General features: G+C 73.3%; 98 protein-coding genes, 1 tRNA gene and 1 pseudogene (2 of these 100 cut by a window edge). 46 read left to right on the plus strand and 54 right to left on the minus strand.

Features of this window, described 5'->3' with window-relative positions:
- The 4 genes from OZ948_04470 to OZ948_04485 all read left to right on the plus strand — a co-directional run.
- A protein-coding gene (locus OZ948_04470; protein ID MEB2343972.1) for an Ig-like domain-containing protein crosses the window boundary here: on the plus strand, positions 1-8,004 show its 3' portion. The gene continues 5,037 nt to the left of window position 1, outside the view; only the last 8,004 of its 13,041 coding nucleotides appear in the window; its start codon lies beyond the left edge, outside the window; it ends in the stop codon at positions 8,002-8,004.
- Positions 7,994-19,387, plus strand: a complete 11,394-nt coding sequence (locus tag OZ948_04475; GenBank protein ID MEB2343973.1) for a carboxypeptidase regulatory-like domain-containing protein — start codon at positions 7,994-7,996, stop codon at positions 19,385-19,387. Before OZ948_04470 ends, OZ948_04475 begins: the two co-directional genes overlap by 11 nt.
- Positions 19,353-20,696 carry a hypothetical protein gene (locus OZ948_04480; GenBank protein ID MEB2343974.1) on the plus strand — a complete coding sequence of 448 codons (1,344 nt, stop codon included), beginning with the start codon at positions 19,353-19,355 and terminating at the stop codon, positions 20,694-20,696. The genes OZ948_04475 and OZ948_04480 overlap by 35 nt, the downstream gene beginning before the upstream one ends.
- 165 nt (positions 20,697-20,861) lie before the next feature.
- Positions 20,862-21,233, plus strand: coding sequence for a multidrug efflux SMR transporter (locus OZ948_04485; GenBank protein ID MEB2343975.1), 372 nt, complete (start codon positions 20,862-20,864; stop codon positions 21,231-21,233).
- On the opposite strand, the gene OZ948_04490 is transcribed toward OZ948_04485, so the two are convergent.
- The 3 genes from OZ948_04490 to OZ948_04500 form a co-directional block, all read right to left on the minus strand.
- Positions 21,211-22,407, minus strand: coding sequence for a hypothetical protein (locus OZ948_04490; GenBank protein MEB2343976.1), 1,197 nt, complete (start codon positions 22,405-22,407; stop codon positions 21,211-21,213). The two genes, OZ948_04485 and OZ948_04490, sit on opposite strands and share 23 nt — an antisense overlap.
- Positions 22,408-22,547: 140 nt before the next feature.
- Positions 22,548-24,809, minus strand: a complete 2,262-nt coding sequence (locus tag OZ948_04495; GenBank protein ID MEB2343977.1) for a glycoside hydrolase family 2 protein — start codon at positions 24,807-24,809, stop codon at positions 22,548-22,550.
- A gap of 76 nt (positions 24,810-24,885) precedes the next feature.
- The gene (locus tag OZ948_04500; GenBank protein MEB2343978.1) at positions 24,886-25,797 is read right to left on the minus strand and encodes a hypothetical protein; all 912 of its coding nucleotides are present in this window, start codon (positions 25,795-25,797) and stop codon (positions 24,886-24,888) included.
- 121 nt (positions 25,798-25,918) lie between these two features.
- On the opposite strand from OZ948_04500, the gene OZ948_04505 reads away from it, so the two are divergent.
- Complete coding sequence (locus OZ948_04505) at positions 25,919-26,317, plus strand: hypothetical protein (protein ID MEB2343979.1); 399 nt, start codon at positions 25,919-25,921, stop codon at positions 26,315-26,317.
- Positions 26,318-26,326: 9 nt separating this feature from the next.
- Here the strand turns inward: OZ948_04505 and OZ948_04510 are convergent, their stop codons facing one another.
- Positions 26,327-27,553: an acyl-CoA dehydrogenase family protein gene (locus OZ948_04510; GenBank protein MEB2343980.1), complete on the minus strand. Its 1,227-nt coding sequence runs from the start codon at positions 27,551-27,553 to the stop codon at positions 26,327-26,329.
- A 139-nt stretch (positions 27,554-27,692) separates the two neighbouring features.
- On the opposite strand from OZ948_04510, the gene OZ948_04515 reads away from it, so the two are divergent.
- From OZ948_04515 to OZ948_04530, 4 genes are read left to right on the plus strand one after another with little or no spacing between them, the layout of a single operon-like run.
- The gene (locus tag OZ948_04515; GenBank protein ID MEB2343981.1) at positions 27,693-28,238 is read left to right on the plus strand and encodes a cytochrome oxidase; all 546 of its coding nucleotides are present in this window, start codon (positions 27,693-27,695) and stop codon (positions 28,236-28,238) included.
- A 2-nt stretch (positions 28,239-28,240) separates the two neighbouring features.
- A complete protein-coding gene (locus OZ948_04520) occupies positions 28,241-29,740 on the plus strand; it encodes a cbb3-type cytochrome c oxidase subunit I (protein MEB2343982.1) in 1,500 nt (499 codons plus the stop codon).
- Positions 29,712-30,329 carry an SCO family protein gene (locus OZ948_04525; protein ID MEB2343983.1) on the plus strand — a complete coding sequence of 206 codons (618 nt, stop codon included), beginning with the start codon at positions 29,712-29,714 and terminating at the stop codon, positions 30,327-30,329. The genes OZ948_04520 and OZ948_04525 overlap by 29 nt, the downstream gene beginning before the upstream one ends.
- Positions 30,326-31,003 (plus strand): hypothetical protein, encoded by a 678-nt coding sequence (locus OZ948_04530; protein MEB2343984.1) that lies wholly within the window; start codon positions 30,326-30,328, stop codon positions 31,001-31,003. Before OZ948_04525 ends, OZ948_04530 begins: the two co-directional genes overlap by 4 nt.
- On the opposite strand, the gene OZ948_04535 is transcribed toward OZ948_04530, so the two are convergent.
- Complete coding sequence (locus OZ948_04535; GenBank protein MEB2343985.1) at positions 30,991-32,457, minus strand: NAD(P)/FAD-dependent oxidoreductase; 1,467 nt, start codon at positions 32,455-32,457, stop codon at positions 30,991-30,993. The genes OZ948_04530 and OZ948_04535 overlap by 13 nt on opposite strands.
- 223 nt (positions 32,458-32,680) lie before the next feature.
- Here OZ948_04535 and OZ948_04540 point away from each other — a divergent pair, with 223 nt between their 5' ends.
- Both OZ948_04540 and OZ948_04545 read left to right on the plus strand, forming a co-directional pair.
- On the plus strand, positions 32,681-35,167 hold the full coding sequence (locus OZ948_04540) for a glycoside hydrolase family 3 C-terminal domain-containing protein (GenBank protein ID MEB2343986.1): 2,487 nt from the start codon (positions 32,681-32,683) through the stop codon (positions 35,165-35,167).
- A 58-nt stretch (positions 35,168-35,225) separates the two neighbouring features.
- The gene (locus OZ948_04545; GenBank protein MEB2343987.1) at positions 35,226-36,857 is read left to right on the plus strand and encodes an MFS transporter; all 1,632 of its coding nucleotides are present in this window, start codon (positions 35,226-35,228) and stop codon (positions 36,855-36,857) included.
- 5 nt (positions 36,858-36,862) lie between these two features.
- On the opposite strand, the gene OZ948_04550 is transcribed toward OZ948_04545, so the two are convergent.
- Entirely contained in the window at positions 36,863-37,240 is a 378-nt protein-coding gene (locus OZ948_04550; GenBank protein ID MEB2343988.1) for a phage holin family protein, read from the minus strand.
- Between the two features lie 17 nt (positions 37,241-37,257).
- Between OZ948_04550 and OZ948_04555 the strand changes: the two genes are divergently transcribed.
- Entirely contained in the window at positions 37,258-38,310 is a 1,053-nt protein-coding gene (locus OZ948_04555) for a Gfo/Idh/MocA family oxidoreductase (protein MEB2343989.1), read from the plus strand.
- Positions 38,311-38,397: 87 nt separating this feature from the next.
- On the opposite strand, the gene OZ948_04560 is transcribed toward OZ948_04555, so the two are convergent.
- Both OZ948_04560 and OZ948_04565 read right to left on the minus strand, forming a co-directional pair.
- Positions 38,398-39,129 carry an RES domain-containing protein gene (locus tag OZ948_04560; protein MEB2343990.1) on the minus strand — a complete coding sequence of 244 codons (732 nt, stop codon included), beginning with the start codon at positions 39,127-39,129 and terminating at the stop codon, positions 38,398-38,400.
- A gap of 3 nt (positions 39,130-39,132) precedes the next feature.
- Positions 39,133-39,525, minus strand: coding sequence for a hypothetical protein (locus OZ948_04565; GenBank protein ID MEB2343991.1), 393 nt, complete (start codon positions 39,523-39,525; stop codon positions 39,133-39,135).
- 405 nt (positions 39,526-39,930) lie between these two features.
- On the opposite strand from OZ948_04565, the pseudogene OZ948_04570 reads away from it, so the two are divergent.
- Positions 39,931-40,020: pseudogene (locus OZ948_04570) on the plus strand (IS5/IS1182 family transposase).
- Between the two features lie 14 nt (positions 40,021-40,034).
- Here the strand turns inward: OZ948_04570 and OZ948_04575 are convergent.
- Positions 40,035-40,766: a PilZ domain-containing protein gene (locus OZ948_04575; GenBank protein ID MEB2343992.1), complete on the minus strand. Its 732-nt coding sequence runs from the start codon at positions 40,764-40,766 to the stop codon at positions 40,035-40,037.
- Between the two features lie 117 nt (positions 40,767-40,883).
- Positions 40,884-41,537 (minus strand): hypothetical protein, encoded by a 654-nt coding sequence (locus OZ948_04580; GenBank protein MEB2343993.1) that lies wholly within the window; start codon positions 41,535-41,537, stop codon positions 40,884-40,886.
- Positions 41,538-41,575: 38 nt separating this feature from the next.
- Here OZ948_04580 and OZ948_04585 point away from each other — a divergent pair, with 38 nt between their 5' ends.
- From OZ948_04585 to OZ948_04600, 4 genes are all read left to right on the plus strand, one after another.
- Positions 41,576-42,487 carry a peptidyl-prolyl cis-trans isomerase gene (locus tag OZ948_04585; protein MEB2343994.1) on the plus strand — a complete coding sequence of 304 codons (912 nt, stop codon included), beginning with the start codon at positions 41,576-41,578 and terminating at the stop codon, positions 42,485-42,487.
- Positions 42,484-43,713, plus strand: a complete 1,230-nt coding sequence (locus tag OZ948_04590) for a HupE/UreJ family protein (GenBank protein ID MEB2343995.1) — start codon at positions 42,484-42,486, stop codon at positions 43,711-43,713. Before OZ948_04585 ends, OZ948_04590 begins: the two co-directional genes overlap by 4 nt.
- Before the next feature lie 99 nt (positions 43,714-43,812).
- Positions 43,813-44,127, plus strand: coding sequence for a hypothetical protein (locus OZ948_04595; protein MEB2343996.1), 315 nt, complete (start codon positions 43,813-43,815; stop codon positions 44,125-44,127).
- A 66-nt stretch (positions 44,128-44,193) separates the two neighbouring features.
- Positions 44,194-45,540: a carotenoid oxygenase family protein gene (locus tag OZ948_04600; GenBank protein ID MEB2343997.1), complete on the plus strand. Its 1,347-nt coding sequence runs from the start codon at positions 44,194-44,196 to the stop codon at positions 45,538-45,540.
- A gap of 72 nt (positions 45,541-45,612) precedes the next feature.
- Here the strand turns inward: OZ948_04600 and OZ948_04605 are convergent, their stop codons facing one another.
- The 10 genes from OZ948_04605 to OZ948_04650 all read right to left on the minus strand — a co-directional run bounded on the left by OZ948_04605 (position 45,613) and on the right by OZ948_04650 (position 53,450).
- Positions 45,613-46,785 (minus strand): alpha/beta hydrolase, encoded by a 1,173-nt coding sequence (locus OZ948_04605; GenBank protein ID MEB2343998.1) that lies wholly within the window; start codon positions 46,783-46,785, stop codon positions 45,613-45,615.
- A gap of 149 nt (positions 46,786-46,934) precedes the next feature.
- The gene (locus OZ948_04610) at positions 46,935-48,173 is read right to left on the minus strand and encodes a beta-ketoacyl-ACP synthase (protein MEB2343999.1); all 1,239 of its coding nucleotides are present in this window, start codon (positions 48,171-48,173) and stop codon (positions 46,935-46,937) included.
- On the minus strand, positions 48,170-48,892 hold the full coding sequence (gene fabG / locus OZ948_04615) for a 3-oxoacyl-ACP reductase FabG (GenBank protein ID MEB2344000.1): 723 nt from the start codon (positions 48,890-48,892) through the stop codon (positions 48,170-48,172). The genes OZ948_04610 and fabG overlap by 4 nt, the downstream gene beginning before the upstream one ends.
- Positions 48,885-49,352, minus strand: a complete 468-nt coding sequence (locus OZ948_04620) for a hypothetical protein (protein MEB2344001.1) — start codon at positions 49,350-49,352, stop codon at positions 48,885-48,887. The genes fabG and OZ948_04620 overlap by 8 nt, the downstream gene beginning before the upstream one ends.
- Positions 49,349-51,046 carry a glycosyltransferase gene (locus OZ948_04625; GenBank protein ID MEB2344002.1) on the minus strand — a complete coding sequence of 566 codons (1,698 nt, stop codon included), beginning with the start codon at positions 51,044-51,046 and terminating at the stop codon, positions 49,349-49,351. The genes OZ948_04620 and OZ948_04625 overlap by 4 nt, the downstream gene beginning before the upstream one ends.
- On the minus strand, positions 51,043-51,420 hold the full coding sequence (locus tag OZ948_04630; protein ID MEB2344003.1) for a hypothetical protein: 378 nt from the start codon (positions 51,418-51,420) through the stop codon (positions 51,043-51,045). The genes OZ948_04625 and OZ948_04630 overlap by 4 nt, the downstream gene beginning before the upstream one ends.
- A gap of 11 nt (positions 51,421-51,431) precedes the next feature.
- The gene (locus OZ948_04635) at positions 51,432-52,031 is read right to left on the minus strand and encodes a hypothetical protein (protein MEB2344004.1); all 600 of its coding nucleotides are present in this window, start codon (positions 52,029-52,031) and stop codon (positions 51,432-51,434) included.
- A 2-nt stretch (positions 52,032-52,033) separates the two neighbouring features.
- Entirely contained in the window at positions 52,034-52,318 is a 285-nt protein-coding gene (locus OZ948_04640) for an acyl carrier protein (GenBank protein ID MEB2344005.1), read from the minus strand.
- 9 nt (positions 52,319-52,327) lie between these two features.
- On the minus strand, positions 52,328-52,597 hold the full coding sequence (locus OZ948_04645; protein MEB2344006.1) for a phosphopantetheine-binding protein: 270 nt from the start codon (positions 52,595-52,597) through the stop codon (positions 52,328-52,330).
- Positions 52,584-53,450, minus strand: a complete 867-nt coding sequence (locus OZ948_04650; protein ID MEB2344007.1) for a lysophospholipid acyltransferase family protein — start codon at positions 53,448-53,450, stop codon at positions 52,584-52,586. The genes OZ948_04645 and OZ948_04650 overlap by 14 nt, the downstream gene beginning before the upstream one ends.
- Before the next feature lie 113 nt (positions 53,451-53,563).
- Between OZ948_04650 and OZ948_04655 the strand changes: the two genes are divergently transcribed.
- The 5 genes from OZ948_04655 (at position 53,564) to OZ948_04675 (ending at position 58,099) form a co-directional block, all read left to right on the plus strand.
- Complete coding sequence (locus OZ948_04655; GenBank protein MEB2344008.1) at positions 53,564-54,205, plus strand: outer membrane lipoprotein carrier protein LolA; 642 nt, start codon at positions 53,564-53,566, stop codon at positions 54,203-54,205.
- Complete coding sequence (locus tag OZ948_04660; protein MEB2344009.1) at positions 54,202-56,577, plus strand: MMPL family transporter; 2,376 nt, start codon at positions 54,202-54,204, stop codon at positions 56,575-56,577. Before OZ948_04655 ends, OZ948_04660 begins: the two co-directional genes overlap by 4 nt.
- Positions 56,574-57,014 carry an excinuclease ABC subunit A gene (locus OZ948_04665; GenBank protein ID MEB2344010.1) on the plus strand — a complete coding sequence of 147 codons (441 nt, stop codon included), beginning with the start codon at positions 56,574-56,576 and terminating at the stop codon, positions 57,012-57,014. Before OZ948_04660 ends, OZ948_04665 begins: the two co-directional genes overlap by 4 nt.
- A gap of 98 nt (positions 57,015-57,112) precedes the next feature.
- The gene (locus OZ948_04670; protein ID MEB2344011.1) at positions 57,113-57,676 is read left to right on the plus strand and encodes a DUF3261 domain-containing protein; all 564 of its coding nucleotides are present in this window, start codon (positions 57,113-57,115) and stop codon (positions 57,674-57,676) included.
- Positions 57,677-57,766: 90 nt separating this feature from the next.
- Complete coding sequence (locus OZ948_04675; protein MEB2344012.1) at positions 57,767-58,099, plus strand: hypothetical protein; 333 nt, start codon at positions 57,767-57,769, stop codon at positions 58,097-58,099.
- Here the strand turns inward: OZ948_04675 and OZ948_04680 are convergent.
- Complete coding sequence (locus OZ948_04680) at positions 58,087-59,448, minus strand: radical SAM protein (protein ID MEB2344013.1); 1,362 nt, start codon at positions 59,446-59,448, stop codon at positions 58,087-58,089. The two genes, OZ948_04675 and OZ948_04680, sit on opposite strands and share 13 nt — an antisense overlap.
- Before the next feature lie 154 nt (positions 59,449-59,602).
- Between OZ948_04680 and OZ948_04685 the strand changes: the two genes are divergently transcribed.
- The 13 genes from OZ948_04685 to OZ948_04745 all read left to right on the plus strand — a co-directional run bounded on the left by OZ948_04685 (position 59,603) and on the right by OZ948_04745 (position 70,425).
- Positions 59,603-60,097 (plus strand): acyl-CoA thioesterase, encoded by a 495-nt coding sequence (locus tag OZ948_04685; protein MEB2344014.1) that lies wholly within the window; start codon positions 59,603-59,605, stop codon positions 60,095-60,097.
- Positions 60,094-61,005, plus strand: a complete 912-nt coding sequence (locus OZ948_04690; protein ID MEB2344015.1) for a hypothetical protein — start codon at positions 60,094-60,096, stop codon at positions 61,003-61,005. The genes OZ948_04685 and OZ948_04690 overlap by 4 nt, the downstream gene beginning before the upstream one ends.
- Positions 60,998-62,503 carry a class I adenylate-forming enzyme family protein gene (locus OZ948_04695; GenBank protein ID MEB2344016.1) on the plus strand — a complete coding sequence of 502 codons (1,506 nt, stop codon included), beginning with the start codon at positions 60,998-61,000 and terminating at the stop codon, positions 62,501-62,503. Before OZ948_04690 ends, OZ948_04695 begins: the two co-directional genes overlap by 8 nt.
- Entirely contained in the window at positions 62,500-63,717 is a 1,218-nt protein-coding gene (locus tag OZ948_04700) for a beta-ketoacyl-ACP synthase (protein MEB2344017.1), read from the plus strand. Before OZ948_04695 ends, OZ948_04700 begins: the two co-directional genes overlap by 4 nt.
- Positions 63,702-64,430 carry a beta-ketoacyl synthase chain length factor gene (locus OZ948_04705; GenBank protein ID MEB2344018.1) on the plus strand — a complete coding sequence of 243 codons (729 nt, stop codon included), beginning with the start codon at positions 63,702-63,704 and terminating at the stop codon, positions 64,428-64,430. The genes OZ948_04700 and OZ948_04705 overlap by 16 nt, the downstream gene beginning before the upstream one ends.
- The gene (locus tag OZ948_04710) at positions 64,414-65,142 is read left to right on the plus strand and encodes a class I SAM-dependent methyltransferase (protein ID MEB2344019.1); all 729 of its coding nucleotides are present in this window, start codon (positions 64,414-64,416) and stop codon (positions 65,140-65,142) included. The genes OZ948_04705 and OZ948_04710 overlap by 17 nt, the downstream gene beginning before the upstream one ends.
- A 50-nt stretch (positions 65,143-65,192) precedes the next feature.
- On the plus strand, positions 65,193-66,071 hold the full coding sequence (locus tag OZ948_04715) for a VacJ family lipoprotein (GenBank protein ID MEB2344020.1): 879 nt from the start codon (positions 65,193-65,195) through the stop codon (positions 66,069-66,071).
- 73 nt (positions 66,072-66,144) lie between these two features.
- Positions 66,145-66,627: a hypothetical protein gene (locus OZ948_04720; protein ID MEB2344021.1), complete on the plus strand. Its 483-nt coding sequence runs from the start codon at positions 66,145-66,147 to the stop codon at positions 66,625-66,627.
- A complete protein-coding gene (locus tag OZ948_04725) occupies positions 66,624-67,145 on the plus strand; it encodes a hypothetical protein (GenBank protein ID MEB2344022.1) in 522 nt (173 codons plus the stop codon). The genes OZ948_04720 and OZ948_04725 overlap by 4 nt, the downstream gene beginning before the upstream one ends.
- A gap of 72 nt (positions 67,146-67,217) precedes the next feature.
- On the plus strand, positions 67,218-67,580 hold the full coding sequence (locus OZ948_04730; protein MEB2344023.1) for a hypothetical protein: 363 nt from the start codon (positions 67,218-67,220) through the stop codon (positions 67,578-67,580).
- Between the two features lie 113 nt (positions 67,581-67,693).
- Entirely contained in the window at positions 67,694-68,545 is an 852-nt protein-coding gene (locus OZ948_04735) for a PaaX family transcriptional regulator (protein MEB2344024.1), read from the plus strand.
- The gene (locus tag OZ948_04740; protein ID MEB2344025.1) at positions 68,542-69,567 is read left to right on the plus strand and encodes a fatty acid desaturase family protein; all 1,026 of its coding nucleotides are present in this window, start codon (positions 68,542-68,544) and stop codon (positions 69,565-69,567) included. Before OZ948_04735 ends, OZ948_04740 begins: the two co-directional genes overlap by 4 nt.
- A gap of 33 nt (positions 69,568-69,600) precedes the next feature.
- Positions 69,601-70,425 carry an SDR family NAD(P)-dependent oxidoreductase gene (locus OZ948_04745; protein MEB2344026.1) on the plus strand — a complete coding sequence of 275 codons (825 nt, stop codon included), beginning with the start codon at positions 69,601-69,603 and terminating at the stop codon, positions 70,423-70,425.
- A gap of 50 nt (positions 70,426-70,475) precedes the next feature.
- Here the strand turns inward: OZ948_04745 and OZ948_04750 are convergent, their stop codons facing one another.
- A complete protein-coding gene (locus tag OZ948_04750) occupies positions 70,476-70,766 on the minus strand; it encodes a lipid-A-disaccharide synthase N-terminal domain-containing protein (protein ID MEB2344027.1) in 291 nt (96 codons plus the stop codon).
- A gap of 151 nt (positions 70,767-70,917) precedes the next feature.
- Between OZ948_04750 and OZ948_04755 the strand changes: the two genes are divergently transcribed.
- Together OZ948_04755 and OZ948_04760 are read left to right on the plus strand one after the other, a co-directional pair.
- Positions 70,918-74,895: an FG-GAP-like repeat-containing protein gene (locus OZ948_04755; GenBank protein MEB2344028.1), complete on the plus strand. Its 3,978-nt coding sequence runs from the start codon at positions 70,918-70,920 to the stop codon at positions 74,893-74,895.
- Positions 74,896-74,945: 50 nt separating this feature from the next.
- A complete protein-coding gene (locus OZ948_04760) occupies positions 74,946-76,052 on the plus strand; it encodes an Mrp/NBP35 family ATP-binding protein (GenBank protein MEB2344029.1) in 1,107 nt (368 codons plus the stop codon).
- A gap of 19 nt (positions 76,053-76,071) precedes the next feature.
- Here the strand turns inward: OZ948_04760 and OZ948_04765 are convergent, their stop codons facing one another.
- Genes OZ948_04765 through OZ948_04775 form a run of 3 tightly spaced genes read right to left on the minus strand, consistent with a single transcriptional unit; the run spans position 76,072 to position 79,177 of the window.
- A complete protein-coding gene (locus OZ948_04765; GenBank protein ID MEB2344030.1) occupies positions 76,072-76,824 on the minus strand; it encodes a hypothetical protein in 753 nt (250 codons plus the stop codon).
- On the minus strand, positions 76,821-78,080 hold the full coding sequence (locus OZ948_04770; GenBank protein MEB2344031.1) for an alkaline phosphatase family protein: 1,260 nt from the start codon (positions 78,078-78,080) through the stop codon (positions 76,821-76,823). Before OZ948_04770 ends, OZ948_04765 begins: the two co-directional genes overlap by 4 nt.
- Positions 78,081-78,100: 20 nt before the next feature.
- Positions 78,101-79,177 (minus strand): DUF2804 domain-containing protein, encoded by a 1,077-nt coding sequence (locus tag OZ948_04775; protein ID MEB2344032.1) that lies wholly within the window; start codon positions 79,175-79,177, stop codon positions 78,101-78,103.
- Between the two features lie 62 nt (positions 79,178-79,239).
- On the opposite strand from OZ948_04775, the gene OZ948_04780 reads away from it, so the two are divergent.
- Positions 79,240-80,499: a M20/M25/M40 family metallo-hydrolase gene (locus OZ948_04780; GenBank protein MEB2344033.1), complete on the plus strand. Its 1,260-nt coding sequence runs from the start codon at positions 79,240-79,242 to the stop codon at positions 80,497-80,499.
- Here the strand turns inward: OZ948_04780 and mpl are convergent, their stop codons facing one another.
- The 9 genes from mpl to OZ948_04825 all read right to left on the minus strand — a co-directional run bounded on the left by mpl (position 80,500) and on the right by OZ948_04825 (position 89,780).
- Positions 80,500-81,942, minus strand: coding sequence for a UDP-N-acetylmuramate:L-alanyl-gamma-D-glutamyl-meso-diaminopimelate ligase (mpl, locus tag OZ948_04785; protein ID MEB2344034.1), 1,443 nt, complete (start codon positions 81,940-81,942; stop codon positions 80,500-80,502).
- On the minus strand, positions 81,939-82,652 hold the full coding sequence (locus OZ948_04790; GenBank protein MEB2344035.1) for a gamma-glutamyl-gamma-aminobutyrate hydrolase family protein: 714 nt from the start codon (positions 82,650-82,652) through the stop codon (positions 81,939-81,941). Before OZ948_04790 ends, mpl begins: the two co-directional genes overlap by 4 nt.
- A gap of 21 nt (positions 82,653-82,673) precedes the next feature.
- Positions 82,674-83,876: a serine hydrolase gene (locus OZ948_04795; GenBank protein ID MEB2344036.1), complete on the minus strand. Its 1,203-nt coding sequence runs from the start codon at positions 83,874-83,876 to the stop codon at positions 82,674-82,676.
- Positions 83,873-84,796: an LD-carboxypeptidase gene (locus OZ948_04800; GenBank protein MEB2344037.1), complete on the minus strand. Its 924-nt coding sequence runs from the start codon at positions 84,794-84,796 to the stop codon at positions 83,873-83,875. The genes OZ948_04795 and OZ948_04800 overlap by 4 nt, the downstream gene beginning before the upstream one ends.
- Positions 84,796-86,310, minus strand: coding sequence for a replicative DNA helicase (gene dnaB / locus OZ948_04805; GenBank protein ID MEB2344038.1), 1,515 nt, complete (start codon positions 86,308-86,310; stop codon positions 84,796-84,798). The genes OZ948_04800 and dnaB overlap by 1 nt, the downstream gene beginning before the upstream one ends.
- 5 nt (positions 86,311-86,315) lie before the next feature.
- Complete coding sequence (gene rplI / locus OZ948_04810; GenBank protein MEB2344039.1) at positions 86,316-86,771, minus strand: 50S ribosomal protein L9; 456 nt, start codon at positions 86,769-86,771, stop codon at positions 86,316-86,318.
- A gap of 6 nt (positions 86,772-86,777) precedes the next feature.
- Entirely contained in the window at positions 86,778-87,311 is a 534-nt protein-coding gene (gene rpsF / locus OZ948_04815; protein ID MEB2344040.1) for a 30S ribosomal protein S6, read from the minus strand.
- Positions 87,312-87,505: 194 nt separating this feature from the next.
- Positions 87,506-88,576 carry a 3-deoxy-7-phosphoheptulonate synthase gene (locus OZ948_04820; GenBank protein MEB2344041.1) on the minus strand — a complete coding sequence of 357 codons (1,071 nt, stop codon included), beginning with the start codon at positions 88,574-88,576 and terminating at the stop codon, positions 87,506-87,508.
- Between the two features lie 94 nt (positions 88,577-88,670).
- Entirely contained in the window at positions 88,671-89,780 is a 1,110-nt protein-coding gene (locus OZ948_04825) for a hypothetical protein (GenBank protein ID MEB2344042.1), read from the minus strand.
- Between OZ948_04825 and OZ948_04830 the strand changes: the two genes are divergently transcribed.
- Positions 89,769-90,416 (plus strand): hypothetical protein, encoded by a 648-nt coding sequence (locus tag OZ948_04830; GenBank protein ID MEB2344043.1) that lies wholly within the window; start codon positions 89,769-89,771, stop codon positions 90,414-90,416. The genes OZ948_04825 and OZ948_04830 overlap by 12 nt on opposite strands.
- Positions 90,417-90,459: 43 nt before the next feature.
- Positions 90,460-90,759, plus strand: a complete 300-nt coding sequence (locus tag OZ948_04835) for an amphi-Trp domain-containing protein (GenBank protein ID MEB2344044.1) — start codon at positions 90,460-90,462, stop codon at positions 90,757-90,759.
- A 17-nt stretch (positions 90,760-90,776) separates the two neighbouring features.
- On the opposite strand, the gene pdxT is transcribed toward OZ948_04835, so the two are convergent.
- The 12 genes from pdxT to OZ948_04895 all read right to left on the minus strand — a co-directional run bounded on the left by pdxT (position 90,777) and on the right by OZ948_04895 (position 99,770).
- Positions 90,777-91,367, minus strand: a complete 591-nt coding sequence (gene pdxT / locus OZ948_04840; GenBank protein MEB2344045.1) for a pyridoxal 5'-phosphate synthase glutaminase subunit PdxT — start codon at positions 91,365-91,367, stop codon at positions 90,777-90,779.
- A gap of 16 nt (positions 91,368-91,383) precedes the next feature.
- On the minus strand, positions 91,384-92,298 hold the full coding sequence (gene pdxS / locus OZ948_04845; protein ID MEB2344046.1) for a pyridoxal 5'-phosphate synthase lyase subunit PdxS: 915 nt from the start codon (positions 92,296-92,298) through the stop codon (positions 91,384-91,386).
- A gap of 56 nt (positions 92,299-92,354) precedes the next feature.
- A complete protein-coding gene (locus tag OZ948_04850) occupies positions 92,355-93,851 on the minus strand; it encodes a PLP-dependent aminotransferase family protein (GenBank protein ID MEB2344047.1) in 1,497 nt (498 codons plus the stop codon).
- A gap of 74 nt (positions 93,852-93,925) precedes the next feature.
- Entirely contained in the window at positions 93,926-95,275 is a 1,350-nt protein-coding gene (nhaA, locus tag OZ948_04855; protein ID MEB2344048.1) for a Na+/H+ antiporter NhaA, read from the minus strand.
- On the minus strand, positions 95,272-95,865 hold the full coding sequence (gene pth, locus OZ948_04860) for an aminoacyl-tRNA hydrolase (GenBank protein ID MEB2344049.1): 594 nt from the start codon (positions 95,863-95,865) through the stop codon (positions 95,272-95,274). The genes nhaA and pth overlap by 4 nt, the downstream gene beginning before the upstream one ends.
- Positions 95,866-95,878: 13 nt before the next feature.
- Positions 95,879-96,547 carry a 50S ribosomal protein L25 gene (locus OZ948_04865; protein ID MEB2344050.1) on the minus strand — a complete coding sequence of 223 codons (669 nt, stop codon included), beginning with the start codon at positions 96,545-96,547 and terminating at the stop codon, positions 95,879-95,881.
- A gap of 10 nt (positions 96,548-96,557) precedes the next feature.
- The gene (locus OZ948_04870; GenBank protein MEB2344051.1) at positions 96,558-97,496 is read right to left on the minus strand and encodes a ribose-phosphate pyrophosphokinase; all 939 of its coding nucleotides are present in this window, start codon (positions 97,494-97,496) and stop codon (positions 96,558-96,560) included.
- A gap of 25 nt (positions 97,497-97,521) precedes the next feature.
- Positions 97,522-97,595 (minus strand) — tRNA-Gln (locus OZ948_04875).
- A gap of 26 nt (positions 97,596-97,621) precedes the next feature.
- On the minus strand, positions 97,622-98,557 hold the full coding sequence (gene ispE / locus OZ948_04880; GenBank protein ID MEB2344052.1) for a 4-(cytidine 5'-diphospho)-2-C-methyl-D-erythritol kinase: 936 nt from the start codon (positions 98,555-98,557) through the stop codon (positions 97,622-97,624).
- Complete coding sequence (locus OZ948_04885) at positions 98,554-98,943, minus strand: DUF1844 domain-containing protein (GenBank protein MEB2344053.1); 390 nt, start codon at positions 98,941-98,943, stop codon at positions 98,554-98,556. The genes ispE and OZ948_04885 overlap by 4 nt, the downstream gene beginning before the upstream one ends.
- Positions 98,940-99,554, minus strand: coding sequence for a CDP-alcohol phosphatidyltransferase family protein (locus OZ948_04890; protein MEB2344054.1), 615 nt, complete (start codon positions 99,552-99,554; stop codon positions 98,940-98,942). The genes OZ948_04885 and OZ948_04890 overlap by 4 nt, the downstream gene beginning before the upstream one ends.
- 24 nt (positions 99,555-99,578) lie before the next feature.
- Entirely contained in the window at positions 99,579-99,770 is a 192-nt protein-coding gene (locus tag OZ948_04895; GenBank protein MEB2344055.1) for a hypothetical protein, read from the minus strand.
- Positions 99,771-99,936: 166 nt separating this feature from the next.
- Between OZ948_04895 and OZ948_04900 the strand changes: the two genes are divergently transcribed.
- A complete protein-coding gene (locus tag OZ948_04900; protein MEB2344056.1) occupies positions 99,937-100,704 on the plus strand; it encodes an outer membrane protein assembly factor BamD in 768 nt (255 codons plus the stop codon).
- Here OZ948_04900 and OZ948_04905 read toward each other — a convergent pair.
- A complete protein-coding gene (locus OZ948_04905; GenBank protein ID MEB2344057.1) occupies positions 100,647-102,314 on the minus strand; it encodes an NAD(P)/FAD-dependent oxidoreductase in 1,668 nt (555 codons plus the stop codon). The genes OZ948_04900 and OZ948_04905 overlap by 58 nt on opposite strands.
- 42 nt (positions 102,315-102,356) lie before the next feature.
- Between OZ948_04905 and OZ948_04910 the strand changes: the two genes are divergently transcribed.
- Positions 102,357-102,866, plus strand: a complete 510-nt coding sequence (locus tag OZ948_04910; GenBank protein ID MEB2344058.1) for a CvpA family protein — start codon at positions 102,357-102,359, stop codon at positions 102,864-102,866.
- Here OZ948_04910 and ispG read toward each other — a convergent pair.
- The 3 genes from ispG to OZ948_04925 all read right to left on the minus strand — a co-directional run bounded on the left by ispG (position 102,863) and on the right by OZ948_04925 (position 108,849).
- On the minus strand, positions 102,863-104,908 hold the full coding sequence (ispG, locus tag OZ948_04915; GenBank protein MEB2344059.1) for a (E)-4-hydroxy-3-methylbut-2-enyl-diphosphate synthase: 2,046 nt from the start codon (positions 104,906-104,908) through the stop codon (positions 102,863-102,865). The genes OZ948_04910 and ispG overlap by 4 nt on opposite strands.
- Positions 104,905-107,556, minus strand: a complete 2,652-nt coding sequence (alaS, locus tag OZ948_04920; protein MEB2344060.1) for an alanine--tRNA ligase — start codon at positions 107,554-107,556, stop codon at positions 104,905-104,907. Before alaS ends, ispG begins: the two co-directional genes overlap by 4 nt.
- A 90-nt stretch (positions 107,557-107,646) precedes the next feature.
- Positions 107,647-108,849 carry a PilT/PilU family type 4a pilus ATPase gene (locus OZ948_04925; protein MEB2344061.1) on the minus strand — a complete coding sequence of 401 codons (1,203 nt, stop codon included), beginning with the start codon at positions 108,847-108,849 and terminating at the stop codon, positions 107,647-107,649.
- 232 nt (positions 108,850-109,081) lie between these two features.
- Between OZ948_04925 and OZ948_04930 the strand changes: the two genes are divergently transcribed.
- From OZ948_04930 to OZ948_04940, 3 genes are all read left to right on the plus strand, one after another.
- Entirely contained in the window at positions 109,082-109,753 is a 672-nt protein-coding gene (locus OZ948_04930) for a cytidylate kinase-like family protein (protein MEB2344062.1), read from the plus strand.
- Positions 109,750-110,040: an Rdx family protein gene (locus OZ948_04935; GenBank protein MEB2344063.1), complete on the plus strand. Its 291-nt coding sequence runs from the start codon at positions 109,750-109,752 to the stop codon at positions 110,038-110,040. Before OZ948_04930 ends, OZ948_04935 begins: the two co-directional genes overlap by 4 nt.
- Before the next feature lie 70 nt (positions 110,041-110,110).
- A complete protein-coding gene (locus OZ948_04940; protein ID MEB2344064.1) occupies positions 110,111-111,022 on the plus strand; it encodes a hypothetical protein in 912 nt (303 codons plus the stop codon).
- Between the two features lie 84 nt (positions 111,023-111,106).
- Here the strand turns inward: OZ948_04940 and recA are convergent, their stop codons facing one another.
- From recA to OZ948_04960, 4 genes are read right to left on the minus strand one after another with little or no spacing between them, the layout of a single operon-like run.
- Complete coding sequence (recA, locus tag OZ948_04945) at positions 111,107-112,207, minus strand: recombinase RecA (protein ID MEB2344065.1); 1,101 nt, start codon at positions 112,205-112,207, stop codon at positions 111,107-111,109.
- A 25-nt stretch (positions 112,208-112,232) separates the two neighbouring features.
- Positions 112,233-112,799 carry an RNA 2',3'-cyclic phosphodiesterase gene (gene thpR / locus OZ948_04950; protein ID MEB2344066.1) on the minus strand — a complete coding sequence of 189 codons (567 nt, stop codon included), beginning with the start codon at positions 112,797-112,799 and terminating at the stop codon, positions 112,233-112,235.
- 1 nt (position 112,800) lies between these two features.
- Entirely contained in the window at positions 112,801-114,111 is a 1,311-nt protein-coding gene (locus tag OZ948_04955; GenBank protein ID MEB2344067.1) for a competence/damage-inducible protein A, read from the minus strand.
- Positions 114,112-114,132: 21 nt separating this feature from the next.
- Positions 114,133-114,591, minus strand: coding sequence for a phosphatidylglycerophosphatase A (locus OZ948_04960; protein ID MEB2344068.1), 459 nt, complete (start codon positions 114,589-114,591; stop codon positions 114,133-114,135).
- 232 nt (positions 114,592-114,823) lie between these two features.
- Here OZ948_04960 and OZ948_04965 point away from each other — a divergent pair, with 232 nt between their 5' ends.
- Positions 114,824-115,343, plus strand: the 5' end (the start) of a protein-coding gene (locus OZ948_04965) for a HEAT repeat domain-containing protein (protein ID MEB2344069.1). The gene runs 1,205 nt beyond the window's last position; only the first 520 of its 1,725 coding nucleotides appear in the window; the start codon lies at positions 114,824-114,826; its stop codon lies beyond the right edge, outside the window.

Consider the following 115,343-nt stretch of genomic DNA (forward strand, 5'->3'; position numbering starts at 1 on the left):
GTGAACACGGGCGAGGGCGGCGTGGTCCAGATCATCGACCTCCAGAGCTTCATCGTCGGCTGCAACATGAGCTCGCAGGAGTTCACCGACAATCCGCCCCGCGCGGGCTCCGACGCCAACGGCGACGGCGACTTCGTGGATGGCGGTGACACGCTTCCCATTCCCGAACGGAGCTCGCTCTTCGGGCAGGAAGCCGCCATCGCGGCGCCCAACCGCCACGCCATCGGCGACTTCGACGTGGCGCTCGGCGGCAGCACGCTCGTGTCGGTGATGAACGCGTCCACCGATGGCTTCGGCAGCAGCTTCCCGGCGCGCCTCCAGATCCACTTCGCCGACGGCCTCTTCGTCGGCGACGGCGGCAGCGCCGACGGCGCCGTCGAGTTCCCGACCGAGCCGCGTCCGTTCCGGGTGCGCATCGATCCCGACCTGCCCGTGCCCGACGGGAGCGGCGGCCTGCGCGTCGTTCGCGCCGCGCTCGTCGCGCGCGGCAAGCGGATCGAGGTCTGGGACATCACCGATCCGCTGGCGCCCGCGCGGATCGCCGACATCGGGTTCGGTCCGGCGCTCGGACCGGACGCGCGCATCTTCGCGATCGAGCCCGCCGGTCCCGACCGGTGGGTCGTGGCGACCGACGAGAAGATCTTCTTCCTCGACCGCTCGCGCCTGACCGAGGCCGCTGCGAGCGCGGACGACGCGAGTCCCGCCGTCGAAGACGCGATCGATCTCGGCACTAGCGGGCGAAGCTTTGCGGTGTCAGGCAGCACGCTCGTCGCTCCCGGAGCGAAGCAGATCGTGCAGCTCGCGCCGCGGGTGTCGATCGTCCAGGTGCCGGGCAGCGCGGTGACGACGGCCGACGCGCTGCGCGCGCGGTCCGAGACCGCGATCCGCGAGTTCCTCGGCGGGCGCGTCGAAGAGGCATTCCTGCTCCCGGCTCCGCTCGAGGCCACGGGCGGCTTCGCGGCGGCGCTCACCGACCCGCCCGTTCCCCGTTTGCATCACTACGCGCTGCTCGAAGGCTCGGGTGCCAGCGGCAGCGAGGTGAAGCTCGCGATCGAGTCGCTCGAGCGGGACGGCACGCTGCTGTCGGCGAAGGGCGAGAGCTTCGGCGCGATCTTCCTGTCCGACAACGCCGCCTCGATCCGGCTGGAGGCGCCGATTCATCCGGCCGTGACCTCGCTGCGCGCGAAGCGGCTCTCCGACGACCCGCTGAGCCCGCTCTACGACCTGTTCCTGAGCGATCCCTTCGTGATCGTCCGCGAGCCGCTGACGGCGGCGCAGCGCCAGAGCCTCGAGGGCGGGAGCCTTCCGCGCGCGGTGGTGCACGCCGGCGAGCAGATGCGCGTCAGCATCGACTTCAGCCCGAGCGTCGACGGCGTCGACGCGCTCGAGGGCAAGATCGAAAGCTCGTCCTACGAGCCCGGGCTGTCGCGCACCTACACATCCCTGTGCAGTGAGTACGTCGACTCGCCCAACCCGACCTTCGAGTCGGGCGCGCCGCGTCTCGCCGGCATGACGCTGCCGACCGGGGAGTACCGGCACGAGGCGACCGACCTCGCAGTGAAGGGGCGCTCGGCGGACCTCGTGATGAGCCGCGTCTACGCGAGCCGCTCGGCGGCGGCCGGCGTGCTCGGGCCCGGCTTCGACTTCAATTGGAACGCGCGCATCTGCGAGCTACCGATCGGCGCGCTGCCTTCCGGATACCGGCTCCCGCTGACCTTCTACGGCGACGCCGGCTTCGACCGCATCGCGCAGCCCGGAGACGCCTTGCTCTCGGACGGCGCGGGCAACGTCCATCTCTATCGCCGCATCGACGAGGCGCACGGGAATCTGGCGAAGAAGCCGCTCTTCGAGACCGACCCGGCGATCGCGGCGTTCGGCTGGTCGTCGAAGATCGCCTCCTTCTACGAGTCGCCGCGCGACCGCTTCGACGCGCTCTACCGCATGAGCGATGGAAGCTTCGTGCACGTGGCGAGCAACGGCGCGCGCACCGTCTACGACGCCGACGGCCGCCTCACCGAAATCGTCCCCGCCTTCGTCGACAGCCGCATGCGTGTGTTCCGGCGCGCCGACGGCCGCCTCGACCGCGTGGAGGGCGATCGCGGCATCGCGCTCGAGTTCGGCTGGCGGCTGCCGACCACGAGCCCGAGCTTCGACACTACGATCGATCTCCCGTACTCGAGCGCCGCGGATCTCGGGCGGCTCGGCCGCGTGAAGGCCGGCGCGCGCAACGTCGAGTACCGCTACGACGACCACGGCCGCCTCGAGAGCGTCGTCCAGACCCACGGCCGGGACATGCGCTACGGCTGGAAGCCGGGCGATCCGCTGCGGCTCGCGAGCCACGGCCATGGCAGCGCGGGCGACGAGGAGCCGCGCGCCGCCATCACGTACGACGGGGCGCTGGTCGACAAGGTCGACGTCCGCGGGACCGGGATCGACGTCGGCGGCGCGTATCTGACCGCCGAGGCGATGTTCGCGGCGAACGGCGGCACGGCCACCGCCGTGGTCGGCTCCGCGCCCGAACAGCAGTACGCCTTCGACCGCTTCGGCGGCGCGACGGACGTGGGCGGCGAGACCAGCACGGTCGACGACGGCGGCCGCGTCAGGCAACTCGGCAGCGGTGGCGAGACGGTGACGCTCGAGTACGACGACGTTAACACCGCATGGCGCTTGCGCGGCAACCTGCTGCGCTCGACCGTCGGGAGCTTCGTGACCGAGCTGGTCTACGACGGCACGGCGTGGAATCGCCTCGTGCGGGTGACGACTCCCGAAGGGGTCACGACGACGTGGAGCTACGCGCCCGCGAGCATGCTCGACGTCACCGGCAGCAGCGGCCTGGAGATCGTCGCGACGACCGGGCCGGTCACGAACCGCTCGCACTTCAACCGCTGGGGTCAGTTCCAGGCGTCGAGCCTCGAGGAGAGCGGCGCCACGCCGCTGACGCGCGGCGTCCGGCTGGGCGGCTCCAACGATCTGCCCGAGACCGCGTCCTGGGGCGGCAGCTATCCGAGCGGAGCCGGCGGCCTCGTCGAGGTCAACATCGCCAGCGATTCCAACGGCGTGCCGTCGAGCTTCGACTCGGGCGGGAGGAATTTCGCGGTCCAGCGCGACGCGGACGGCGTGGCGACCGGCTTCGGCGACGCCGACCTCACGGTCAGCACGACCACGGACGACGGCCGGCCGGCCGGCATGACGGTGAGCACGGCGAGCGGAGCCGTCTCGCAGTCGCTCTCGTACGGGGCCGATCCCTTCGCCGTCGAGAGCATGCGGGACGAAGCGACGGGCCTCGCCGACGTGAGCACGAGCTTCGGCTACGACGGCTACGGCCGCGTGACTTCGCTTTCCTCGAACGGCGAGACGACGAGCTTCGGCTACACCGGCGCCGCGCTCACCAGCCGCAGCGGCCCCGGCATCGAGCAGTCGATCACGTTCCAGAACGGCGCTCCGACCGCGATCGAGGACCAGGGAATCGGAGCGGCGCTCGGCTACGACGGCGAAGGGCGGCTCACTTCGCTCACCACCGATCTCGGGGCCTCGACCTTCCGTTACGGCAACGGCCGCCAGGTGGTCGGGAAGACCGTCACGGACGCCAGCTTCGGAACGCTCGTCGACGAGACCTACGGCTACGACGCAGCCGGCCGACTCGAAAGCGTGACGGGCGCGCTCGCGCAGGCGTTCTCCTACTTCCCGGACGGAATGGTTCGGCGCGTCCAGGTGAATGGGCAGACCGTGAAGCAGCTGACCCGCGACGTCGCCGGCCGCGTGACGCGCATCGAGCTGCCGGCGCTCGGCATCACGACCGAGCGGACGGGCTTCGACGGCACGACGGGACGCACGCTCGGCGAGACGGTCACCTTCCCGAGCGGGCGCTCGCTCACGAAGACGTTCGACTACGCGAACGGCGCCCTGGCCTCGATCGCGCTGCCGAGCGGCGCGACGACGAGCTTCGGCCGCGACGACTTCGGCAACGGCACCGCGACCACGGATCCGGACGGGGTCACGACGCGTGCCACCTACGCGGCCGACGGCAGCGTGCTGTCGGTCACCTTCGGCGACGGCACCGGCGCCGACTACCGCTACGACGGCAATCGCCACCTCGTCGGGATCGGCGCGATGGACTTCACGCTCGACGCCGAGAAGCTGGTGTCGGTCGTCACTTGGCCCGACGGCACCGATACGAAGTTCCGGCGCACGCAGAACCCGCTGCTGGTGGACGAGATCGAGTACGGCGGCGCGACGCAGTTCCTGACGCGCGTCGCCGGCCAGACGCGCATCCTCGATGTGCCCAACACCGGCGACCGCATCGAGATGCAGCGCGACGCGCTCGGCGCCGTGCGCAAGGTGACGCGCGGGCAGCACGTGATCGACGTGGGCCTCGACGGCCGCGGCCGCGCCGTTTCGGAGTCCACGGCCCTCGGCACGTGGGCGGTCACGATCGACGATCTCGGCCGCACGGTCGACGAGGACTATCCATCGGGCCTCGCGCTCGACTACGCCGTCGACGGCTTCGGCCAGCCGACCCAGATCGGTGGCGTCGGGATCTCGTCGCTTGCGTTCGCTGCGCCGGGCGTCGTCGAGTCCCTCTCCTACGCCGGCGGCGTCACGTTCACGCGCACGCTCGACGCCGACCTCCGGACCACGACGATGCGCTGGGAGGCGAGCGGCGCTGCCGATCCGCCACCGGCGGCGGGCTTCGAGTACGAGCTCACGCAGGGCGGGCGCGTGCTCTCGGAGCACCGGCTGCACGACGGCCGCGTCGACGTCTACCGCCGCAACGCGCCGCCCGCCGGCATGCGCATCGTGGACTTCGAGCTCGGCGCCCTGTGCCGCGCGAGCTCCTGCGGCGACGCGACGCTCGACGCCGGCGAAGCCTGCGACGACGGCAATCTCTTCGCCGGCGACGGCTGCCGCGCGGATTGCACCGCCGAGAGCTGCGGCGATGGCCGCCTCGACTTTGCCGAGCTGTGCGACGACGGCAACTCGCTCGGGGGCGACGGCTGCCGCGGCGACTGCACGGTCGAGCGCTGCGGCGACGGCGCGTTCGACGCCGGCGAAGCCTGCGACGACGGCAACGCGGGCGTCGGCGACGGTTGCCGCGCCGATTGCACCGCCGAGAGCTGCGGCGACGGCGTGCTCGATCCGGTCGAGAGCTGCGACGACGGCAATGGGCTCGGCGGTGACGGCTGCGATGCGAGCTGCGGCGTGGAGATCTGCGGCAACGGGCGACTCGACACCGGCGAGGACTGCGACGACGCGAACGGCGCCTACGGCGACGGCTGCCGCCCGGACTGTACGGCAGAGGCTTGCGGCGACGGGACGCTCGATCCCGGTGAGGGCTGCGACGACGGGAACCCGACTCCGGGCGACGGCTGCAGCCCGAGCTGTATCTCGGACCTGTGCGGCAACGCCGCGACCGATCCCGGCGAGAGCTGCGACGACGGCAACAGCAGCGGCGGCGACGGCTGCGACCGGCGTTGCCAGGTCGAGGCCTGCGGCAACGGCTTCCTCGACACGGGCGAGGATTGCGACGACGGCAACGTCGTGAACGGCGACGGTTGCCGCAGCGACTGCAGCGTCGAGCGCTGCGGCGACCTCGTGGTGGATGCCGGCGAGTCCTGCGACGACGGCAACCCGGCCGGCGGCGACGGCTGCCGCGCGGACTGCACGGTCGAGCGCTGCGGCGACGGGCTCCTCGACGCGGGCGAGTCCTGCGACGACGGCAACGCGGCGGACGGCGACGGCTGCCGCGCCGACTGCAGCGTCGAGCGCTGCGGCGACGCCATCCCAGACGCCGGCGAAGACTGCGACGACGGCAATCTCACGACCGGCGACGGCTGCCGCGCCGACTGCAGCGCCGAGACGTGCGGCGACGGCGCCCTCGACTCGAACGAGGTCTGCGACGACGGCAACACGAGCGGCGGCGACGCCTGCCTGCCGAACTGCACCGAGGCCGCTTGCACGAACGCCCAGCAAACCGCGCAGGCGCCAGCGGTCACGCTCGCGGGCTTCGACTTCGATGCCGAGAGCGAGCTGCTCTCGCCGCAATCGAGCAGCGGCGCCCCTGACAGCCGTGCGGTGTTCGCGGACATGACCGTGGTGGCGGGCCGCCTCCAGCAGGCGAGCGGCGTCACGGTGCTCTACGACGACGGCGGCTCGGTCTCGCAGGCACCGCTCTGGGTGCACCTGCCCGGCGATCCGACGCTCACGCAGGTGACCGCGAGCTTCGAGCACGACGGCTTCGGGATGCTGCGGCGGGTCACGCGCACTGACGGCTGCGAAGTGTCGTACGTCCGCGACGGCATGGGCCGCATCGTCGAGCGGCGTGCGGCGGGACCCGCCGATCGATGCCGCGCCGGACGCCAGCACTTCGCTTGGAAGGACGGGCGCCTCATCGAGGAGTACGAGGAGGTCGGGCCGCCGCTGAGCCCTACGCGCGAGCTCACGCGGCGCTTCGTGTGGGTCGGCAGCCAGCTCGTGCTGGCGCAGGCCGCGGCGGCGCCCGGCGATCCGCTCGAGGACTTCATTCCGCTCGCCGGCATCAACGGCAGCGTGGGCGGCTACCTGGGTCGCGACGGCGCGCTGCTCGAGTCGATCAGCTACGGCCCGTACGGAACGCCGCGCGTGCAGCGCGTGGTGGACGGCACCCTGCTGCGCGGCGAGTCCGAGCGCTCCGCGATCGCGCACCGCTTGCTCTTCCACGCCGCGTTCTTCGACGAAGCGACCGGCCTCTACCAGATGGGCGAGCGCACGCTGCACCCGCAGCTCGGCCGCTTCCTCGAGCGCGACGCCGCGCTCTATCGCGACAGCCGCGCCCTGCTCACGGCGATGAACGGCGATCCGGTCGGCAATGTCGACCGCAAGGGCAGCCGGGTCGAGTCGGTCGTCACGCAGGCGCAGCAATACGGCGAGATGGTGGAGTGGAGGACGGCGAAAGAGGCCGGCAAGGGGATGGTCGAAGGCTGGCAGGAGCTGCGCGAGGGGCTCGGTGAGCGCGACGACGACTGGACCAACCCGATCGGCCTCGGCAAGACGTCGCTGGAGTTCGTCGGGAAAGGGCTGGCGCTGGCCGGATCGTTCGGAAGCGAGCAGGAGCGCAAGCAGTTCCAGGCGGAGTGGATCGACAAGACCGAGGGCCTCTCGAAGAGCGTCGAGGCGATCCACAGCGTCTTCGAGGTCGAGCACGAAGCGGGGACCTTGAAGAAGCTGCTCGCGGCACAGGAGCTGGCGTCGCAGGTCGGCGTGGTGAAGTGGACGGTCGCGAAGGACGGTCTCACCGCCTTCACGGAGAGCGACGCCGGAAGCAGGCGGTCCCGGGCCGTCGGGACATCCATCGACCCGCCTGCAAAGGCGATCGAGTTCGCGTGCGACGCCGACACGCCGGACTCGCAGCGCGTGAAGCTCACCGACGCCCGGCTCGCGGCCGCCGAGGCGGTGCTCGAGCTCGCGAAATGGGCCGCCGCGGACGCGATGGAGGCCGACAAGGACGCCCCCGACATCGACATCGATCAGATGGACAAGAGCGCGATGGCGATGAACGTCGATGGCCTGTTCGGGGTGAGCGAAGCGCTGATCACCGCCGCCAAGGCGGTGCACGAGGCGCAGCAGGTCAAGGCGCTCTCCGAGGCGGGCAAGATCGCCTTCTCGGCGGGAGAGTTCGGATCGCTCTCGAGCCGCGTCTTCCCGGGCTCGGCCGCCCTCGCGCTCACCTTCGACGCGTCGTTCAAGGGGATGCAGGCCGTGCTGCTGCTCGTCTACGACGAGCGCCAGGGCAACGAGTACCGCCGCGCGCGGCGCCAGTTCTCCGAGGACGGCGTGATGACCGTCGGCAGCGGTCTCCTCTCCGCCGCGCACGACCTGACGGGCGTGCAGCTCCTGCAGGACGCGGCGTGGGCGATCCAGCGCTTCCATGACTACGACCCGGCCGGCGGCCCCGGTCCGTTCGCCGGACGCGTGCGCCAGGACCAGCAGCGCATGTACCTGCTCGAGCGGGGGCTGGATGCGAACTAGGCGCGTCGCTGCTGCGCTCGCGCTCGCCGCCGCGCTCGCCGGTGCGGCGTCCGCCGCGCGCGCCACCGACGTGCTCACGACGCTCGACTACCGCGTCGTCGGCGTCGCGCTGCGGCCGGTGCGCACGAGCCTCGCGATCCCGAAGAACGTGCCGGGGGCGGTCACCATCGAGCTGATCGCGGGCAGCGAGGGCAACACCGTGGAGGAGCTCGCGCGCGGCGCGGTCGTCGAAGCGACCCTGCGCGGCCCCTCCTTCGCCGCGCGCCGCGTGGTCGGGCTCCCGAACGGCGACCTCGTGCTCCCGCCGCTGCCGCTGGTCGGCGACTACTCGCTCGACGACATCCGGCTCGTCGACGTCGCCACCGGCGCGACCCGGCTCGACGCGAGTCCGCGCTCGCTGCCGGTCACCGTCTTCGACGAGGTGCTCGTCTCGCGCGTCACCTCGCGTCCGCTGACCCTCGACGAGATCGAGGCCCGAGGCATCACGATCGACGAGTCGAGCTTCCGCGTGCTCGAGTTCGAGGTGGGCTTCGTGCTCGACGGCCAGACGGTGCCGGTCAGGTTCCCGGTCGTCGCGCCGCGCTTCGACGGCAAGGTCGAGCTGATCCCGAAGGCGGAGCTCGAGGCGCTCCTCACCGAGGCCCAGGCCGCGAACGCCGAGCTGGCGCTGGGGGCCGAGCTGCCCCCCGAGCTGGAGGCCGCCGGCCTCGACATCGACGTCCAGGGCGTGAACTTCCAGTTCGTCGAGCCGGCCGAGGACGACGACCTCGCGCTGGCGGTGCCGCCGATCCCGGGCCTCGTCGTGGTGCCCGGCCGGATCGGCCTCCTGAACCAGTTCTTCAGCGTGATGCTCTTCACCGAGAACGCGGCGCCGAACGGGTCCGGGCTCTCGGTGCGCGACCTCGCCGCGACGATGACGCTGCCCGCCGGGCCCGACCAGATCGCCGGCACCCACGCGGCGCCGGGCGACGACCCGCTGCGCTTCGCGCGCGTCGGCCCCGACGCGGTGATCGAGCCGACGCAGCCCGTCGTCGGCCCCGGCGCGGACGGCCAGCTCGGCAGCGCGGACGACCGCACGCGGCTCGCCCCCGGCGATACCGGCCAGGCCGAGTTCCTGGTGGAGGGCCTGCGCGAAGGCCTCCACGTGATGGACCTCGTGATCGACGGCACGCTCGACGGGCTCGGCCGGACGAGCCGCCGCATCCGCGGCTTTGCGTCGGGCTCGGTGCTGGTGCGCAATCCCAGGTTCTCGCTCGCCTTCACCCACCCGCGCACGATCCGCAGCGGCGAACCCTACACCGCAGCGGTGACGGTGCTCAACACGAGCCCGACGCCCGCCAACCTGGTCTCGGTGACGCTGCCCGCGGCGAGCCTCTCCGGCGCCGTCTTCGAGCCGGGCACGCCCGAGGTCGCCGAGCTCGGGACGATCCTGCCGGGCGAGACCGCGACCGCCGAGTTCCGCCTGCGCGCGCAGCGCACCGGCGCCATCACCTTCTCGCAGCTCACCAGCGACTCGGACCTCGTCGGGCGTTTCCGCCTGCGCATGGGCGTCGACGAGCGCGGCGTCGCGCTCTCGCCCGACGCGATCGGCTACCCGGACTTCGCCGAGGACGTGCGCGCGCTCTCGCCGGCGCTCTTCCAGGCCTTCGAGCGCTACCTCGGCCAGGCGCTCTCGGTCGCGACGGCGGCGCAGCTCCCGCCGGGTGTCGAGCCGGTGTCGCGCGGCGCGCTCGAGTCGCGCGTGCTCGCGATCGCGGAGGCGGGCCAGCGGCTGCGCTACGGAGACACCGCGCCCCGCGTGCTCGCGGACCTGCTGCTCGACTTCCAGGGCGCGCGCCGCCCCCACGCGGGCCTCGACCAGATCTGGCGCGAGACCGGCGCCGGTCGCGAGCTGCGCGAGGCGCTGCTCGCCGCGCTCGCCGCCGAGGCCGCCGAGCCCGGCGCGGTGGCGCTGCTCGCGGCGCGTGCGGCGGACCTCGCCGGCCGCGGCGAGCCCTGGCTCGTGGCGGCGGTGGACGCGGAGGCCTGGTCGCCTGCCTTCGAGCTGGCGGGCGCGCTTGCGGAGCTCGGCGAGAGCGAGATCGGGAACGCGGCGGGATTCTCGGGTTCCCCGTCGGCCGCGGTCGACGGACACTGGATCGCGTCCCGGCCGATCGCCGGGATGCTGCGCCTCGTCGCCGGCGCGGACGCGCCGGCCGCGGAGCTGGCACTCCTCGACCTCGCCGGCGACGGAACGGGCACGCTCTGGCGCTGGCCGCTGCCGGCGCTGCCGCGCGGCGCCTGCCTGCGCGCCGCCCTCGGTGGTGCCACGGCGCCCCCGCTCGCGGTGGACGAGACCTGCGACGGGTCGAGCGAGGCCGTGCTCGCGCCGGCGAGCGAGCCGGTCGTCGAGCCGGCGCCCGCCGTGCTCGCCGCCGTGCAGGACGAGCAGGTGCTCGCGGGTCGGCCGTCCAAGCCGTGCCCGCGCCCCGACATCCGCAACTACGGGACCGTGGTCGGCGTGCTCTTCTCGAAGCCGATGACGCAGGCGAGCGTGGACGTGCCCGGCGCCTACCGCTTCGAGGACGGCAACGGCGCCGAGTCGGTGCAGATCCAGCCGGGCGGCCGCGTGGCGTTGCTGAACCTCGGGCAGCCGGTCGGCACGCTCGTCGCGCGCACGCTTTCGGTGGCCCCCGAGGTGACCGATCCACGCGGCAACCCGCTCACCGTGGGGTCGGTGCCGCTCCAGGCGACGGCTGCGATCGGCGTCTCGATCGCCGGGCGCGTGATCCGCGCGAGCGGCGAGCCCGCCGCCGGCGTGCCGGTGACGCTCACCATCTACGACGAGGTCATGGGCTTCGCATGCGAGCCCGCCACCGCGCGGCCCGCGCAGGCGCGCAGCGACGCCGAAGGGCGCTTCCACTTCGACTACGTGCCGGCGGGCATCCCCTACTCGGTGTCGGCTACCGACACGAGCGGTCTCTCGAGCGAGGCCGAGGCGCTGATCCTCGCCGCGAGCAGCGACGCGCAGCTCGACCGCGCGCGGCTGCTCGAGCTCGCGAGCGGCTCGGCGGCCGGTACGCTCCTCGAGCAGTTCGCGGCCGGCGCGCTGCCGCAGGCGATCGCGGCGGCCGAGGGGCTCGACCGCGCGCTCCTGCGCGACCACGTTGCCGAGGAATCGGCGCGCGTCGGCGGCGAGGTACCGGTGGCACTGCGCTTCCGCGGCCGCGGCACCGTCCTGGGCACGGTCTTCGAGCCGGACGGGGTCACGCCGTCGCCGGGCGCGGCCGTGAACCTCTTCCCCGACCCCGACTCGCGTGAGCTCGGGCGGGGCGTGTTCTCGGACGCCTCGGGCCGCTTCGCCTTCTTCGGCGTGCCGCTCGGCGCGTTCTCGATCGATGCCGCGAGCCCGAGCGGGCGCGGGCGCACCGTCTCCGGCGTCCTGCTCGCACCCGGCGAGGGGAAGGACGTGCCGGTCGTGCTGGCTTCCGCGGTGGTGCCGCGCGGCGCGATCGAGGGCCGCGTGCTCGAGCCGGACGGCAGCGGGCACGGCGGCGCGCGCCTCTTCGTCGGGCGCTACGACGAGGTGACGGGCGAGTTCACGCCCGTCGTGTCGGTCGCGACGGCCGACCCGCAGGGCTTCTACCGCGCCGAGAACGTCCCGGTCGGCACCTGGGTGGTGCTCGCCGTCTCCTTCGACGGCCGCCGCCGCGGTGAGCGCGCGAACGTCGGCGCGACCGCGGCCAGTGCCAGCATCGCCAACGTGATGCTGCAGGGCCGCACGACCGTGCGCGGGCGCGTCGAGTTCGCAAACGGCGCGCCCGGCGCCTTCGCGCTGGTCGCCGGCGGCGAGGCGCTGGTGCGCGCCGACGCCGACGGCCACTTCGTCGCGACCGGTGTGCCGACCGGCCGGCGCTCGATCGAGGCGGCGGTCGAGGCGGACCCCGCGCGCGGCATCGACTTCACGCGCATCGGCCGCGCGAGCCTCGACGTGATCGCGGGCCTCGAGAACTTCGTCGTGGTCCGCCTGACGCCGGCGGGCCGGATCCTCGGCGTCGTGCGCGACGCCGCCGGCAACCCGGTGCCGGACGTCGACGTCTCGATCCCGCAGGAGGGCGGCTTCCTCTGGGTCCACGCGAACGCGCAGGGCCAGTTCGAGTTCCCGAACCTGGCGCTCGACGACTACACCGTGAGCGCGCCCGCGCCGCCGCACGAGGACGCCGACGTCTCGGGTATCCTCGACACGCTCTCGGGATCGCCGACCAGCGAGGAGCTGCAGGCCGCCCTCCAGCGGGCCTTCGAGATCTTCACCGGCGTCAACGACCCGCTCCTGACCGGCGAAGGCCTCGAGTTCCGGCCGTCGCGCTGGGGCTACGTGAAGACCGCGCTCGACTTCGACGGCCAGACCGCCTTCGCCGACGTGCGCTACCTGCCCGAGGGAACGATCGCGGGCCGCGTGCTGAACGGGCAGGGCGTCCCGATCGGAGCGCGCGTGCGGCTCACCGGGATCGGCCCGACCCGGAAAGGCGACGTCGGCTTCCAGGTCCGCGGCGAGCGCGACTCCGATCCCGCCCTCGGCACCTTCACCTTCCCGGGCCAGGCGCTGGCCGGCGACTTCGGCGTGCAGGCGGCAACCCCCTTCTACCCGGCTCCGATCTCGGTGTCGGGCCAGACCTCGCGCATCGATCCCGATCGCAGCGGCCTCGTGCTCCAGTTCCCGAGCGAGGCGCAGGTGAACGGGCGGCTCGCGGGCCACGTCTTCGCGCCCGACGGATCGCCCGTCGCGAACGCGAAGGTGAAGATCAGCTTCGGCGACCTCGAGATCCGCAGCGACGCGAGTGGCCGCTTCGACACCCAGCTCGACCTGCCCGCCTTCGACGCCCGGGGCGAGCCGCGCGGCTACGCCGTCGAGGCCGAGGACGAGGCGACGGGGCTGCGCGGACAGACCGTCATCGTCCTCCGCCCGGGCATCACGAACGAGGCCGACGTCCACCTGATCCCGCGCGGCGGCGCCGTGCGCGTGCGCGTCGTCGACGGCACCGGGCAGCCGGTGGCGGGCGCCGACGTGACGCTGCGGCAGGGGACCTTCCCGCACGACGAGCTTGCGGGCACGACGGACGCCGGGGGCGAGCTGCTGGTCGCGAACCTCTTCGAGGGCAGCTACGCCGCGAGCGCCTCCGCGGTGCTGGGCGTCGTGCGCCGGGACGGCGCGGCGGCCGTGTCGGTCGCCGCGGGCGTGGAGTCGCTCGTCGTGGTGCGGCTCGGCGCGACGGCGACCCTGCGCGGCGTCTTCGTCGCGCTCGACCGCACCACACCGATCCCCTTCGCCCAGATCCGCGTCGGCGACCTCGGCTTCGCGGCCACCGACGCAGCCGGCGCCTTCGAGGTGACCGGCGTTCCGCTCGGCACCCACCAGCTCGTCGGCCAGGACGCGCTCACCGGGCGTCTCGGCACGCTCACGGTGTCGCTCGCAACGGCCGGCGAGATCCGCGACCTGCTCCTCGTCGAGCGCACGCTCGGGCTCGTCGAGGGCGCCGTGCTCGACGCCTTCGGCGCGGGGACCGTGCCCGGCGCGCGGGTCACGCTCTCGATCGCGGACGGCTTCTCCCCACCGCGCAGCGTGACGACCGACCCGGCCGGACGCTTCGCGTTCCCGGGCGTGCCCGCGGGCGCCCTCACCCTCGCGGCGCGGCTCGAGACGCTGAGCGGCATCGAGGTCGGCAGCGCGAGCGCGACGCTCCCGGCGGGCGCAGCGAGCCTCCGCGTAGACGTGGCGCTGGCGCCGCGCACGCGCGCGAGCGTCGTCGTGCTCGAGCCGAACGGGATCGCCCCCGCGGACGCCAGCGTGACGCTCACCGGCCCGGACTTCGAGCAGACCGCCGATACCGACGCGGCCGGCCGCGCGGTCTTCGAGTCGATTCCGCTCGGGACCTACACCGTCACGGCGCGCTCGCGCGTGGCCGGCCAGACGCGCAGCCACGCCGCACAGAGTCTGCACATCGACGTGCGGCCCGCCCACCCCGAGCTGGTGCTGACGCTCGGCGGCGTGGGCCGCGTCGAGGGGCACCTCTTCGCGAGCGACGGCACGACGCCGATCGCGAACCGGACCGTCGAGCTCACGATGGTCGGCGCGGGGGTGCGCATCTCGACGGCGACCGGCGCCGGCGGCACCTTCGCCTTCGACGACGTGGCGCTCGGGGACTTCCGGCTCGTCGGCCGCGACGGCGCGCTCGCGGCGAGCGGGAGCGGCACGATCGCCGCGGACGGAGACCTCGCCAGCGTCGAGCTCGCGCTCGGGCCGAGCGGCCGGGTGGTGGGCCGGCTGGTCTCGCAGGACGGCGCGCTCGCGATCGCCTCCGCCGAGGTCTCGATCGCCTACCAGGCCCCGAGCGGCGCGCTCGGCCGCGACGCCTTCCGCACCGCTGCCGACGGCCTCTTCCACTTCGAGGCGATCCCCGTCGGCGCCTTCGCGCTCGAGAGCCTGTTCCCGGCGCGCCACGGCGTCCTGAGCAGGACCGGAGCGATCGCGAGCGACGGGGAGACGGTGGACCTCGGCGACGTGCGCCTCGACGAGGAGGAGCCGCACGTGGTCGCGAGCGAGCCGGTCGCGGGCGACGAGACCGTCTCGACCGGCGCGGTGGTCCGGCTCACGCTCAACGAGCCGCTCGATCCCGCCTCGATCGACCCGCGCGGTATCTTCCTGCGGCCGCTCGGCGGCGCGTTGGTTCCGGCCGACGTCGAGCTGGTCGTCGATCCCGTGGCGGGCGACCTGCGCGCGCTCGAGATCCGCCCGGACGCACCGCTCGCGAGCGAGACCGACTACGAGGCGATCGTCGTCGACGGCGACCTCCTGGATGCCCTGGGCACCGTCGTCGCCCAGGGCCCGCGTGATCTCGTCGGCCGCGCGCTCGCGGCGCCCTTCCGGCTCGCCTTCCGTACCCGCGACCAGGACCCGCCGGGGCTGCTGTCGATCTCGCCCGCCGCCGGCGCGATCCAGATCGACCCGCGCGCCGTCGTGCGCCTCTCCTTCGACGAGCCGCTCGCACCCGCGGGCATCGACGTCACGCTCACGGGCCCGGGAGGTGCGGTGACGGGCCGCGTGGACGTGGGTGTCGGCGCGCAGGTCGTGGTCTTCACGCCCGATACTCCGCTCGCGCCGAACGCCACCTACACCGCGCGGATCGACGGCGTGCGCGACGTCGCGGGCAACCTGGCCGAGGGACTTCCCCTCTCCTCCTCGTTCACCACCCTCGACACGCTGGGCCCCGTGATCGAGTCGCTCGCGCTCGCGGGCGCAGCGGTCGGTGGCGCTACGCGCGACGTCGTGGCGACGCTCGCCGAGGTCGAGGCGGGCGTCTCGATCCGCCTCTCCGCCGACCTCGTGACGGTCGGGCAGAGCGCGCCGGACGTGCTCTCGGTGCCCTTCACGTTCCCGCTCGCGGGCTCGGTGGTCCTGCGCGCGATCGCGATCGACCGCTTCGGCAACGAAGGGCCGATCGCGGAGCTTCCCGTCACCGTTGCCGCGAACACCGCGCCCGGCGTCGTCCTCGAGCAGCTCGTTCCGGCGAGCGGGCCCGCCCCGAGCGGGTCGACGCTCTCGGTGCGCGTGCGGGGGACCGACGACGTGGGCGTCGCCGTGTTGAAGGCGGCCGCCGAGGGGGCGGGCAGCGCGCCGCTCGTGCAGAGCGCGGGGGCTCCGATCCTGCTCGCCGTTCCCGTCTCGCCCGACGCCGGGCCGGGTGCGAGCGTTCGCGTCCACGCGGAGGCCATCGACGGCAACGGCCAGTCGAGCGGGGAGCAGGTCTTCGCGGTGGCGGTCTCCGACGGCGCTCCGCCCGCCGTGGCGTTCACGGCGCCCGCGGAAGGGACCGCGCTCGTGCCGGGCTCGCGGCTCGAGGTGGTGCTGCAGGGGAGCGACGGGTTCGGCGTGACCCGCTTCGAGCTCGTCGCGGAAGGCGCCGTCTCGGCCTCGCAGGGCCAGGACGCGCCGGGGGCTCCGGGGGGCGCCACGGCCGCCTTCGCCCTCGACCTCCCGCCCGAGCTCGCGAGCGGCGAGAGCGTGACGCTGCGCGCGCGCGCCTTCGACGCGGCGGGCCACTCGGCGGAGGCGGTGCTCGTGCTCGCGGCGCCCGACACGCGCGCACCGCGGCTCGTCGAGCTCGTGCCGGCGGAGGACGCAGCCGTGGGCGTCGCGCCGCGCATCGCCGCGCGCTTCGACGAGCCGATCGCGCGCGCCTCCGCAACGGCGGCGAGCATCGGGCTCTTCGACGCCGCGGATGCGCCCGTGCCCGCCGCGATCGGATTCGAGGACGGGGACCGGGTGGTGACGCTCACGCCTGCGGCGCCCCTGGTCGCCGGGCAGCGCTACCACGTCGTGCTCACGGACGGCCTCCAGGATCCCGCCGGCAACCCGGCCGCCGACGCGGACGGCAACCCGATCGCTGGCCTGCTGCGCGCGTTCACGGTCGGCGGCGCCGTCCTGACCGCGCCCGCGGCCGGCCAGCGCGTGATCGAGGGCCAGCGCTTCGAGGCGGCGCTCGCAGCCGAGCCCGCGCTCGGCGGACAGGCGGCCCGCTTCTACCTGAACGACGTGCTCGCGGCGACCGCGGCCCTCGACGCTGCCGGCGTGGCGCGCGCCACCCTCAGCGCGCCCACCCTCGCCGTGGCGGGCGGCCCCGCCCTGCGCGTCGCGGGGCGCCTCGTCCTGCCGGGCGGCGCCGAGCTCGCGGCCGGCGAGGTCGTGCTCGAGCTCCTTGCCGCTGCCGGCGACTTCGACGGCGACGGCATCGCGAACGGCGACGAGGTCGGCTACGGCACCGATCCCTTCGCCGACGACCGCACGCTCGACGACGACGGCGATGGCCTCACGAACACAGAGGAGTTCGCGCTCGGTACCCGCCACGATGCGGCCGACAGCGACGGCGACGGCCTCGAAGATGGCGCCGAGCTCGCGGCCGGCCTCGATCCGCTCGACGCCGACAGCGACGACGACGGGCTCCCCGACGGCGAGGACGTGCTCGGCGGCCCGCGCATCGTCACGCTCGAGCCGGCCGCCGGCGCGGTGAACGTATCCGTGCGGCCGCGCATCCGCGTTCGCTTCGACGAGCCCGTGGCGCCCGCCGCGGTCACGGCGGCGAGCTTCCTGCTGCTCGAGAACGCCGCCACCCCGGTTCCGGCGAGCCTCGTCTTCTCCGAAGGCGACCGCGTGGTCGATCTCGTCCCGTCGGCGCCGCTCGCCTTCTCGACGCCCTACACGCTGCGGCTCACGAACGCGATCACCGGCACCGATGACGAGCCGATCCGCAACCCCGACGGCAGCGAGCTCACGGTGCCGCTCGAGCGCTCCTTCACCACGGGCGCCTTCGGGATCACCGAGCCGGCAGGCGGTGCACTCGTGCGCGAGCTCTCGACCCTCGCACTCACGGCGTCGGGCGATGCGGCGCTCGGCGTCGCGTCGGTGCGCTTCGAGGTGAACGGCGCCGTGGTCTCGACCGACGCATCGGCGCCGTTCGAGACGAGCTACGCCGTGCCGGCCGCGAACGTGGCGCCCGTGCTCTCGATCACCGCGATCGCCTTCGACGCGGGCGCGGTCGAGCTCGCGCGCGACACGATCGAGGTGACGGTCACGGTCGGCCTCGAGGTCGCGAGCCGCCTTCTCGGCGTGCCGCTCGCTGGCACGCGCGAGCTCGTGCTGCGGCTCCCGGTGCCGCGCGCGACGCCGCTCGAGGTCGCGATCGCGTCGCTCGACCCGGCGGTCGCGAGCGTCGCGGCGGCGCCGTTCACGATTCCGGCCGGCGCGACCGAGCTGCGCGTTCCGGTCACGGGCGTCGCGGAGGGCTCGACCACGCTCGTCGCGACGACGCTCGAAGACGAGGTCGCGATCGCGGTGTCCGTCTCGGCGCTGACCTCCGGAGCGACGCTCGACGCGCTCGCGGCACCGGTCGGGATGGCGGCGCGGCCGTTCCCGTCGCTCGGGCAGGTTGCGGTCGCGCCCTCCGCCACGACCACGCTCGTGCTGCGCCTCCTCGACGCGCCGGCAGCCGCGACGACGCCGCTCTCCATCCGCACGAGCGACGCCGGTGTGGCCGACGTAGGGACACCGGTCGCGGTCGCCGCCGGCTCCACGGACGCGGTGCTTCCGATCACGGCGGGTCCGAGCGGGGCTGCGGTGCTCGAGATCACCGGCGGCGGCACCGGCCGCGAGCTGCGCGTGGTGATCGGGACGCCCGGCGCCGGGAGCACGCCGCCCGTCGTGGCGCCGCCGGTCGGGATCGCGATCCTGCCCTACCCGTCGGCGGGCGACGTGATCCTGCCCGAGTCGAGCACGCGCGCGCTGACGCTGCGCGTCCTCGGCACGCCCGCAGCGGCGGACACGGAGCTCGTGATCGCGAGCAGCGATCCCGCCGTGGCGTCGATCGCCGGTCCGGTGGTGATTCCCGCCGGCTCGACCGACGCGACCTTCACGATCACGACCGGCGCCGCCGGGACGGCGATCGTGATGCTCGTCGCGGGCGACGACGGCCGCGAGCTGCGCGTGACCTCGGGCGCTCCGAGCCCCGCGAGCACGCCGCCCGTGGTCGCGCCGCCGGTCGGGATCGCGGTGCTCGAGGCCGGGACCGCAGGGACGCTCTTCATCGAACCGGGCGACACCAGGAGCTTCGAGCTGACCCTGCTCGCCTACCCGTCGCTCGGCGACCTCCCGGTCTCGGCGACCTCGCTCGACCCGAGCGTCGCCACCGTGAGCCCCGGCGCGCAGGTGCTCCCGACCGGCGAGAGCGCGATCACGCTCACCGTCACCGCCACGGCGGCCGGGAACGCCGAGACGCGCATCGACCTCGCCTTCGGCGTCGAGCGCAGGACACTGCGCGTGGTGGTGGGTGTGCCGGCCGCGGCGAGCGCGCCGACGACGGTCGCGCCGCCGGTCGGCCTTGGGGCCTTCGGCCTCGTGACGCCGCGCGATGGCGACCTGGTCGCGGAGCTCACGACGCTTGCGATCGGTGCCGCCGGTGACGCGTCCTTCGGTATCGCGTCGGTGCGCTTCGAGGTGAACGGGGCGGTCGTCGCGACCGACACGAGCGCGCCGTTCCGGACGGACTTCGCGGTTGCGGCCGCGAGCGAGACGCCCGTGCTCTCGATCACGGCGATCGCGTTCGACGCCGAGGGCGTGGAGGTCGGGCGCGAGACGATCACGGTCTCGGTCGGAGCGGGCGTCACGCTCCGGGCTCCTCGTTCGCCACGCGGCGGCCTCCGGGGGCTGGCACGGCGCCCGCCGGAGCTCGCGGCGAGGCCCCTCGATCCGACGAGACGCTGCGACGAGGCGTCGGCGCAGCAGCGCGCGTCTCGCGTTCTTGCGATGAAGGAGATCGATCATGCGGACCGAAGGACGGCGACACGGAACGGCTAGGCTCGCGCTCGGACTGGCGGCGCTCGTCTCGGTGGGCGCGGGTCCCGCCGGCGCCCAGACGACCGACTTCTGCGGCTGTGCGGGGAGCCCGAGCCTCGGCGCATTCGTGTCGGGCGACGCTGCGACCCATCCGCCGGGAACCGTGCGCAATACGGGCTGGTTCGGGAGTGGCAATCACGGCATCCGCATTCCGCTCCCGCCGGACGGCGTCCTGGTCTTCGACAGCTTCACCGTGCAGTACTTCCCCGGCTACGGCGCCGGCCATTACACGCACGTGTTCTTCGAGCCGAACGCGGCGAACACGCCGGTCACGCTGCTCGTGAAGGGCGACGTGACGATTGCCGGCTACGGGCGCCTGCGCGTGAGCGGCTGGAGCGGTGGCGCCGGCTCGGCAGGCACCGCGGGCAGACCAGGTGCGGGCGGCCCCGGGGGCTTCGCGGGCGGTCAGGGCGCCTACCAGCTCGTCAACTTCGCGAACCGGGGCGGCAACGGCATCGGACCGGGCGGAGGCTTCGGGGCGACCGTCGATCCGCTCGCGCTCGCCTCGGGCGGCACCTTCGTCGGCGTGCCCGAGCTGCGCCCGCTCCTCGGCGGCTCGGGCGGCGGCGGGGGCCGCTCGATCGACGGCACGGCCGGCGCGTCCGGTGGCGGCGGCGGGGGCGGCGGGGGCGCGATCCTGATCGCGGCGAACGGCACCATCGACATCCAATCGGGGGGCCAGATCCTCGCCGACGGCGGCGCCGGCGGGGGCCGGTACGTCGATCTCTCGAGTGCCGGAGCGGGCGGCAGCGGCGGGGCGGTCCGGCTGCTCGCCCATCGCATCCAGGGCGGGGGCGCGATCTACGCGCGCGGCGGCGATCCTGGCAACGCCGACAGCCTGGGGGCCAACGCCGGCTTGCCCGGCCGCATCCGCATGGAGGCGATCTCCAACACCTTCGCCGCCGACAACACGAGCCCCGTCGCCTCGAACGCGCAGGCGCCCGGCCCGCTCGTGAACCCGATCACGCCGACCGTCCGCATCACCGGCATCGACGGCGCCGCGACGCCGCCGAACCCGATCGGCTTCCAGAACGCGGTGGACATGATCCTGGACGCACCGGGCGTGATCCAGGTGGACCTCGCCACCACGGACGTGCCGGCTGGCACCGGCGTCGAGGTCACGGTGAAGCCGAAGGTCGGTGCGGCGCCGACCTCGCAGAACGTGACGCTCGCGAGCTGCGCGTCCGGCGCCTGCACGGCGGCGGCGAGCTTCGACCTCGCGGCCGGGGCCTACATCGTGGAGGCGCGCGCGACCTTCCAGACGCCCTGAGGCCCGGCTCGCCGGAACGGCCGCGGATCGGTCATCCTCGGGTCTTCCCGGTCCGGCGCCTCGCAGTGGCGCGAGGTGCCGCACGACAAGGAGGGAAGGCACGGTGGACCGATCCGGATCCGCACGCCCGGCGCAGGCCGGCTCCTGCGGTGGGCGGCGCTGACGATGGCGTGGCTCTATCTCCTCGCGGCGATCCTGCTCGAGGTCTGCGGCACCACCTCGATGAAGCTCTCGCGCGGCTTCAGCGTGCCCGGCCCGACCGTTGCGATCTTCGCCTGCTACGCCGCGAGCATCGTGTGCCTGACGCTCGCCGTGCGCCAGCTCGAGATCGGTGTCGCCTACGCGATCTGGGCCGGCCTCGGCACCGCGGTGGTCGCGGCGATCGGGGTGCTCTGGTTCGGCGAGGCCGCGACGCTCGCGAAGGGGATCTCGCTGGTCCTCGTGATCGCCGGCGTGGCCGGCCTCCGGCTCTCCTCGCAGGGCGAGCTCACGCCCCCCGGTGCGGCTGCGCCGATCACGCGCGCCGAGGACGGCTGAGCGCGCGAGGCGGGCGGGGCACGCGCCGCCCGCCGAGCACGAGCAGCGCGCCGAGCGCGACGCATCCCCCGGCGGCAGCCGGCTCGGGGACCGAGACGGGTGCCACGGCCAGGCCCATCGGCTGGCTCGTGACGCTCGCGAGCGAGGCGACCACGGTCGGCTCCGCGCCGCTTCCCGGTGCGACGCGCACGATCGCCGGATCGCCGGCGAAGGGCAGCGCGGTGTCCAGCACGTAGAGCAGGCCGTCGAGGCCCGTCACGAGCGCCTTGGGACAGCGCAGCGGCGTGCCGTCGGCGACCTCGACCGTGCCCTCGGCGAAGCTCATGGGGTCGATCGGGACGAGCTGCTTGTAGAGCGTCCCATAGGCGACCAGGCGCGTCCCGGCCGGGTCGCACGAGAGGAAGAAGGGGGGGGTCAGCTTGGTCTTCTCGAGGGAGAGGATCGTCCGGAACGTGATCGTGTCGAAGGGATTCACCGGGACTTCGTAGAGGTACGGCTCGACGTCCCAGGCGGGCAGGTCCGGCGAATGGTCGGTCGGTGGCAGCTCGGGGAAGATCGAGTCGTACTCGAGCAGCGGATCGCTGATCACGCCCGTGTCGAGTGCGACCTGCCAGTAGCCCTGGCCGTCGCCCATCGCGACCAGGAGCTGATCCCCCGAGACCGCGACGCCGCGCGCGTTCGCCCAGCGCGCGTCGGTGGAGAGCGCATCGGAGGCGATGCCGAAGGCCTCGAGGCCGATCACGTGGCGGATCTCGCTCGAGCCGCGCGCCGAGATCCACATCTCGTAGGCGCCTTCCGTCTGGCGCAGCGCGAGCCCGAACGGAGCCGTGCCCACCGCGAGCGGCGCTCCCCCGCCGGTCTCCATCACGACGAACTGATCGCCCGTCGCGGCGTCGATCCCGACGAGCTGGCTCGTGGCCTCGTCGACGACGAGGATCACCCCGAAGTCGGTCATGACGATGCCGGCCGGCTCGACGAGCAGGTCGGCTCCCCCCGCGCGCGGCGAGACCACCCAGACCTGGCCCGTGTCGGGCCGGACCCCGACCACCCGGCGGTTGGTGCGATCGGTGACGAGCAGGTCGCCGGCGAGGATCGCCTGCGCGGCGCTCGCGACGAGCAGGCTCGCGACGAGTCCTGCGACCATCGACACGCGAGAGCGAAGGGGCGCGGCCATGTGGTTGGTCTTCCTTCCGTCTGGATGGGGGCAGGACATACGCGCCAGCGCGTCACGTCGATATGCGCGCGGTCATACCCGGCTGCGTCCTGCGGCCACACCGGCAGGTGACCTGCAGGACGCACGCAACGGGGGGCGGATCAGCCGCGGGTGCCGGCCACGGGCTTCGGGACGGCGGTGAGGCGCGCGTGGAGGGCGACGAGCTGCTCGTCGGAGAGGCCGGCGTTCGCGGCGCCGAGGACGAAGTCGAGCGGGAAGCCGCGGGCGACCTCGAGGCGCGGGTCGTCGAGGAGCCGGGGGCCGAACTCCTCGACCAGGATCGCCCGCGTCGCGGGGTCGTCGAGGAGCTCGCCGAGGAGGCTCCAGGTGCCGTAGCGGCCGGGGTCGATCGCGATGCCGGCGCTCTCGTACCAGGAGGCCATGGCGCCCCGGTCTTGCACCCGCCGGGGCGCCGGGCACACGTAGGAGGGGTCGGGGGCGCCGGCCAGGCGGAAGGTCGCCTCGTCGCGCTGGCCGCCGGCCAGGGCCACGACGGTGGTCTCGCCCGGGCCGAGCCGCAGCCGCCAGCGGAAGACCCGATCCGGCGAGCGGCGGACGCCGAGGTCCCGGCCGCCGGCGAGCAGGCGCACCTCGGGATGGTTCGCGTACACCTTGAGCTCGAGCTCGGGGTCGTGGCGGTTCACGAAGCGCCGGCCACAGACGTGCAGCACCGGCTCGCGGGACCAGTGGGCCTTGTACCACCAGAAGGCGTCCTTGCGGATCCGGCGGTCGCGCGTGACCAGGCCCTTCATGTTGAAGCCGCGCGTGCCGCCCTCGTCGCGGATCGCCGAGGCGAAGTCGAAGAGGTTCCAGACGAAGGTGGCCCACAGCCAGGGCCGCTCCTCGATCGCCCGCCAGTAGACCTCGTGGAAGAGGGCCTGGTACTCCTCGGTGTAGTCACCGGGCACCGGCTCGCCCGCGTGGAAGTCGGGGCGGGCATCGGCGCCGTACTCGCTGAGCCCGAGCGGCACGTCCGGGTTGGCGGCGCGGTGCGCGTCGAGGGCGGGGCCCACCCCCTCGGCCCGCTCGTGGTACCAGCCGTGGTAGAGGTTCAGCGCGTTCAGGTCCGCGATCCGGTTGATCGGGTCGTCGGGCCGGACGAGGGTGAGCTGCGCCTGGGCGGTCGGCCGGTCGGGATCCTCCTTCCGGGCCAGGGCGGCCAGGGCAGCCGCGACCGGGCGCGGATCGGCAACCTGCTCGCCGATCACCGCCTCGTTCTGGACGCCCCAGCACAGGATCGAGGGATGGTGGCGCTGCTGGCGGATCAGCTCGGTGAGCTGGGCGGCGGCGTTGGTGAGCGGGTCCTCGGGCGAGACCTTCGCGTTGACGGGGATCTCCGCCCACACCACGATGCCGCGCTCGTCGCACAGGTCGAGGACGTCCCCGGCGTGCTGGTAGTGCGCGAGGCGCAGCGCCGTCGCGCCGAGCTCGTCGACGAGGTCGATGTCGCGCTCGATCTCGGCGCGCGACACCGCCGGCGTGCCGTTCACGTCGTGGTGGCGGCTGACGCCGTGGAGCCGGTAGGGGCGGCCGTTGAGGGTCACCCCGCTTCGGGGGTCGATCGCGAAGGTGCGCAGGCCGAAGGGCAGCTCCACGCGATCGCCGGCCACCTCGGCCACCACCCGGTAGCGGTGCGGATCGCGCCGCCCGTCCCAGCGGCGGGGGCGCTCGATCACGAGCTCGGCGGCGGCTTCGGCCAGCGCGCCGGGAGCGATCGTCACGCCGGCCGTCGCGGAGGCCACGGGGGTGCCGTCGCCGTCACGCAGGCCGATCGCAACCTCCTCGCGCGCGCGGGTGGCGCCGTCGTTGGCGACCCGGACCGTCACCCGCACCCGGGCCGTGTCGCCGTCGAGCGCGAGCGGGCGAACGACCACGCCCGGCCCGCCGTGGTCGAGGAGGTCGACGTGGACCGGGCCCACCACGAGGAGCCGCACCGGGCGGTAGAGGCCCCCGAAGATCGTGTGGTCGCCGGTCAGCGGGTAGACGTCGCCGGCCGGCGCGTTGTCGACCCGCACCGCGAGGAGCCCGCGCCCGGCGGCGTCGAGCGCGCCCGTGAGGTCGCAGCGGAAGGCCGAGTAGCCGCCCCGGTGGTGGGCCAGATGCGTGCCGCCGACGTAGACGTCGGCGACCGTGCCCGCCGCCCCGATCTCGAGGAACGCCCGGCGCCCGGCGGCCACCTCCGGCACCACCAGCGCGCGGCGGTACCAGCCCGGCCCGCGATCGTCCCCGGGCGCGGGCACGCCGCCCGGCGAGGTGTTCCACGCGTGGGGGAGCGTCACCGGGTGCCACGGGCCCTCGCCGCCGGCGCCCCCGTCGCCCCTCGCGAGCTCCCACCCCTCCGCGAGCGTCTCGATCCGCCGCACGGCCTCGCCTCCTGCCCGGGGTCGTCCGGAGCCCGGTTCGCGAGGACACTAGCGGCTGCGGCCGCTGCGCCCGCGCCTAGGCGCAGACGCGCAGGCCCCTGGCACCGGCCTCGATCGGGACCGGGTCGCTGATGCGGTCGCCGGCGTCGCTCCACAGCGTGCCCAGGAGGGCGAGGCGCCCGGCGCGCTCGACGACCCGCCCCGCGTAGGGCCGCTCCCGGAGGCCGGCCGGGAAGAGCGGCGCCGGGTCGGCCATGCGGAACGGCCCGAGCGGCCCCGCGCCGACCATCGCGTACAGGTGCCCGGGCTCTCCGGGCGCCGCGGCGTCGTCCCCGAGGCGGAGGCCCGCCGGCGTCGAGAACACGAGGTAGTGACGGCCGGCCGCCGACACCACCTGCGGGCACTCGAGCTCCTCGGCGAAGGGCTCGACGTCGAGGGGCGGCAGGAGCTCCCAGTGCACGAGGTCCCGGCTGCGCGCGACCCCGACGGCGCCCGCCGGTCCCCCGGCCTCCGCCGCCGTTGCGCACACGAGCTGGTGCGCCACCCCGTCCACCTCGAAGAGGAAGGGATCGCGCCAGTGGGGGAAGCGCCGGCGCCCGCGACTCTCGGAGGTGTAGATCCGTTCGTCGATCGCCGTGACCGGGTTCGCGTCGAGCTTCTGCCAGTGGTGGAGATCCGTGGACCACGCCATCCCGACGGCTGGAAGCGGGCCGAGCCAGTTGCCGGTGTAGGCCATCCAGAAGCGGCCTCCCCGGCGCAGCACGGATCCCGTCGCGAGGCAGGCCCCGTCCCAGGCGCCGGCCGGCCCGCGGCGCAGGGCTACGCCGTGATGGGTCCAGGTGCGGAGGTCCGCGCTCGATGCGTGGCCGATGTCCCAGGCCGTGTGCCGGGGCACGCCTTCGGGGCAGACCAGGAAGAAGGCGTGGATGCGCCCGGCGTCGGCGTGGAACCAGGCGTCGCCGAGGTGATGGGACGGGAGGGTCAGCACGGGTGCTCTCCGCGCGGCCGGCGAAGCAGGTCCGCCGTGCTGAGGTAGCCGAGGTCGCTGGTCCCCGGCCAGCGGCCTGGCGCCGTGTCGCCCACCGGCGCATCCTGACCGGCGAGGAGGAATCGGGATGGCGGATCGGGAGCGATGGCTGCGCGCCGCGCTGCTCGCCTTCGGGGTCTCGTTCCTGCTGGTCTATCCCCTGATGGTGTTCTGGCCCTCGGGATGGGCCTGGGAGCCGCGCCAGCACGAGTACGAGCTGATGATGGTCGGCATCTACGGGACGCTCGGCGTGTTCCTGCTGCGCGCTGCGCGCGAGCCGGCGGCGCACCGGAGCCTGATCTGGTTCACGGTCTGGTCGAGCCTCGTGCACGGCGGGATCATGGCCGTCCAGGCTGTCGTCGACCCGGCGGAGCACGGCCACCTGCCCGGCGACGTGGCGGCGCTCTTCCTGGTCGGGGCCGTGCTGGCGAGCCTCATGCCGCGCGGCGGCGCGGGGCGCGAGGAGCCGCGCGCGGCCTGAGGACACGCGCTACGCGAGCAGCGAGCGCGCGATCGTCTGGAGCTGGATCTCGTTGGTTCCGCCGCCGATCTCGAACATCTTGGCGTCGCGGGCGAGCTTCTCGAGCGGGAGGTCGGCCATGTATCCCGACCCGCCGTGGATCTGCACCGCGGCCAGCGCGGCGCGTGTCGCCTCCTCGGCGCAGTAGAGCTTGGCGGCCGACGCGAGGCGCGCGTCGAGCCGGCCGTGCTTCTGCGCCCAGGCGAGCTTCAGGACCAGGTTGCGCGCGTTCTCGAGCGCGAGCGCCATGCGCGCGAGCGGGAAGGCGACGCCCTGGAACTCCCCGATCGCCCGCCCGAACTGCCGCCGGTCGCGCGCGTAGCGCACCGACTCCTCGACGCAGCGCTCGAGGATGCCGAGGCACATGCTCGGCATCACCGAGCGCTCGAGGTTGAGCGTCTCGAGCGCGGCGGCGCCGCGCGCGCGCGCGCTGCTCTCGAGCGAGCCGACGACGTGGTCGAGCGGCACGTGGCAGCCGTCGAGGAAGACGTCGCCGGTGGGCGAGTCGTGCATGCCCATCTTGCGCAGCGGCGGGCCGGTCTCGAGCCCCTGCGTCCCGCGCTCGACCACGACGGGACGGGCGACCGGCTCGCCATCCTCGCGCTCGACACGGGCGAAGACCGTGAGCACGTCGGCGTAGGGGGCGTTGCTGATGAAGGTCTTGCGCCCCTGCAGCCGCAGGCCGTCGCCTTCGCGGACGGCCGTCGTACGCATGCCGCCGAAGGCGTCGCTTCCGGCCTCGGGCTCGGTGAGCGCCCAGGCGCCGATCTTCTCGAAGCGCAGCACGGGGAGCGCGAAGCGCTCGACGAGCGCGGCCGAGCCGCGCGCGAGGATCGTCATGCCACAGCCGAGCGTCGCCATCAGGACCATGCCGAAGCCCGGCGAGACGCGGCACAGCTCCTTGAAGAGCACGCTCGTGAGCAGCGGGTCGCCGCCGAGGCCGCCGGCTTCGCCCTCGCCGCCCGGCTCCTCGGAGCCGGGCCGCGCCTGCCCGCCACTGCGGAGCCGCGCGAGGCGCCGCTCGGCCGTCGCCGCGAGCGCTTCCGCGATGCCGAGCTCACGGCCGAGCTTGCGGAGCAGCGGGTAGGGCAGGGCCTCGCCGCGCTCGAGCGCCGGCACGGCCGGTGCGAGCTCGCGCTCGCACCAGGCGCGGACCGCGCTCTCGAAGGCCCGATGCGTCTCGTCGAGCTCGAACACGGGGCAGCCCTCCCGGGTGGGCGCGAAGGCGATCATCTCCCAGGGCCGGGCGTCGCGCCAAGGGGCGCTTGGTCCTCCGATTGGCGCCGCTGGACCAATTGTTCTACGCCCGGAATCGAAGGATGGCAGAAGGAACCCCGTGATCCTGCAGGACGTGGTCTGGACCCTCGCGCTGGTGGGGATCGGGCTGGTCGCTCTCGTCTTCGCGGCCGTCGTCCTCCAGGCGGGCAGGCCCGCAGAGGAAGCGGCGGCCCGCCGCTTCGCCGCCCGGGCGCGCCGGCTGCAGGCCGGGCTCTTCGCGGTGCTGCTCGCCGGCTTCGTGGCGGGGAGCTGGGCCACCCTGCATCGCTTCCCGATCCCGCCCCAGCACGGCACGGTCGCCGCGCGACAGGTCGTGGAGGCGATCGGACGCCAGTGGTCGTGGCAGATCACTCCCGCCACCGTGGAGAGCGGCAGCGTCGTGGAGTTCCGCGTCACCGCTGCCGACGTCAACCATGGGTTCGCACTCTACGCGCCCGGTGGTCGGATCGTGACCCAGACCCAGGCGATGCCCGGCTACACGAACCGGCTGCTGCACACCTTCGACGAACCCGGAACCTACACGATACAATGTCTCGAGTACTGCGGTATCGGCCACGGACCCATGAAGGCCACCCTCCAGGTGGTCGCACCGGCGAGCGAATGACCATGGCATCCCTCACCCTGTATCCGGACGAGGAGCAGCTCACGGGCGGCGAGCGGGTCACCTTCGACCTGTACATGATCACGGCGGTGATCCTCTTCGTGCTGCTGATGCTGGTCGGTCTGACCATGCGCATGACGCAGGCGAAATGGCTGCCCGTGCCGGCCGGCCTCTTCTACGAGCTGTTGTCCCTGCACGGGATGGGCATGGTGGGAACCATGTCCCTGGCCACGACCGGGGTCATGTGGTTCTTCCTGCGCAGGTACGTGCGATTGCACCTCTGGGCCTTCGCCGCGAACTACCTCCTGTTCCTGCTCGGGTTGCTCTGCGTCGTCCTCTCGATCTTCGCGGGCGGCTACGGCGCGCTGTGGACCTTCCTCTATCCGCTGCCGGTCCGCGGGATGGGGCTCTGGACACCGGATACCGCGGCCCTGTTCATGCTGGGGGGCCTCCTGATCGGAACCGGCTCGCTCCTGTTCTACCTCGACGCAGCCGCGGGCATCATCGCGGTGCACGGGAACCTGGGCCGTGCCCTGGGCCTGCCGTGGCTGCTGGGCGGCCGGATCGACCCCGACCATCCGAAGGCGGTCGTGGCCAGCACGCTGGTGATCATCGCGAACTCCCTGGGCATCCTGGCCGGCGCCGTCGTGCTCGTGATGAGCCTGATCAACGTCTTCTATCCGCAGGTGACGCTCGACGCCCTGGTGGCCAAGAACCTGATCTACTGGTTCGGGCACATGTACATCAACGCCACGATCTACATGGGCGTGATCGCCGTGTACGAGCTCCTCCCGCGCTACACCGGCAAGCCCTATCCGATCTCGCGCCCGTTCCTGTGGTCGTGGGCGGCGAGCACCCTGTTCGTGATCGTCGTCTTCCCCCACCACCTGCTCATGGACTTCGCGCAGCCGCGCTGGCTGTCGACCGTGGGGCAGGTGGTCTCCTGGAGCGCGGGGTTCCCGGTCTTCCTGGTGACCGCCTACGGCGGCCTCGTCAACCTCCATCGCTCGGCTATCCGCTGGACGATGCCGTCGCGACTCCTGGTCCTGTCCCTCTTCGGGTGGGCGGCGGGCATCGTGCCGGCCATCCTGGATGGCACGATCCGCAACAACCTGGTGATGCACAACACCCAGTGGGTGCCGGGGCACTTCCATTTCTACCTGCTGATCGGGGTGCTCGCGATGGTGCTGGCGCTGCTCTTCCACGTCATCGGCAGCCGCGGGCAGGCAGCGCCGGACTCGCGCGCCGACCGGCTGGGCTTCCCGGTCTATCTGGTCGGGGGCCTGGCCTTCGCGCTCGCGTTCCTGGGCGGTGGCCGCGCGAGCGTGCCGCGGCGCATGGCCGAGCACCTGGAGGAGTGGACCTTCACCGACAAGATCGGATCGATCGCCGCGCTCCTGGTCGTGCTGGCGATGGTGTCCTTCGCGATCCGGATCACGGTCGGCCTGTGGAGGGCCTCGCCGTCCAGGGATGCCGGTGCCGGCACTACGGACGCTGCTGGCTAGCCTGCTGATCCTGGCGGCGGGCCTTGCGACGCTCGCGGGCGCCACGGACGGATTCCGGGCCTTCACGGCGGAGGCCGCGCGTCGCCTCGAGGTGAGCGAGCACCCGCGCGCGCTGCCGGCGGCGTCGCTGGAGACCGCGGGCGGGCAGGCGATCGACCTCGCGAGCCTGCGCGGGCGCTGGCTGCTGGTGGAGTTCATCTTCACCCGGTGCACCACGTACTGCTCGGTGCAGGGCCGGGATCTCGCACGACTCCAGGATCGGCTGGCCCGCCCGATCGCAGACGGCCAGGTCGCGCTGCTGAGCATCAGCTTCGATCCGGCCCACGACGGCCCGCCGGAGCTGGCTGCCTATCTGCGCCACGCGGGAAGCCACGGCGCGGGATGGATCGCGGCACGCCCGGCCAGCGCCCCGGATCTCGAGACGCTGCTGCACGCCTTCGGGGTGACGGTGATTCCCGATGGGATCGGTGGCTACGTGCACAATGCGGCGATCTCGGTGGTCGATCCCCGGGGCCGACTGGTCGCGATCATGGACTGGGACGCACCGGCCGTGGCCGAGCAGTACGTCCTGCGCAGGCTGCCCCGATGATGGCGTCGCCGCACGCGAGGCCGCGCCTCGCGGTGGGCCTGTGGCTCGCGCTCGCGCTGCCGCCCGCCCGGCACGCCCTCGAAGCGACGATGACGCTCCACATGCTGGTCCAGATCCCCCTGCTCGCACTCGCCGGATGGTGGCTCGCCCCGTGCCTGCCGGCTCGCGCGAGGGAGAGCCTGGACGCGTGGAACCACCGCGGCATCAGCGGCCTCCTGCTCGCCTCGCTCGCCGCGATGGTCTGGATGCTGCCGCGGGCGATCGATGCGGCCCTGGAGGAACCGTGGGTCGCGATCGCGAAGTTCGTCGGCGTGCCCCTCCTGATCGGCCTGCCGCTGGCGCTGAGCTGGCCGCGGACCGGCTTCGTCGTACGGGGGGTCTTCCTGCTCGAGGTCGTCGCGACGGCGTTCCGGCTGAGCCGGCTCTACCTGCTCGCCCCGGCACGGCTGTGCAGCAACTACCTCGCGAGCGACCAGCAGCGGCTCGGGCAGACGCTGCTCGGGATCGGGGTGGCGACGAGTCTGTGGATCGCCTGGAGGCTCGTGTGGGGGCGCTCCGGGCTCGAAGCCGCGCGCACGGGCGCCGAGAGCGGTGGGCGTGCCGCGCAAGGCGATGCAGCGGCTCCGCCCGCCGGCGCGCGTGCGCGCCTGCACGGATCGGGTCAGGGTGCGTAGCGGAACTCGGGGCCGTCGAGGTCGATCGCCGGGATCGCCATCCGCTCGCTCCAGTAGTCCTGGGTGTGCTGCCACTCGGGCTTGTCGCCCCGGCGCGGAAGCTGGTCGAGGGCGCGCAGCAGGTAGCCGGGGTTGAAGTTGTTCGGGTCGATCCAGTCGAGGATCGGCATGTCCGCGTCCTCGGGCCGCAGACCGACCTCGACCTTGCGCAGGCCCTTCGCCTCCATGTGGTTCAGCAGCCGGCACACGAAGTCCGCGAGCAGGTCGACCCGCAGCGTCCAGCTGGCCCGGAAGTAGCCGAAGATCCAGAGCAGGTTCGGCACGCCCGTGAACATCATGCCGCGGTAGGTGACCGTGTCGTGGAGGTCGATCGCCTTGCCGTCGACCGTGAAGGCGACGTCGCCGAGCACGCAGATCCGGAAGCCGGTCGCGGCCACGATGATGTCGGCCTCGAGCTCGCGGCCCGAGCGGAGGCGCACGCCCTTCTTGGTGAAGCGCTCGATCTCGTCGGTGACCATCGAGGCCTTGCCGGCCTGGATGCCCTTGAACAGGTCGCCGTCGGGCACGAAGGCGAGCCGCTGCTGCCAGGGGCGGTAGGTCGGCGTGAAGTGCTCCTTCACGTACTCCTCGGGCAGGTAGGCCCGCACGCCGTTCAGGAGCTGCTCCGTGGCGAACTCGGGCTGGTCGATGCAGAGCTGGGTCAGGAGCTGGAGGTCGCGCAGGATCTTGCGCCGCACGATCTCGTGGATCCAGGTCTCGTCGATCTCGAGCTCGCGCAGCGTGTCCGCGAGCTCGTGGCGGTTGGGGCCGGGGTAGAAGTAGGTGGGCGAGCGCTGCAGGACCGTGGTGTGCCGGGTGTCGGCCGCGATCGCCGGCACCACCGTGGCGGTCGTCGCGCCCGATCCGATCACGAGCACGTTCTTGTCGCGGTAGTCGAGGTCCTCGGGCCAGGTCTGGGCGTGGACCAGCGTGCCCTCGAAGAGCTCCATGTCCTTCCATTCCGGCGTGTACCCCTGGTCGTGGTGGTAGTAGCCCTGGCACATCCAGAGGAAGTTCGCGGAGAAGTGGAGCGTCTCCCCGGTGTCGGTGCGCCTGGCCTCGACCGTCCACAGGTTCTCGCGGCTCGACCACGAGGCCGAGAGCACCTTGTGGCGGTAGCGGATGTGACGGCCGAGGTCGTTCTCGGCGATCACCTCGCCCAGGTACTTCAGGATCTCCTCGCCCGTCGCGACCGGCGCCGTGGTCCACGGCTTGAAGCGGTAGCCGAAGGTGTAGAGGTCGCTGTCGGAGCGGACGCCCGGGTACTTGTGGGTCCGCCAGGTGCCGCCGAAGGCATCGAGCGCGTCGAGCACGACGAAGCTCTTGCCGGGGCACTGCTGCGTCAGGTGATAGGCGCCTCCCACGCCGGAGATGCCGGCGCCGACGATCAGGACGTCGAAGTGCTCGGTGGGCATCGGGTCGCTGCTCCTGTTCCGCTTCGAGCCGGTTCGCGCGCATGCTTCGAGCGCGCCCGCTCCGGCTCCTGGCGGCGCGATCGCGGCCGCGCGCGGCCACGGGCGTGCATCGGGGCCGGAGGGTATGCCAGGATCCCGCGCCGGGCTCGAACGGGGTCAAGGACCGGAATCGTTCCGCGGTCCGTGCGGCGCGCCCCGGGGCGATCCCCTGCCAGGAACCACCATGCCGGACCCCCGCATCGCACGATGGCTCGCCGAGCTCACCCTGGACGAGAAGGCCGCCCTCGTGGCGGGCGCCGACCTCTGGCACACGGCAGCGATCCCCCGGCTCGGCATCCCCGCCCTGCGCGTCACCGACGGGCCGAACGGCGCGCGCGGCGTGTCGTTCCGCGGGGCCCTCACGTCGGCCTGCTTCCCGTGCGGGGCGGCGCAGGGGGCGTCCTTCGATCCGGCGCTGGTCGAGCGGATCGGGGCGGCGCTCGCCGAGGAGGCGCGCAGCAAGGGCGCCGGGGTGCTCCTCGCGCCGACCGTGAACCTCCAGCGGACGCCGACGGGCGGGCGCAACTTCGAGTGCGCCTCGGAGGACCCCTTCCTCGCGGCGCGCATGGCGGCAGCCTTCGTGCGCGGCGTGCAGGGGCGCGGCGTCGGCGCGTGCGTGAAGCACTTCGCCTGCAACGACGCCGAGTGGGAGCGACACCGGGCGAGCGTCGAGGTGGACGAGCGGGCGCTGCGCGAGCTCTACCTCGCACCCTTCGAGGCCGCCGTGCGCGAGGCGGGCGCGTGGTCGGTGATGGCGGCCTACAACCGGCTCGGGGGCCTGCACTGCAGCGAGCACGAGCGGCTGCTCACCGGGATCCTGCGCGAGGAGTGGGGCTTCGACGGGGTCGTGATCTCGGACTGGTTCGCGACCCGCTCCGGCCCGGCCTCGATCCGGGCCGGCATGGACCTCGAGATGCCGGGGCCGCCGCGCCACTACGGCGCGAAGCTGGCCGGTGCCGTGAAGGCCGGCGAGGCGGACGCGGCCGCGCTCGACACCTCCGTGCGCCGGGTCCTCGGCCTGCTCGCACGTACCGGCGCGCTCGATGCCGGGGCGCCGCTGCCCGAGCGCAGCGAGGACCGGCCCGAGCACCGCGCGCTCGCGCGCGAGGCCGCGGCCGCGGGGATGGTGCTCCTGCGCAACGCAGGCGACGCGCTGCCGCTCGCGGGCCGGCGCCCGGGAGCCGGTGGCGCCGGGACGCCGGTGCGCGCCGGGATCGTGGACCGGCTCGCGGTGATCGGACCGAACGCCGATCGCGCCGTGATCCAGGGCGGGGGCAGCGCGCGGGTGACGCCCCATGACCCGGTGTCGCCGCTCGCGGGCATTGCCGAGCGGGCCGCGCCAGCGGGGATCGAGCTGCTCTTCGCGCGCGGCCCCACCTGCTACCGCACGCTCCCGGCCCTCGAAGCCGCCGACGTCGAGGGCGCGATCGAGCTCGAGGTCTTCGCGGGCGCGGAGCCCGGCGAGGCGCCCCTGCGCCGCGAGCGCACGCGCAGCGGCGAAGTGCTCTGGCTCACCCCGCCTGCCCCGATCGCGGCCGGCGAGCGCTTCTCGGCGCGCCTGCGCACGCGCCTGCGCGCGCGCGAGGGCGGCGCGCAGCGGCTCTCGCTGGTGAGCGCGGGCCGCGCGCGGCTGCGCGTGGACGGCCGCGAGGCGATCGATCTCTGGGGCGGGCGCGAGCGCGGGAGCGCCTTCTTCGGGCTCGGATCGCAGGAGGTGGAGATCGCCCTCCCGCTCGCCAGCGGCGCCTCGGTGGAGATCGAGGTGGACTTCGCGCACGATCGCCCGGGGCTGCCCGCGGGCCTGCGCGTCGGCTTCGCGCCGCCCGAGCCCTCCGACGCGCTCGCGCGCGCGGTCGCCGCCGCGCACGGCGCGGACGCGGCCGTGGTCGTCGTGGGGCTCGACGAGGACTGGGAGAGCGAGGGCCGCGACCGGGACTCCTTCGCGCTCCCCGGCCGGCAGGACGAGCTCGTGGCGGCGGTGGCCGCCGCGAACCCGCGCACGATCGTGGTCGTGAACGCGGGCTCGCCCGTTGCGATGCCCTGGGCCGAGGACGCCGCGGCCCTGCTCCAGCTCTGGTACCCCGGCCAGGAGGGTGGCCGCGCGCTCGCCGACGTGCTCTTCGGCGACGCCGACCCCGGCGGGCGCCTTCCGCTCACGATCCCGCTGCGCATGGAGGACACGCCGGCCTTCCTCTCCTGCCCCGGCGAGGGCCTGACCCTGCGCTACGACGAGGGCGTCTTCGCGGGCTACCGCTGGTACGACGCGCGCGGGGTCGAGCCGCGCTTCCCCTTCGGGCACGGGCTCTCGTACGCGCGCTTCGCGTACGGGGCGCTGCGCCTCGTGCGGGAGGAGGTCGCGGCCGGCGAGGAGGTTGCGGCCGAGATCGAGGTCACGAACACGGGCCCGCGCGCGGGCGTCGAAGTGGTGCAGCTCTATCTCGAGCCGCCGCCCGGGCCGTGGCGGCGGCCACCGCGGGCGCTCGCCGGCTTTGCGAAGCTGCGCCTCGCGCCGGGCGAACGCGGCGTCGCGCGCTTCCGCGTGGCGCCGCGCGCGCTCGCCATCTGGGACGGCGCGGCGCAGCGCTGGCACGTCGAGCCCGGCGCCTACGCGCTCGCGGCCGGGCGCTCCTCGCGCGATCTGCGCGCGCGCGCCGGCTTCCGGGTGTCCTGAGCAGCGCCCGGGCGCTGCGCACGACGCCGTGGCAAGCGTGTGCGAAGCTCGCAGCGGCATGAGCGTTACCTCCGCGCCGCCTCCCGAGGCTCCCGCTCCCGACGCTGCCACCGCTGACCCCTGGTCGCCCCTGCGCCTGGCGGTCTTCCGTTCGCTCTGGATCGCGGGCCTTGCCTCGAACGTCGGCACCTGGATGCAGAACGTCGGCGCCGCCTGGCTCATGACCACGCTCGCGCCGACGCCTTTCTGGGTCTCACTGGTGCAGGCCGCCTCGAGCCTGCCTTTCTTCCTGCTCGCGATTCCGGCCGGCGCGCTGGCCGACGTCGTCGACCGCCGCCGGCTGCTGCTCGCCGCGCAGGCGTGGCTCGCGGTCTCCGCGGCCGCGCTGGCGGCGCTCGCGCTCACCGGCGTGATCGGGCCCGCGGGGCTCCTCGCGCTCACCTTCTCGATCGGCGTCGGCAGCACCTTCGTCGCGCCGGCCTTCCTCGCGCTCATTCCCGAGCTCGTGCCGCGCGAGGAGATCCCCGAGGCCGTCTCGCTCAACGGCATCTCGATGAACCTCGCGCGCGCGGCGGGCCCGGCGGCCGGCGGGCTCGTGGTGGCGGCGGCCGGCGCCGGCGCCGCCTTCGGGGCGAACGCGCTCTCGTACCTGGGCGTGATCGGCGTGCTGGCCCGCTGGCGGCGGGCGCCGGCCGAGACGCGGCTCCCGCCCGAGGACCTGATCGGCGCCATGCGCGCCGGCCTGCGCTACGTGCGCCACAGCGCGCCGCTGCGCCTCGTGCTGATCCGGGTCGCCGTCTTCGTCCTCCCGGCGAGCGCCGTGTGGGCGCTGCTCCCGCTCTACGCGCGCGAGCAGCTCGCGCTCGGGCCGGCGGGCTACGGGGGGCTCCTCGCCTTCTTCGGCGCCGGCGCCGTCGCGGCCGGCGTGGGCCTGCCGCGTCTGCGCGCGCGGGTCGGCCCGCAGCGCGTCACCACGCTCTCCGCGCTCGGCTTCGCGGCGGCGATGCTCCTGCTCGGCATCGTGCCCCCGCTCCCGGTGGCGGCGGGCGCGCTCGCGCTCGCGGGGGCGGGCTGGCTCGCGCTGCTCACGACGCTCAGCGCCGCCGCCCAGCTCGTGCTCCCCGCCTGGGTGCGCGCGCGCGGCCTCTCGGTGTACCTGCTGGTGCTGATGGGAGGCCTCGCGCTCGGCAGCGCCGCCTGGGGGCTCGGCGCGGAGTCGATCGGGGTGCCGGCCGCCTTCGAGCTCGCCGGCGCCGCCGTCGCGCTGTCGCGGCTCTTCGTGTGGCGGCTGCGGCTGCCCGCGGGCGACGCGCCCGATCTCACGCCGGCGGCGCGCTGGCCCGATCCGCAGCTCGGGGTCGCGGTGGCCGCCGATCGCGGGCCGGTGCTGGTGACCGTCGAGTACCAGGTCGAGGCCGGCGACGCCGAGCCCTTCGCGGCAGCGATGCGCGCGCTCGGCGAGATCCGCCTGCGCGACGGCGCGCTGCGCTGGGGCCTGTGGGGCGACGCCGCCCGACCGGGCCACTACCTCGAGTCGTTCGTGATCGAGTCCTGGCTCGAGCACCTGCGCCAGCACGAGCGGATGACGGCCGCCGACCGCGAGGTGCAGGCGATCGCGCAGCGCTTCCACCGCGGCGGCGCCGCGCCGCGCGTTACCCACTACGTCCACGAGCGGATCCCGAAGGCCTGAGCGGTTCAGCCCACGCGCTCGGGCAGGGTCTCGATGCGGCCGCTCGAGCCGATCAGCGACGACGCGAACCAGGCCGCCAGCGCCGACACGATCGCGCCGAGCACCGCCGTCCCGAGGCCGGCCAGCGCGAAGCCGGGCAGCAGCCAGGCGACCAGCATCAGCATGAGGCCGTTCACCACGAGCAGGAACAGGCCGAGCGTCACGATCGTGAGCGGCAGCGTCAGGACCACGAGCAGGGGACGCACGAAGGCGTTGACGAACCCGAGGAGGAAGGCCGCGACCAGCAGGGTGCCGGGGCCGTCGAAGGCCATCCCCGGCACGATCTTCGCCGCCACCCACAGGCCGAAGGCCGAGATCGCCAGGCGCAGGAGGAAGCCCGCCATGGCGGTATTCTAGCCGGATGAGCGACCCCGCCACGCCGAGCGCCTCCCCCTCGCCCGTGCGGCCGGCCCCGCTCCGGATCGGCATCCTCGGCGCCGCCCGGATCGCGCCGATGGCGCTCGTGCGGCCCGCTGCGCGGGTGCCCGAGGTCATGGTGGTGGCCGTGGCCGCGCGCGACCCCGCGAAGGCGCGCCGCTTCGCGGCCCGCCACGGCGTCCCCCGCGTGCTCGACTCCTACGAGGCGCTGCTCGCGGACCCGGACGTCGACGCCCTCTACAATCCGCTCCCGAACGGCCTGCACTGCGAATGGACGATCCGCGCGCTGCACGCGGGCAAGCACGTGCTCTGCGAGAAGCCGATCGCGTCCAACGCCGCCGAGGCCGAGCGCATGGCCGCGACGGCGCGCGAGACGGGCCGCACGCTCGTCGAGGCCTTCCACTGGCGCTACCACCCGCTCGCCGAGCGCATGCGCGCCGTGGTCGCGGGCGGGGAGCTCGGCCGCCTGCGCCACCTCGAGGCCTGGTTCTGCTTCCCGATGATCTTCCCGAACGACATCCGCTGGCGCTGGGACCTGGCCGGCGGCGCGCTCATGGACACCGGCTGCTACACGATCTCGATGCTGCGCCACCTGGCGGCCGCGGATCCCGCGGTGCCGGCGTCGGAGCCCACGGTGACGAGCGCGCGCGCCTGGCTGCGCACGCCGCAGGTGGACCGGCGCTTCGAGGCGGCGCTGCGCTGGCCCGACGGCCGAACCGGGCGGATCGTCTGCGGCCTGCTGACCGGCACGATCGTGCGGACCTCGTTGCGCGCGGTCGGCGACACCGGTGAGATGCGCGTCCTGAACCCCCTCGTGCCCCACCTCGGCAACTGGCTGCGCGTGCGCGGCGCGAGCGGGCGGCGCTCCGAGCAGGTGCCGCGCGGCGAGAGCACCTACACGCACCAGCTCCGCGCCTTCGCCGCCGCGGTGGGTCACGGCGCGCCGGTTCCCACCGGCCCCGCCGACGCCGTCGCGAACATGCGCGTGATCGACGCGGCCTACCGCGCGGCCGGGCTCCGGCCGCGGGCCACCTGAGTCCCAACGTGGGTGCGGGCGCGGAACTCCGCTTCCACGGCGCGCTTGGCGCGCAATACGACGACCGCATGCTGAGCGCGCGATCAGTCACCCCCCGCCAGGGTGCAGATCCATGAGCGTCAATTCGTGCACCCGGAGCACGGCCTGGAAGTCGGGGTCTTCAGGGGAGAGGTCGCTGACTCTGCCTGGCTCGATGCGCGGCTCTCCGCCGCTAGCTTCGCTCATCTCGAAGATCGCCCAGTTCTCGAGCTCGTCTCCGAGACGCGACAGGTAACAGATGCCGTGATAGCTCGGCTCGACCGACCCCACTTCCGTCATCTCGAAGATGCAGCGCGAGATCTCCTGCGTGAGACGACGCGGTGCAGTCAGCCGGATCGTGCCTGCATCGAGATCCGGGAGTCCGTAGTGCACCAGTCGCGCTGCCAGGAGCCGTCGCAGATGGGCCAGCGAACGGCGTCTTCCGACGTGGGCGAACGTGCCGAGAACCGAGGCCTCACCCATGACGCGCCTGCGAAGCCAGGATGCCGGCACCATCCCGGGAGGGATGGCATCGGCTTCCGCTGCGATTCGCGCGAGGCCCGCGACGACCGCCGGATCGGGTCGGAACCGCGCGAGTACCTCCAGGAAGGCGCCTTGGCGCTGACTCGCGGCGTACAGGACGCGGTAGATCCCTCGCGGATCGTCCCAGCGGTTTCCGAACGTATGATCGTCGCTGACGTGCGCCCAATTGGGCCACGTCCACGGATCCGGCCGGCGTGAGATGCGAAAGAGACGGGACGGCGGCCGAACGACCTCGAGTGCCCGTGCCGCTTCGGCCAACCGCTATCCACCGATCACGAAGGCCCGTGCCGCCGCCAGCACCAGGGGCCCGACCTCGTCGAGATCGCCCTCCCGCAGCAGGCGGGCGGGCGAACGATCATCGAGCTCGGGGTTCAGCCCCTGGAACCACGCCTGCGCGACCTGGGCGTCGTCATGATCTGCGATCAGCTTGGCGACGATCAGGGCGAGCTGGAGCCGCTGGGGAAGGTGCGGCCGTGGCTCTCGGTCGCCAGTCTCCCACTCGGCCACCGCACGTGCGTCGTTCACGTCGGCGACGTACGCGGTGAGTCTCCGGCCGAGAAGATGCGAGAGCTCCTTCGCCACCACGGGGAACGGAAGGCGCATCACGTAGCTATGGGCCTCGAGGTCGGGTCGAGAGGTGCTTCGCGCTTGCATCCGAGTCCTCCCATGAGACGGCTCGACCCTAGCATGAAAGCCAGATCAATCACCATCCAATTACGGATGAATACCGAGATAATCTCGCCGGAACGCCACACGAGCTTGATCCCCGGCGTCCCTAGACCACGACGAAATAGCCTAGAATCTTATTGATTTCAATATTTTATGATCGTTGTTTCCTTTGGACCTCACTCTGCCGGAGAGGATTCCGGCTCACCCCTCCGGGTCTCCGAGTGCCCGGTCGCCGCGCAGACGCTTGTCGGCCATCCGGGCCACGAGTGCGCCTCAACCCTGCCCCGTTGCGCGCGTGGTCCGCGGCGCTGGCCTCGAGGACCACGACCCCCACACGGCTCGAGCGGACGCGGGAGGAGGGATGGGTTCCGTCGGTCGAGGCGGGCGCCGCGGGGCGAGGAAATGAACGAACGGCGAGCGAATCCTCGCTACCGTGCCCGGCGCTGGGTGCTGGAACGTAGCCACTCGTGGATGAACCGTTCCGACACAGGACACTAGAGCGAGAGCGCACGGAAGCGTTCCTGCGCGTAGACGAGCAGCGACACCGAGGCGCCTTCCGAGAGCTGCTCGAAGCGGATGCCCATCCCGAAGGGCAGGTTGCGCCGCATCACGTTGCCCGGGACGTTGGTCATGACGACGCGACCCGCGGCGCTGAGCGGTCCGCCCTGGGGCAGCGCAAGGTCGAGCGACACGCGCGCCCGCGTCATCGACGGCTGGCCGACCGTGACGAAGGCGCCCGTCGCGGAGATCGAGTAGACGCGGCCCTCCTTCACGCGGCCCGCGCCCGTGTGGATCACCACCGGCCAGTCGGCGGGCGCGCGCACCGTGCGGCGGCGCCCGCGCATGCGCTCGAGGCCGGCGAGCGCGCGGTTCACCTGGAAGCGCAGCGTGTGGGTGTCGCAGGGGTCGAAGACGGCGAGCTCGATCCCGGCGTCGCGCAGGCGGCGGCGGCCCTCGGCATCCGGCTCGCGGCCGCCGGCCAGGAACACGAGCTCGCCCCCTGCGCCGATCGTGCGCAGCGAGAGCAGCGCCGCGCGCAGGTTCGTCACCGGCAGGTCGGAAGGCACCACCACCGCGCCCACGCGCGAGCCCGCCACGCGCAGGAAGGCGCGTGCCTGGTCCGGCGTCTTGGCCGGGACGGCGCGATAGCCCATCCGCCCGAGCCGCGCGCGCAGGAGCTCCATCTCGGGCGCGCTGGCGCCGAGCACGAGCAGGTCCTTGTCCACGCGCCCCTCCCCGGCCCGAGCGGGCCCCCTGGAAGGCGCTTCGGTGCAGGGCAGGCGCGTGGTGGTGACGGTCATCACCGCGCCGCTCCCGGCGAGGCGCGCGCGCGTGACGGCCCGTCACGGCTGCGGGGCGTCAGGCTCCTCGTGCGGCGGGTGCTCGCCGGGCTCCTCGTCGTCCTCAGGCGGCGCCGGGGCCGGCTCGGCGTTCTCGAGCACGATCCGCACGTCGGCGGGCAGCTCCACCTCGACGTCGCGATCGAGCAGCGCCTCGCTCTCGCCGCCGGCCATGAGCCAGACCCACACCGCGTCGCGGCGCAGGTCCACCACCAGGGCGGCGGCGTCGGTGCCGCCGCCGTGCTGCTTGTTGCCCGTCACGTAGAGGATGCCGTCCTCCTCGAGCAAGGGGCTCTGCACCTCGGTGTTGGTGACGAAGGTGGCGAAGCGCTCGCCGAGCAGCGCATGGAGCCGGCCCGCGAGCGGCTCGCGGCGCCAGAGGTCGACGTCGCGCGGGTACTGGCCGACGAGCTCGCGCAGCGGCGCGAGCGGGCTCGGGTAGCCGGCGGGCAGCGTGACGACGGCCGGGGCGGCGGGCGCCGCCTCGGCGGGCGCCGGCGGGGCCGTGGCCTCCCGGCCGTCGAGCTCGCAGGCGAGCGCGGCCGCGGCGAGCAGCGCGGCGAGCGCCCGGCGGGTGCGTCGGGCTCGCTCCCGGAAGCGGCCGGCAGCGGGCGGCAGGCCCGCGCGGCGGCGGATCGCGTAGACGGGCTCGGCCATCGCTCCTCCCCGGTCTGCCGCGAGCGTATCGCGAAGAGGTGGGTAGGATCACGGCCCTCGGAGGCCTCGTGGCGCAGGGAGGGTCGCGGTCGATCGCCTGGCTCGGGGCCGGCGCGCTGGTGGGCCTCGTCGCGGCGGGCCTGTCCCTGCTCGGCTCGGGCGCCGGCGCCCCGGCGCTGCCCGAGGGCGCCGTCGCCACCGTGAACGGCGCCGCCCTGCGCGCCGCCGACTACCAGCGCGCGCTGGCCGCACTCGAGAGCGACCGGCGCAACCCCGTCGGCGCAGCGGAGGAGCGCTTCGTGCTCGACCGGCTGGTGGACGAGGAGCTGCTGGTCCAGCGCGCGCTCGAGCTCGGCCTCGCGAAGAGCGACCGCCTCGTGCGCAACCAGCTCGTCACCGCGATGATCGCGGCCGTCACCGAGGACGCCGCCCTCGCCGAGCCCGACGAGGCTACGCTGCGCGCCTTCCACGCCGGGCATCCCGATCGCTTCACCGAGCCCGGGCGCCTGCGCGCCCGCCAGCTCTGGGTGCGCGCGGCGCCCCTGCGCAGCGAGGCCGAGGCGCGCGCGCGCGCCGCCGATGCCGCCGCGCGGCTGCGTGCGGGCGCGCCCTTCGACGCCGTGGCCGCGGCGCTCGGCGATCCGCTCGTGGCGCCGCTGCCGGATGCGCCGCTGCCTGCCGCGAAGCTCGCCGGCTACGCCGGCCCCGATGCGCTCGCCGCGCTCGCCGCCGCCGCGCCGGGCGCGGTGAGCGAGCCCCTCGCCTTCGCGGGCGGCTTCCAGGTGCTGTTGCTGTCGGCGCGCGAGGCGCCGGTCTCCCTGCCCTACGACGCCGTTGCCGACGACGTGCGCGCCGAGTGGCGCCGCCGCGCCGGCGACGAGGCGCTGCGCCGCTACCTCGCGGAGCTGCGCGAGCGCGCCGAGATCGAGATCGCGGGGCCGGCCTCGTGAGCCCGCGCCTCGTCGCGCGGCTCGTGCTGGCAGCGCTCGCCTGCCTGCTCGCCGGCGACGCCGGCGCCCACGGGCGGAGCCTGTCCTGGTCGAGCTGGCGCCTCACGCCGGACGGGGCTGCGGTGCGGGTCCGGGTGCCGCTGCTCGAGCTGACCCGGCTCGGCGTCGACCCGGTCCGGGACCCGCGAGCCCCCGCCTCGGTCGCGCAGCGGCTCGCGGCGGAGCTGCGGCTCGCGCGCGGCGGGCGCCCCTGCGAGCCGCTCGGCGATCCCCTGCCGGCGCCGGCGCCCGAGGGCCAGGCCGTCTACGAGTGGCGCGTGCGCTGCGAGCGCAGCGGCGGCTACCGGCTCACGAGCACATTCCTGCTCGACGCGGCGCCCTCGCACCTGCACTTCGCGCGCGTCGAGACGGGCGGCGGCGAGATCCGCGAGCGCGTGCTGAGCGACGCCGAGCCGAGCTGGACGCTCGGCGACCCGGAGGCACCGGCAGGCACCGCCGGTGCGGACGCCGCCGGGACCACCTTCGCGGGCTACGTGGCGCTCGGGATCGAGCACATCGCAACCGGCTGGGACCACCTGGCCTTCGTGCTCGCGCTGCTCCTGCTCGCGGGCAGCCTGCGCGAGGTCGCGGGCCTCGTGACGGGCTTCACGGTCGCCCACAGCGTGACCCTCGCGCTCGCGGTGCTCGGCGTGGTGCGGCCCGAGCCGGCGGCGATCGAGGCCCTGATCGGCTTCTCGATCGCGCTCGTGGCGGCGGAGAACGGCTGGCTGCTCGGCGGGGGCGGGCGCGGCGTGCCGTGGGTGGCGTGCGGCGGGCTCCTCGCGCTCGCCGCGCTCGCGGCGGCCGGGATCGGCGCGGTGCCGGCCGGCGCGCTCGTCGGCCTCGCGCTCTTCTCGGCCTGCCACTTCGGACTGCTCGCGCGGGTGGAGCGGCCCGCGCGCCTGCGCGCCGCGGTGGCCTTCGCCTTCGGGCTGATCCACGGCTTCGGCTTCGCCGGCATCCTCGCCGAGCTCGCGCTGCCGGCCGAGCGGCTGGTGCCGGCGCTGCTTGGCTTCAACGTCGGCGTCGAGCTCGGCCAGCTCGCGATCGTGGCGGCTGCCTGGCCGCTCCTGCGCGCCCTTGCCCGGATCGACGGCGGCCGCCCGCACCGGCTCGTTGCCGAGCTCGGCTCCGCCGCGGTCTGCGGCCTCGGCCTCTTCTGGTTCCTGACCCGCACCTTCGGGTAGCCGCGGCCGGCGGGGCTGCGAACCCCCGGGCATTCGCCGGCTTCCCCGCCTCAAGTTCGCCTCCGCGAGCGCCGAAGAACGGCCGGCGGGGAGGGATCGATGGCGGGCTCGCAGGCGTTCGAATGGCTGTGTGAGGCGATCGAGGCGGGAACGTCGCTCGAGCGCCTCGAGGCACGCGGCACGGTCCGCATCGCGCTCAAGGAGGCAGGCCTCGAGGCGCGCACCGCAACCCCCGCGGAGCTCGCGGTGGTCGTCGCGAGGATCCTCCCGCGCGAGCTGCGCCAGCGCGGCGTGGCCGACGAGGCAGCCGTGTGCAGCCGCCTCTCGGCAGGCCTGCGCACCCTCGACGTGGGGAGCGCGGCTGCCCAGGACACGCCCGACGCCATCTTCCGGCGCCTCGGCGGGGAGCTGTAGGGGGCCCTCCGGCGTTCCCGGCCCGGGTCGGTTGACACCGCCGGCGATCCGGTGGACGGTGTCGCTGTGTCCGCCCCCGGCAACCCGTACCTCTCGGGCAACTTCGCCCCGGTGGCGCGGGAGCTCAGCGCCTTCGACCTGCCCGTCACGGGCGAGATCCCGCACGAGCTCCGGGGCCGTCTCCTGCGGATCGGCCCGAACCCGGTCACGCCGCCCGACCCCGGGACCTATCACTGGTTCACCGGGAACGGCATGGTGCACGGCCTGCGCCTGCGCGACGGGCGCGCCGAGTGGTACCGCAACCGCTACGTGCGCGACGACGCCGTCGCGGCCGCGCAGGGCCTGCCGCTCACACCCGGGCCTCGCCACGGGATGGGATCGGGTGTCGCCAACACCAACGTGATCGAGCACGCCGGCCGCACCTTCGCGATCGTGGAGGCCGGTGGCCTGCCGGTCGAGCTCACCCCCGAGCTCGAGACCGTTGCCTACTCGGACTTCGGCGGCACCCTGCCCGGCTCCTTCACTGCACACCCGAAGCGCGATCCCGACACCGGCGAGCTGCACGCGATGGTCTACTACTGGGCGTGGGACTACGTCCAGTACGTCGTGGTCGGCACCGACGCGCGCGTGCGCCGGACCGTGAACGTCCCGGTGCCCGGCAAGCCGATGCTCCACGACTGCGCGATCACCGAGCGCTACGTCGTGATCCTCGACCTGCCCTGCACCTTCCGGCCCGAGAACCTCGAGAACGGCATGCCGTTCCCCTACGCGTGGGATCCCGACTACGGCGCGCGCGTGGGCCTGCTCCCGCGCGAGGACGCCGACGCCGCCCGCGTGCGCTGGCTCGAGGTGCCCCTCTGCTACGTCTTCCACCCGCTCAACGCCTACGAGACGGCCGACGGCCGGGTCGTGATGGACGTCTGCCGCCACCCGAAGATGTTCGCCCGCGACCCGAACGGCCCGAACGAGGGCCGCCCCACGCTCGACCGCTGGGTGATCGACCCCTCGTCGGCCAAGGTCTCGACCGACACCCTCTCGGATCGCGGCCACGAGTTCCCGCGCCACGACGAGCGCCGGATCGGCCGGCCGATCCGCTACGGCTACACGGGAACCCTCGGCGACGGGCTCGCGATGGGCCCGATCTACAAGCACGACCTGCTGAAGCGCACCACCGAGGTCCACGGCGCCGCACCCGGCCGCCGGTTCCTCGAGCCCGTCTTCGTCCCGCGCACCCCTGACGCCGCCGAGGACGACGGCTGGATCCTGGCCTACGTCTACGACGCCCCCTCGGACCGCAGCGAGGTCGTGATCCTCCACGCCCAGGACTTCGCCGCCGCCCCCCTCGCGCGCATCCACCTGCCCCAGCGCGTGCCCTTCGGCTTCCACGGCAACTGGGTGCCGGATCCCCACTGAGGCGGGGCCCGAGGCCCTCCAGAGCGCCGACGGGCCGCCCGACGCCCGAACGCAGCACGCTTCCGCCGCCGATCACATCGTCGATGCTTTCGCGAGGATCTCGTTTACCCGCTCGATCGCTGCGGGGCTGTGCAGGATCGCCGCATGCCCCGCGTCGACGCCGAGCAGCGAGGACGCCTCATGCTGGGCTTCGAGCCGAAGCTGACTGGTGAGGGCGATGACGCCATCGGAGGACGGGCCCGGGCGGCGCTGCCTCCGCTGGTAGCCGAACAGCAGGTGGAAGGCGACGCCGTCTGGAAGCCGGCGGGGCTGCCCTCCGAGATGGAACAGGGCTTCGAGGAAGGCGCTCTTCGGCGCGACGTCGAGCCACGAGGGCGCCATCGGCAGCCCTCGCCGGGCGGCCCGGGCTGCGTGAGCGGCGCTGCCCTGTCCGCTCCACGGGGTCGAAAGCGTGACCAAGAGCCGCACCGGATCCTGGCTCACCAGGGCGGCGTGCTCGAAGACGAACGCCCGAGCGACCAGGCCCCCCATGCTGTGCGCGACCACGTAGATCCGCTTGCATCGATGGCGTAGGGTCAGCTTCAGGATCACCTGCGACAGATGCTTGGCGATACGGTCCAGATGGGCACCCGACGGGTAGTAGTAGAACCACGGCTGGAAGCGCGCGGGATCGAGGTGCTTGGCGAGCGCTGCGAACCCGCGCGGGCTCCCGAGGATGCCGTGGACGAAGAGCACGGGAATGCGGGTGGGGTCGTACGGCTCCGCAAAGTACACGCCTGCCTCGCTGCGGACGATGAAGTCCAGCGGCCGCCAGAGGCCTTCCTCTGCACGCTCGGGGGAGAAGCGCGGGTCGTCGAGCGGGACCACCTGGCCCACCACGGTGATGCGTCCGAGGCTCCAGTCGAGCTGGTCGGCGGAGCTGCGCGCCTGGAGCGCTGCAATGTCCAGCGGCGCGCCGATGGACGCTCTCCGATCGGGATCGATCACCAGCTCGACGTCCATCCGGCGGGCGCCGGGCCCGAGGCGGAAGACCGGACCCTCGCGGGGGAGAAGCACCGGCTCGGTCGGCTGCAGCACGCCGTCGGCGTTGCGGTCCTCGAACGCACCCAACCGGTACAGGCCGGGTGTCGTCAGGAAGCGCCACGGCCCGGGGCGCTCGAGCACGAAGTGATCGGCGATCTGCTGCTCGCCCTCGCGCTCCCGGAGCAGGACCACGACGAGGGGGCCCTGGCCGGCCCGGGCCATCCGGACCGTGCCCGCCAGGTTGGAGAGCGCTGCGGCCTCGTCGAGCTGCTCGCGGAGGCCTCGAAATGCGCAGCCCGCGACCAGACAGGTCAGGAGCACCCCAGCGGCGATCCCGCCCCATCGCACCCGCCTCGCGCCGGCCCGCGCCGTCATCGATCCGATCCGATCCGCAGGATCAGCGAGGTGTTGACCCCGCCGAACGCGAAGTTGTTGCTCATCACGATCGGTGCGTCGATCGTCGCTGGCACCCCGCGCACGTGCGAAAGCGGCGCGCAGCGGCCGTCCACCTCCTCCAGGTTCCGCGTCGGCGCCACCCATCCGTCGCGGGTCATCTGGATGGTGATCCAGGCTTCGATCGCGCCGCACGCGCCGAGGGTGTGCCCCAGGTGGCCCTTCAGCGAGCTCACCGGGATGTGCTCTCCGAAGACCTGGTTCGTCGCGATGCTCTCCGCGATGTCACCGGCCTCCGTCGCCGTTCCGTGCGCGTTGACGTACGCGATATCCGCCGGCGACAACGAAGCGTCCTGCAGCGCCAGCTCCATCACGCTCCGCATCCCCTCCGCATCGGGCTTCGTGAGATGGCGGCCGTCGCAGTTCGTCCCCCAGCCGACGATCTCGGCGAGGATCGGAGCACCCCGCTGCAGGGCGAACTCGCGCTCCTCGAGGACGAGTGTGGCCGCACCCTCCGCGACGACCAAGCCGTCGCGTGCGACATCGAAGGGCCGCGGGGTCCGGTCCGGCTCGTCGTTCCGTTTGGAGGTGGCGAACAGGACGTCGAAGACGGCGACGTCGATGGCGTGGAACTCCTCCGCGCCGCCAGTGATCATCACCCGTTGTCGGCCTTCGCGAATGGCCTCGTAACCGTAGCCGATGCCCTGGCTCCCCGAGGTGCACGCGCTGCACGCGGTGACGATTCGCCCTCGCACCCCGAAGAACTGGGCCAGATTGGCGGCCACGGTATGGCTCATGAACTGCAGGTAGTCGGTTGCGCGGATCCCGCGCAGCGAGCGGTTTCCGATGATGCTCGTCGCGTACACCGCCATCGCGGGCGGGCTCCCTGCCGTCGACCCGTAGGAGATCCCTGCCGACCCGTCGTGCAACACGGGGTGTCCCGTCAGCCCAGCGCTCGCGAGAGCGATCTCGGTGGCACGCGTCGCAAGCAGCGACACGCGCCCCATGCTGCGAATGCTCTTGCGGGGGTAGTGGGCGGGAACCTCGAAGCCGGGGACGAGCGCACCCAGCCGCGTTGCCATGCCCTCGATCTCTCCGAGTTCGGGGACCACGCGGACGCCGGAGCGCCCTTCGCGCAGCGCCTGCGCGACCTCCGGCCACTCGATCCCGAGCGGACACAGGCCGGCCATACCTGTCACGACGACCCGATGCTTCAACCGAGCCCTCCGCTCACTCCGATCACCTGGCCGGTGACGTAGGAGGCATCGCTCGAGAACAGGAATCCGACGACACCCGCGACCTCCTCGGGGGTACCGATCCGACGCATCGGAATCAGCTTCGTGATCTCCTCGACCGGTGCGCCGGCGATCATCTCGGTGGCGATGAGGCCGGGCGCCACGCTGTTCACCGTGATCGATCGCCTTGCCAGCTCGAGCGCGAGCGACCGCGTCGCTCCGATCAGCCCTGCCTTCGAAGCGCTGTAGTTCACCTGCCCCCGATTGCCGGCGACACCCGAGACCGAGGAGATCGTCACGATCCGTCCCCCCTCGCGGAGACGCACCATCGGCATCACCAGCGGGCGGACCACGTTGAAGAATCCATCCAGGTTCGTCCGCAGTACCCGGTCCCACGCCTCCCCCGACATGGCCGGGAAGGCGGCATCTGCATGCGTTCCCGCGTTGCAGACGATCCCGAAGTAGGCGCCATGGGCCTCGACGTCGCCCTCGAGCTCGCGGCCGGTGGTCTCCCGATCGCTGACGTCGAAGCGCAGCATCCGGGCCGTGCCCCCACCGTCCAGGATCTCCTGGTGCACGGCGGCCGCCCGCTCCGGGTTGTCCCGGTGGTGGATCGTGACAGCGAAGCCATCCCGCGCCAGCCGGAGAGCGATCGCGCGGCCGATTCCGCGGCTCGCACCGGTCACCAGCACCCTACGCATCGAAAGCCGCCTCGCCGCTGCGACGGCGAAGGCCGTAGAGGCGCCCCTCCGCGAGCAACTCGCCGGTCTCGAGGTCGCGCAGCATGCAATCGAACTCCGCCACCGCACCCCTGCCGGCGCGCCGATGGGCCACGGCTTCGATCCACCGGCCTCGGAAGCGGTCACAGTGGAATCGCAGGTTCCGGACGCTGACGAGGAGTATCGAATGCCCGGGCTCGCCGACGCCCGTGCCCACCGCCGCGGCCGCCGCATGCACGGCACTGCATTGTGCCATGTATTCGAGCCCGACCCACAGCGGGATCGAGCCGTCGCGATCCCGGAACAGATCCTGGGTCGAAACATCGACCACACAGGCCGTCTCGCTGGGCCCGTGCCGCAGGATCCGGTCGACCAGGACCATCGGCCCATCGTGCGGAAGCAGTTCGCGTACGTCGAGCTCGTGGTCGACCTGCGCGCTCATCGTTCGGAGACCTCGTCGTCGCTCCAGAAATCGAAGAAGTTGAACCACTGGTAGGGTGCTCGCAGGCACGCGGCCGTGAGATGGTCCGCGTAGGCCTGGGCGAGCGCCCGGAGCTGCTCGTCGCGCGCATCCCGCCCCGGTGGACGGTTCGCTCGATCGGCCAGCTCGTGGACGTGGATCACGTAGCGGGAGCCTTCCGAGCGCAGCGCCGTCATCAGGTAGAGCGGCGCGTCGAGCACCGACGCGAGCCGGAAGGGTGCGATCGGCAGCCGCGCCGTCCGGCCCAGGACCTTCACCGCGCAGGCGCGGCGGGGATCCTCCGAGGGCGCGAGGCGATCGGCGAGGATCGCCACCACCTCGCCGCGCTGGAGGCAGGCACGGGCGCGCACGACATGCTCCATCGAGCCCGGCACGATCGGGATCACGCGGACCGGAGCCGCCATGCCGGCGCTGGCCGTCAAGCGCTCGAAGAGCGCATTGATGCGCGGTGCATGACGGGTGTACATCAGCACGTTCACCGGGATCGGCGAGCGCTCACCGATCAAGCGCATGGCGTCGAAGCTGCCGAGATGGGAGCCGAGGACGAGCGCGCCGCGGCCTTCGCGGGCGATCCGATCGAGATGTGCGGAGCCCTCGATCTCGAAGCGGAAGTCGCCGTGCCGGCCGAGCCAGAAGCCGATCCGATCGAAGATCGAGAGGCCGAAGCTCGTGAAATGCCGCAGCACCTCGCGCCCGCCGGGATCCGCACCCACGATGCGGGCACCCTCGGGGTAGGCCGCGATGCGGCGCAGATAGCGCTGCGACGCGTGCCGTGCCGACGGCGAGGTGAGCCAGAAATAGGCGACGATCGGAAAGACGCACAGCCGGGCGAGACGCCGGCCGAGATGGCGGTAGATCCACGCGACCACCTGCATGCCCACGATCGACCCGCGTTCGCGACTCCGGTGCCAGGGCTCCGCCTCCTGGGTTCGCCGGTCCACGAGGAGGCGCGGCAGCCGGAGCAGCGCGCCGGCCGCGAGGACCGCGTGGGTCTTCGAGATCCGCAGGTTGTCCCGGAGCATGTCGAAGTGCGAGATGCCATCCGGTGGATACCGGACGTGCGTCGCGACGTTGACGACGGGAGCCCCCGCCCAGACCATGCGCACCGCGAACTCGGGATCGAACTCCATGTGCCGCCCGCACGGCACCGCATCGATCACGCTCACGGCCCGGGCGAGCGGCACGCATCGGTAGCCGCACAGGGGATCGGCGATCGCGAGGGACCAGGTCTCGATCCAGACCCATATCCGGGAGAGCCACCGTCCCCACCGACGCGCGCGCGGAGCCGTCTCGTCGAAGATCGGCGCACCGAGGACGAGCGCCTCGGGGTCCCGCTCCGCGGCAGCGAGGAACCGCCCCGCGTCCGCAGCGTCGTGCTGGCCGTCCGCATCGATCTGGAGCGCGTGGGTGAAGCCGGCCGCAAGGGCCGCCCGATAGCCCGTCTGCAGCGCCGCGCCGCGCCCCCGGTTCTCCGGGTGACGCAGATGGTGCGTCCACGGGTGGCGCTGGGCGATCTCCGTGAGGATGCCCCGCGTCTCGGAGGCGCTTCCGTCGTCGACCAGGATCGCGGGAAGACCGAGCGGAGCGAGGGCGTCACAGAGGGCGGCGATGGCGCCCGGTTGGTCGTAGATCGTGATCAGGATGCAGGGCTTCACCGGGATGCCCGTTCCAGATCGAGGCGTCCCACCGACAGGATCCGAGCGCCGTCTGCAAGCTCGAAGTCGAGTCTGCCCGGCTGCCGGCAGGAGCGCAGCCGGATGGTCAGGCGCTGACCGGGGAGGATCGGCCTCCGGAACTTGAGCAGCGGAATCGAGCAGAGGGCGTGCGCCCCGCGCCAGCGCGACACCGCCTCCATCACCCATGCGACCTGGAGCGCTCCGGGCAGGATCGGGTTGCCCGGGAAGTGGCCGGGCCAGACGGCCAGATCCTCGGGTACCACCAGATCGAGCTCGAGCCGATCGCGTGTACTGCGCTCCGCGACGACGGCGGGCTCCAGCCGGGGGCGATCAGGTTTCGTCGTGGGACCCACGAGCGGTGCACCTAGTCGGCACGCGGGGGGAACAAGCGCTGGAACAGGGGGTCGGTCGGCGCGCCGAGGTAGATCCGGAACCGCCACTGGCGGTAGCTGTACTCGGCCGCGAAGAGCAGGCCGATCAGCAGGTACGCGACGAGACCCGTATACAGCGTCCAGGCCTCCACGGTTCCGTACAGCGCGAGGAACGCCGAGGTGGCACCGTTCACGAGGAAGAACGCCGCCCAGACGAGCGTGACGCGACGGCAGTAACGCGACTGTTCGACGTCGAGCGACCCCAGGGACACCCGCGCGATCGCCTCGACGACCGACTCCACGCGAAGGAGTGACCCCGCGAAGGCGACGAAGAGAGCGAAGCTTCCCAGCGCAGGAGCGAACAGGAGAGCGATCGGGTCGTTCCAGATCGCGGTGGTGACCAGCGCGACCCCCACCGCCGCGACGGGCAGCGCACCCGCCCGCGCATACGCCAGTCCCCGGTGGGGCGAGGTCAACACGGTCCGCAACGCCAGTAGCGCCAGCGCTCCGAGCGCCACTGCTCGCGGGCTTGCGTGCCCCAGGGCCAGGTAGATCGCAAAGGGATAGGCGAGGAACAGGATCGCCTGGACCACCCTCATCCAGTGGCCCGCCCGGCCCGTGCGAGCTTCTCGTGCAACAGATCGACGACGTCCTGGACGACGCGGATCGCCTTCAATTCCTCCTCGCTCACCTCGAGCCCTGTCTCCTCCTCGAGCCCTACCACGAGGTCGATGGCGTCGATGCTGTCGAGGTCGAGGTCGTCGACGAGGTGTGAATCGGGTCGGATCCGGTCGGGTGCGAGGTCGAACGAGCGAGCGAGGACGTCGAGCACGCGATCCAGGATCTCGGGCTTGGTGAGGGCGCGTGTGATGGTCGGCATGCCGGAACCTCAGCGGGGAAGCGAGTCCGCAACGAAGCGAGCGAGACTCCGGACCGATGCGAATCGCTCCCGATTGGCGCCGGCGTCGTCATCGACGACGATCCCGTAGCGCTTCTCGAGGGCGACCGCGATCTCGAGCGCATCGATCGAGTCGAGCCCGAGGCCGGAATCGAAGAGCGGCTCCGTCGAGTCGAGTTCCGAAGGGATCAGATCCTCGAGCGCCAGCGCCTCGACGATGAGCTCCTTGATCTCCGACTCGAGTATCTCAACTGTCTTCATGCTGCTCCCTGGTCTCGAAGTAGCGTCGCAGACCTGCCGTTGCCTCGCGGGCAACCCGCGGCACCGCGGCTGAACTCCCGGCCGCAAGGTCTTCTGCTCGCAGGGGGGGGCCGACGTCGAGCGAGAGGATCAGCTTCCGGTCGGGAACGTCCCACCAGGGCTGCCCCCTCTTCAGAGCCGGAGGGTTGCAGCGGATGACGACGGGGGTCATCGGGACGCCGCTCCGCATCGAGATGTGTGCGGCGCCCCGCTGGAAGCGATGGAGGCCAGTGTGCGGCGACCGTGTGCCTTCCGGAAAGACGATCACCGAGCGCCCGGACCGGAGACGCTCCACGCAGGCCTCCACGACCTCCGGGCCACTCGAATTCGGAACGTAGCCGGCCACCTCGACGACGCGGCGCAGGAACGGATTCCGCCAGGCCTCGGCCTTCACGATGCAATCGGCCTGTGGCATCCGGGAAGCGAGGAACACGACGTCGAGCAGCGTCGGATGGTTGGCGACGACGAGCCGGGGCCCTCGTCGGAGTGCGTCGCTTCCCGTCCACCGCAGCTCGAAGAGTCGCAGGAGGGTCCCGAAGGCCACGAAGGTTGCGAATGCGCGTTGGATGAGGCGCTGCGCAGCGAGCTCGCGTGCTCGGCCTCGGTACCGGACGACGAGGAAGGGGAAGCCGAAGGTTGCGAGGAAGAGGGATCCTACGCCGAAGGTGGCGAAGAGGAGACCCGTCCCCGCTCGTCTCAGGACATGCTCGAGCCGCGAGCGCCGGGCCCGGGGCCCGTCCCCGGAGAGCTGGCCCCGGGCTGTGCTCGCGAACCCGCTCGCCACCGCTCGATCCGCCCCCACGCGATCGCTCACCCTCCGGCCGGTCAGGGTTGCGTCTCCGCCGCATGCGAGGGCAGACTACCACGCGTCTTCAGAGGATGTAAATCGGCTCGGAGTGCCACTCGATCGACTCGAAGCCCGAGAGCTTGTGCCGCCGCGCGAATGTGGTCCTCGCATGGCTGCTGCTCGCCGCGCTCCCGGCGCTGGGCGGGTCCGCCGCTGGGACGACGGATCTGGATCGGATCCTGCAGCGCTTTGCCGAGATGCCCGGTTTCTCGGCCCACTTCCAGGAAGAGCGTCGGCTGGCTCTGCTCCAGGCTCCGCTTCGAAGCGAGGGCGCGATCTACTTCCAGCCACCTGATCGGCTTGCCCGTCACGTAGAACGCCCGGCACCCTCCGCGACGATCGTCCGCGGCAACGAGATCACGGTCGTGGATGGCGGCGATCTGCGCTCTCTGGACCTCGCCGCCGCGCCGGTGCTCTCCGCGTTCGTGGAGGGCCTGCGCCTGCTCCTCCGGGGTGATGCCGGAGGGATCCGCACGCTGTTCTCGGTGGAGCTCGCGACCGAAGCGAACGGGGCCTGGAAGCTCCGTCTCACGCCTCGCCGCGACGCGGTTCGGGCAGCCATTCTGTCGATCGTGGTCAGCGGACAGGACGTCAGGCCCGGGGAGATGCGCATCTTCGAGCGCGGGGGAGACGAGACGCGGATCCGGTTCTCGAGGGTCGACGTGGCCCACCGTTTCGATGCTGCCGAGTCGGAGCGCCTGTTCCGCGCGCCGCCGCCGTGAGCCGCCGCCGATCGACGATTGCTGCGTTCGTGCTGTTGACCGCATCGCTGGCTGGGTATGTCGCGTGCGAAGCCAGGATCTCGAGTGATCTCGGCCTGTTCCTCGCCAGCGAGCAAGACCGGGATCTCTCCGCCGTAGCTGGGCAGATGCTCCGCTCGCAGCGGATGCGGACGATGATCCTTGCCCTCTCGTCGCCGGACCTCGAGGACTCGATCGCGGCGGCGCGTGAATGGTCGCTCGAGCTGGCCACGCATCCGATGGTCGAGGCGGCGCGCGCGGGACCCGATCCGGACTTCCTCGACGCCGCATTCTCGCTCTACTTCCCGCGGCGCTGGATGCTCCTGTCGGCGGAGCCCGAGCGAGAGCTGCCAGCGCGGTTGTCCCTGGAAGGGTTGCGCGCAGCGGCGCGGCGGCTGCTCGGCGAACTGAGCCGACCCGAAGGAGCGCTGATCCGCCGTTGGGCGGGTGCCGACCCGTTGATGATCTGGCCGACCCAGCTCCGGGAGCTTGCAGGTGCGCAGCGGTCGGTCACCGTGCGAAATGGCACGTTCGTGGCTGGTGATCCGCCCCGGGCAGTCCTCTTCGTCACGACGAGGGAATCCGCCTTCGATGCGGAGAACCAGGAGCCGTTCCTCCACTTCGTGGCCCAGTCCTTCGCCGCGCTCGATGCCCGCTGGCCGGTGGATCTGGCGCTCGAGCAGAGCGGTCCCCATCGCTTCGCCGTGGCCTCCGAGCAGCACGCGCGAGCCGATGCGGCCTGGATCTCGGTCGTGTCGCTGGGCGCGCTCATCGTCGGATTCCATCTGGTATACCGGTCCTGGGCGGTGCTGCTGTTGATCCTGGCTCCTCTCGGTTTCGGAGTCCTCGGTGCTACCGCGGCAACCGTTCTCGTGTTCGGTGACCTGCACGCGTTGACCCTGGCCTTCGGAGCCACCCTGATCGGCATCTGCACGGACTACCCCGTGCATCTGCTCACCCACGGCGCCTTCCGGCCACCGGGAGCCGAGCGCAGCGGGGTGGTCCACCGGATCCGTGCCCCCATCCTGCTCGCCGCAGCGACGAGTGCTGCAGGTTTCGCCGGAATCGCGACATCCCAGCTTCCCGGGATCCAGCAGATCGGATGTTTCGCAGTGGCCGGGGTGGCGTCCGCAGCCCTGGCGACCGTCGTCCTGGTTCCCGAGCTGGCGCCCGCCCGCGTCGCGCCCACTCCGCTGGCGAAGCGCTGGGTCCGGCGTACGGAGCAGTGGCTGAGCGGGAGCGAGCGCAGGCGCGTGCCGGCCGCGCTCCTCGTCCTCGCCGCAGCGGGGTTCGCCGCAGCCGGGGCCGCATACGTGCGCTGGGACGACGACGTGTTCGCGTGGAACGCGCCACTCGAGCCGGAGTGGCTACGAGAGGACCACAGGCTGCGCGATGCACTGCAACTCGGTGATGCCGGCCAACTCGTCGTGGTGATCGCGGCCGACGACGAGCTGGCCCTGAAGCAGAACGATGCCGTCTACTCGCGGCTCCTCCGTGCGCGGAGCGAGGGTGCAATCGGAAGCTTCCGCTCGCTGCATCCGATCCTCCCGTCCCGGGAGCTCCAGCTCCGCAACCTGGATGTCGTCGGATCTGTTCCGCACCTGAGCAGCCGGATCGCACGTGCCTTCGAGCAGGAGGGCTTCCGGCGCGACGCCTTTGCGGACGCCCTGGCGACGCCCGACGTGGAGCCCCTGGTCGTCAAGGACCTGCTTGCCTCCCCTCTGCGCCTGCTCGTCGAGACGTATCGCTTGGAGCTGTCCGACGGACGAGTGGCGTTGCTGACCTGGCTCGACGACGTGCGCGATCCCGAGGCCCTCCACGCGGCAATCGCCGACGTCCCGAACGCGTACCGTTACGACCAGCGCCGTTTCGTGGGATCTCTCTACGCGAAGCTGCGTGCACGAACGCTCCGTCTCCTGGCTGCAGGTTCACTGGGAGTGATTGCACTGGTCTGGGTGCGGTACCGGCGCCTCGATCGGACCGTCGCGGCCGCCGCACCAGGATTCCTGGCCGCCGTCTCCACGCTCGGGCTGCTGTCGCTTGCCGGCGTACCGTTGACCCTCCTTCATCTCCTGGGCCTCCTCCTGGTCATGAGCCTCGGGGTCGACTACGGCATCTTCCTGGCGGAATCGCGTTCCGATCCACGGTCCGAAGGAGTATCCTTGTTCAGCGTCACACTCGATTGGCTCTCGACGCTGCTCTCGTTCGGTTTGCTGGCCGGCTCCTCGTTCCCGGCACTTCGTGCTCTCGGAGTCTCGACTGCGATCGGAATCACGCTCACACTGTTTCTCGCGCTCGCCGCTCGGGCGCTGCTTCCCCCGCGACCGTGCGCGACGGAGAGGAGGTTCCCATGAGATCAGCACTTCCCCTACTCGCCCTGATCGCCGTGCTTGCTGTGCCGCCGCCGGCCTGGGCACGAAACACGCTTCTCGATCTACCCGTCGAAGAAGCGAAGAAGAGCGGGCACTCGAGCCGTCTCCTCGACGTTCCGTTCTACATGGCCGGGCAGAAGCACCCGCCGATCGCGAAGTCGCTCGGTGAGTTCAGCTCCAACCGGCGCACGAACGCGTTCAACAAGTCGGACCGGAGCGCCTGCCAAATCGCCTTCCTCTCGGCGATCATCGCGCTGCAGCAGCGGGCCCGGGCGGAGGGCGGAAACGCGGTCGTCGAGATCCGCTCGATCACGCGACACGAGGATCTGAGCAGCCCGAGTCAGTACCGGTGCGCAGCAGGGAACGTCGTCGCGAACGTCGTCCTGACCGGTCGGGTCGTGAAGCTGAAGGGCAGGTGACACGCGTCGGGGGGCCGAGGCGCGTTTTCGCCGTCGTTCTGCTCGCTTCCTTCGCGTGTGCTCACGCGGTCCCGGAGCGGGTGGGTGAGGATCCGCCGGTGTTGGTCGACGCGAACGACATCGACGGGAGCTTCCTGCTCGAGCAGGAGATCCGATTTCGCTGGAACGGACGCACGGGCAGCTCGCGTGCGGTGATCCAGCACGCCTGTGGCGAGCTCACCGTGCTGCTCCTGACGCCCTTCGGGACACCGGGTGTCGTCGTGAGGCAACGCGGTACGCACGTGGAAAGCGAGGTCCGGGCAGGAACCCGTCTTCCCTTCGAGCCCCGGCGCGTCCTCCGTGACATCCACCGCGGGCTCTTCGTCCGGCTCGCGGGACCTCCGGTCGAGGACGGCCGGCGCGAGGCCGCCTTGCCGGGGGGAGAAAGGGTGGAGGAGGTCTGGGCCGAGGGGCGCCTGCGGGAGCGCAGCTATCGGACGAGCGGCGAACCGCGAGAGCAGGTGCAGGTGCTGTACCCGGAGGGCCTCGCGGAGGGCGAGATCCCCGCAGCGCTCTCGATCGAGAGCCGACGATTCGGATACCGTCTCGATATCACGACGCTCTCACGCGTTGCCGTCGGCTGCTCGCCGCAGGATTCCCTCCCAGGCGGACCTCCGCGCTGATAGGATGACGACCATCTCATCAGGGAGGGCTCGATGCACGAACGACGTTTCGCCAGGGGTTGCTCGCTCCTCGTCGCGTCATCGTTGCTGATGATGGCGTGCAGGACGGCGCCGATCCTGAATCCGAGCGTCACGCTGCCGGAGGCGAAGACCGAAGCGGAGACGGCCCACGCGATCAAGCTTGCGGGAGCCCGCCTCGGCTGGGAGATGGTCGACGATGGCCCTGGCCTCATGACGGGGACCCTCCACCTGCGAAAGCACGTCGCAGTCGTGGAGATCCACTACGACGCCGACAGCTACCAGATCCAGTACAAGGACAGCGAGGCCTTGATGCACCAGGGAGACAAGATCCACCGGAACTACAACCGCTGGGTCAACAACCTCTCCGAGGAGATCAAGAGCGCCCTCGGCTACGGCGGTTGATCGTCCGGGGGACGGTCGCTCGTGCCGATCGGGCCCGGCCGCATGTGCTGCCAGAGCGGACCATACATACCGCGCCGGCGCAGACGCCGGAACAGCTTCTCGTCGAAGTTGACGCCCAGCGGTGGGATGCTCCAGTGCGGGCGGCCGGCGGCGCGTTCGAGCAGCAGGTCGGCAGCGCGTCCTCGGAGTCGCTGGTGCGCTGCTCGCAGCGCGGGGTCGACCGCCTCGCGGTCGTCCACCCAGAGCATGAAGATGGCGCTCCACGGATCGAGGTCGTCGACGAAATCCAGGGTTCGTCGCACGTCGTCGATCGTCTCGCCCCGGGTCGCCAGGATGAAGGTATGGCAATCGCGCAACCCGACGTCCGCACAGATCTCGTGGAGGTCGCGTACCTGGCGGGTCGTGAAGCCCTTGCGCAGGCGAGCGAGCACCTCGTCGTTCCCCGAGTCGGATCCGATCTCCATTCCCGCACAACCCGCGTCGCGTGCAAGCTGCGCCAGCTCCCGGTCGAAGCCGAGCGGGTTCGCATAGCAGGTCCAGGGCACGCGCCAACGGCGGGCGATCAACTCCCGACATACGGTCTTGGCGTGGCTCCGCGGCAGGTTGAAGACCGAATCGACGACGAAGAAGTGACGGATACGCGGATGCAGATCGAGGGCGAGAACCATCTCGTCCACGACTGCCGATGGCGTTCGCAGGCGTCCCGAGCGGCCCTCGATGAGCGGGTAGGTGCAGTAGTCACAGCGCAGCGGACAGCCGCGTTTCGTCTGCACCGATTCGATCGCGAAGCGCTCGTAGTAGCGGGTGTCCACGAGCGCACGATCGGGAACGGGTAGGGCGTCGAGCGCGAGGAAGGGGCCCGGTGCGTTGCGGCGCAGGGTCCCGCGCTCGAACCAGTGGAGATTGCCGATCTCCTCGAATCCACTGCCCTTCTCGAGCGTCTCGACCAGGGCAGGGAACGTGGCCTCCGCCTCGCCCGACAGGCCGAAGTCGGGCTGCAGCCGCCGCATGATCTCGTCCGGCATCACGCTGAATCCGGCCCCACCCAGGACGATTGGCGCCGAGCTCACGGATCGCGCCGCGGCGACCAGCTCTTCGTAGTAGGCAAGGTTGTCCGCGACTCCGGCGTAGTGGTTGTTCTGGATGTTCCTGAGGCCGATCGCGACCAGATCAGGACCCTGTGCGGCGAGCTGTCTGCGCAAGGCGCGGACCGGCTCGCGCTCGAAGCACAGGTCGACGAGTGACCGGGGATGGCGTTCGGGGGTACTGGCCACGACGTAGAGCAGCCCGAGGGGTACGACCGCGTCCGGCAGCTTCTCCCGATTGGCCGATACGAATGCGATCTTCACGGTGCGCCTACGGGTCCGGTGGAGACCCGCATCATACACGCGGGCGGCGAGTGCGGGAGGCGGAACGAAGCGCGAGGGGTCCGCTAGAATGCGCGAACGCGCGACGACGGCAGGCGCGCCGGGGAGGGCCAGGATGGCGGGAGCTGGGTCGTCGGTGCGCGAGGCCGTGGCAGCCGGCGACCGGCGGGCGCGTGAACCCAGGCTTCACGAGGTCCAGGTCGCGATCGAAGTCCCCTTCCACGACGTCGACGCGCTCGGAATCGTCTGGCACGGCCACTACTACAAGTACCTGGAGCTCGCCCGAACCGCACTGTTCCGATCCCGCGGCCTGGATGCACGGGATCTCGTGGACCTCGGCTACGGCATGGTGATGATCGAGAGCCGCTGCCGTCACGTCTCCCCGCTCCGCTACGGGGAGCGAGCGCGGGTGGCTGCATGGCTCGCGGACGTGAAACACCGGATCCGGATCGATTACGAAGTGACCCGCGAGCCGTGCGGCTCCCGCGTCGCGAAAGCCGTGACCGTCCTGGCTACACTCGACCGGGACCGTCGCTTGTTGCTGTGTACGCCGGCCCAGATCCTCGCCCGACTGACGGAGTCCGGGCGGAGTGTCGGCGACACCGTCAGTGCGAGCTCGGCCGCACCATGACCCGCGCCGGTGGGGAGTGCTGCCCGTCGGTGCCGGTCCGGGTGGGTCTTCCCGCGCGGCCGGCCTGGCTGGAGGCGATCGTGGCGGGGGAGCCGCGGGCGATCCCGACGGGCGACGAAGGATTCTCGCTCGAGATGGCCGGCTCCGGCTCGTTGACGCTCCTTCACGCCGTGGTGCGCCAGGCGCGGCTCCTCGACGACCGCGCCTTGCGCAGCGCAGCGCGGCGGATCTACGGCCGCATCGGTCGCGCGCTCGACGAGGCGAAGCTGCATGCGTGGCGGTACTGGAACTACGTACCCGCGATCGGCGCTGCCGCCGAGATCGCCGGATCCCGCTACCAGGTATTCAACATCGGCCGTTACGAGGCCCTCCAGGACGCATGGGGAGCCTCGTTCGTGAGGCACCTCGCCGCTGCATCGGCCGTCGGACACGATGGAGAGGACCTCGTGATCGACGTCCTCGCAGGCGCGGTGCCCGGACGATCGGTCGCGAATCCGCGGCAGGCGGCGCCATGGCGCTACACACGACGATGGGGACCCCGTCCTCCCTGCTTCGCGCGTGCCATGATCGTCCCTGCATGGGAGCGGGCAACGGCCCATCGGTTCCTGATCGCTTCGGGAACCGCCAGCATCGTGGACGAGGACTCGCTGCACCCGGGTGATCTCCGGGCGCAGCTCGAGGAGACCTGCCGCAACCTCACCGCGTTGCTCTCGGCGGCCGTCGGCTCCGGGGTGGCGCGCTACCAGGAGCTGCGGATCTACGTCGCACGCGAGGCCGATGTCGAGATCGCCACGGATCTGCTGCATCGGACCTTCCCCGCGCTCTCCCACCTCGAGGCCGGTGTCGCGAGTCTCTGCCGCGAAGAGCTGCTGGTCGAGGTGGAGGGTCTGGCCTCGATCGATGTCTGATCCCTCGCGTCAGTCCGCCATCCTTGACGCCCTCTCGGGCCACGCGCAATGCAGACCGGACGCGGTCGCCTACCGCGAGTCCTCGGGGCGCTCTCTGACCTGGCGGGATCTCCGACGGGCAGTCACCGGTTTCGCCGCGCGCCTGCTCGCGATCGACGCGGCCCCCGTCGTCGCGATCTCCTCCCCGAACCGGCTCGAACTCCCGGTGGCGTTGCTCGGGGCGCTGCGTGCCGGCGCGGAGATCCTTCCGCTGGCGCCGGACCTCCCGGTAGCCCAGATCGCCGACCTCCTCGGGAGAACGCACACCTCGATCTCCATCGGAGGGCCCGAGGTGCTCACGGCCGCAGCGGCTGCCGGCTGCAGGAAGGGGATCGCGCTCGATCGCCTGCTCGCCGAGGCGCCCGAGACCGGCGAGCCGCCGCCGGCCCCCGGCGGTGCACTCCTCCTCACGACCTCGGGAACGACCGGCACACCGAAGATCGTTCGGCGGCGACTCGCGGCACTCGATGCCGTGGCAACCTCGTGCGCTCGAGCGATCGGCGTCTGCGCGGATGATCGGCTGCTGCTAACGATCCCGCTCCACCACTCCTACGGCATCGATCAGGGCTTGCTGACCGCGGTCTTCGCCGGCTGCACGGTCGAGCTCCGCGACGGTTTCGAGCTCTCGAGCGTCCGCGCTGCCTTGCAGGACGGGGTCACCGTCCTGCCGGCGGTGCCCTTCCTGTTCGACGTCCTCGTCCGCTCGGAGGGCGCCTCGACGTGGCCGGGCAGGAGTCTCCGGCTGGCGATCTCGGCGGGAGGCCCCCTTCCCCGTTCCGTCTTCGACGAGTTCCTGGCCGTGAGCGGCGTCGCGATCGGTCAGCTCTACGGTGCCACCGAGTTCGGCTCGATCACCTGGTCGGATCCTGCGCGCGCCGGCTTCGCTCCCCAGAGCGTGGGCACCCCCTTGCCGGGCGTGCAGATCCGTGTGCTCGCCGAGGACGACACGCTGGCGGAGCGGCCGCTCCCGGTCGGATGCGAGGGACGTGTCGCGATCGCGTCTCCATCGCTCTTCGCCGGGTATCTGGACGGGTCGACCCTCCACCCTGGTTCCTTCTACCGGACCGCCGATCTCGGGCGTTTCGACGCGTCGGGCAATCTCGAGATCACGGGTCGGATCTCGCTCCTGATCGACGTGGGAGGCCGCAAGGTGAACCCGATCGAGATCGAAGCGCTGCTCGAGGCCCATCCGGACGTGTCGGCCGCGGTAGTCGTCCCGATTCCCTACTCGCGCACGGTCTCACGCCTGAAGGCCTTCGTCGTCCCCTCGGGCCGAAGCGAGATCCGCAGCAGCGAGCTTCGTGCCTACCTCGAAGAACGGGTGCCCAGCTACAAGATCCCACGCGTCTTCGAGGTTCGTGACGCATTGCCACGCTCGCCGACCGGCAAGTTGCTGCGAAGAGCGCTCACCGAGGAGCGGATGTACGCCGCGGGGCGCGCTTCGAGCGCCGACGGATGAGCCAGATGCGCAGTGCGTCTCCTTGCCGGCTCGTCGACGTCGGTGTCGTTTGCGCACTCGGAAGCGGCATCCGGCAGATCTGGCCTCGCCTCGCGGCGGGTGACGGTTCCGGCCTGGTCGAGCGCGATCTCGGGGCCGGACCACGGCTCTTCGGGGTCGTCTCCGCGCCGCTGCCTCCGATCGAGGCCGGCCTCGGGGAGCTCGATTGCCGCAACAACCGGATCGCGCTGCTCGTCTTGCGCCAGATCGACGAGCAGATCGCGAGCGCTCGCCGGCGTTTCGGCGCCGATCGCCTCGCCGTGGTCGTCGGGACGAGCACCTCTGGCCTCTCCGACGCGGAGCAGGCCTTCGCGGCGAGGAGGGAATCAGGAGCCCTACCCGAGCACTTCGCACTCGGCCAGCTCGAGCAAGGGGGGCTCGCCGACTTCGTCGCGCGCACGACCGGAGCCCGTGGTCATGCCTACACCCTCTCGACGGCCTGCTCGTCGGGCGCGAAGGCCATGGCGGCCGCTCGGTCCCTGCTTGCCCTCGACGCCTGCGATGCCGTGATCACGGGTGGTGTCGACTCCCTCTGTCGCCTCACGGCCCAGGGTTTCGCGGCCCTGCAGGCGATCGCGCGGGGCCGCAGCAACCCGATGAGCAGGAACCGGGACGGACTGAATCTCGGCGAGGGAGGAGCGCTATTCCTGATGACGCGCGACGCGGGCGGCATCCAGCTCCTCGGATCGGGAGAGTCGAGCGACGCTCATCACATGTCGGCCCCCGAGCCCGGCGGATCAGGGATGGCAGCGTGCATGCGCAGCGCCCTCGAGGACGCTGGACTCGCGCCGGAGCAGATCGGCTACCTCAACCTGCACGGCACCGGGACTCCCCACAACGACGCCTCCGAGGCGAGGGCCGTCGCGGAGGTGCTCGGACTCGGCGTCCCGTGCAGCTCGACCAAGCCGCTGGTGGGCCATGCGCTCGGCGCCTCGGGCGCGCTCGAGGCGGCGTTCTGCTGGATGATGCTCGCCCATGGCGACGTGGCAGGCTCGCCGATCCCGCCGCATCGATGGGACGGGGCGGCCGACCTGGAGCTGCCGCAGATCGCCCTCGCGCGCGAGCACGACCGGGTGGCCGGGCCCGCGGTCGTCATGTCCAACTCGTTCGGCTTCGGCGGCTCGAACAGCAGCCTCGTGCTCGGCGGAGACGAGACAGCGTGCGAGCGGCCCTGAACCGCTGGTGCGCATGGGCGCCGGGGATCGAGGCGGAAGCCGACTGGCTTCGCTGGGCGGCGGCGCCGGCGGAACTGACCGGGCGGGGCACTCCCGACCTGTCGTTCGTCCCTGCGCTCCAGCGGCGTCGCCTCGACCCCCTGGCTCGCTCGATGCTGCACGTTGCCGCGCGGTGTGCCGGTGACGCCCTGGCGTCACTCCCGAGCGTCTTCGCGTCCCGCCATGGCCCGATCGACACCACCGTGGCCCTGCTCGTCGATCTAGCCGTGGGCACAGCCCTCTCTCCGACCCGGTTCAGCCACTCGGTTCACAACACGCAACACGGTCTCTTCTCGATCTGGGCTCGCAACACCGAGCCGGCATGCACCGTCTCGGCACGCTCCGAGACCTTCGTCAGCGGGTTCGTGGAGGCCCTCGCACTGGCGCATCGGGCACGAGCGGACCGGGTCCTGCTGGTCGTCGGGGACATCGCGCTGCCGGAGCCCTTCGACGGTTGGCAGGAGGAGCCCCACGGGGGATACGCCCTCGCATTGCTCCTGGAGCCCGATGGCGCAGGACCGGCTGTCTCGCTGTCGGCAACGGAGGCACCCTCTCGACCGTGCGGATGGCCCCCAGCGCTCGAGTTCCTGCGCTGGTGGATCCGCGAGGAGCCGTCGCTCCGTATCGCCGGGACTCGCCGATCGTGGGAGTGGACGCGTGAAGACGCAGGCTGAGTTCCGACGTCGACGGATGCGGGGGTGGACCCCCGACACGAGGTTCGGCGAGTGGTTCCAACGCACGGACGTCTGGCGGCGATATGTCCTGGCCGTCGCGCTCGACGAGCTGCAGGCCATGCAGGGATCGGCGCCGCGCTTCGGGCGGCTCCTCGACGCCGGCTGTGGCGCAGGCCTGGGATTCGCAGAGATCACGCAGCGCTTCGAGCCCGACGAGATCGTGGGAGTCGATGTGGATCCACAGCAGGTCAGGCGCGCGATGGTGACGGCGCGCGAGAGCGCGATTCCCGTCCGTCTCGTACGCGCGGAGCTCTCCCGGATGCCCGTGCAGAGTCGATGCTTCGACGTGGTTCTCTGTCACCAGACGCTCCATCACGTCACGAATGCTTCTGGTGTACTTGCCGAGTTCTTCCGTCTGCTGCGGCCGGGCGGCCTGCTGCTCCTGGCGGAATCCTGCCGGCCCTTCCTGGAATCGATTCCGGTCCGGGTTCTGTTCCGACATCCCGCACAGGGCCTCCGGAAGGCCGGCGCCCATCTCGATCTCCTGCGATCCACGGGCTTCGAAGTGCTGCGAACGGCCACTCCGCGTCCCTTCTGGTCGGAGCCGGTGGTCAGCCTGCGGACCACGCTGGGTTTCTCAAGGAAGGCACTCCGGGAGCCGAAGGAGTTGCTCGTGGTCGCCCGCCGCCCGTTCGTGTCGCCGAACGAATAGGCTTGGAGCCCCTAGGCCTCGGGCGTATCATCCGGCGCTGGAGTGAGCCCATGAGCATCTCGGCCGGACATCGTTCCCAGTGGGTGCTGCGGGTGCCGTGCTCGTCGACCCTCGTCGTCCTGCTGATCACGCTCGGCTGCGCATCCTCTCCGAACACGCCCACACCAGACACGCTCGAGTCCCTGAACCGTCCCGTGTTCGGGGCGAACCAGACGTTCGACAAGTACGCCTTCCGCCCGGTCGCGCGGGGATGGAAGGCCGTGACCCCGAAGGTCATGAGGCGTTCGATCTCGAACTCCTATCGGAATCTCACCTTTCCGAAGCGGTTCGTGAGCAACATGGGGCAGGGAGAGGTCCGGAATGCGCATGTCGAGCTTGCTCGCTTCCTCGTCAACTCGACGCTCGGCATCGGCGGGCTCTTCGATCCCGCCACTCGACTGGGTCTGGGCAAGTACGACGAGGACATCGGGACGATGCTGGCGAGATGGGGCGTGCCCTCCGGGCCCTACCTGGTCATCCCGGTCCTGGGCCCATCGACACCTCGCGACTCCTTCGGCGACGTCGTGGCGCTGGCCTTGAATCCACTCCTGTGGGCCGGGGTCAGCATTCCCCCACTCGGCCTGCTCTTCGCGATCAATGGGCGTGCCGAGATGGACGACCAGATCGAGGCGTCCCGGCGCGTCGCCCTCGATTACTACGTCTTCGTTCGCGACGCGTTCATCCAGAGCCGCACGCGGACCGAGTACGTGACGCGGGAAGAGAGTCCGCCAGGCGACCTCTACGACCTCTACGACCTCCCGGAGGCGCCGCCCCTAGTCCTTCCCCAGGTGGCATGCGATGGCAAGGAGTCGCAGGGTGAGTCCCAGGCGGGATGCGACGGGGAGCAGCAGCAGCCCGAGCCCGCGGCGTCGGCCGCCGGCGGCGCGTAGCAGCCAACCACCACTCCACGGCCTTGATTCCCTCACCCGTTCCGGTGTAAATGGGCACCTGGACGAGGTGACGATGAGCGCTGGTTCGATCACAGGGCTGTCGCGCCTGGTGGCGGCCTCAGCCGCACTCTGCGCGATCGCCGGATGCGTCAACACGAACCTGAGTGGCTCTCTGCTGCCCGGCGTCGAGCTCCACGACGAGATGACCTACTACGTCGAGAAGTTCGACCCTGACGGACGGGGGCTCCAGGACGTCATCCGGGACGAACTCGTGGCGCTCGGGCACCCCGCGACGTCTGGCGCAGCGGGATCTGCGCCGGAAGGAACCGATGTCATCGTCACCTACGAGGATCGCTGGATGTGGGACATCACCATGTACCTGATCCAGCTCGACATCCAGTTCCAGGATCCCTCGACTGGACGGGTCCTTGCGACCGGCCAGTCGTACCGGACGTCGCTCGCCCGCAAGAGCCCCGCCGAGATGGCGCGCGAAGTCCTGCGCAAGATCTTCGGGATGCCCGCGGAGAAGCCGCCGCGAAGGAAGAGGAGCCGATGAGGCCCGGCGCGGCCACGTCGGCAGGCCTTCTCGCTTCGACCTTCCTGGTCCTCGCCGGTTGCGCGCAGGCCCCGAAGGGGAAGAGCATCGCTCCCGCAACGCTGGCGGTCGATCACACGCACGAGGCACCCGTGGAGGTCCACGTGCGCGGCGGCGGAGACGGGTACCGTCTCTCGAACGAAGCCCTGCACGAGGCGATCGTGCTGGCGATCGAGCGGTCGCAGGTGTTCGGGAAGGTGCTGGACGACGGCGCGCCGTACCGGCTCGACGTGGTCATCGGCGGTGTTCACCAGCCCCCCATCGGGTGGAACTTCACCGTCGAGGTGAAGACGGTCTGGAACCTCTCCACCGCCGACACCAACGAGACGATCTGGCAGGAGACGATCACGGGCACGGACCAGGCGACCCCCGGGGACGCAGTCGTGGCCGTCAACCGGCTGCGGATCGCGACCGAGCGTGCGGCCCGGGCGTGCGTCGAGGAAGGCATCCGCAGGCTCTCGGCCCTCGACCTCCAATAGGGCTCAAGGAGCCACCCGATCCGCCGATACGCCAGCGGGCCTTCCCTCTGGCGGGGCTCTGGGAGGATCGAGATGCTTCGACGCTTGCTCTTCGGTGGGGTCTGTGCGCTGCTCGTCGCGGGCCCGGCGCAGGCCGAGAACGAAAGACGGGGCGAGAAGATGCTCGACGTCGGCTCGCGCGTCGTCTTCGGGATCCCGCTCACGATCGCGGGTGGCGTGCTCATGATTCCGGCGGGCCTCGCGACGCTGGTCACCCGGCCGAGCGAGATCGACACGACCTTCGACTACCTGGTGATGGGCCCGGTCCGCTACACGTGGGTCGATCCGCTCGGCGAGCACCCCGACCCGGCCGCCCAGCCGGCGACCTTCCGCCGCGACCGCTACGCCGCCGGGTCCCAGCCCGCGGTGCCGCAGGGAACGCCGTCGGGGGACTGAGCGAGGGCGCGCCGCGCCGGCCGGGCCCCGGCGGCGCGGCTCCTCCCCGGTCGCCCATCCGCATTCATTACAGTTTTTGACAGGATCCTGGTTCGACGTGTAACATCCGGGCGATGGCCGACGCGGTCTCTGCCCGCAGCCTGATCCTGGATCTGCTCTCCACCCTGCGCCGGGGCTCGATGCCCGTGCGTGCTCTGGTCGAGGCGGGGGCGCTCTTCGGGCTCGCCGAGGGCAGCGTGCGGGTCGCGCTCACGCGGCTCCTCGCCGAGGGTCTCGTCGAACGCGACGAGCGCGGCTCGTATCGGCTCGGCGCGGGCGCGCGTGCGGTCAGCGAGCGGGTGACGGGCTGGCGGCGGCTCGACGAGCGGCTGCGCGTCTGGAACGGGAGCTGGCTCGTCGTGCTCGCGGCGAAGGCCGCGCGGCCGGCGGGGCGGAGGGCGCGCGCGGCGCACGAGCGCGCGCTGCGCCTGCTCGGCTTCCGCGAGCTGGCTCCGGGCACGGCGCTGCGGCCGGACAACCTGGCGGGCGGGATCGACGCCGCGCGCGCGGAGCTCGTGCGCCTCGGGCTCGCCGCGGGCTCGCTCAGCGCCGAGCTGCGCGCGCTCGATCCCGTCACCGACGCGCGGGCGCGCGGGCTCTGGGACGGCGCGGCGCTGGTCGCCGGCTACCGGCGCGGCGTCCGCGAGCTCGACCGGAGCCGGCGGCGGCTCGCGCAGCGCTCCGAGAGCGCCGCGATGGTCGAGTCGTTCCGGCTGGGCGGCGCGATGCTGCGGCGCCTCGCGCTCGACCCGCTCCTGCCCGAGCCGATCGTGCCCGGCGCCGAGCGCGCGGCGCTCGTCGAGGCGATGCGCCGCTACGACGAGGCCGGCCGGGCCTGCTGGGCGCCGTTCCTGGAGCGCCACGGGGTGCGCCACCGGCGTGCACCCGCCGACACCCGCGCCCTCGCCCGGGGAGGACTCCCGTGACCGCTGCCGACCCGACCCTCGCGGCCGGTGCCCCGGACCTCGACGCCGGCCCGCGCACCAACGCCGCCTGGCACGAGCGCTTCACGCGCGCCGAGATCCAGGACCTGCTGCGCGTGTCGAGCGCGCGCGGCTGGCTCTCGATCGCGATCAACTGGGGGCTCGTCGCGGCCGCGTTCGCCCTGGTGGCCGCGTGGCCGAATCCGCTCACCGTCGTCGTGGCGCTCTTCGTGATCGGCGCGCGCCAGCTCGGCTGCGCGATCCTGATGCACGACGCCGCGCACCGCACGCTGCTCGCGGACCGGCGCTGGAACGACTGGGCCGGAAGCTGGCTGTGCGCCTATCCGGTCTGGACGGACCTCTTCGCCTACCGGCCCTACCACCTCCAGCACCACGCGAAGAACTGGACGGCGGAGGATCCCGATCTCGGGCTCGTGACGCCCTTCCCGATCACCCGGGCGAGCCTGCGCCGCAAGCTCGTGCGCGACCTCACGGGCCGGACGGGCCGCAAGTTCGCGCACGCCGCGTGGGCGCGCGCGCGCGCGCGATGGCGCGCGGGCGACGCCGACGGCCGCCGCGCGCTGGTCGGCTTCCTCGTCACCAACGGCCTCCTGCTCGCGGTCCTGACCGCCTTCGGCAGGCCCTGGCTGTACCTGCTCTGGGCCGGCGCCTGGCTCACGACCCACACGCTGGTGACCCGGGTGCGCGCGATCGCCGAGCACGCGATGGTGCCGGACCCCGCCGATCCCCTGCGCAACACCCGCACCACGCTCGTGCGCGGGTGGGAGCGCCTGCTCGTGGCGCCGAACCACGTGAACTTCCACCTCGAGCACCACCTCCTGATGACGGTCCCGCACTACCGGCTCCCGCGCATGCACCGGATGCTCGCCGAGCGCGGCCTGCTCGACGGGGCGCTGGTCACCAGGGGCTACCGCGCCGTGCTCGCGCGGGCCGCGTCGCGGCGCGAGCCGGTGCCGGCGCCCGCGGCTCCGGCCGGCGTGCCCCCGCGCGTCCCGCCGTTCTAGGTATCCTCGCCAGCTCCGTCGAGGAGGACCGCCATGCCCCCCGATCCCTTCCACAACCGGGTCGCTGTCGTGACGGGAGGGGCCGGCGGGATCGGCTTCGCGCTGGCCGAGGCCTTCGCGGCGCGCGGCGCCCGGATCGTGCTCGCCGACCTCGACGAGGCCGGGATGGCGGCGCGCGCGAAGGGACTCGCCGCGCGCGGCACCGAGGTGCTCTGCGTCCCGACCGACGTGACCCGGCGCGCGAGCGTGGTGGCGCTCGCCGACGCGGTCTGGGAGCGCTTCGGCGCGGCCCACCTGATCTGCAACAACGCCGGCATCGCGCTCGCCGGCCCGCTGCTCCAGGCCACGCCCGACGACTGGCGCCTCACCATGGACGTCAACTTCTGGGGCGTCGTGCACGGCGTCGACGCCTTCGCGCCGCGCCTGGTCGCCCAGGGTCAGGGCGGCCACATCCTGAACACCGCCTCGATGGCGGGGCTCGTCGGGATGGGCTGGCTCGGGATCTACTGCGCGTCGAAGTTCGCGGTGGTCGGCCTCACCGAGTCGCTGCGCCGCGAGCTCGCCGCGCACGGGATCGGCGTCTCCGCCCTGTGTCCGATGATCGTCGCGACCGAGATCGACCGGAACTCGGCGCGGCTGCGCGGGCGCGAGGCGCCGGACGCCCCCGCCGTCGACCAGCCGCCGGCCGGCGCGCTGAAGGGGGGCGTCATCGCGACGGAGGAGGTCGCGCGCCGGGTGGTGCGCGGGATCGAGCGCAACGAGCTCTACATCCTCACCCACCCCGAGCAGCGCGAGTTCCTGCGCCGGCGCGCCGAGCGCCTCGACGCGGTGTTCGCGCCGGAGCGCTGGGATCTCTAGCTCAGAGCCTGTGAAGGAATCGGCGACCGAGCCGATTCCTTCACAGGCTCTCAGGGCCCGGACGGGCTCTCGCGCATCCCGTTGCGCCGCAGGAGCACGAGGTTCCGCACGTAGACGATGCAGTTCGGCAGGAAGGCCAGCGTGAAGACCGGGTCGCGGCGGTGGATCGCGTAGGCGAGCAGGACCAGCGAGCCGGCGATGCTCAGGTACCAGAAGACGACCGGCACGTAGCTGCGACCGGCGCGCTCCGACGCGATCCACTGCACGAGGAAGCGCGAGAAGAAGGCGGCGTTGCCGGTGAGCCCGATGGCCAGCCACAGGGGCGAGTCGTTCCAGTCCATGGCGGCGCAGCGTAGCCCCGGCCGGCCGCCGGGGACGGCGCGCGCCGAGCCTCCCCGAGCCGGGCGCGGGGGCCTTCCCCTCGCACGAACTTACCCCGCGGACGGTCCCTTCTGATATCGTGCCGGGTTCCCCCGGCGCCTGGAGGTCTGGATGCGGGCTCGAAGCGGTGTCTGGCAGCGTTCTCCCTGGGTGGCGGCCGCGCTGCTCCTCGCGCTCTGGCCGGCGCCCGGCGCCGCCGAGCTGCCGTGGCCGACCTGCGCCGCGGCGGGCTGCAGCGATCCCGCCGACTTCTCCTCCTACCTCTTCGTCGCGCCGGGCACGACGCCGGACGACTACAGCGCGAGCTCCGGCGAAGCCTGGAAGTACGTCCCCGGCAGCGGCATGGACATCACCGGGATCTGGGAGCACACCACCGGCCGGCCCGACGTCGTGATCGCCGTCCTCGACAGCGGCAACTACTGGGACAACACCGACCTCGCGCGCAAGATCGCGCTCAACACCGGCGAGCTGCCGGTGCCCGCGGCCTGCGCGTCGCACGACTGCAACGGCGACGGCTTCGTCTCGGTCGACGACTTCACCGACGCCTGCGCCGCCGACCCGAACGGCAACGGCCACTGCGACGGCCAGGACCTGATCCGCTTCCATTCCGACGGCGTGGACGACGACGCCAACGGCTTCGTCGACGACATCGCCGGCTGGGACTTCGCCGACGACGACAACGACCCCGAGGACGAGGTCCGCTACGGCCACGGCAACGGCGAGGCCTCGGACGAGGTGGCCGAGGCGAACAACGGCGGCGGCTTCCCGGGCTTCGCGCCCTCGGCCCTCTACCTCCCGCTGAAGGTCGCCGACAGCTTCATCGCGATCGACCAGGAGTTCGCGCGCGCGGTGGTCTACGCGGTGGACCGCCAGGTGGGCGTGATCTCCGAGGCGCTCGGCACCGTCAACTCCTCGGCGGCCGGCCAGGCGGCGGTGGATTACGCGTACCGCAACGGGATCCCGCTGATCGCGAGCGCCGCCGACGAGGAGAGCCGCCACCACAACTACCCGGCGGCCTACGCGCACGTGATCTGGGTCAACTCGGTGACCAAGGGAGACGGCACCTTCGTCGACGAGGCCGCCAACGGCTTCGAGCTCCTGAACGGCTGCACCAACTACGGCGGCAAGGCGTGGGTCGCGATCCCGTCGGCATCCTGCTCGTCGGAGGCCACCTCGCGCGCGGGCGGGCTCACCGCGCTGCTCGTCTCGCACGCCTGGAACCAGATCGACCGCGGCCTGTTCGACCCCTATCCCGGCCTCGACACCCCCTTCTCCGCCGAGGAGGTGCGCCAGCTCCTGCGGCTCTCGGCGCGCGACGTCGATCACTCGGCGAGCCCGGGCATCGTGATGACGGTCCTCGGCCAGGTCCTGACCGGCGCGCTCTCGGCGCCCGCGCTCGGCCTGCACTTCGGCACGAGCCACTTCCCGAGCCAGCCCGGCTGGGACCAGTTCACCGGCTACGGCCGGCCCGACGGGCGGCCGCTGCTCGCGCTCGTGACCCCCACCACGATCCCGCCCGAGGCCGATCTCAGCGGCGGCCCGGCCTGGTTCGACACGATCGACCCCGCCGCGACGCCGAACGTGGCGCTGGTCGGCAGCGCGCGCGCGGTGCGCGCCGGCAACGACTTCGACTGGACGCTCGAGATCGGCTGCGGCGTGCAGCCGCTCACCTACACCGAGCTCGGGAGCGGCGCCAGCGGCGGCACGCCCCTCGAGGAGGCGGTGCTCGCCGCCTGGTCACCCGTCGCGACGGCGGCCGCCTGCCACTTCGACCCGTCCGCACCGATGGCGGGCGATCCCGACGCCCACAGCGTGACGCTGCGCCTGCGCGTCACCGACTCCTTCGGCAACGTCGGTGAGGACCGCCGGACGCTCGCGATCCACCACGACCCGGCGCTCCGCTACCGGCGCCGGCTCGGGGGCTCCGGCGAGAGCTCGCCCGCGCTCGCCGACGTGAACCGCGACGGCGTCCTCGACATCGTGCGCGGCAGCGGCGACGGCTCGGTGCGCGCGATCGACGGCGCGAGCGGCGCCGACCTGCCGGGCTTCCCGGTCTGGACCGCGGCCTTCAGCGAGAGCCTCGCCTACGGCTACACGAGCGGGCAGGTGCCGATCCCGCACGAGGCGGTGATCGCCTCGGTGGCCGCCGACGACCTCGACGGCGACGGCCACGTCGAGATCGTGGCAGCGGGCATGCAGGGCGGGCTCTACGTGTGGGACGACCACGGCGAGCTCCGCCCCGGCTTCCCGGTCACGACCGACCCGGCGCTCTCGGATCCCGCGAACCGCGACCCCCTCAACGACACCGACCCCGGCATCGTGGGCGCCCCCACGCTCGTGGACCTCGATCCGCCGGGCGTCGATCCCGTGCTCGAGATCGCGCACTCCGCGCTCGACGGGCACCTCTACGCCTGGCGCGCCGACGGCTCGCCGGTGGCGGGCTTCCCGGTGCGGCTCGCGGACCGGGCCAAGGTCTCGATCGACCCCGCGACCGGGAAGGCCACGCCGCTGCCCGGCGTGGAGGTGCGCAACCGCGCCGCCAAGAGCCTCTCCTCGCCCGCCGCCGGCGACCTCGACGGCGACGGCCGGCCCGAGCTCGTCGTCGCGACGAACGAGGAGTATCGCGGCACGGGCAACGCCTTCGCGATCGAGTCGCCGCTGCTCAGCACGCTCGCGATGCTCGCCGGCGATGCCTTCGACGACCTGCGCTTCGACACGACGGGCCGGGTCTACGCGGTGCGCGCCGAGGGCAACGACGCGGCGGGCGGCCCCTTCGCGCCGGGCTGGCCGGTCGCGGTGCCGGTGCTCGCGCCGGGCATCCTGCCGACCGTCGGGACCGGCACGCCGGGCTCGCCGGCGATCGTCCCGGTGGACGGAACGCCGCGCGTCATGCTCTTCGCCTCGACGGGCCCGCCGGTGCTCGTGAACGGCGACGGGAGCCCCGCGCTCGGCACGCTCGGGGGCCTCCCGCGCGTGCTGGCCCACGACTTCCCGGGCGGCTTCCCGAACGTCCCGGCGACCGCCGGCTCGCCGGACGCGCCCTTCTTCGCCGCCTTCGGCTCCGCGGCGGTCGGCGACATCACCGGCGACGGCGAGCCGGAGCTGGTCGCTCCGACCGGCGGCCTGCGCATGCTGCTCGACGTCGTGGTTCCGGCCCAGCAGGGGCTCGGCGACGCGCCGGCGCCGAGCGGCTTCGTGGGCGCCGGGATCGCGCACCACCACATCAGCGCCTGGAACGCCGGGACCGGAGCGCTCCTGCCCGCCTTCCCGCGCGTCATGGACGACATGCAGTTCATCGGCACGCCGGCGCTCGCCGACGTGGACGGCGACGGTGTCGCCGAGGTCCTGAACGGGAGCGGCGCCTACCAGGTGCGCGCCTACCGCGCCGACGGCACGACGCCCGCGGGCTGGCCGAAGTTCACCCACGGCTGGCACATCGCCTCGCCGACCGCGGGCGACGTGGACGGCGACGGGCTCACCGAGATCGTGGCCTTCACGCGCGAGGGCGAGCTCTACGTGTGGGACACGCCCGCGCCGGCGACCGAGGCCGCGCTGCCCTGGACCGGCTTCGGGCGCGATCGCCGCAACACCCAGAACCTCGACTCCGGCGTGTCGAGCCGCGCGCCGGCCGTGGACGCGCTCGCGGGCCTCGCCTGGGTGCTCGAGTCGCTTGCGACCGATCTCGAGGAGCTCGCCGCCACGCTTCCGCTCGCACAGGGGCGGCGGCTGCGCCGCTCGGTCGCGCCGTTCCTGATCCCGCGCGCGCTCGCCGCCGCCACGAGCGACCGCGAGTTCCGGCTCGCGGCCACCCTGCCTGGCATCGGGTACGGCCTCCGGCTGCCGACGGCGCCGATCCCGGAGCTCGCGCCGCTCGAGGAGCGCTTCCGCGCGGCCGTGCGCGCCGCGCTCGAGCGCCTCATCGAGAGCACCACCTGCGCGCCGGCCACCCCCTCGACCGCGGCGTGCGAGAACGCGCTCGGCTGGGCGCGCGTGCTCCTCCAGTTCGGCGACTGGGTGGACGCGGGCGGCGATCCCGACAACGCGATCCGGAACTGGGCCTACGGGATCGCGCTCTTCGACCGGTTGTAGGGGGCCCGACACGCGCTGCAGCCCCGGGGGCAAGGGCTAGACTGGCGCGCATGGCCACTCCCCCCGTCACCGCCGAGCAGGTGCTCGCCGCGCTGCGGCCGATCATCGACCCCGACTTCGGCAAGAGCATCGTGGACCTGGGCTTCGTGAAACACCTCGCGATCGAAGGCGGGCGCGTCGCCTTCGAGATCGAGCTCACGACCCCCGCCTGCCCCGTGAAGGCGGAGTTCGAGCGCGCCGCGAAGGAGCGCGTGGCGGCGCTGCCCGGCGTCACCGGGGTGGCGGTCACGATGACCGCCAACACGCGCGGCCGCCGCGGCGCGGCGCAGCCCCAGGGCGCGGTCCTGCCGGGCGTGCGCAACGTGCTGGCGGTGGCCTCGGGCAAGGGCGGCGTCGGCAAGAGCACCGTCGCGGTGAACCTGGCGCTCGCGCTGCGCGAGACCGGCGCCACCGTGGGCCTGCTCGACGCCGACGTCTACGGCCCCTCGCTGCCGCTCCTGACCGGCGTCACGGGGCGCCCCGAGACCCGCGAGCGGCGCATCGTCCCGCACGAGGGCTACGGCCTCCGCCTGATGTCGATGGGCTTCTTCGTGACCGACGACTCGCCGGTGATCTGGCGCGGCCCCATGGTGCACGGTCTCATCCGGCAGTTCCTGAGCGACGTCGAGTGGGGCGAGCTCGACTACCTGATCGTCGACCTGCCGCCCGGCACCGGCGACGCGGCGCTGACCCTCACCCAGCAGGCGCCGCTCTCGGGCGCGGTGATCGTCACCACCGCCAACGACCTGTCGCTGATCGACGCCCGCAAGGGCCTCTCGATGTTCGAGAAGGTGAGCGTGCCGGTGCTCGGCATCGTCGAGAACATGTCGTACTTCGTGCCGCCGGACCTGCCCGAGCGCCGCTACTACCTCTTCGGCCAGGGCGGCGGCGAGCGGGTCGCGAAGGAGCTCGGCCTCGAGTTCCTGGGCGAGGTGCCGATCGACCCGCGGGTGGTCGAGGGCGGTGACCTCGGCAAGCCGATCCTGGCCTACGCGCCCGACGCACCGCCCGCCGTGGTGCTGCGCGCGATCGCCGGGCGCGTCGCGCGCAAGCTCGCGGTGCTCGGCGAGAGCGCCCCGAAGCCCGCCGACGCGAACATCACCTGGGTCAGCTCGTAGCCCCGGCTGTCGGCGTCGGCTACGGCCCGTGCAGCAGGTCGCCGAACAGGACCGGCGCAGGGCCGACGTGGCCGCGTGACGAGCGCTCCAGGTAGTCGGCGTACTCGAGCCGCTCGAGCTGGATGCGCGGGTCGGGCTCGAAGAACGGGGCCGGCAGCTCCATGTGGCTCAGCCAGTCGACGTAGTCGGTCACGACGTGGACCCCGGAGCTGCGGTCGGTGGAGTCGATCCGGATCGGCAGCGCGGATGCGTCGTCGGTGACCCAGACCTCGTGCCGGCCCATCTCGTCGGTGAGCCGCAGCACGCGCGCCTTGCGCCCGCCCACCTCCTCCTCGCGCACGAGCTCCGCGCCGCGCGCCTTCAGATCGGCCGCCTCGTTGCCGAAGGGGCGCCCGGCGTCGCGGCCGAGATCGGCGGCGAGCGCCTTCGGGCTGCGCCGCACCGCGATCCCGGCCTGGCGCAGGCCGTCGATCACGTAGTACCACTCGCCGCTCACGAGCTGCACGATCGGAACCCCCGAGAGCACCGCCTCCGCGCGCATGCTGCGGCCCGCGGACCAGAGGTTGGTCACGATCACGCCCGTGTCGCCGCGGGTCACCCGCAGCGCATACCAGCTCGCGGGTGCGCTCTCGGCGCCCTTCTCCTTCTTCTTCGCGGGCGCCTCCTTCGTCGGCGTCTTCCGCTCGCCCGGCTTGCGGGCCTGCGCCCAGGCGGCGGGCGCAGCGAGAGCCAGGCTGGCGCACAGGGCCAGCACGACCGGGCGCAGCTTCATCGTGCCGGATCCTCCGTCGCGACCGCCCGCGGCGGCGCCTGCAGCGGGATGGGACGGCCCGTCATCGCGCCGGGCTGGGGAACGTCGAGCAGGGCGAGGACGGTAGGCGCGACGTCGAGCGCGCGCACGCGGCCGGGGCGCGCGCCGGGGGCGACGCCCCGCCCGAGCGCGAAGAAGATGCCCGCCATCTCGGGCGCGTCGGGCCGGTGGCCGTGCGCGCCCTCGAGGCCCAGGCCGAGCGCGGCCGCCGGCACCGCCAGCGCGCGCGAGCCGTCGACGATCGCGGTGCCGACCGGCGCCACGACGACGAGGTCGCCGAAGCGCGGGTTCGCGGCCGGCCACTCCGGGGGCGTCGCGCCGCGCGCGAAGGCCTCGAGCCCGAGCTTGCGGGCGACCTCGACCGCGCGCCCGATCGCGGCGCGCCGCTCGGCCGGCTCGCGCTGCCCGGCGCCGCGCCCGAGCTGCACGGTCGCGAAGCCGCCGCCGCCGATCACGTCGGCGCGCACCCCCGCCCGCGCGAGCTCCGCCTCGAGGTCGAGGCTGTGCTCGACGCGCGCCATCCCGTGGTCCGAGACCAGCAGCAGCGTCGTCGACGCGAGGAGCCCGCGCGCCTCGAGCCCCGCGACGAGCGCCGTGAGCGCGGCCTCCTGTTCGGCGAGCGCCACGTCGGACAGGGGCGTGCCCGGGCCCAGACGATGGCCGCTGGCGTCGGCGCCCGGCAGCCAGCAGGTGACGAAGCGCGGCCGCTCGGCGGGCTCCTCGCGATCGAGCCAGGCAAGGATCCGGTCCACCTTGCGCTGCGCGGGCACGCGTGCGTCGAAGCGCTCCCAGTCGCGCGGGCCGCGCCCGTCGCGCCAGGGGCCCTCCGAGCCGACCCAGTGGTAGGAGGCCGAGGGGAGGCCCGCGCGCGCGAGCAGCGACCAGAGCGGCTCCGCCTCGAGCCAGGTGGGATCGTCGTCGTAGCGGAAGCGGCCGCGCTTCGGGTCGCGGAAGGTGTTGTTCACGATCCCGTGCCGGTCGGGCTCGACGCCGGTCACGAAGGTCACGTGGTTCGGGAAGGTGTTCGAGGGGAAGACCGGGACCAGGGCCTCGGCGGCGGCGCCACGCTCGGCGATGCGGCGGAAGAGCGGGAGCTCCGCCACGTCGGCGGGGCGCGTCCCGTCGAGCGAGACCAGGAGTACGGTCGCCGGCGCCGCCGCCGCGGCGTGGCTGCACGCGAGGAGCGCGGCGAGGAGGAGTCCGAGGAGCCCCGGCATGGACCGTCGATGGTAGGGGCTCACCAGCGGTGCGCGAACTCCTCGGCCCAGCCGATCAGCCCGTCGACCGCGATCTCGCGCCCCTCGACCCGCACCCGCCCGCGCCAGCGCCCGAAGGCGCAGACGCCGCCCGTCGCGAGGACGCCGAGGTTCGCCCGCGGCGTGTGCGCGACGACGGGCTCGAGCACGAGGTCGAGCGCGCCCGAGTGCTCGGCGACCACGCGCCAGGGCTTGCGCCACTCGACCGGGTCGTAGTCCCAGCGCAGGTCCTCCATCACCTTGTGGAGGCGCCCGTCGCACAGGATCCCGTTCTCGTTGGCGCCCGTCCCGGTGGTCCACTTCGCGCCGAAGTTCACGCCGAGGAGCACGTCGCCCGCGTAGCCGGTCGCGACGCCCCAGTTCCAGAAGGAGCGGTAGGGCCAGATGCCGCGGCCCCAGTCCTGGACGGCGAAGCCGGTGCGCGGGTCGAAGCGGTAGCGCCGCGCGCCGGCGCGCACCTCGCCCTCGCAGGGGAGCGCGGCGTGCTTCGAGTTGCACTGGAAGCGCGTCTCGCTCCAGGGCACCACGACGTTCAGGCTCTCGTGGCCGGGCGGGCGGCGCACCGTGAACTCGGCCGCGAGCTCGGTCCGGTCGCGGGCGCGGCCGCGGAAGCGCACGGCGAGGTCGGGGCCCTCGATCCGGTTCTGGTAGTCGGCGCCCCCGCCCGCGAAGGCGACGCTCGCCTCGACCTGCTCGGGCAGCTCGATCCGCCCGGGCCCGCCGAACGAGCCGCCGCTCCAGTGCGTGCCGTCGCGGAGGTCGGTGAGCGTGAAGGCGCACATCGAGGCCAGGTCGAGGTTCGCGAGCGTGACCGAGAACACGAAGTCCGGCGCGATCCAGTTCCAGAAGTTCCAGCGCTTCTTGCGCGGCCAGTGGCCCGAGAGGTTGGCGCGGAAGAGGGGCTGGCGCGCGAAGCCGCGCGCCGCCGGGTCGAGCCGCCCGCGCGCGTCGCACAGGTCGACGGGCGCGGTGATCTCGCGCTCGAGGTAGGTGGCCTCGCGCACCCGCTGCGCACCCGGGCGGTCGAGGATCGGGAGGTGGTCGGGCAGTCGGGCCATGGCCACCGGCACGATACCAGCGACGGCTTGCGGCGTCGCGCCGGATGGGGTCGAATCCCCGGATGCTCCGCCGAACCCTTGCGCTCGCGCTGCTCTTCGCTGCTACCCCGGCTTCCGCCTTCACACCGGAGGAGGTGACCGCGGCGGCCGCCGTCGCCCGCGAGGTGGAGGCAGACGTCACGCAGCTCGCGGCCGACGCGCTCGAGGGGCGCGGCAGCGGGACCCCGGGCGGCGCCGCCGCGCGCGAGCTCCTGATCGACGAGCTCGAGCAGATCGGCCCTGGCCTCGACACGGCGGCCAGCGGCCGCGAGGCCTACCAGCAGCCCTTCGACGGGGTGCGCACGAACCTGCTGGCCGTGATCCCGGGCGGGGCCCGGGCGGACGAGTTCGTGATCGTGGGTGCCCACTACGACCACATACCGCCGGGCGGGTGCACGAACCTGGGCGACGCGATCTGCAACGGCGCCACCGACAACGCCGCCGGGGTGGCGGTGGTGCTGGCGATCGGACGCGCGCTGCGGGCGCTGCCGGCGCCGCCGGAGCGATCGGTCGTCCTCGCGCTCTGGGACGGTGAGGAGATCGGGCTGCTCGGGTCGAGCCACTTCGTCGCGCACCCGCTGGTCCCGCTCGCGGACGTGGTCAGCTACGTCAACTTCGACATCCAGGGCGCGAACCTGATGCCGAGCGTGCGCGAACTGAGCTTCGCGATCGGGACGGAGACCGGCGGCGCGCTGCTCACCTCGCTCACGAGCGCCGCGATCGACGCGGTCGGGCTCGACACGCGGCTGCTCTCGGTCGTGTTCGGCCAGCTCCGCAGCGACTACGTCGGCTTCCACGTGGGCGGGGTGCCGATCGTCTTCTTCAGCGACGCCACCAACGCCTGCTACCACACGAGCCGCGACGACCTCGCCGTCGTCGACGTGCGCAAGCTCGCCCGCCAGGCCGAGATCGGCTTCCGGCTCGTGCTCGGGCTCGCCGAGGACGAGCAGCGTCCGGTCCTCACGCCACCCACGGCGCTCACCACCTTCGACGACCTGCTGGCCATCTCCGACGTCCTGACCCGGAGCCTCGCGGATCTCGATCACGTCTCCCCCGGGTACCGCGACCAGCTCGTGGCGCTCGAGGCGCAGGCGCGCGGGAACGTCGGAGAAGGCCCCGAGGCTCTCGACGAGACCGAGACGATCGCGATCGCCACCGGGGCGATGGAGATCACGACCTACGGCTTCCCCTGTGACCCGCAGCTGCTGCCCGAGCCCGGCGGCGGGGCGAGCGCCGTGCTCGCGGCGCTCGCGCTGGCGGCGTGCGCGCGGCGCGGGCGCTGATCACGAGGCGCTGCGGCCGAGCCGCTCGAGCAGCTTGCCCCACAGGCCCCCGAAGTCGCCGTTGCTCATCACCAGGACGACGTCGCCCGCGCGGCTCGTCGCCCCGAGCCGCTCGACGATCGCCTCGACCCCCTCGATCGCCTCGGCGTCCACGCCGCCGGCGCGCAGGTCCTCGGCGAGGCGCCCGGCGTCGAGGTACTCGGTCACGACGCCGGTGTTGCTGTAGATCGGCTCGTGCGGGACGACCGCGACCACGGCGCGGTCGGCACCCGCCAGCGCCTCGGCGAAGTCGGCCTGGAAGAGCGCGCGGCGGCTCGTGTTCGAGCGCGGCTCGAGTACCGCCACCAGGCGCCGGCCGGGAAAGCGCGCGCGCATCGCGGCCACGGTCTCGCGCACCGCCGTCGGGTGGTGCGCGAAGTCGTCGAGCACGGTGACGCCGGCCACGGTGCCGCGCACCTCCTGCCGGCGGCGCACGCCGCGGAAGCGCGCCAGGGCCGCGGCCGCGGCCTCGACCGGCGCGCCCAGCACCACCGCCGTCGCGAGCGCGCCGAGCGCGTTGGCGACGTTGTGGCGGCCGTAGAGGGGCACCCGCGCGCGCGCCACCTCCGTGCCGTCGCGGAGCACGCGGAACGCGGTGCCGGCGGGGCCCGGGTCGAGGTCCACGGCGCGGAAGCCGTGCTCGGCCGTGCCGAGCCCGTAGCCGACGACCGGCGGCGGCGCGCCGGCCAGCACGTCGCACACGTTCGGGTCGTCGAGCGCGGCCACGATCGCGCCGCCGGCCGGCATCCCGCGCACCAGGGCGCGGAAGGCCTCCTGCACGTGCGCGAGATCGCGGTAGATGTCGGCGTGGTCGAACTCGACCGAGGTGAGGAGCAGCGTGCGCGGGTGGTAGTGCAGGAACTTCGGGGTCTTGTCGAAGAAGGCGGTGTCGTACTCGTCGCCCTCGACGACGAAGTGCGGGCCGGAGCCGTCCCGGAACGGGCCCTCGAAGTCGAGCGCTACGCCCCCCACCAGGACCGACGGATCGAGGCCCACCCCGGCGAGCAGCGCGCCGAGCAGGCTCGTCGTGGTGGTCTTCCCGTGCGTGCCGGCCACCACCACGGCGTGGCGGCCTGCCATCGCGAGCTCGTGGAGGGCGTCGGGGAAGGAGCGGTAGGGGATGCCGCCCTCGATCGCGGCGCGCGCCTCCGGGTTGTCGGGGCGCACCGCGTTGCCGATCACGACCAGGTCCGGGCGCGGCTCCAGGTGCGCGGCCTCGAAGCCGAGCGACACCGGGATGCCCCAGCCGGCCAGCATCTCGCTCATCGGGGGGTAGAGCGCCCGGTCGGAGCCGGTGACGCGCAGGCCGCGCGCGCGCAGGAAGCCGGCGAGTGCGCCCATCCCGGTGCCCGCGATCGCGATCAGGTGGACGTGCTCGAGCCGCGCGGGCAGGGCAGCCCTCACGCGGCCCTCCGGGCCTCGGCCAGCAGCCAGCCGTAGACGGCCGGCGCCGTGGCGTCGTGCTCGGGGTGCCACTCGACCCCGAGCAGGCCCTCGCCCTCGAAGGCCTCGAGGACGCCGTCGCGGGCGCGCGCCACGGCCCGCAGCCCGAGCGCGAGCCGCGCCACCGCCTGGTGGTGGGACGACGCCACCCGCGCGCGCGTGCCGAGCACGGCGCGCAGCGCGCTCGCCTCGTCGAGCGTCACCTCGTGCTCGGCGATGCGCCCCGAGCCGCCGTGGTCGATGGTGGTGCCGGCGGCTCGCCGCAGGTCGGCGTGGAGCGTGCCGCCCAGGCGCAGGTTCAGGAGCTGCATGCCGTAGCAGACCCCGAGCAGCGGCCGCCGGCGCTCGCGCGCCGCATCGATGAGCGCCAGGTCCCAGGCGACGCGCTCGGCAAGCTCGGCGGGAGCGCCGGCGGGCCCGAGGGCGCGCTCGTCCCCGGGGCTCGGACCGCCGAGGGCCGCCGGAAGCTGCGCGCCGCCCGTGACGACGAGGCCCGCGCACAGGGCCGCGGCGCGCTCGGGCGCGAGGTCGGGCGGGAGCAGGACGGGGGCGCCGCCGGCCGCCTCCACCGCGCGGGCGTAGGCGCGCCCGACGTAGAGGTACTGCTGTCCGGGCCGGATCCGCTCGCCCGGGTCGATGCTCACCGTGATGCCGATCACCGGACGCGCCACGTCTGCCCTGGGCCCCCCGCGCTACTCCGCCAGGAACGACTCCATCACCAGATCGTGCACGACGGCCCGGAGCTTGAACGGGCTGCGCTTGGCCACCAGGTGGACCCGGTTGGTGAGCATCACCACCACGGCTTCGCGCGCGAGGTCGATCCAGAGCGAGGTGCCCGTGAAGCCGAGGTGCCCGACCGTGGCGCCCGGCGTGAAGTAGCGGCCGGAGCTCGAGGCGCCCGGGGTCGGCGTGTCCCAGCCGAGCGTCCAGGTGGCCGGTGCGGAGCCCGCCGGGTCGAGGGCCTTGCCCTCCTGCCGGGTGAGGAAGCGGTGCAGCCACTCGCGCGGCAGCACGCGCGCGAGGACGGGATCGGCCTCGCCCCGGCCGTGCCAGGCGTCGAGCACCGCGCCCGCGAAGCGCAGCACGTCGTCGGCCGGCGCGAACAGGCCGGCGTGGCCGGCGACGCCGCCCATCGCCCAGGCGTTCGGGTCGTGCACCTCGCCCCACAGGATGCGCCCTCGCCAGGGGCAGTTCTCGGTGGCGGCGAAGCGGCGGCGCAGGGCGTCCGGGAGCGGCGGCTGGCCGTCGCCGAGCCGCACGAAGCGGGTGTCCGCGAGCCCGAGCGGGGCGAAGATGCGCGCGGCGCAGAACTCGTCGAGCGGCTGCTTCGCCACCGTCTCGACCAGCTCGCCGAGCAGCATGAAGTCGAGGTCGCCGTAGACGGCGGCCTCGCCGGGCTCGTGCACGAGCGTCGAGCGGTGGATGCGCTCGAGGATCGCCTCCTTCGCCGCCGGCGTGCCGAGCAGGCGCTCGCCCTTCTTGCGCTCGCGTTCGAGCAGCGCCTCGTGGAAGGGACGCCAGGGCCGCAGCCCCGCGCTGTGCGTGAGCAGGTGGCGCACCCGCACCTGCTCCTTGCCGCGCTCGCCGGCGGCGGGCACGTACTTGGCGAGCGGCTCGTCGAGGTCGATCGCGCCCTCGGCGACGAGCAGCAGGACCGCCGTCGCGGTGGCGATCGGCTTGGTGAGCGACGCCAGGTCGAAGACCGTCTCGCGCGCCATCGGGATCCGCTCGGGCCGCACGGCCGCGAGCCCGCGCACCGAGCAGTGCTCGAGCCACTCGCCGTCGCGCCGCATGCGCGCCAGCACGACGGCGCCCGGGATCTCGGCGTCGGCGATCGCCTTGTCGAGCGCGCGGTCCACGCGCGCGAGCTTGCGTCGGATCCGCGCGTGCTTCATGGCCGGTCGCTCACCCCCCGCTCGAGAAATTGCAGCTCGGCCCGCGTGCCGTCGAGGCGCGCGCGGGCGCCCACCGGCCAGGGCAGGTTCGGCGCGCCGTGGCCGAAGGGGAGGCCCGCCACCCACGGGACGCCGAGCTCCTCCACGACCTCGCGCAGCACCTCCCAGGCGCTCACCGAGCCGTCCGGCTCGTCGCAGCGCTCGAAACGCCCGAGCCCGATCCCGGCGACGCGCGCGAGCTTGCCGGCGCTGCGGAGCTGCGCGAGCAGGCGGTCGAGGCGATAGGGGCGCTCGCCCACGTCCTCGAGCAGGAGCAGGGCGCCGCGCGTGTCGATCTCCCAGGGCGTACCGAGCGAGGCCACCACCATCGTGAGCGAGCCGCCGGTGAGCCGGCCCTCGGCACACCCGCCGCCGCCCGCGGCGCCCTTCCAGGCCGGGCGCGCGGGCCCGCCGCCGCCGAGCGCGGCGACCAGCGCGGCGAGCTCCTCGTCGCGCAGGTCGCCGCCGCGGTCGAGCATCGGGCCGTGGAAGCCGACCAGGCCGGCGGCGCGGCGCTGCCAGAGCAGGAGCGCCGTCACGTCGCTGAAGCCGACCAGCGGCTTGCGCGCCGCGCGCACGGCGGCGGCGTCGAGGCGGTCGAGGATGCGCGGCGTGCCGTAGCCGCCGCGCGCGCACACGATCGCGCCGACGCGCGGGTCCGCGACCAGCTCCATCAGCTCGGCGGCGCGCCGCGCGTCGTCGCCGGCCAGGTAGCGGTGGCGCGCCAGCAGGTCACCGCGGCGCACCACGGCGAAGCCCGCCTGGCGCCAGCGCTCCTCGCCGGCCGCGAGCGTCTCGGGGTCCACGGCGGCCGCCGGCGCCGCGATCCCGATCGCCGCGCCGGGCCGCAGCGCGTGGGGCTTCAGGAGCGCGGGCGGCACTAGAGGAAGTCGCCCGGCTCGCTGCCGTCCTCGTCGGGCGGCAGGAAGCCGCTGCCGCCGCGCGGCGGGCCCTGGTCGTCGGGGACGAAGGCCGAGCGGTCGCGGAACTGCGCGAGGCGCGACAGGAAGGTGAGCTCGATCGTGCCGGTCGGGCCGTTGCGCTGCTTCGAGATGATCAGCTCGGCCAGGTCCTCCTTGCCCGGGTCGTCACGGTTGTAGAACCAGTCGCGGTAGATGAAGGCGATCACGTCGGCGTCCTGCTCGATGGCGCCCGACTCGCGCAGGTCCGCCAGCATCGGGCGCTTGTCCTTGCCGGGCCGGTTCTCGGGGCCGCGGTTGAGCTGCGAGAGCGCGATCACCGGGATCTCGAGCTCCTTCGCCATCGCCTTCAAGCCGCGGCTGATCTCGGAGATCTCCTGCTCGCGGCGCTCGTTGCGCCCGTCGCCGTGCGCGAGCTGGAGGTAGTCGACCATCACCAGGTCGAGGCCGCGGTCCTTCTTCATGCGCCGGCACTTCGCCTTCATCTCGAGCACGGTGATCATGCCCGAGTCGTCGATCCAGATGTCGGCGTGTCCGATCGCGCCGGCCGCGTCGCGCAGGCGCTTGTAGTCGTGGGTCGTGAGGTAGCCGCTGCGGATCCGCGACTGGTCCACCTCGGCCTCGGCGGAGAGCATGCGCAGCACCAGCGCCTGTGCGGTCATCTCGAGCGAGAACACCGCGACCTTCTTGCGGTGCAGCACCGCGGCGTTGCGCGCGATGTTGAGCGCGAGCGCCGTCTTGCCCATGCTCGGGCGGGCGGCCAGGATGAAGAGCTCCCCGGGCTGGAGCCCGCCGGTCTTCTCGTCGAGCTCCTTGAAGCCGGTCGGCACGCCGGTGAGCTCGCCCCCCCGGCCCATCACCGCCTCGACGTAGTCGAAGGTGCTCTGCATCTCGTCCTGCAGGCTGCGGAAGGTCTCGCGCGCGTTCTGGCGCCCGATGTCGAGGATGCGCCCCTCGGCCTGGTCGAGCAGCGTGTCGGCGCGGTCCCCGCCGTCGAAGCCCATCTCGACGATCTCGGTGGCGACCCCGATCAGGCGCCGGCGGATCGCGCGGTCGCGCACGATGCGCGCGTGGTGGACGACGTGGGCGGCGGTGGTCTCGAAGTCCGCGATCTCGGCGAGCGCCACCGGCCCGCCGATCCGGTCGAGCAGCTTGTGCCGCACCAGGTGGTCCGAGAGCGTGCGCAGGTCCACCGGCGAGCCCGCCTCGGAGAGCGCGTGCATCGCCTCGAAGAGCGCGCGGTGCGCGGGGTGGTAGAAGTCCTCGGGCTTGCACTCGAGGTACACCGCGTGGATCGACTCGTTGCGCAGCAGCAGGCCCGAGAGGACCGACTTCTCGGCATCGAGGTCGTTCGGCGGGACCCGGCCCGAAGAGCCGAGCGCAGGAGCGCCGTCCTCTTCGCGTCGCGACCGGCCCTGGGTTCGCGCCACGCCGTCTTCCTTCGCGTCGTTCGGGATCGAGCCGAACTGTACCACGGAGGCTAGGGCGCGGCGGTGACCTTCACGGTGATCGTGGCCTGGATCTCCCGGTGGAGCTTGATCACGACCGGGTGCTCACCGACCTCCTTGATCGGGTCGGCGAGCGCGATCTTGCGGCGGTCCACCTCGAGACCGCGTTCTGTGAGCTGCTCGGCGATCATCACCGCGGTGACGGAGCCGAAGAGCTTGCCCTCCTCGCCGGCCTGGGCGGTGATCTCCACCACCTGGCCCTCGAAGCGGGCCTTCTCGCCCTCGAGCAGCTTGCGCGCACGCGCCACCTTCTCGGCGATCACGCGCTGCTGGTGGGCGAGCTGCTTCTTGCTGGCCTCGGTGGCGGCGACCGCCAGGCCGCGCGGCAGGAGGTAGTTGCGGGCGAAGCCCGGCTTCACCGCCACGAGCTCGCCGGCGTCACCCAGGTTCGGGACGTCCTCGCTCAGGATCACCTGCACGGAGCGCATCGGCTGCTACTCCCCCGCGGGCGCGCGGTCGTCGCCCTCGTCGTCGTCGTCCTCGTCGCGGCTGCGCGGCTCGCGCACGCCGTACTCCTCCTCCTCCTCGCCACCGCCTTCGTCGACCGGCTCGCCGGCCAGGCGCGCGGCCTCGCGCGCGGCACGCTCCTCGGCCTCGCGGGCGGCGCGCTCGGCGGCCTTCTCGTGGCGCACCTTCTCGAGCTCGACCGCCTTCGCCCTGCGCGCGTCGAGGTCGCCGACGTCGTCGGCGCGGCGCACCGTCAGGAAGCGCAGGATCGACTCGTCGATGCGCAGCGCGCGCTCGAGCTCGGCGACCGCCTTGCCGCTGTCGGCGTAGAAGAGCGAGAGGTAGTGGCCCTTCTGGAAGCGCGCGATCTCGTAGGCGAGCTTGCGCTTGCCCATGTCGTCCACCTCGAGCGGGACCGCGCCGGAGCGCTCGAGGACCCCCTTGAGGCGCCCGATCAGGGTCTCGCGAGCCTCCTCGGAGATCTCGGGCTGGACGATGAAGGTCGTATCGAATTCCCGCACGGAGCCTCCTCGCGGACGGAGCGCCGGCCCGATCCGGTCCGATCGGAGCGATCCCGGTGCCGGCGCTTCGGGCTCCCGTCCGCCTGGCATCGGGGCGGGGGCCGCGATGCCGCTGCGGGAGCCGAGGTGGGTGATCGAAGGCGCGGACGGATAGCAGACCCGGCGAGGGCTAGCGAGGCGCCCGGGGCCTCGGGCTAATCCTGACCCTCGGGGCGCCGGCGGGTCCGGGCCGCCTCCGCCAGCTCCGCGAGGAGCGGCTCGGTGCGCTCCCAGCTCATGCAGGCGTCGGTGATGCTCTTGCCGTAGGTGAGCGGCTGCCCCGGCTTGGCGTCCTGGCGACCCTCCTCGAGGAAGCTCTCGAGCATGAGGCCGATGACCGCACGGTTGCCCTCGGCCACCTGGCGGGCGACCGAGCGGCAGACGCCGGCCTGGCGCTGCGGGTCCTTCGCGCTGTTCGCGTGCGAGCAGTCGATCACGAGCCGATCCGGGAGGCCCGCCTTGCCGAGGGCCGCACCGATCCGGGCCAGGCTCTCGGTGTCGTGGTTCGGGCCGTCGCTGCCGCCCCGCAGGATGAGGTGGCAGTCGCGGTTCCCGCGGGTGCTCACGATCGCGGCCACGCCCTGCTTCGTCACGGACAGGAAGTTGTGCGGGTGCTGCGCCGAGAGGATCGCCTCGATCGCGATCTGGACGTTGCCGTTGGTGGCGTTCTTGAAGCCGACCGGCATCGACAGGCCCGAGGCCAGCTCGCGGTGTACCTGGCTCTCCGAGGTGCGGGCGCCGATCGCGCCCCACGAGACCAGGTCCGCGATGAACTGGGGTGAGATCGGGTCCAGGAACTCGGAGCCGGCCGGCAGGCCCAGCTCGGAGATCTCGAGCAGCAGCCGGCGCGCCTTCCGCAGGCCCTCGTTGATGGCGAAGCTCTCGTCGAGGTGCGGGTCGTTGATCAGGCCCTTCCAGCCCACGATCGTGCGCGGCTTCTCGAAGTACACGCGCATCACGACCAGCAGGTCCCGGGAGTGGCGGTCCGCGGCGCCCCGCAGCCGGCGGGCGTAGTCGAGCGCCGCCTCCGGGTCGTGCACCGAGCAGGGGCCCACGACGACCATCAGGCGATCGTCCTCGCCGTGCAGGACCGCCGCGATCTGCTCGCGGCCGCGCGCCACCGTCTCGGAGCTCTTCTCCCCGATCGGGAGCTCCTCCATCAGGATCGCGGGCGGGATCAGCGGCCGGAGGCCGGCGATGCGCAGGTCGTCGGTCTGGAAGATCATGGGACGGTCCTCGCGGGCGGAGAAGGCTAGCCGGCGCCGGCCGCATCCGCCTCTTCGACCAAACGGCGTTCGCCTGGAAGCGCGGGCCAGGAGCTCAGTCCAGGAGCTCGATCGAGCGCTCGTCGAAGCGGGGCTCTTCCCGCCCGAGCCACACGAAGAGGTAGCGCTGGGGGGAGGCCTTCGGATGGGACTCGAAGTAGCCCACCCCGTCGCGCAGGCCGTAGGGGCCACAGATCATCGCGGTGGGCTCCGCGGCCCGCCACTTGGCGGTCTCGTCCCGGTACTTCTCGGTGGGCGCGATCGTCCAGGTCTGCTTGGCCGGGTCGCCGAGATCGACGCCGCCCCCGCGCCGCACCACGCAGCCCTTGCGGATGCGGGGCACGAGCTGCGGGAAGAAGCGCTTGCGGATCGCGTCGCCGACCGTCTCGCGGGGCTTCTTCGCGAAGACCTGGAGGATCGGGGTGCCGCGCGCCGCGGCCGAGGCGTTCCGGACGTCCACGATCTCGGCGCCGCGCGCGGCGAAGTGCGGGCCGCCGGCGCCGCAGCTCTCGACGAGCAGGCGCACGCCGAGGGTCGCATCGGCGAAGGGCTGCCAGTGGCAGCCCGGCCGCGCCGGGCGCGAGGCCTCCCAGCGGGTGAGGGTGAGCCCCGCTGCCCCCCAGCTCCCGGGATCGAAGTGCGAGGGCACGAGCTGGTTGCCCGCGCGCAGCCAGGTCGTCGGGCCGGGCAGGGCGCCGCTCGCGTCGGGCGTGTCCCACTCGACCCGCAGCTCCGTGCCGGACGCGCCCCAGCGGCCGGGCCGGCGCTCGACGCCACGGCCGAGGCGCACGATCTCGAGCTGCGCCGTCCCGTCGGCGCGCAGCTCGAGCGTGGTCGGAGCGGCAGGGCCGCCCGGGTCCGGGGCGGAGTCGGCCTGCGGATCGGCCGCGGCGCCTGGGCGCGAGCCCGCCCCGGTGTCCGCCTTCGCGGCCGCACCGGGCCGTGCTGCGAACACGCCGACGAAGCCCGATGCCTCGCGAGCGGCGGCCTGTGCCGCGGCCCGCGCGGCGGCTTCGTCGGCAGCGCTCGGCGCCGGGGGCGCGGTCGCGGCCGCACAGCCCGTGGTGAGCGCGAGCGCCGCCAGGATCGCGAGCGCGCGCCGGGCGGCGGGCCGGTCGCGCCGCGGGGGCGGGACGCTACCGTTCGCGGCGTCGTGGGGCGGCATCGGGAGGGCAACGTAGCGGGGAGCGCGCGGCTGCGGTGGCGGCGCGCCGCGCTGGGCGCCCTCGTGGCGCTCGCGCCGGTGCTGCCCGCGCTCGACGCCGCGGCCCAGGGGGCGCGCGGCCGCAGCGTCGCGCGGAGCCCCAGCGGGACCAGCCGCACGATCGTGGTGATCGAGGACCTCGACGACGCCCGCGGGTACTCGACGATCGTCGACCGCAAGCGCCCCGCCCTCGACCGTATGGACGGCACCCTGCGCTCGCACGGCAGCGAGGCGCGCGTGGCGGCCTTCCTCGAGAACGGCGACCTCCAGCTCGTGGACGAACGCGTCCGCTACGGCGACGACGGCGGCACGGCCCGCAACCGCTACTACGCAAGCGACGGCAAGCTCGTGTACTTCGAGTCCGTGCGGGTGCGCCCGCGCGAGGTCGGGAAGGGCGAGCTCCCGGCCCGTGACGAGGTGATCACCGTCCTCGCCTTCGCCAGCGACGGGCGGCTCGTGGGCAGCGAGAAGACCGTGAACCGCGAGAAGATTCCCCTGCCCTCCACCGACGAGACCGGCATCCGCAGCCGTTTCGCGGCGCTCGTGGCCGAGGTCGCCGCGGGGCGCGCCACCCAGGCGAAGGCAGGCCAGCGCTGACCGCACCCGCGCCTCGCGGCGCGCGAAGCCCGAAGGAGACCCCTTGGCCCAGCGGAAGAAGAAGGCCGCGCGCGACGTCGAGAAGGACTATCCCCGCGCGCAGTTCGTCGCGAAGCTGCGCCGGCTCGCCGATGCGCTCGAGGAGGGGCGGCGCTTCCAGATCCGGATCGCGGGCGAGCGGGTCTCCATCCCCTCGACGGCCTCGATCACGCTCGAGCACGAGCGCGGCGACGGCGAGGAAGAGGTCGAGTTCCAGCTCGCGTGGCGGCTCGACGATGCGCCGGCCGGCCCGAGCGCCCGCCGGCGCCCGGCGAGCCGCCGGCGAGCGAAGCGCCTCCGCTAGGAAGCGGCGCGGAGGTGTCAGGCGCCCCGGCGCCGGCGCGCGGCGCCGACGAGCAGCGCGTGTACGCGCGGGTCGTCGCCGAGCTCGGGGTGGAAGGTCGCCGCGAAGCGGTCGCCCTGGCGCACCAGCACCGGCTCGCCATCGACGCGCACCAGCACCTCGACGCCGGGCCCCGGCTCGCGCAGGCGCGGCGCGCGGATGAAGACGCAGCGCAGGCCCGCGAGGCCGGCGGCGGCGCCGGCGTCGGCGGGGGCGATGAACGAGTCCACCTGGGTGCCGTAGGCGTTGCGCACCGCGACGACGTCGACGAGGCCGAGGCTCGGCACCGGGTGGTGCTCGACCGCGCGCGCCAGCAGGATCGCGCCGGCGCAGGTGCCGAGCACGGGGTGCCCCGAGTCGGCGAAGGCGCGCAGCGGATCGAAGAGCCCGAGCCGCTCCATGCCCTTCGCGATCGTCGTGCTCTCGCCGCCCGGGAGCACGAGTGCGTCGAGGCCGTCGAGCTCCTTCGGCTCGCGCACGAGGCGCGCCTCGGCGCCGGCGCGCGCGAGCGCCTGCGCGTGGGCCGCGAAGTCGCCCTGGATCGCGAGGACCCCGATCACCGGCTTCACGGCGCCGCGCCCTTGCTCACCAGCCGCGGTTGGCGAGCCGCTGCTCGTCGCCGAGGGTCGACATCTCGATGCCCTCCATCGCCTTGCCGAGCCCGCGGCAGGCCTCGAGCACCTGCTTCGGGTCCTCCCAGTGGGTGCAGGCGCGCACCACCGCCCGGGCGCGCGCGGCGGGGTCGGCGCTCTTGAAGATCCCCGAGCCCACGAAGACCGCCTCGGCGCCGAGCTGCCGGCAGAGCACCGCGTCGGGCGGCGTCGCGATCCCGCCGGCCGCGAAGTTGGGCACCGGGAGCCGCCCGTTCTCGGCCACGAAGCGCACCAGGTCGAGCGGCGCCTGCAGCTCCTTGGCGCGGGTCGGGAGCTCCTCGGGCGCGGTCGTGGTGAGCCTGCGGATCTCGCCGTTCACGGTGCGCAGGTGGCGCACCGCCTCCACGATGTTGCCGCTGCCCGCCTCGCCCTTGGTGCGGATCATGGCCGCCCCCTCGGCGATCCGGCGCAGCGCCTCGCCGAGGTTGCGGGCGCCGCACACGAAGGGCGACTTGAAGTCGTGCTTCCAGACGTGGTGCTCCTCGTCGGCCGGGGTCAGCACCTCGCTCTCGTCGACGAAGTCGACGCCGAGCGACTCGAGCACGCGCGCCTCGGCGAGGTGCCCGATCCGCACCTTCGCCATCACCGGGATCGAGACCGTGCGCTGGATCGCCTCGATCACCTCGATCGACGCCATGCGCGCCACCCCGCCCTCCTTGCGGATGTCGGCCGGCACCCGCTCGAGCGCCATCACGGCCGCCGCGCCGGCGTCCTCGGCGATGCGCGCCTGCTCGGGGGTGGTCACGTCCATGATCACGCCGCCCTTCAGCATCTCGGCGAGGCCGACCTTCAGCGCGAAGGCCTCCGCGCCGCTGCGCCCGTTCGAGCCGTTGCCCTGGTTGCTCATCGTTCCTCCTGGCCTGGCCGCTGCCGCTCGGGCAGCCGCCGCCGTCTCCGTCCTTCCTACACCCTCGCGTCGTCGCCGACGAGATGCGTCGCGCCCGCCCGCAGCCGCTCGCGCACGACCCGGCCGAGGGCGGCCACCCCGCGCCGGATCTCCTCCTCGCCGGCCAGCGCGATCGAGAGCCGCAGCCCGCTCGAGGGGCGCGGGTCGCTGCGGAACTGGAAGCCGGGCGCGAAGAGCACGCCGGCGCGCACGGCGTCGGGCAGCAGCTCCGCGCTGTCGACGAAGCCGGGCAGCTCGACCCAGAGCTGGAGGCCGCCCTCGGGCTCGGTCCAGCGCACGCCGTCCGGCATCTCCCGCGCGAGCGCCTCGAGCAGCGCGTCGCGCCGTCCGCGCAGGGTGCGGCGCACGCGCGCCAGGTGGCGCTCGTAGCCGCCGTTCGCGACGAACTCCGCGAGCGCGGCCTGCAGCACCCCGGCGCCCCCGAGGTGGCTCGCCTGCTCGAGCGCGAGCAGCGCCTCGACGATCCGCCCGCGCGCCGCGATCGAGCCGACGCGCGCGCCCGGGAAGAGCGACTTCGAGAACGAGGCGAGCTGCACGACGAGCCCGCGCTCGTCGAGGGCGGCCAGCGACGGCACGGGCTTGCCGGCGTAGCGCAGGTCCATCTCGAAGGCGTCCTCGACGACGGGCTTGCCGGCGCGCCCGGCCGTCGCGAGCAGGGCCCGGCGGTGGGCGAGGCCGGTGCTCGTGCCGAGCGGGTTGTGGAAGGTCGGCATCGTGTAGAAGAGCTTCACCTCGGGCCGCTCGAGCACGCGCTCGAGGACGGCGAGGTCCGGCGCTCCGTCGCGCACCGGCACCGGGACGGCGCGCAGGCCCTGCGCGGCGAGCACCGAGAGCACGTTGTGGTAGGTAGGCTCCTCGACCGCCACCACGTCGCCGGGTGCCGCGAACAGGCGCAGCGCGAGCGCGATGCCTTCGCTGGCACCCTGGGTGACGACGACCTCGTCGGCCGAGATCTGCAGGCCCGTCTCGCGCAGCCGCGCGGCCAGCACCGCCCGCAGGCCGGGGTGCCCCTGCGGCGGGCCGTAGCGGAGCAGCTCGCCGCCCTCGCGGGTCAGCACGCGGGCGAGGGTCTTGCGGAACTCGTCGGCGGGATAGAGGGCGGGGTCGGGCACCAGGGAGTGGAGCGGCACCGCCCCGGCCGGCGCTGCGTAGCGCACCCGGGCACGCTCGAAGTCGAGCAGGCGATCGACGAGCGGCGAGAGCACCGGCTCGAAGGGAACCGCCGCCGGCGCGTGCTCGGGCCGGCGCACGAAGCTGCCGCGCCCGACCGTGGACTCGAGCCGGCCGTCCCGCGCGAGCGCGTCGTAGGCGAGCGCCACCGTGTCGCGGTTCACGCCGAGGGTGCGCGCCAGGGCGCGGATCGTCGGCAGCCGGTCACCCGGACCGAGCCGGCCGGCTTCGATCTCGGCCCGGAACCAGGCCGCGATCTGCTGGTAGACCGGCCCTGCCCGGCCGCTGCCGCTGTCGTCGCGTTCGAGCGGGATCTGCACCACGGGCGGCAGGGTAGTAGCGGGACAATGATCCAGTCAATCAGGCCAATGCAAGAGTTTCATTGCCCATTTTTTCTTCATCGACCGCAATTGACCTGCCTCGGAAGGGCCCGGGCCAGCAACGCGACGCCGAGGGCGGTCGCGGCCGCCGAGCCCACGAGGATCCCCACCTTGGCGCCGGCCTTCAGCTCCGGCGCCTCGAAGGCGAGCGCCGCGACGAAGAGGGCGACCGTGAAGCCGATGCCGGCGAGGCAGCCGGTCGCCACGACCTGCAGCCAGCCGACTCCCCGCGGCAGCTCGGCCACCCCAAGCCGCACCGCCAGCCAGGCGAACAGCGTGATGCCCGCGGGCTTGCCGGCGACGAGCCCGAGCGCGACCCCGATCGCCACCCGCAGCGGCAGCGGCTCGGCGAGCTTCGCGAGCTCGATCGGCACGCCCGCGTTCGCGAGCGCGAAGACGGGCATGATCACGAACGCCACCACGGGGTGGAGGCGCTGCACGAGCTCGTCGAGGGGCGAGAGCGACGCGCGCGCCGCCCGGCTCACCTGGCGGGCCAGGTCGTGGCGCCGGTGCCCGTCGGGGTCGCCCTCGCCCTCGAGGAGGTCGCCGCCGCGCTCGAGGAGCGCGACGGCGCGGCGCACGAAGCCCCGGCGCTCGGCCGGCGGATCGAGCGGCCGCGCCGGGGTCAGGAAGCCCAGCGCCACCGCCGCGATCGTGGCGTGCACGCCCGAGGCGTGGACCGCGAGCCAGACGCCGATCCCGGCGGCGAGGTAGACGCCGTAGGCGCGCACCCCGGCGCGGCCGAGCCCGGCCACGAGCGCGAGCCCCGCGGCCGCGGCGCCGAGCCACGCCATCGACAACGACTCGGTGTAGAAGAGCGCGATCACCGCCACCGCGCCGATGTCGTCGGCGATCGCCAGCGCGAGCAGGAAGACCTTCAGCCCGGGCGCCACGCGCGCGCCGAAGACCGAGAGCGCGGCCACCGCGAAGGCGATGTCGGTGGCCATCGGGATGCCCCAGCCGCGCAGCGCCGGGCCGTCCCAGTGGAAGGCGGCGTAGAGGCCCGCCGGCACCACCATGCCACCGGCGGCGGCCACCACCGGCAGGAGCGCGCGGCTCGCCGACGAGAGCTCCCCGACCGCCAGCTCGCGCTTGATCTCGAGCCCGACGACGAAGAAGAAGACCGCCATCAGGGCGTCGTTCACGAAGTGCTCGAAGCCGAGCGCGAGCTCCCAGGGGCCGATCCGCAGCGCGAGCGGCACGTGCAGCAGGGCCTCGTAGAGCGGCGCCCACGGCGAGTTGGCCCAGACGAGCGCGACCCCGGTGGCGGCGAGCAGCAGGATCGTGCTCGCCGCCTCGAGCTCGAGGAAGCGCTGGAGCGGCGCGCCGGCGCGCTCGAGCAGGCGCGGCGCGGGGCGCTCGCTCACGCGCCGGCCTCCTCGGCGCGGCTGGCGTTGTGGCGGTTCATCGCGCGTGCGACGCCCTCGACGAGGATCGCCTCCACGGCGTCCGCGGCGCGCCCGACGTGCGCGTCGAGCGCCGCGCGCTGCTCGGCGTCGAAGGGCGCGAGCACGTAGTCGACCGGGTCGGCGCCGGCCGGCGGCCGGCCGATCCCGAAGCGCACGCGCGGGAAGTCGCTGCGGCCGAGCCGCTCCTGGATGTCGGCGAGGCCGTTGTGCCCGCCCGCACCGCCGCCGGGCCGCACGCGCAGGCGGCCGAAGGGCAGATCGAGATCGTCGTAGACGACGACGAGACTGCTCGCGAGGTCGCCGAGCGGCAGCGCGTCGACCGCCGCCACCACCGCCTGGCCCGAGCGGTTCATCCAGGTCTGGGGCTCGAGCAGCCCGACCGCGACCCCGCGGGCGTTGCCCTCTCCGAAGAGGCCGGCGAAGCGCCGCTCGCGCCGCAGCGCGATCCGGTGCCGCTCCGCCAGCCTTTCGACGACGCGGAAGCCCGCGTTGTGCCGGGTCTCGGCGTACTCGGGCCCGGGGTTGCCGAGCCCGACCACGAGCTTCACGCCGCCGCCGCCGCTACTCGGCCTTCTTCTCGGGGGCCGGTGCCGCCGCGCCCTCGGCCGGCGCCGCGGCGCCCTCGGCCGGCGCCGCCGCCGCGGCCGCCTCCTCGGGCGTCGGCTCGGCCTGCGGCAGCGCCACGTGCACCACGCCGAGGTCGCCGTCGGTGACCAGCGCGACGCCCTCGGGCAGCACCAGCTCGCGCACGTGGATCACGTCGCCGACCTCGAGGTGCGACACCTCGACCTCGATCGCCTCGGGGATCGCGCGCGGCAGGCACTCGAGCGCCACCTCGCGCAGCGTGTGCTCGAGGATGCCGCCGAAGTCGAGCCCGCGCGGCTTGCCGACCAGGTGCACGGGCACGTCGACCGTCACGGTCCGGTCGAGGTCCACCGCGTAGAGGTCCGCGTGCACGATCGTGCCGCGCAGCGGGTGGCGCTGGAGCTCCTTCACGAGCGCCACCGTGTCCTTGACCTCGGGATGGCCCTCGACGGTCAGGTCGAGCAGCGTGTTGGCGCCGCCGGCGCGCAGGATCCGGTCGAGCGCGCGCGGATCGAGCGCGAGCGCGAGCGAAGGCCGGCCGCGGCCGTAGAGCACGGCCGGGATCCGGCCGGCGGCGCGCAGCTTGCGGGCGACGCCCTTTCCGGTGCCCTCGCGGGCCTCGACGACGAGTGCGGTCTCGGACACGGTCTCTCTCCTACACGAACAGGGAGCTCACGCTCTCTTCGTTGGTGATGCGGCGGATCGCCTCGCCGAGCAGGTTGGCGATCGAAACCACGCGGATGCGCTCACAGGCGCGGGCGCTCTCCCGCAGCGGGATGGTGTCGGTCACGATCAGGGTCTCGAGCTCGCTCTTCTCGATCCGCTCGATCGCGGGGCCCGAGAGCACCGGGTGCGTGATCGCGGCTCCGACCGCGAGCGCGCCGTGCTCGCGCAGGGCGCGGGCGGCCTCGCTGAGGGTGCCCGCGGTGTCGACCATGTCGTCGACGATCAGGCAGTTCTGGCCCTCGACGTCGCCGATGATGTGCATGATCTGGGCGACGTTGGCCTGCTCGCGTCGCTTGTCGATGATGGCGAGCGGCGCGTCGAGCCGCTTGGCGTAGGCGCGCGCGCGCTCGACGCCCCCGGCGTCGGGCGAGATGATCGTGACCTTCGAGCCGAAGGCCTCGCGGATCGCCGGCAGGAGGACCGGCGTCGCGTAGAGGTTGTCGACCGGGATGTTGAAGAAGCCCTGGATCTGGCCGGCGTGCAGGTCGATGCACAGCACCCGGTCGGTGCCGGCCACGGCGATCAGGTCCGCCACGAGCTTGGCGGTGATCGGCACGCGCGGCGCGACCTTGCGGTCCTGGCGCGCATAGCCGTAGTAGGGGATCACGGCCGTCACGCGCCGGGCCGAGGAGCGGCGCAGCGCGTCCACCATGATCAGGAGCTCCATCAGGTGGCGGTTGGCGGGCGCCGCGGTCGACTGCAGCACGAAGCAGTCGAGCCCGCGCACGTTCTCCTGGATCTCCACCTGGATCTCGCCGTCGCTGAAGCGCTCGACGCGCGCGCGCCCGAGCGGCAGGCCGAGGTAGCCCGCCACCGACCCGGCGAGGGCCGGGTTGCTGTTTCCCGCGAAGAGCTTCATCCGCAGCATCGCGCGCCTCGATGGTGGAGGGCCCTGGCTGGGGCGGGAGGACTCGAACCTCCACACACGGCTCCAAAGGCCGCTGTCCTACCGTTAGACGACGCCCCAAGTCGCCGGAAGGCTACGGAAGTCGGTCAGGGCGAGCCCGCGGTCCGGCCGACGTGGACGCGATCGGTCGGCTGCCAGGGGATGCCGGCGGCCGCCGCCCGCGCTGCGTCGAGGTCGTCGAAGACGCCGAACACGGTCGGCCCGCTGCCCGACATCCCGACGGCCCGGGCCCCTGCCCGCCCGATTTCCATCCGCAGCCGCACGATCGCGGGGGCCAGGCCCGCCGCCACCGGCTCCAGATCGTTTCCGAGCAAGCTGGCCAGGAGCGTCTGCCCCCGGGCCGCCGACGGGTCGAGCCCCGCCAGCCGGACCGGAAGCGGCGGCATCCTACGGTTCGGCTCCGGGGGCGTCAACGCGCCCGAATCCTGCGTCGCGCCGCGCGGATGCGCCCGGTCCCAGGCCCCGAAGACGGCAGCCGTGGCGAGCCCCGGCGACGGGGTCGCCACGACCACGGCAAGCGGCGGGACGCCCGCGAGCGGCTCGATCTCGTCGCCGATGCCGCGGACGAGCGCCGGGCGGGGGTCCAGGAAGTACGGGACGTCCGCCCCGAGCGAGACGGCGAGAGCCCCGAGCCGGGCCGCGTCGAGAGCTCCCGGGAAGCGGCCGGCGAGGGCGCGCAGGACGGATCCGGCGTCGCTGGACCCACCCCCCATCCCGGCCCCGACCGGGATGCGCTTCGCGAGCGCGATCCGCACCTCGGCCGTGAGGCCCGCGGCGGCGAGGAAGCCCTCCGCTGCGCGGCTCGCGAGGTTGCGCGCGCCGGCCGCGAGCTCCGCGGGCCCGCCCTCGACGCGCAGCTCGACGCGCGTCGCCCCGGCCGCCTCCACGTCGATCACGAGCGAGTCGCACAGGTCGAGCGGGACGAAGACGCTCTCGAGCTGGTGGTAGCCGTCCGCCCGCACCCCGGTGACGCGCAGGCCGAGGTTCAGCTTCGCGGGCGCCTCGACGCGGATCGGGCTCAACCCCGGGGCGCCCGGCTCGCCTCCACGAAGCGCATGCGCAGCTCGTAGAGCACGGCCTCGAGCATCCGGCCCTCCTCGGCGTCGAGGTTGCCGCGCGTCTTCGCCTGGAGCAGCTCGAGGATCTCGATGTCCTGGCGCGCCGCCGGCAGGTTCGGCGCCGGGGGCGCGCCGGCCTCGGGATCGGCGGCGAGGCCCAGGTGGTAGAGCGCGGTCACGAAGAACGAATGGACCAGCGTGGCGAAGTCCACCTGCGGCCCAGGCGCCGGCGCCTGGGCGGGCTCGGGCTCCGCCGTCGGCCCGGCCGGGCGGGCGGGCTCCTCGTCGCTGGCGCCCGCGCTCGCGCGCTTGTCGACCACCACGAAGCCCTTGTCCGAAGGCTCGCTCATCCGGCCGTCCCCCCCGTCGGCGAGCCCGGCTCGAGGCGGGCGAGCTCGCGGTAGGCGAGCGAGAAGCGGTAGGCGACCGTGGCGACGCCGAGCACGGCGAGGATCCAGAGCGCCTCGACCAGGAAGCCCGACACCGCCCCGACGCCCAGCACGAAGAGCCGCTCGCCACGCTCGAGGAGCCCGCCATGGAACGAGCGCACCCACTGCTCGGCGCGGGCCTTCGCGTAGGAGGTGAGCACGGCGGCGATCAGGGCGATGCCCGCGAGCAGGACGGTGCCGGCGTCGCCGTGCGCGGCGAAGTGCAGCATCACGCCGAGCAGGATCGCCATGTCGGCGAGGCGGTCGAGGGTCGAGTCGAGGAAGGCGCCGAACGGGGTCGCCGTGCCGTGCCGGCGCGCCACCACCCCATCGACCAGGTCGAACAGCCCGCCGGCCAGGATCAGCCAGGCGCCGAGCCCGAAGCGGCCGAATGCGAACGCGGTCGCAGAGCCCAGCGAGATCAGGGTGCCGGCCACCGTCAGCACGTTCGGGTTCACCGGGTGCCGGACCAGGAACGGGAAGGCCGCAGCGATCCAGCCGTCGATCCGATCCCCGAACTTCGCCTTGATCACGGCCGGCTCCTCAGCGGGCGGCGCTCAACGCGGCTCGCCCTTGGCGTCGGGAGCCGGGCTCTCGCCGGGCTCGGGGGCGTCCTCGGTCGGCGCGACCTTCGCCGAGACGTCCGGCAGCTCGGCCAGCGCGCGCTCCAGGTCCTTCTGCCCGATCCAGCCGCGGCGATCGAGCATGCGGCGATCCAGGCGCAGCTTGCGCAGGGCGGGGTCGATCAATGGGGGCCCTCCTCGGTTCAAGCGGGCGCGCAACCTAGCAAATTGACAGCAGGAGGGCGTCTGGTAGGGTCCGCGGCGACCTGTGATGAAGGGGTTCGCGATGGGGTGCCAGCGCTCTGCGAGCGTCGTCCGATGGGTCACGAGGAGCGGTCGAGCGGCCGGGCAGGTGGCCGGCGCCCTGGCCGGAGCCGGATTCGCGCTGGCCTGCGCGAGCTCCCCTCCGCCCCCCACCTTCGAGGACCTGCCCTCCGCCGAGGTGCTCTACGAGCGGGGCCAGGAGGAGATGGCCGAGGGAGGCGGCGGCTTCTGGTTCCTCTCCGGCGACTACACCGACTCCATCGAGACCTTCCAGGACATCATCGACAACTACCCCTACAGCGAGCAGGCGGTGCTCGCCCACCTCGCGATCGGCGACGCCTACTTCAAGCAGGGGAAGTACGAGGAGGCCATCTCCTACTACCGCGACTTCGTGGAGCTGCACCCCGAGCACGACCGGGTGCCGTACGCGATGTACCAGACCGTGATGTCCTACTACAAGCAGAGCCGCGACGCCTCGCGCGACCAGACCGCGACCCAGGAGGCGCTCACGCACCTCGACCGGCTGCTCGCCCGCTTCCCGAGCTCGCAGTACGCGCAGGAGGGCGAGACGCTCTGGAAGGAGCTGCGCACCCGCCTCGGCGAGCACACCATGCGGGTCGCCGACTACTACTACGACAACGACGAGTACGGCTCGGCGGCCGAGCGCTACCGCCAGCTCCTCGACCAGTACCCCGGGCTCGGCCTCGACGCGGAGGCCCTCTACAAGCTCGGTGTCTGCTACCAGAAGATGAACCGCACCGAGGAGGCGCGGAAGATCTTCCAGGTGATCCTCGACAACTACGAGGGCACCGACGTCGCGGAAGCCGCCGCGGATCTCGTTCCGGCCGCGAACTGAGGAAGACCCCCGCCTCGGGTGCGGCGTGAGCGCAGGATCTCGCGGGCCGCGTTGCGGCCGCAGGCGCCCATGACGCCGCCGCCCGGGTGGGTTCCCGCGCCGCACAGCCAGAGTCCCGCGATCGGCGTTCGATAGCGCGCCCAGCCCGGGAGCGGGCGCAGGAAGAGCAGCCGGTCGAGCGTCATCGCGCCGTGGAAGAGGTTGCCGCCGGTGAGGCCGAAGACCTCCTCGAGCTCGGGCGGACCGAGCACGTCCCGATGCAGGACGCTCGCCGAGAAGCCCGGCGCCACCTCGTCGACGAGCGCGAGCACGCGGTCGGCGAAGCCGTCGCGCTCGCGGGCCCAGCGTTCGCGCGCGAGCGCGGGCGGCACGTGCTGGACGAAGAGCGAGGCGACGTGGCGCCCGGCCGGCGCGAGCGAGGGGTCGAGGGCGGAGGGGAGCGTGAGCTCGATCATCGGCCGCTCCGCCAGGCGGCCCCCGGCGGCCTGTGCGAAGGAGCGTTCGAGCGCGTCGAGGTCGTGGGTGCCCACGTGGATCGTGCCCGCGTGCTCGGGGCCCGGGCCCTGCGCGGCCGGGGGGCCGCCCCGGAAGACCGGCAGCCGATCGAGCGCCAGGTTGATCTTCACGACCGGGCTGCGGAAGTCGAGCGTCGCGAGCTCGCGCGTGATCTCGGCGGGCAGGGCCTTCGCGCCGACCAGGCCGAGCAGGGTGTGGGCCGGGTCGGCGCCCGACACGACGAGCGGCGCTTCGAAGGAACGCCCGTCGGCGAGCGTCACGCCCCGCACGCGCCCGTCGTGGACGTCGATCGACGCCACGGGCGCCCCGGTGAGGATCTCGGCGCCGGCCGCACGCGCGGCGCCGGCGATCGCCTCCGAGAGCGCGCCCATCCCGCCCTGCACGTAGGCCCATACGCCGCGCGCTCCGCCCGTCTCCCCCATCACGTGGTGGAAGAGCACGTAGCCGGTGCCCGGCGTCGAGGGTGCCGCCCAGGCGCCGATCAGCGCGTCGGTGGCGAGCGTGGCGCGCAGGGGCTCGCTCTCGAACCAGGCGGTGAGCGTGTCGCGCGCCGGTGCGAGCAGGAGCCGCGCCACGCGCGCGGCGTCGCGGCGCAGGCCGAAGGCGCCGCGCGCGAGCCGCGCGAGCAGCGGAAGGTCCGCGGCGCGCAGGCGCGCCGGGTCCGGCGGCGGCGCGTCGAGCAGCGGCTCGAAGGCGCGGGCCGCGCGATCGAGCAGGGCTTCGTAGCGCGGGTAGGCCTCGGCGTCGCGGGCCGAGAAGCGCGCGATCTCGCGCCGGCACAGGGCCGGATCGGAGCCGAGGAGCAGGCCGCGGCCGTCGGGCAGCGGCGTGAAGGAGGAGGGGTCGCGGCGGAGCAGGTGGAGGCCGCGGCCCGGGAGCCCGAGCTCCGCGACGACCGCCGGGCGCAGCAGGCCGGCGACGTAGGCCGCGCGCGAGACCCGGTAGCCGGGCCAGAGCTCCTCGGTGACGCAGGCCCCACCGACGCGATCGCGCCGCTCGAGCACGAGCGTGCGCAGCCCGGCGCGCGCCAGGTAGGCGGCGGTCACGAGGCCGTTGTGGCCGGCGCCCACCACGATCGCGTCGGTTCCGGGCATGCCGGCGATTGTTACACTTGCCGCGCGTTTCGAGGGGGGGGAATGCCGGGCGTGGGCGCACAATTGCCGCCGGGCATCGTCGATCTGGCCGCCGCCGCGATCCTGGTGGCTGCGATCGTGCGCGGGCTCTGGATCGGCCTGGTCCGCGAGGCCTTCTCGCTGGCCGCGCTGGCCTGCGCCGTCTTCGCCGTGCGCCGCTTCGCCGAGCCGATCGCCGGCGACCTCGCGGCCAGCTACCAGCTCGACCCCCTGCTCGCGACCGCGATCGCCGGGGCCGGCGTGGCGGTCGCCGCGATCCTGCTGGTGGCGGCGGTCGGCTTCGTGATCCGCCGGCTGATCCGCGCCTCGGGCCTGGGCCTCGTCGATCGCGTCGGCGGTGCCGTGCTCGGGGCCTGCGAGGGTGCCCTCTTCGTCGCGCTGATCCTCTTCGGGATCATCACCGTGACGGGCCGCAACGACCCCCTGATCGCCGGCACCCGCAGCCTCGCCGCCTTCGAGGCGCTCGAGGGCTCGTTCGGGCCGCCTCCGGCCGCTCCCGCCGAGGAGCGCTAGCCGGGGTCCACCCAGCGCCCGTGGCTCCGGATCAGCTCGACGAGCCGATCGGGCGCCTCCGCCTCGGGGACGTGCCGCTCGATGCAGGCGTGGCCGACGTAGAGGTTCACGAGCCCGGGCCCCGAGCCGACGTAGCCGAAGTCCGCGTCCGCCATCTCGCCAGGCCCGTTCACGATGCAGCCCATCACGGCGATCTTGACGCCCTTCAGGTGTTGCGTGCGCTCCTGGATGCGGGCGGTCGTCGTCTCGAGGTCGAAGAGGGTGCGGCCGCACGAGGGGCAGGAGATGAACTCGGTCCAGGTCGTGCGCAGGCGCGCCCCCTGGAGGATCCGGTAGGCCGTCTCGAGCGCGTCGCCCGCGCGCTCGAAGCCGGCGCGCAGGGGCAGGGCGATGGCGTCGCCGAGGCCGTCGCAGAGCAGCGCGCCGAGGTCGAGCGCGGCATCGAGCAGCGCCTCCGCGTCGGAGCGGCCCGGATCGTCGCGGTGGACGAGCACCAGCGGGGCGCCGTCACCGCGCGCCCGCAGCCCCGCGGCGACGAGCCGGACGGCCGCGACCGGGCGGGGCACGTCGACCGAGAACGCGATGCGCTCGAGCCCGGCAGCGCGTGAGGCCGCGAGCGCCCGGTCGAGGCCCGCGAGCAGCGCGGCGGGGGCGCCGGCGAGCGACCACTCGACGGCGACGCCGGCCGCCTGCGCGGCGCGTGCCGCCGCGGCGAGCCCGTCCCCGGAGCCGTCCACGGGCAGGACCCAGCACGCACCGGTGTCCTTCGCCTCCGCCGCCAGCTCGAGGGGCAGGCGCAGCGCGAGCGGGGCGCCGAGGCCGTGGCGCGCCAGCGCGGCGGCGAAGGCGCGTACGCGGTCGAGCGCGGCGTCGCCGGCGACGTCGAGGCGCAGGCCCTCGCAGGTGATCTCACGGCGTGCGGCGAAGGCGTCCGCGAGCAGCCAGGCGGCGCCCTCGGGCTCGGCGGGCGGCGCGCCGAGCGCGAGCTCTGCGCGCACCGGCTCCGTGGCGCCGAGCGCGAGCGGGCCGAGCGCGAGCGCGCTGCTCGGGCGGCGCGCGAAGGCGAAGGGACTCTCGACGAAGGGGGCCGCGGGATCCAGGTCCGGATCGACTTCGCCCGGCGCCGCCGCGCGGCGCGTCACCGGCAGCGCGCGGCGTGCCAGCGCCCGCGCGACCGGGATCTCCTTCACGGGGTCCTCGGTGAGCGACACCCGGATCGTGTCGCCGAGGCCGTCCTCGAGGAGCGAGCCGATCCCGATCGCGCTCTTGATCCGGCCGTCCTCGCCGCCGCCCGCCTCGGTGACCCCGACGTGGAAGGGGTAGTCGCCGCGCCCGGCGCCCCGGGCGGCGCGTTCGGCGAGCCGCGCGGCGAGCATCCGGTAGGCGTGGATCGCCACCTGCGGGTTGCTGGCCTTCATCGAGAAGACCACGTCGAAGTAGCCCTCGTCCTCGCACACGGCCACGAACTCGAGCGCGCTCGCGACCATGCCCTGCGGCGTGTCGCCGTAGCGGTTCATGATCCGGTCGGAGAGCGAGCCGTGGTTGGTTCCGATGCGCAGGGCACGGCCCAGCTCCTTGCAGCGGCGCACGAGCGGGCGGAAGCGCTCGGCCACGCGCTCGAGCTCCTCGGCCCACTGCGCGTCGTCGTACTCGCGGGCCTCGAACCTCTTCTTGTCGGCGAAGTTGCCGGGGTTGATGCGCACCTTCTCGACCCAGCGCGCCGCCTCCAGGGCCGCATTCGGCGTGAAGTGGATGTCGGCGACCAGCGGCACGCGCACGCCGCGGCGCGTGAGCTCGGCGCGGATCTCGCGCAGGGCCTCGGCGTCGCGCAGCGAGGGCGCCGTGATGCGCACGATCTCGCAGCCGGCGGCTGCCAGCCGCTCGCTCTGCGCCACGGTCGCGGCCACGTCCTGGGTGTCGGTGGTCGTCATCGACTGGACGCGGACCGGGTTGGCGCCGCCGATCCCGACGTCGCCGACCTTCACCTCGCGCGTCACCCGGCGGCGCGGCGCGAAGGGATTCCCGGGGAAGGGGAGGCTCACGACCCCGCCTTCTCCCGCACCAGCGCGCGCAGCCGCTCGAAGGCCTCGTCGATCTTGCCCGGGTCGCGCCCGCCGGCCTGCGCGAAGTCGGGGCGCCCGCCGCCCTTGCCGCCGACGATCGCGGCCGTCTCGCGGATCAGGTCGCCGGCCGCGAGCCGGCCCTTGAGATCGGGCGTCACGCCGAGCGCCAGCGTCACACGGCCGTCGGCGGGCGCCGCGAGCAGCACCACGCCGCTGCCGAGCCGCTCGCGCAGCTCGTCCACCATCGCGCGCAGGCCGTCGCCGGCCACGCCCTCGACCTTCGTCGCCAGCACCTTCACGCCGGCGATCTCCTCGACCTGCGCGAGCAGGTCGCCCGAGGCCGCGCGCCGCTGCTCGCCGCGCAGCGCTTCGAGCTCGCGCTCGAGCGTGCGGCGCTCGTCGAGCAGCTTCTCGACGCGCTGCTCGAGGTCGCCGACCGGTGCGCGCAGGAGCTCCGCGGTGCGTTCGAGGGCGTGCTCCTGCTCGCGCCAGCGGCGCAGCGCCTCGGCCCCGGTCAGCGCCTCGACGCGCCGTACGCCCGAGGCGACACCGCCCTCCGAGACGATCTTGAGCACGCCGATGTCGCCGCTGGCGCGCGCGTGCGTCCCTCCGCAGAGCTCCTTGGAGAACTCCCCGAAGCTGACCACGCGCACCTCGTCGCCGTACTTCTCGCCGAACATCGCGATCGCGCCCGCGTCGATCGCGTCGCGGTAGGAGAGCTGCTCGACGCGCGCGGGCGCGTTCTCGCCGATCCAGCCGTTCACCAGGTCCTCGATCGCCTCGAGCTGCGGGCGCGTGAGCGGCGCGTCGTGGCTGAAGTCGAAGCGCAGCCGGCCCGGCGTCACCAGCGAGCCGCGCTGGGTGGCGTTCGGGCCGAGTACCTCACGCAGCGCGCTGTGCAGCAGGTGCGTCCCGGAGTGGTGGCGCACCGCGCCGAAGCGGTGCATCGAGTCGACCACGAGGCGCACGGGCTGATCGACGTGGAGCGTGCCGCGCACCACCTTGCCGCGGTGCACGACGAGCCCGCCGGCGGGCCTCTGCACGTCCTCCACGTCCACGCGGCCGGTGGCGGTCTCGAGGAGGCCGCGGTCGCCCACCTGGCCGCCGCTCTCGGCGTAGAAGGGCGTCTCCTCGACGATCACCTCGACCGTGTCGCCCGCGCGCGCCTGCTCCACGCCGGCGCCGCCCGACACGAGAGCCAGGACGCGCGAGTCGGCGGCGAGCCGGTCGTAGCCGACGAAGCGCGTCTCGAAGTCGGCGGCGAGCTGCCCGTAGAGGGGGCCCACGGCCGCCGTGCCGCTGCCCTTCCAGGCTGCGCGCGCACGCTCGCGCTGCTCGTTCATCGCGGCCTCGAAGCCGGCGTGGTCGAAGCCGAGCCGGTGGCCGGCGAGGATGTCCTCGGTCAGGTCGACCGGGAAGCCGAAGGTGTCGTAGAGCTTGAAGACGACCTCGCCGGGCAGGGCCTCGCGGCCCCCGGCGCGCGCCTTGCGCAGCTCCTCCTCGAGCAGCGCCAGGCCCTTCGCGAGGGTCTCGCCGAAGCGCTCCTCCTCGCGCCGCACGCGGTCGGTGATGTAGCCGCGCCGCTCGACGAGCGCCGGGTAGGCGTCGCCCATCTCGTCGATCACGGCGTCCGCCACCGCGAAGAGGAACGGGCGCTCGAGGCCGAGCAGCACGCCGTGGCGCGCCGCGCGGCGCAGGACGCGGCGCAGCACGTAGCCACGGCCCTCGTTCGAGGGCAGGACGCCGTCCGCGATCAGGAAGGTCACCGCGCGCGCGTGATCGGCGACCACGCGCAGCGAGACGTCCTTCTCGGGATCGCTCCCGAGCCGCACGCCCGAGAGCTCCTGCGCGCGCGCGAGGATCGGCTGGAAGAGATCGGTGTCGTAGTTCGAGCGCACGCCCTGGAGCACGGAGGCCACCCGCTCGAGGCCCGCGCCGGTGTCGATCGAAGGCTTCGGCAGCGGGGTCATCGTGCCGCCGGCGTCGCGGTCGAACTGCATGAAGACGAGGTTCCAGATCTCGAGCCAGCGCCCGCAGTCGCACGACGGGTCGCACGCGCCGCCCTGCGGGCAGCCGGCCTGGGGGCCCCAGTCGTAGTAGATCTCGGAGCAGGGGCCGCAGGGGCCGGTGTCGCCCATCTGCCAGAAGTTGTCGGCCTCGTCGAGGCGCGTGATCCGGTTCGCCGGGATGCCGACCTCGCGGGCCCAGAGCTCGGCGGCCTCGTCGTCCTCGCGGAAGACCGTGACGAAGAGCTTCTCGGGGGGGAGCTTCCAGGCCCCGGTCAGCAGCTCCCAGGCCCAGACGATCGCATCGCGCTTGAAGTAGTCGCCGAAGGAGAAGTTCCCGAGCATCTCGAAGAAGGTGTGGTGGCGTGGCGTGCGGCCCACGTTCTCGAGGTCGTTGTGCTTGCCCGAGACGCGCATGCACTTCTGGGAGGTGACGGCGCGCCGGTACTCGCGGGTCTCCTCGCCGAGGAAGAGGCGCTTGAACGGGACCATCCCCGCGTTCGTGAAGAGGAGCGTCGGGTCCCCCTCGGGCACGAGCGGGGCGCTCGGGACCACCCGGTGGCCCCGCTCCTCGAAGAAGCGCAGGAAGGACGCGCGGATCTCGCGGCTGGACGGGGGCAAGCCCGGGGACTCCTGTGCGCAAGGGCACGGGGAGTCTAACGGAATCCCCCGGCGGGCTGCGCGGCGGCGGGGCTCGTGCGGGGCGCCGGGCTAGAAGCGCTCGAGGTCGATGTCGCCGCCCGGGGCGTCGTCGGGCTCGGGCTTCTCGGCCTCGGCCTGGCCCCGGTCGCCCTCGCCGCCGTCCTTGTCGAAGTCGTCCCAGGTGCCGTCGGAGGTGGAGGCGATGCCGCGGAAGCGCAGCGCGAAGTCGTCGGGGTTGGAGACGTGCTTCAGGGCCTCCTCGTAGGTCACGAGGTTGCCCTTCACGAGGTGCATGAGCGACTGGTCGAAGGTCTGCATGCCGTAGGTCGTGAAGCCCTTCGAGATCGCGTCGTGGAGCTCCTTGGTGCGGTCCTTGTCGGCGATCAGCTCGCGCACGCGCGCCGTGGTCACCATCACCTCGAGCGCCGGCACGCGGCCCTTGCCGTCGGCGCGCGGCACGAGCCGCTGCGAGATCACGCCGCGCAGGATCGAGGTGAGCTGGAGCCGCACCTGCTTCTGCTGGTAGGGCGGGAACACCGAGATGATGCGGTTGATGGTCTCGGTGGCGTCGAGGGTGTGCAGGGTCGAGAGCACCAGGTGGCCGGTCTCGGCGGCCAGGAGCGCGGTCTCGATGGTCTCGTAGTCGCGCATCTCGCCGACCAGGATCACGTCGGGATCCTGGCGCAGGGCCGCGCGCAGCGCGTTGGCGAAGCTCTGGGTGTCGACGCCGATCTCGCGCTGGTTCACGATCGAGCGCCGGTCCCGGATCAGGAACTCGATCGGGTCCTCGATCGTCATGATGTGGCAGGTCCGGCTCGAGTTGATGTGCTCGATCATCGCGGCGAGCGTCGTCGACTTGCCCGAGCCCGTGGTGCCCGTGACCAGGATGAGGCCGCGCTGCTCGTTGGCGACCGACTCGACCACGTTCGGCAGGTGGAGCTGCTCGATGGTCTTGACGCCGAAGGGGATCACGCGGAACACGATCCCGATCGTGCCGCGCTGCTGGAAGACGTTGACGCGGAAGCGGCCGAGCCCCGCGATGCCGTAGGCGAGGTCGCACTCGCGGTTGGTCTCGAAGCGGTCCTTCTGGACCGGGTTCATGATCCCGCGCGCGATGCCCTCGAGCTGCTCGGGCAGCAGGCGCTCGGCGTTCTTGAGCGGCACCAGCGCGCCGTCGACGCGGAAGATCGGCGGCAGGCCGGACTTCAGGTGGATGTCCGAGGCGCCGCCCTTGAGGGCGATCTTGAGGATCTCGTTCAGCTCGAGCGACATCGCGGCCGGTGCCCCTCTCGACGTCGTCCGGGGTGGCGGGACGACTCCCCGGCCGTTTCGTCCGGGAGGGGGCCGCCCTTGAGGCTCCGGGCGCCGGGGCGCTGCCGCCCCCGAGGGGTCAAGCGGGTCGCGCCACCAGGGCCGCCGCCCCGGGCTCCGCGCGACCAGGTCCGGGGTTCTGCGGCATTCTCTCTCCCATGCAACGCCGTCCCGCGTGCCCGGAGATCTCCGCATGACCCTGACCCGGCGGCTCGATTCGATGCTCCACCACCAGCTCGCGCGCTGGGAGGAGGTCTCGCGCCGGCTCGCGCGCCGTCCGAGCGTGGCGATCGCCAGCCTGCCCGGCGCCGGCGGCGAGGCCCTCGGCCGCCAGGTGGCCGAGCGCCTCGGCTTCGCCTGCTTCGGGCGCGAGATCGTCGACCAGATCGCCGAGCGGCGCGGGATCCCCGAGGAGGTCCTGCACGGCCTCGACGAGCGGGTCCGCAGCGCCGTCGACCGCTACTTCACCGACTCCTTCCAGGGCCAGCGCTTCACCGAGGACGAGTACCTGAAGGAGGTGGAGCGCTTCGTGCTCCCGCTGGCGCGCGTCGGCGGTGCGGTCTTCGTGGGCCGCGGCACCGCCTTCGTGCTGCCGCCCGAGAGGACCCTGCGGGTGCTCGCCGTCGCGTCGCGCCCGGCCCGCGTCGAGCGCTTCGCCGCCGAGCGCGGGCTCTCCGCCGCCGCCGCGCCCGACGCGCTGCGTGCCGAGGACGAAGCGCGCATCGGCTTCATCCGCCATCATTTCCACGAGCGCCTCGAGGACGCGGGCTCCTACGACCTGTCCCTGAACGTCGGCACCCTCGGCCTCGACGACGCAGCCGGTGTCGTCGTGGACGTCTACCGGCGGCGCTTCCCCGAGCGGTGAGCGCGGCCCCGCCGACCCTCGAGATCGAGTACTGCCCGCGCTGCCGGTGGCTCGCGCGTGCGGCCTGGCTGGCGCAGGAGCTGCTCACGACCTTCGAGGCGGAGCTCGGCGCCGTGACCCTGCGGCCGAGCCCGATCGCCGGCGCCTTCGAGGTGCGGCTCGCCGGCGAAACGATCTTCTCGCGCGCCTCGGCCGGCCGACACGTCGATGCGACGGAGCTCAAGCGCCTGGTACGCGATCGCGTGGCGCCCGGGCGCGACCTCGGGCACGTGGACCGCGGGCGCTAGCGGGAGCGGGGCTCGGGCCGAGCAGGCGCCGCTTCGATCTGCGAGGATCTGCCCCGAAAGGGGGTGCTCCGTGGATCTACGCCAGACACTTCTGTGGTTCGCCCTGTGCTCCGGGATCGCCGGCTTCGCCGACGTACCTGCTGCCCGCGCGCAGCAGCCGTCGCTGCTCTTCTACCAGAACTCGCAGGACCAGGCGCGCAGCATCGATCTGTTCACCCTCGGCGACGGTCCGACCGTCACGGGCTTCCTGGGCGCAATCGTGGGCGCCGCTCGCAACATCCAGGCGGATGGCGACGACGGCCTCCTGTGGTACGCGGACACCTCGGGCAACCTCCGCTCCAAGGTCATCGCGACCGGCGCCGACGGGCCCATGATCGCGAGCAGCGTCTTCGCCGGGGCGAATCCGGGGGCCGATCGCCATTTCAGCCTCGATCCCTTCACGAACCTGCTCTACTACTCGGTCACGGACGACACCGTCCAGATCATCGACGTCGACACCGCGTCCTCGGTGGGGAGCATCCCCTCGACGGCGTTCCTGGGCGGCGCCGTCGGGGGATTCCGTCACACCACGATCGATTCCGTACATGGCCGGCTCTACTACGCGTCGATCGACAACTCCATCTACTCCTTCTCGCTCGACGACCCGTCACAGGCGGGCCCCACGATCTCGAGCGCGGCCCTGGCCGGCGCCGCCGCGGGCGGCTTCCGCCACCTGCTCTACGAGCCGAACGAGGGCCTGCTCTGGTACGCGGTGACCGGCGGCAGCGTGGCGAGCATCGACCCGCTCACGGGACTCGCCGGTCCCACGCTCTCCAGCGGGCTGTTCTCGGACAACGTCGGCGCGGGGCGCATCATCACCATCCGCTACCAGGTGGTGCCCGAACCGGGCCCCGCGGCGCTGGCGGCCGCCGCGATCGGCGTGCTCGCGAGCCTGCACCGCCGGCGGGCCAGGCGCGTCCCCTTCGCCGGCCGGCCGGGATGACGACCGGCGCGCGGGCCGCGTAGGGCCACGGCCCCGCGCGGATCTCCGGAGGCGGCCGCGTTCGCGGCCGCCTCCGGCCCGGGCTCAGGCTTCGCTCGGCTGCGCCTCGCTGCGCGGTTCCGACTCCGTCGGAACCTTGCGCTTGATCCCCTTGGCCGCGTAGACCGCCTCGGAGATGCAGGCCGCCGTCTCGGGGTTGTCCTTCAGGAAGCGGCGCGCGTTCTCGCGGCCCTGGCCGATCCGCTCGCCGGCGTAGGAGTACCAGGCGCCGGTCTTCTCGACGATGCCGGCCTCGCTGGCGAGGTCGAGGACGTCGCCCTCGCGCGAGATGCCCTCGTTGTAGAGGATGTCGAACTCGGCCTGGCGGAAGGGCGGCGCGCACTTGTTCTTCACCACCTTCACGCGCGTGCGGTTGCCCACCACCTCCTCGCGCTCCTTGATCGCCGCGATGCGCCGCACGTCGAGGCGGATCGAGGCGTAGAACTTGAGCGCGTTGCCGCCGCTGGTGGTCTCGGGGTTGCCGAACATGACCCCGATCTTCATGCGGATCTGGTTGATGAAGATCACCGTGGCGTGCGACTTCGAGACGGTGCCGGTCAGCTTGCGCAGCGCCTGGCTCATGAGCCGCGCCTGCATGCCCGGCTGCTGGTCGCCCATCTCGCCCTCGATCTCGGCACGCGGCACCAGCGCCGCCACCGAGTCCACGATCACCAGGTCCACCGCGCCCGAGCGCAGCAGCACGTCGGCAATCTCGAGTGCCTGCTCACCGGTGTCGGGCTGCGACACCAGCAGCTCCTCGATCCGGACGCCGAGCCTCCGGGCGTAGTTGACGTCGAGCGCGTGCTCGGCGTCGATGAAGGCCGCGACGCCGCCCTGGCGCTGCAGCTCCGCCACCGCGTGCAGCGCCAGCGTCGTCTTGCCGCTCGACTCCGGCCCGTAGATCTCGACCACCCGCCCGCGCGGGTAGCCGCCGATGCCGAGCGCCAGGTCGATGCTCGGCGAGCCGGTCGGGATGACGTCGATCTCCTTGTCGATCGCGTCCTCCGTCATCGTCAGGATCGCGCCCTTGCCGAACTGCTTCTCGATCGACGACACCGCGAGCTCGATCGCCTTGCGCTTGCCGTCGTCGCGCTTGATGTCCTCCTTGTGGAAGGCGGCCTTGCCGTTGCCTGCGTTGCTGGCCATGAGGGTCTCCTTGGTGTGCTCGGGTTCAGGGTGAAGCCACGCCGCCGAGCGCGATCTGCGCCAGCGGCGTGTAGAGGGAGCCGGCCGGCGAGGGCTGGCTGCGGAAGAGCACCAGCGACTCGACGGGGAAGGGCGCCGGCGCGGGGCGCGTGGCGGCGGGCAGGCGGACGCGGCGGCGCGGATCGCGGACGCGCCCGAGCGTGAGATGGGGATGGAAGGGCCGCGGCTCGGGCGCGAAGCCGGCCGCGACGACGCCGCGCTCGACGGCGGCGGCCAGCGCCGCGACCGGCGCGCCCGGCTCGACCGCCACGAAGACGACGCGCGGGCGGCGCTCGTCCGGGAAGGCGCCGACGGCGCCCAGCGCGAGCGCGAACGGGGCCGACCCCGCCACCTCGCCGCGCACCGCCTCGACCAGCGCGGGCACGCGCGCCGCGGGCGTCGGGCCGAGGAAGCGGAGCGTCACGTGGAAGCCCTCCGGCCGGCTCCAGCGCACGGCCGCACAGCCCGGGTCCGCCCGCAGGCACTCGACGAGCCGGGCCGCCTCGCGCCGCGCCTCGCCGCCGATCCCGATCGCGAAGAAGGCCCGCAGCACATCAGGCCCTCGTCCCCGGCATCGCCCGCGGAGCTCCGCTCGGGCCTGCCAGCCGCGGCAGGTCGAGCGGCTCGCCGAGCAGCCGCCGCCGCACCCAGTCCATCGCCACCTGCGCCGCGAGCCGGCGGTTGCGCTCGCGGCCGAAGGCGAAGAAGAGCTCGCGCGACTCGGTGCCCGCGGCGTCCGCGAGCGCGACGAAGACCAGCCCCACCGGCTTTTCCTTCGTTCCGCCGGTCGGCCCGGCGATGCCGGTGGTGGCGACCGCGTAGTCGGCTCCGAAGCGCGCCCGCGCGCCCTCCGCCATCGCCCGCGCCACCGGCTCCGACACCGCTCCGTGCTCGGCGAGGAGCGCCTCCGGTACGCCGAGCAGCGCCGTCTTCGCGGCGTCGGCGTAGGCCACGACACCGCCGCGCAGGTAGGCCGAGGAGCCCGGCACCGCCGTCAGCAGCTCGGCGATCATCCCGCCGGTGCAGGACTCCGCCGTCGCGAGCGTGCGGCCGTGCGCGGCGAGCAGGCGCCCGAGCACGACCTCGAGCGCGTCCTCGCCCTCGCCGTAGACCAGCGACCCGAGCCGTTCGCGGAGCGCTGCGAGCGCGGCGCACAGCCTGGCGTCGGCCTCCTCCGGCGTCGCCGCCCGCGCCACCGGCCGCACGTGGTTGTCCGGGAACTGGGTGCGGAAGCCGAGCTCGACGCCCGGCGGGAGCGCCACGTCCCGCAGCCGCTCGTCGAGGGTGGACTCGCCGATCCCGAAGGTGCGCAGCAGGGCGCCGCGCGCATAGCCCGTGACGCGCCGCCGGGCCGCGATCCGCGGCAGCACCTGCTCGTCCATCATCTGGTAGAGCTCGCGCGGGACGCCGGGCATGCAGAAGAGCAGCGCGCCGCCCGGGGACGCCTCGAGCAGGCAGCCCGGGGCGGTGCCGATCGGGTTCTCGAGCACCTCGGCGCCTTCCGGGAACCAGGCCTGCTTCTCGTTGTTCGCCGTCATCTCGCGGCCGAAGCGGGCGAAGAAGGCGTGCAACGCCGCGAGCGAGGCCTCGTGCAGCACGAGCCTTCGACCGAAGGCCTCGGCCAGCACCTCGATCGTGAGGTCGTCGCGGGTCGGCCCGAGCCCACCCGACACGAGCACGATGTCCGCACGCGCCACCGCGCGCACGAACGCCGCGCGGATGTCGGCGCGGTCGTCGAGGACCGTCGTGTGGAAGCGCGTCTCGACGTCGATCCGCAGCAGCCGCTCGGCCAGGAACGCGGTGTTGGTGTCCACGATCTCGCCGCGCAGCAGCTCGTCGCCGATGGTCAGGATCTCCGCCTTCATCCCCTCGCTCTCATCCTCGCCTCATCCCCGGAACGCCAGGGCCGCCGCCAACCCCGCCGCCAGTCCCGCCGCGCCGATCGCCCCGGCCAGCACGTCGTCGAGCACCACGCCGGCGCCGCCCCGCAGGTGGTCCTGGACCCAGCGCACGGGCCCCGGCTTCCACACATCCAACACCCGGAATGCGACGAATCCGGTCACGAGCCAGCCCAGGCTCCGCGCGCGGCCGGCCGGGACGAGTGGCAGCAGGGTCAGGAGCTGCCCCGCCACCTCGTCGATCACGATCCGGCCGTCGTCCTTGCGCCCGTAGGCCCGCTCGGCCAGGTCCGCCGCCCAGATGCCGAGCGCGATCGCCCCGGCCAGGGTGGCCGCGAAGAGCGGGAGGCCGAGCGACGCCAGCGGCCAGAAGAGCAGCACGCCGACCGCCGAGCCCGCCGTACCGGGCGCGACGGGCGCATAGCCGGCCCCCGCGCCACTGGCCACGGCCAGCGCCAGCGTGCGGACGAACCCCTGCGGCGCAGGGGTCTCGATGGGCGTCTCGAGGGGCGTCTCGATGGGACAGCGCCCGGGACCGAGGAGAGGCAGCGCCCGAGGAGGGGGGAGTCGGACGCAGGTCCGAGCGTAGCTCCGGGGCGGGTCAAGCGCCCCCCGTCGCCGGTCGATGAGGAGGGGCGCAGGAGCGGCCTTGGAGCGGGCTCCTGCGCGTGGGGGCAGGGTGCAGGCGGAACGCAAGCACGGGGAGCTCGGCGCCGGCGGGCGCACGCCGGCCGACGTCTCGACCCTGATGGTCGAGCTCGGGCGCGCGTTCAAGGGCTGGTCGTTCTACCCGCCCGAGCACCCGGCCCGCGCGGAGCTGCTCGACCGCACCTGCCGCGCCTGGCAGGGCGATCTGCGCCGCAACGGCCCGCTCGCGCTCGAGGTCCGCCGCGGCGCCTTCTGGCTGCCCGGTGGCGACGCGCCGATCTCGAGCCGCAGCGACGACACCGCCCGCCAGCTCCAGCTCCGCGCCGTGCGCCGGGTCGTCTTCGACGGTGCCCTCGACGTGCCGACGCTCACCGGCTTCCTGGACCTCCTGGTCGACGACGCCGATGCCCTGCAGGCAAACGGCGGCTTCGAGGAGGCCTTCTACGCGGCGGCTCCCCGGCAGGGCATCCAGATCAACGACGCGGACTGGCGGGCGATCCTGGAGGAGCAGCGCGCCGAAGCCCTCGAGCAGGAGGCGGCCTCCGCGCTCC

It is taken from the genome of Deltaproteobacteria bacterium, from assembly GCA_035063765.1.
In the GTDB taxonomy this organism is placed as follows: domain Bacteria; phylum Myxococcota_A; class UBA9160; order UBA9160; family PR03; genus CAADGG01.

Bases quoted from the DNA above. Each gene is read 5' to 3' on its own strand.
- OZ948_04750 (MEB2344027.1), bottom strand. From the start codon at position 70,766: ATGGACTGGAACGACTCGCCCCTGTGGCTGGCCATCGGGCTCACCGGC.
- OZ948_04905 (MEB2344057.1), bottom strand. From the start codon at position 102,314: ATGCCCGGAACCGACGCGATCGTGGTGGGCGCCGGCCACAACGGCCTC.
- OZ948_04885 (MEB2344053.1), bottom strand. From the start codon at position 98,943: ATGAGCGAGCCTTCGGACAAGGGCTTCGTGGTGGTCGACAAGCGCGCG.
- OZ948_04955 (MEB2344067.1), bottom strand. From the start codon at position 114,111: ATGAAGGCGGAGATCCTGACCATCGGCGACGAGCTGCTGCGCGGCGAG.
- OZ948_04910 (MEB2344058.1), top strand. From the start codon at position 102,357: ATGCCGGGCGTGGGCGCACAATTGCCGCCGGGCATCGTCGATCTGGCC.
- OZ948_04520 (MEB2343982.1), top strand. From the start codon at position 28,241: ATGGCATCCCTCACCCTGTATCCGGACGAGGAGCAGCTCACGGGCGGC.
- OZ948_04745 (MEB2344026.1), top strand. From the start codon at position 69,601: ATGCCCCCCGATCCCTTCCACAACCGGGTCGCTGTCGTGACGGGAGGG.
- OZ948_04870 (MEB2344051.1), bottom strand. From the start codon at position 97,496: ATGCTGCGGATGAAGCTCTTCGCGGGAAACAGCAACCCGGCCCTCGCC.
- OZ948_04825 (MEB2344042.1), bottom strand. From the start codon at position 89,780: ATGCCGCCCCACGACGCCGCGAACGGTAGCGTCCCGCCCCCGCGGCGC.
- pdxS (MEB2344046.1), bottom strand. From the start codon at position 92,298: ATGAGCAACCAGGGCAACGGCTCGAACGGGCGCAGCGGCGCGGAGGCC.
- OZ948_04755 (MEB2344028.1), top strand. From the start codon at position 70,918: ATGCGGGCTCGAAGCGGTGTCTGGCAGCGTTCTCCCTGGGTGGCGGCC.
- OZ948_04490 (MEB2343976.1), bottom strand. From the start codon at position 22,407: ATGGCCGCGCCCCTTCGCTCTCGCGTGTCGATGGTCGCAGGACTCGTC.
- OZ948_04770 (MEB2344031.1), bottom strand. From the start codon at position 78,080: ATGCCGGGGCTCCTCGGACTCCTCCTCGCCGCGCTCCTCGCGTGCAGC.
- OZ948_04675 (MEB2344012.1), top strand. From the start codon at position 57,767: ATGATGGCGTGCAGGACGGCGCCGATCCTGAATCCGAGCGTCACGCTG.
- OZ948_04700 (MEB2344017.1), top strand. From the start codon at position 62,500: ATGAGCCAGATGCGCAGTGCGTCTCCTTGCCGGCTCGTCGACGTCGGT.
- OZ948_04620 (MEB2344001.1), bottom strand. From the start codon at position 49,352: ATGAGCGCGCAGGTCGACCACGAGCTCGACGTACGCGAACTGCTTCCG.
- OZ948_04475 (MEB2343973.1), top strand. From the start codon at position 7,994: ATGCGAACTAGGCGCGTCGCTGCTGCGCTCGCGCTCGCCGCCGCGCTC.
- OZ948_04715 (MEB2344020.1), top strand. From the start codon at position 65,193: ATGAGCATCTCGGCCGGACATCGTTCCCAGTGGGTGCTGCGGGTGCCG.
- OZ948_04605 (MEB2343998.1), bottom strand. From the start codon at position 46,785: ATGGCCCGGGCCGGCCAGGGCCCCCTCGTCGTGGTCCTGCTCCGGGAG.
- OZ948_04820 (MEB2344041.1), bottom strand. From the start codon at position 88,576: ATGATCTTCCAGACCGACGACCTGCGCATCGCCGGCCTCCGGCCGCTG.
- OZ948_04565 (MEB2343991.1), bottom strand. From the start codon at position 39,525: ATGCAAGCGCGAAGCACCTCTCGACCCGACCTCGAGGCCCATAGCTAC.
- OZ948_04550 (MEB2343988.1), bottom strand. From the start codon at position 37,240: ATGGCGGGCTTCCTCCTGCGCCTGGCGATCTCGGCCTTCGGCCTGTGG.
- OZ948_04775 (MEB2344032.1), bottom strand. From the start codon at position 79,177: ATGGCCCGACTGCCCGACCACCTCCCGATCCTCGACCGCCCGGGTGCG.
- OZ948_04595 (MEB2343996.1), top strand. From the start codon at position 43,813: ATGGCGGGCTCGCAGGCGTTCGAATGGCTGTGTGAGGCGATCGAGGCG.
- fabG (MEB2344000.1), bottom strand. From the start codon at position 48,892: ATGCGTAGGGTGCTGGTGACCGGTGCGAGCCGCGGAATCGGCCGCGCG.
- OZ948_04725 (MEB2344022.1), top strand. From the start codon at position 66,624: ATGAGGCCCGGCGCGGCCACGTCGGCAGGCCTTCTCGCTTCGACCTTC.
- OZ948_04665 (MEB2344010.1), top strand. From the start codon at position 56,574: ATGAGATCAGCACTTCCCCTACTCGCCCTGATCGCCGTGCTTGCTGTG.
- OZ948_04545 (MEB2343987.1), top strand. From the start codon at position 35,226: ATGAGCGTTACCTCCGCGCCGCCTCCCGAGGCTCCCGCTCCCGACGCT.
- OZ948_04780 (MEB2344033.1), top strand. From the start codon at position 79,240: ATGCTCCGCCGAACCCTTGCGCTCGCGCTGCTCTTCGCTGCTACCCCG.
- OZ948_04645 (MEB2344006.1), bottom strand. From the start codon at position 52,597: ATGAAGACAGTTGAGATACTCGAGTCGGAGATCAAGGAGCTCATCGTC.
- OZ948_04540 (MEB2343986.1), top strand. From the start codon at position 32,681: ATGCCGGACCCCCGCATCGCACGATGGCTCGCCGAGCTCACCCTGGAC.
- OZ948_04735 (MEB2344024.1), top strand. From the start codon at position 67,694: ATGGCCGACGCGGTCTCTGCCCGCAGCCTGATCCTGGATCTGCTCTCC.
- rplI (MEB2344039.1), bottom strand. From the start codon at position 86,771: ATGCGCTCCGTGCAGGTGATCCTGAGCGAGGACGTCCCGAACCTGGGT.
- OZ948_04480 (MEB2343974.1), top strand. From the start codon at position 19,353: ATGCGGACCGAAGGACGGCGACACGGAACGGCTAGGCTCGCGCTCGGA.
- OZ948_04795 (MEB2344036.1), bottom strand. From the start codon at position 83,876: ATGAAGCACGCGCGGATCCGACGCAAGCTCGCGCGCGTGGACCGCGCG.
- recA (MEB2344065.1), bottom strand. From the start codon at position 112,207: ATGGCCAGCAACGCAGGCAACGGCAAGGCCGCCTTCCACAAGGAGGAC.
- OZ948_04640 (MEB2344005.1), bottom strand. From the start codon at position 52,318: ATGCCGACCATCACACGCGCCCTCACCAAGCCCGAGATCCTGGATCGC.
- OZ948_04765 (MEB2344030.1), bottom strand. From the start codon at position 76,824: ATGAAGCTGCGCCCGGTCGTGCTGGCCCTGTGCGCCAGCCTGGCTCTC.
- OZ948_04730 (MEB2344023.1), top strand. From the start codon at position 67,218: ATGCTTCGACGCTTGCTCTTCGGTGGGGTCTGTGCGCTGCTCGTCGCG.
- OZ948_04690 (MEB2344015.1), top strand. From the start codon at position 60,094: ATGACCCGCGCCGGTGGGGAGTGCTGCCCGTCGGTGCCGGTCCGGGTG.
- OZ948_04530 (MEB2343984.1), top strand. From the start codon at position 30,326: ATGATGGCGTCGCCGCACGCGAGGCCGCGCCTCGCGGTGGGCCTGTGG.
- OZ948_04485 (MEB2343975.1), top strand. From the start codon at position 20,862: ATGGCGTGGCTCTATCTCCTCGCGGCGATCCTGCTCGAGGTCTGCGGC.
- OZ948_04580 (MEB2343993.1), bottom strand. From the start codon at position 41,537: ATGGCCGAGCCCGTCTACGCGATCCGCCGCCGCGCGGGCCTGCCGCCC.
- OZ948_04535 (MEB2343985.1), bottom strand. From the start codon at position 32,457: ATGCCCACCGAGCACTTCGACGTCCTGATCGTCGGCGCCGGCATCTCC.
- OZ948_04925 (MEB2344061.1), bottom strand. From the start codon at position 108,849: ATGTCGCTCGAGCTGAACGAGATCCTCAAGATCGCCCTCAAGGGCGGC.
- OZ948_04695 (MEB2344016.1), top strand. From the start codon at position 60,998: ATGTCTGATCCCTCGCGTCAGTCCGCCATCCTTGACGCCCTCTCGGGC.
- OZ948_04555 (MEB2343989.1), top strand. From the start codon at position 37,258: ATGAGCGACCCCGCCACGCCGAGCGCCTCCCCCTCGCCCGTGCGGCCG.
- OZ948_04930 (MEB2344062.1), top strand. From the start codon at position 109,082: ATGACCCTGACCCGGCGGCTCGATTCGATGCTCCACCACCAGCTCGCG.
- OZ948_04760 (MEB2344029.1), top strand. From the start codon at position 74,946: ATGGCCACTCCCCCCGTCACCGCCGAGCAGGTGCTCGCCGCGCTGCGG.
- OZ948_04720 (MEB2344021.1), top strand. From the start codon at position 66,145: ATGAGCGCTGGTTCGATCACAGGGCTGTCGCGCCTGGTGGCGGCCTCA.